The 115,343-nt window shown below is 38.9% G+C and carries 97 protein-coding genes (1 of these 97 running past the window's edge); 45 read left to right on the top strand and 52 right to left on the bottom strand.

Translation table 11 applies throughout. The annotated features are described in order from the left end of the window. Positions 1–689 carry the 5' portion of a glycosyltransferase family 2 protein gene (locus tag AC1DNH_RS17050; RefSeq protein WP_477580352.1) on the bottom strand. 187 nt of this gene lie to the left of the window's left edge, so the window shows 689 of its 876 coding nt (coding positions 1–689); it begins with the start codon at positions 687–689; the stop codon falls past the left edge of the window. A 58-nt stretch (positions 690–747) separates the two neighbouring features. Here AC1DNH_RS17050 and meaB point away from each other — a divergent pair, with 58 nt between their 5' ends. After that, entirely contained in the window at positions 748–1,647 is a 900-nt protein-coding gene (gene meaB, locus AC1DNH_RS17045) for a methylmalonyl Co-A mutase-associated GTPase MeaB (RefSeq protein ID WP_477609437.1), read from the top strand. Positions 1,648–1,691: 44 nt separating this feature from the next. Here meaB and AC1DNH_RS17040 read toward each other — a convergent pair whose 3' ends face one another. Continuing rightward, positions 1,692–2,981 carry an aminopeptidase P family protein gene (locus AC1DNH_RS17040; RefSeq protein WP_477580350.1) on the bottom strand — a complete coding sequence of 430 codons (1,290 nt, stop codon included), beginning with the start codon at positions 2,979–2,981 and terminating at the stop codon, positions 1,692–1,694. A 172-nt stretch (positions 2,982–3,153) separates the two neighbouring features. Between AC1DNH_RS17040 and AC1DNH_RS17035 the strand changes: the two genes are divergently transcribed. The 8 genes from AC1DNH_RS17035 to AC1DNH_RS17000 all read left to right on the top strand — a co-directional run bounded on the left by AC1DNH_RS17035 (position 3,154) and on the right by AC1DNH_RS17000 (position 15,383). After that, the gene (locus tag AC1DNH_RS17035) at positions 3,154–4,500 is read left to right on the top strand and encodes an OmpA family protein (RefSeq protein ID WP_477580348.1); all 1,347 of its coding nucleotides are present in this window, start codon (positions 3,154–3,156) and stop codon (positions 4,498–4,500) included. 97 nt (positions 4,501–4,597) lie between these two features. Then, positions 4,598–4,735 (top strand): DUF6728 family protein, encoded by a 138-nt coding sequence (locus AC1DNH_RS17030; protein WP_317130071.1) that lies wholly within the window; start codon positions 4,598–4,600, stop codon positions 4,733–4,735. Between the two features lie 12 nt (positions 4,736–4,747). Then, positions 4,748–5,128 (top strand): RidA family protein, encoded by a 381-nt coding sequence (locus AC1DNH_RS17025; protein WP_029274517.1) that lies wholly within the window; start codon positions 4,748–4,750, stop codon positions 5,126–5,128. A gap of 2 nt (positions 5,129–5,130) precedes the next feature. Beyond that, entirely contained in the window at positions 5,131–6,033 is a 903-nt protein-coding gene (locus tag AC1DNH_RS17020; RefSeq protein ID WP_477580346.1) for an EamA family transporter, read from the top strand. A 6-nt stretch (positions 6,034–6,039) separates the two neighbouring features. Beyond that, positions 6,040–8,145: an ATP-dependent DNA helicase RecG gene (gene recG / locus AC1DNH_RS17015; protein WP_477610324.1), complete on the top strand. Its 2,106-nt coding sequence runs from the start codon at positions 6,040–6,042 to the stop codon at positions 8,143–8,145. Between the two features lie 471 nt (positions 8,146–8,616). After that, positions 8,617–11,889, top strand: coding sequence for a SusC/RagA family TonB-linked outer membrane protein (locus tag AC1DNH_RS17010; RefSeq protein WP_477608353.1), 3,273 nt, complete (start codon positions 8,617–8,619; stop codon positions 11,887–11,889). A 118-nt stretch (positions 11,890–12,007) separates the two neighbouring features. Continuing rightward, positions 12,008–13,882: a RagB/SusD family nutrient uptake outer membrane protein gene (locus AC1DNH_RS17005; RefSeq protein ID WP_477578511.1), complete on the top strand. Its 1,875-nt coding sequence runs from the start codon at positions 12,008–12,010 to the stop codon at positions 13,880–13,882. Positions 13,883–14,060: 178 nt separating this feature from the next. Further along, positions 14,061–15,383, top strand: a complete 1,323-nt coding sequence (locus tag AC1DNH_RS17000; RefSeq protein WP_477578513.1) for an MFS transporter — start codon at positions 14,061–14,063, stop codon at positions 15,381–15,383. 392 nt (positions 15,384–15,775) lie between these two features. Here AC1DNH_RS17000 and AC1DNH_RS16995 read toward each other — a convergent pair whose 3' ends face one another. The 5 genes from AC1DNH_RS16995 to AC1DNH_RS16975 form a co-directional block, all read right to left on the bottom strand. Beyond that, a complete protein-coding gene (locus tag AC1DNH_RS16995) occupies positions 15,776–15,991 on the bottom strand; it encodes a PLDc N-terminal domain-containing protein (protein ID WP_477578515.1) in 216 nt (71 codons plus the stop codon). 18 nt (positions 15,992–16,009) lie between these two features. Next, the gene (locus AC1DNH_RS16990) at positions 16,010–17,761 is read right to left on the bottom strand and encodes an ABC transporter ATP-binding protein (RefSeq protein WP_477578517.1); all 1,752 of its coding nucleotides are present in this window, start codon (positions 17,759–17,761) and stop codon (positions 16,010–16,012) included. Between the two features lie 102 nt (positions 17,762–17,863). Beyond that, complete coding sequence (locus AC1DNH_RS16985; protein WP_477578519.1) at positions 17,864–21,064, bottom strand: TonB-dependent receptor; 3,201 nt, start codon at positions 21,062–21,064, stop codon at positions 17,864–17,866. Positions 21,065–21,562: 498 nt separating this feature from the next. After that, complete coding sequence (locus tag AC1DNH_RS16980) at positions 21,563–22,873, bottom strand: amidohydrolase family protein (RefSeq protein WP_477578521.1); 1,311 nt, start codon at positions 22,871–22,873, stop codon at positions 21,563–21,565. Position 22,874: 1 nt separating this feature from the next. Further along, positions 22,875–25,895: an amidohydrolase family protein gene (locus tag AC1DNH_RS16975; RefSeq protein WP_477578522.1), complete on the bottom strand. Its 3,021-nt coding sequence runs from the start codon at positions 25,893–25,895 to the stop codon at positions 22,875–22,877. A 112-nt stretch (positions 25,896–26,007) separates the two neighbouring features. On the opposite strand from AC1DNH_RS16975, the gene AC1DNH_RS16970 reads away from it, so the two are divergent. The 10 genes from AC1DNH_RS16970 to AC1DNH_RS16925 all read left to right on the top strand — a co-directional run bounded on the left by AC1DNH_RS16970 (position 26,008) and on the right by AC1DNH_RS16925 (position 34,211). Further along, complete coding sequence (locus AC1DNH_RS16970) at positions 26,008–26,454, top strand: cytochrome B (RefSeq protein ID WP_477578525.1); 447 nt, start codon at positions 26,008–26,010, stop codon at positions 26,452–26,454. Positions 26,455–26,820: 366 nt separating this feature from the next. Further along, positions 26,821–28,218, top strand: coding sequence for an anthranilate synthase component I family protein (locus AC1DNH_RS16965; RefSeq protein WP_184465000.1), 1,398 nt, complete (start codon positions 26,821–26,823; stop codon positions 28,216–28,218). A gap of 52 nt (positions 28,219–28,270) precedes the next feature. Continuing rightward, positions 28,271–28,861, top strand: a complete 591-nt coding sequence (locus AC1DNH_RS16960) for an anthranilate synthase component II (protein ID WP_029274530.1) — start codon at positions 28,271–28,273, stop codon at positions 28,859–28,861. A gap of 117 nt (positions 28,862–28,978) precedes the next feature. Further along, positions 28,979–29,761 carry an indole-3-glycerol phosphate synthase TrpC gene (gene trpC, locus AC1DNH_RS16955; protein WP_477583915.1) on the top strand — a complete coding sequence of 261 codons (783 nt, stop codon included), beginning with the start codon at positions 28,979–28,981 and terminating at the stop codon, positions 29,759–29,761. A gap of 187 nt (positions 29,762–29,948) precedes the next feature. Beyond that, entirely contained in the window at positions 29,949–31,139 is a 1,191-nt protein-coding gene (gene hflX / locus AC1DNH_RS16950) for a GTPase HflX (RefSeq protein ID WP_057931523.1), read from the top strand. 90 nt (positions 31,140–31,229) lie between these two features. Then, positions 31,230–31,607 (top strand): 30S ribosome-binding factor RbfA, encoded by a 378-nt coding sequence (gene rbfA / locus AC1DNH_RS16945; RefSeq protein WP_029274533.1) that lies wholly within the window; start codon positions 31,230–31,232, stop codon positions 31,605–31,607. 5 nt (positions 31,608–31,612) lie between these two features. Continuing rightward, the gene (gene trhA / locus AC1DNH_RS16940) at positions 31,613–32,242 is read left to right on the top strand and encodes a PAQR family membrane homeostasis protein TrhA (protein WP_477583914.1); all 630 of its coding nucleotides are present in this window, start codon (positions 31,613–31,615) and stop codon (positions 32,240–32,242) included. 7 nt (positions 32,243–32,249) lie between these two features. Next, positions 32,250–32,936 (top strand): peptidoglycan DD-metalloendopeptidase family protein, encoded by a 687-nt coding sequence (locus AC1DNH_RS16935; protein ID WP_477625530.1) that lies wholly within the window; start codon positions 32,250–32,252, stop codon positions 32,934–32,936. Between the two features lie 231 nt (positions 32,937–33,167). Continuing rightward, positions 33,168–33,821: a TonB family protein gene (locus AC1DNH_RS16930; protein ID WP_477625529.1), complete on the top strand. Its 654-nt coding sequence runs from the start codon at positions 33,168–33,170 to the stop codon at positions 33,819–33,821. Next, positions 33,822–34,211, top strand: coding sequence for a hypothetical protein (locus tag AC1DNH_RS16925; protein WP_477625528.1), 390 nt, complete (start codon positions 33,822–33,824; stop codon positions 34,209–34,211). Here AC1DNH_RS16925 and AC1DNH_RS16920 read toward each other — a convergent pair. After that, a complete protein-coding gene (locus tag AC1DNH_RS16920) occupies positions 34,203–35,072 on the bottom strand; it encodes a diacylglycerol/lipid kinase family protein (protein ID WP_477583904.1) in 870 nt (289 codons plus the stop codon). The two genes, AC1DNH_RS16925 and AC1DNH_RS16920, sit on opposite strands and share 9 nt — an antisense overlap. Before the next feature lie 57 nt (positions 35,073–35,129). On the opposite strand from AC1DNH_RS16920, the gene AC1DNH_RS16915 reads away from it, so the two are divergent. Next, positions 35,130–36,104: an App1 family protein gene (locus AC1DNH_RS16915; protein WP_477583905.1), complete on the top strand. Its 975-nt coding sequence runs from the start codon at positions 35,130–35,132 to the stop codon at positions 36,102–36,104. 361 nt (positions 36,105–36,465) lie between these two features. Here the strand turns inward: AC1DNH_RS16915 and AC1DNH_RS16910 are convergent, their stop codons facing one another. After that, positions 36,466–36,834: a YccF domain-containing protein gene (locus tag AC1DNH_RS16910; RefSeq protein ID WP_477583906.1), complete on the bottom strand. Its 369-nt coding sequence runs from the start codon at positions 36,832–36,834 to the stop codon at positions 36,466–36,468. Between the two features lie 106 nt (positions 36,835–36,940). Here AC1DNH_RS16910 and AC1DNH_RS16905 point away from each other — a divergent pair, with 106 nt between their 5' ends. Then, positions 36,941–37,291 carry a hypothetical protein gene (locus AC1DNH_RS16905; protein WP_477583908.1) on the top strand — a complete coding sequence of 117 codons (351 nt, stop codon included), beginning with the start codon at positions 36,941–36,943 and terminating at the stop codon, positions 37,289–37,291. A gap of 59 nt (positions 37,292–37,350) precedes the next feature. Here AC1DNH_RS16905 and AC1DNH_RS16900 read toward each other — a convergent pair whose 3' ends face one another. Together AC1DNH_RS16900 and AC1DNH_RS16895 are read right to left on the bottom strand one after the other, a co-directional pair. Continuing rightward, the gene (locus tag AC1DNH_RS16900) at positions 37,351–38,550 is read right to left on the bottom strand and encodes a DUF1501 domain-containing protein (protein WP_029278263.1); all 1,200 of its coding nucleotides are present in this window, start codon (positions 38,548–38,550) and stop codon (positions 37,351–37,353) included. A 92-nt stretch (positions 38,551–38,642) separates the two neighbouring features. Beyond that, on the bottom strand, positions 38,643–40,085 hold the full coding sequence (locus AC1DNH_RS16895; RefSeq protein WP_477625527.1) for a DUF1800 domain-containing protein: 1,443 nt from the start codon (positions 40,083–40,085) through the stop codon (positions 38,643–38,645). Between the two features lie 73 nt (positions 40,086–40,158). Here AC1DNH_RS16895 and aat point away from each other — a divergent pair, with 73 nt between their 5' ends. Next, positions 40,159–40,791: a leucyl/phenylalanyl-tRNA--protein transferase gene (gene aat, locus AC1DNH_RS16890; RefSeq protein ID WP_477583911.1), complete on the top strand. Its 633-nt coding sequence runs from the start codon at positions 40,159–40,161 to the stop codon at positions 40,789–40,791. Here the strand turns inward: aat and AC1DNH_RS16885 are convergent. The 5 genes from AC1DNH_RS16885 to AC1DNH_RS16865 form a co-directional block, all read right to left on the bottom strand. Continuing rightward, positions 40,788–41,384: a TMEM175 family protein gene (locus AC1DNH_RS16885; protein WP_477625526.1), complete on the bottom strand. Its 597-nt coding sequence runs from the start codon at positions 41,382–41,384 to the stop codon at positions 40,788–40,790. The genes aat and AC1DNH_RS16885 overlap by 4 nt on opposite strands. Positions 41,385–41,491: 107 nt before the next feature. After that, positions 41,492–42,274 (bottom strand): 3-keto-disaccharide hydrolase, encoded by a 783-nt coding sequence (locus AC1DNH_RS16880; RefSeq protein ID WP_477609903.1) that lies wholly within the window; start codon positions 42,272–42,274, stop codon positions 41,492–41,494. Between the two features lie 65 nt (positions 42,275–42,339). After that, complete coding sequence (locus AC1DNH_RS16875) at positions 42,340–42,657, bottom strand: YgaP family membrane protein (RefSeq protein WP_477584209.1); 318 nt, start codon at positions 42,655–42,657, stop codon at positions 42,340–42,342. Positions 42,658–42,839: 182 nt separating this feature from the next. Beyond that, a complete protein-coding gene (locus tag AC1DNH_RS16870; RefSeq protein WP_029278252.1) occupies positions 42,840–43,226 on the bottom strand; it encodes a GxxExxY protein in 387 nt (128 codons plus the stop codon). A 356-nt stretch (positions 43,227–43,582) separates the two neighbouring features. After that, on the bottom strand, positions 43,583–46,474 hold the full coding sequence (locus AC1DNH_RS16865; protein ID WP_477609901.1) for a DEAD/DEAH box helicase: 2,892 nt from the start codon (positions 46,472–46,474) through the stop codon (positions 43,583–43,585). 288 nt (positions 46,475–46,762) lie between these two features. On the opposite strand from AC1DNH_RS16865, the gene AC1DNH_RS16860 reads away from it, so the two are divergent. Further along, complete coding sequence (locus AC1DNH_RS16860; RefSeq protein WP_477584592.1) at positions 46,763–47,773, top strand: PorP/SprF family type IX secretion system membrane protein; 1,011 nt, start codon at positions 46,763–46,765, stop codon at positions 47,771–47,773. Here AC1DNH_RS16860 and AC1DNH_RS16855 read toward each other — a convergent pair. The 5 genes from AC1DNH_RS16855 to dapF all read right to left on the bottom strand — a co-directional run bounded on the left by AC1DNH_RS16855 (position 47,770) and on the right by dapF (position 58,528). Further along, positions 47,770–51,300, bottom strand: coding sequence for a T9SS type B sorting domain-containing protein (locus AC1DNH_RS16855; protein WP_477625525.1), 3,531 nt, complete (start codon positions 51,298–51,300; stop codon positions 47,770–47,772). The genes AC1DNH_RS16860 and AC1DNH_RS16855 overlap by 4 nt on opposite strands. Before the next feature lie 222 nt (positions 51,301–51,522). Further along, positions 51,523–52,923 (bottom strand): efflux transporter outer membrane subunit, encoded by a 1,401-nt coding sequence (locus AC1DNH_RS16850; protein ID WP_477582322.1) that lies wholly within the window; start codon positions 52,921–52,923, stop codon positions 51,523–51,525. Between the two features lie 10 nt (positions 52,924–52,933). Further along, a complete protein-coding gene (locus AC1DNH_RS16845) occupies positions 52,934–56,110 on the bottom strand; it encodes an efflux RND transporter permease subunit (RefSeq protein WP_477582324.1) in 3,177 nt (1,058 codons plus the stop codon). Between the two features lie 48 nt (positions 56,111–56,158). Continuing rightward, positions 56,159–57,328, bottom strand: coding sequence for an efflux RND transporter periplasmic adaptor subunit (locus AC1DNH_RS16840; protein WP_477582326.1), 1,170 nt, complete (start codon positions 57,326–57,328; stop codon positions 56,159–56,161). 417 nt (positions 57,329–57,745) lie between these two features. Further along, the gene (dapF, locus tag AC1DNH_RS16835) at positions 57,746–58,528 is read right to left on the bottom strand and encodes a diaminopimelate epimerase (RefSeq protein WP_477611278.1); all 783 of its coding nucleotides are present in this window, start codon (positions 58,526–58,528) and stop codon (positions 57,746–57,748) included. Positions 58,529–59,015: 487 nt separating this feature from the next. Here dapF and AC1DNH_RS16830 point away from each other — a divergent pair, with 487 nt between their 5' ends. After that, a complete protein-coding gene (locus AC1DNH_RS16830; protein ID WP_477582330.1) occupies positions 59,016–60,569 on the top strand; it encodes a trypsin-like peptidase domain-containing protein in 1,554 nt (517 codons plus the stop codon). Between the two features lie 58 nt (positions 60,570–60,627). On the opposite strand, the gene AC1DNH_RS16825 is transcribed toward AC1DNH_RS16830, so the two are convergent. Next, positions 60,628–60,972 carry a four-helix bundle copper-binding protein gene (locus AC1DNH_RS16825; RefSeq protein ID WP_083505280.1) on the bottom strand — a complete coding sequence of 115 codons (345 nt, stop codon included), beginning with the start codon at positions 60,970–60,972 and terminating at the stop codon, positions 60,628–60,630. A gap of 824 nt (positions 60,973–61,796) precedes the next feature. Between AC1DNH_RS16825 and AC1DNH_RS16820 the strand changes: the two genes are divergently transcribed. Together AC1DNH_RS16820 and AC1DNH_RS16815 are read left to right on the top strand one after the other, a co-directional pair. Further along, the gene (locus AC1DNH_RS16820; protein ID WP_477582462.1) at positions 61,797–62,300 is read left to right on the top strand and encodes a hypothetical protein; all 504 of its coding nucleotides are present in this window, start codon (positions 61,797–61,799) and stop codon (positions 62,298–62,300) included. A gap of 289 nt (positions 62,301–62,589) precedes the next feature. Further along, positions 62,590–62,781, top strand: coding sequence for a cold-shock protein (locus AC1DNH_RS16815; protein WP_010599638.1), 192 nt, complete (start codon positions 62,590–62,592; stop codon positions 62,779–62,781). A gap of 89 nt (positions 62,782–62,870) precedes the next feature. On the opposite strand, the gene AC1DNH_RS16810 is transcribed toward AC1DNH_RS16815, so the two are convergent. Next, positions 62,871–63,992, bottom strand: coding sequence for a TlpA family protein disulfide reductase (locus tag AC1DNH_RS16810; RefSeq protein ID WP_477582464.1), 1,122 nt, complete (start codon positions 63,990–63,992; stop codon positions 62,871–62,873). Between the two features lie 337 nt (positions 63,993–64,329). Between AC1DNH_RS16810 and AC1DNH_RS16805 the strand changes: the two genes are divergently transcribed. The 3 genes from AC1DNH_RS16805 to AC1DNH_RS16795 all read left to right on the top strand — a co-directional run bounded on the left by AC1DNH_RS16805 (position 64,330) and on the right by AC1DNH_RS16795 (position 67,859). Beyond that, a complete protein-coding gene (locus AC1DNH_RS16805) occupies positions 64,330–65,010 on the top strand; it encodes a succinate dehydrogenase cytochrome b subunit (RefSeq protein WP_215129647.1) in 681 nt (226 codons plus the stop codon). 17 nt (positions 65,011–65,027) lie between these two features. Then, a complete protein-coding gene (locus AC1DNH_RS16800; protein WP_057931499.1) occupies positions 65,028–67,007 on the top strand; it encodes a fumarate reductase/succinate dehydrogenase flavoprotein subunit in 1,980 nt (659 codons plus the stop codon). 81 nt (positions 67,008–67,088) lie between these two features. Then, positions 67,089–67,859 carry a succinate dehydrogenase/fumarate reductase iron-sulfur subunit gene (locus AC1DNH_RS16795; protein WP_477582466.1) on the top strand — a complete coding sequence of 257 codons (771 nt, stop codon included), beginning with the start codon at positions 67,089–67,091 and terminating at the stop codon, positions 67,857–67,859. Positions 67,860–68,348: 489 nt separating this feature from the next. Here AC1DNH_RS16795 and AC1DNH_RS16790 read toward each other — a convergent pair whose 3' ends face one another. The 8 genes from AC1DNH_RS16790 to AC1DNH_RS16755 form a co-directional block, all read right to left on the bottom strand. Further along, positions 68,349–68,747 carry an energy transducer TonB gene (locus tag AC1DNH_RS16790; RefSeq protein ID WP_477584961.1) on the bottom strand — a complete coding sequence of 133 codons (399 nt, stop codon included), beginning with the start codon at positions 68,745–68,747 and terminating at the stop codon, positions 68,349–68,351. A gap of 25 nt (positions 68,748–68,772) precedes the next feature. Further along, positions 68,773–69,405, bottom strand: coding sequence for a TonB-dependent receptor plug domain-containing protein (locus AC1DNH_RS16785; protein ID WP_477584962.1), 633 nt, complete (start codon positions 69,403–69,405; stop codon positions 68,773–68,775). A gap of 5 nt (positions 69,406–69,410) precedes the next feature. Continuing rightward, the gene (locus AC1DNH_RS16780) at positions 69,411–71,396 is read right to left on the bottom strand and encodes a TonB family protein (RefSeq protein ID WP_477625524.1); all 1,986 of its coding nucleotides are present in this window, start codon (positions 71,394–71,396) and stop codon (positions 69,411–69,413) included. Further along, positions 71,393–71,770: a BlaI/MecI/CopY family transcriptional regulator gene (locus AC1DNH_RS16775; RefSeq protein WP_029280636.1), complete on the bottom strand. Its 378-nt coding sequence runs from the start codon at positions 71,768–71,770 to the stop codon at positions 71,393–71,395. The genes AC1DNH_RS16780 and AC1DNH_RS16775 overlap by 4 nt, the downstream gene beginning before the upstream one ends. A 218-nt stretch (positions 71,771–71,988) precedes the next feature. Further along, positions 71,989–72,630 carry a response regulator transcription factor gene (locus tag AC1DNH_RS16770; RefSeq protein ID WP_477586303.1) on the bottom strand — a complete coding sequence of 214 codons (642 nt, stop codon included), beginning with the start codon at positions 72,628–72,630 and terminating at the stop codon, positions 71,989–71,991. Between the two features lie 4 nt (positions 72,631–72,634). Continuing rightward, positions 72,635–73,426 carry a sensor histidine kinase gene (locus AC1DNH_RS16765; RefSeq protein WP_477611571.1) on the bottom strand — a complete coding sequence of 264 codons (792 nt, stop codon included), beginning with the start codon at positions 73,424–73,426 and terminating at the stop codon, positions 72,635–72,637. Then, on the bottom strand, positions 73,393–74,037 hold the full coding sequence (locus AC1DNH_RS16760; RefSeq protein WP_477584767.1) for a hypothetical protein: 645 nt from the start codon (positions 74,035–74,037) through the stop codon (positions 73,393–73,395). Before AC1DNH_RS16760 ends, AC1DNH_RS16765 begins: the two co-directional genes overlap by 34 nt. A 3-nt stretch (positions 74,038–74,040) precedes the next feature. Continuing rightward, on the bottom strand, positions 74,041–74,409 hold the full coding sequence (locus tag AC1DNH_RS16755; RefSeq protein WP_477584766.1) for a hypothetical protein: 369 nt from the start codon (positions 74,407–74,409) through the stop codon (positions 74,041–74,043). 291 nt (positions 74,410–74,700) lie between these two features. On the opposite strand from AC1DNH_RS16755, the gene AC1DNH_RS16750 reads away from it, so the two are divergent. Next, a complete protein-coding gene (locus AC1DNH_RS16750; protein WP_057931491.1) occupies positions 74,701–74,931 on the top strand; it encodes a response regulator transcription factor in 231 nt (76 codons plus the stop codon). 97 nt (positions 74,932–75,028) lie between these two features. Here the strand turns inward: AC1DNH_RS16750 and AC1DNH_RS16745 are convergent, their stop codons facing one another. From AC1DNH_RS16745 to AC1DNH_RS16730, 4 genes are all read right to left on the bottom strand, one after another. After that, positions 75,029–76,597 carry a M28 family metallopeptidase gene (locus tag AC1DNH_RS16745; protein WP_477609993.1) on the bottom strand — a complete coding sequence of 523 codons (1,569 nt, stop codon included), beginning with the start codon at positions 76,595–76,597 and terminating at the stop codon, positions 75,029–75,031. Positions 76,598–76,716: 119 nt separating this feature from the next. Beyond that, on the bottom strand, positions 76,717–77,514 hold the full coding sequence (locus AC1DNH_RS16740) for an ABC transporter permease (RefSeq protein WP_477584548.1): 798 nt from the start codon (positions 77,512–77,514) through the stop codon (positions 76,717–76,719). 1 nt (position 77,515) lies between these two features. Further along, positions 77,516–78,424, bottom strand: a complete 909-nt coding sequence (locus tag AC1DNH_RS16735; protein WP_029276702.1) for an ABC transporter ATP-binding protein — start codon at positions 78,422–78,424, stop codon at positions 77,516–77,518. 5 nt (positions 78,425–78,429) lie between these two features. Beyond that, positions 78,430–78,687, bottom strand: coding sequence for a hypothetical protein (locus AC1DNH_RS16730; protein ID WP_477584549.1), 258 nt, complete (start codon positions 78,685–78,687; stop codon positions 78,430–78,432). A gap of 262 nt (positions 78,688–78,949) precedes the next feature. Here AC1DNH_RS16730 and AC1DNH_RS16725 point away from each other — a divergent pair, with 262 nt between their 5' ends. Both AC1DNH_RS16725 and AC1DNH_RS16720 read left to right on the top strand, forming a co-directional pair. Then, complete coding sequence (locus tag AC1DNH_RS16725) at positions 78,950–79,984, top strand: sensor histidine kinase (protein ID WP_029276706.1); 1,035 nt, start codon at positions 78,950–78,952, stop codon at positions 79,982–79,984. 54 nt (positions 79,985–80,038) lie between these two features. Continuing rightward, on the top strand, positions 80,039–80,788 hold the full coding sequence (locus AC1DNH_RS16720) for a LytR/AlgR family response regulator transcription factor (protein ID WP_477584550.1): 750 nt from the start codon (positions 80,039–80,041) through the stop codon (positions 80,786–80,788). Positions 80,789–80,926: 138 nt separating this feature from the next. On the opposite strand, the gene AC1DNH_RS16715 is transcribed toward AC1DNH_RS16720, so the two are convergent. From AC1DNH_RS16715 to AC1DNH_RS16700, 4 genes are all read right to left on the bottom strand, one after another. Further along, positions 80,927–81,685: a lysophospholipid acyltransferase family protein gene (locus AC1DNH_RS16715; RefSeq protein WP_477609606.1), complete on the bottom strand. Its 759-nt coding sequence runs from the start codon at positions 81,683–81,685 to the stop codon at positions 80,927–80,929. 254 nt (positions 81,686–81,939) lie between these two features. Continuing rightward, on the bottom strand, positions 81,940–82,494 hold the full coding sequence (locus AC1DNH_RS16710; protein WP_477578383.1) for an NUDIX domain-containing protein: 555 nt from the start codon (positions 82,492–82,494) through the stop codon (positions 81,940–81,942). A gap of 28 nt (positions 82,495–82,522) precedes the next feature. Then, positions 82,523–84,952 carry a TonB-dependent receptor gene (locus tag AC1DNH_RS16705; RefSeq protein WP_477578381.1) on the bottom strand — a complete coding sequence of 810 codons (2,430 nt, stop codon included), beginning with the start codon at positions 84,950–84,952 and terminating at the stop codon, positions 82,523–82,525. A 55-nt stretch (positions 84,953–85,007) separates the two neighbouring features. After that, on the bottom strand, positions 85,008–87,494 hold the full coding sequence (locus tag AC1DNH_RS16700; RefSeq protein ID WP_477609610.1) for a TonB-dependent receptor: 2,487 nt from the start codon (positions 87,492–87,494) through the stop codon (positions 85,008–85,010). Between the two features lie 217 nt (positions 87,495–87,711). Between AC1DNH_RS16700 and AC1DNH_RS16695 the strand changes: the two genes are divergently transcribed. Beyond that, positions 87,712–88,638 (top strand): NAD(P)-dependent oxidoreductase, encoded by a 927-nt coding sequence (locus tag AC1DNH_RS16695; protein WP_477578377.1) that lies wholly within the window; start codon positions 87,712–87,714, stop codon positions 88,636–88,638. A 1,131-nt stretch (positions 88,639–89,769) separates the two neighbouring features. Next, positions 89,770–90,246, top strand: coding sequence for an OsmC family protein (locus AC1DNH_RS16690; RefSeq protein ID WP_215129683.1), 477 nt, complete (start codon positions 89,770–89,772; stop codon positions 90,244–90,246). A 55-nt stretch (positions 90,247–90,301) separates the two neighbouring features. On the opposite strand, the gene AC1DNH_RS16685 is transcribed toward AC1DNH_RS16690, so the two are convergent. Beyond that, positions 90,302–92,182 (bottom strand): M1 family metallopeptidase, encoded by a 1,881-nt coding sequence (locus AC1DNH_RS16685; RefSeq protein ID WP_477578376.1) that lies wholly within the window; start codon positions 92,180–92,182, stop codon positions 90,302–90,304. A 321-nt stretch (positions 92,183–92,503) separates the two neighbouring features. Here AC1DNH_RS16685 and greA point away from each other — a divergent pair, with 321 nt between their 5' ends. Further along, positions 92,504–92,977: a transcription elongation factor GreA gene (gene greA / locus AC1DNH_RS16680; RefSeq protein ID WP_029276724.1), complete on the top strand. Its 474-nt coding sequence runs from the start codon at positions 92,504–92,506 to the stop codon at positions 92,975–92,977. Positions 92,978–93,069: 92 nt separating this feature from the next. Further along, positions 93,070–93,468, top strand: a complete 399-nt coding sequence (locus tag AC1DNH_RS16675; RefSeq protein WP_057931477.1) for an HIT family protein — start codon at positions 93,070–93,072, stop codon at positions 93,466–93,468. A 57-nt stretch (positions 93,469–93,525) separates the two neighbouring features. On the opposite strand, the gene AC1DNH_RS16670 is transcribed toward AC1DNH_RS16675, so the two are convergent. Beyond that, positions 93,526–94,389 carry a hypothetical protein gene (locus AC1DNH_RS16670; RefSeq protein WP_477578374.1) on the bottom strand — a complete coding sequence of 288 codons (864 nt, stop codon included), beginning with the start codon at positions 94,387–94,389 and terminating at the stop codon, positions 93,526–93,528. A 173-nt stretch (positions 94,390–94,562) separates the two neighbouring features. Here AC1DNH_RS16670 and AC1DNH_RS16665 point away from each other — a divergent pair, with 173 nt between their 5' ends. Continuing rightward, complete coding sequence (locus tag AC1DNH_RS16665; RefSeq protein WP_477578372.1) at positions 94,563–95,201, top strand: RNA polymerase sigma factor; 639 nt, start codon at positions 94,563–94,565, stop codon at positions 95,199–95,201. Continuing rightward, positions 95,198–96,394 carry an outer membrane beta-barrel protein gene (locus AC1DNH_RS16660; protein WP_477578370.1) on the top strand — a complete coding sequence of 399 codons (1,197 nt, stop codon included), beginning with the start codon at positions 95,198–95,200 and terminating at the stop codon, positions 96,392–96,394. Before AC1DNH_RS16665 ends, AC1DNH_RS16660 begins: the two co-directional genes overlap by 4 nt. A 6-nt stretch (positions 96,395–96,400) precedes the next feature. Here AC1DNH_RS16660 and AC1DNH_RS16655 read toward each other — a convergent pair whose 3' ends face one another. The 7 genes from AC1DNH_RS16655 to AC1DNH_RS16625 form a co-directional block, all read right to left on the bottom strand. Beyond that, on the bottom strand, positions 96,401–96,682 hold the full coding sequence (locus AC1DNH_RS16655; RefSeq protein ID WP_477578369.1) for a GNAT family N-acetyltransferase: 282 nt from the start codon (positions 96,680–96,682) through the stop codon (positions 96,401–96,403). Between the two features lie 6 nt (positions 96,683–96,688). Then, a complete protein-coding gene (locus AC1DNH_RS16650; protein WP_477578367.1) occupies positions 96,689–97,579 on the bottom strand; it encodes a pirin family protein in 891 nt (296 codons plus the stop codon). A 533-nt stretch (positions 97,580–98,112) separates the two neighbouring features. Then, complete coding sequence (locus tag AC1DNH_RS16645) at positions 98,113–99,213, bottom strand: NADH:flavin oxidoreductase (RefSeq protein ID WP_477578365.1); 1,101 nt, start codon at positions 99,211–99,213, stop codon at positions 98,113–98,115. A gap of 11 nt (positions 99,214–99,224) precedes the next feature. Then, positions 99,225–99,527: an ArsR/SmtB family transcription factor gene (locus AC1DNH_RS16640; protein WP_029276735.1), complete on the bottom strand. Its 303-nt coding sequence runs from the start codon at positions 99,525–99,527 to the stop codon at positions 99,225–99,227. Positions 99,528–100,074: 547 nt separating this feature from the next. After that, the gene (locus tag AC1DNH_RS16635; protein WP_477578363.1) at positions 100,075–100,608 is read right to left on the bottom strand and encodes a hypothetical protein; all 534 of its coding nucleotides are present in this window, start codon (positions 100,606–100,608) and stop codon (positions 100,075–100,077) included. Between the two features lie 96 nt (positions 100,609–100,704). Further along, positions 100,705–101,103, bottom strand: a complete 399-nt coding sequence (locus tag AC1DNH_RS16630; protein WP_477578361.1) for a winged helix-turn-helix transcriptional regulator — start codon at positions 101,101–101,103, stop codon at positions 100,705–100,707. A 104-nt stretch (positions 101,104–101,207) separates the two neighbouring features. Continuing rightward, positions 101,208–101,372, bottom strand: a complete 165-nt coding sequence (locus tag AC1DNH_RS16625; protein ID WP_477578360.1) for a hypothetical protein — start codon at positions 101,370–101,372, stop codon at positions 101,208–101,210. A gap of 148 nt (positions 101,373–101,520) precedes the next feature. On the opposite strand from AC1DNH_RS16625, the gene AC1DNH_RS16620 reads away from it, so the two are divergent. Both AC1DNH_RS16620 and AC1DNH_RS16615 read left to right on the top strand, forming a co-directional pair. Further along, positions 101,521–102,399 (top strand): oxidoreductase, encoded by an 879-nt coding sequence (locus tag AC1DNH_RS16620; protein WP_477578358.1) that lies wholly within the window; start codon positions 101,521–101,523, stop codon positions 102,397–102,399. A gap of 256 nt (positions 102,400–102,655) precedes the next feature. Next, entirely contained in the window at positions 102,656–103,459 is an 804-nt protein-coding gene (locus AC1DNH_RS16615; RefSeq protein WP_477625523.1) for a helix-turn-helix domain-containing protein, read from the top strand. Between the two features lie 176 nt (positions 103,460–103,635). On the opposite strand, the gene AC1DNH_RS16610 is transcribed toward AC1DNH_RS16615, so the two are convergent. The 4 genes from AC1DNH_RS16610 to AC1DNH_RS16595 form a co-directional block, all read right to left on the bottom strand. Beyond that, positions 103,636–103,860, bottom strand: coding sequence for a CDGSH iron-sulfur domain-containing protein (locus AC1DNH_RS16610; RefSeq protein ID WP_086548824.1), 225 nt, complete (start codon positions 103,858–103,860; stop codon positions 103,636–103,638). A gap of 84 nt (positions 103,861–103,944) precedes the next feature. Next, the gene (locus tag AC1DNH_RS16605; RefSeq protein WP_477578354.1) at positions 103,945–104,628 is read right to left on the bottom strand and encodes a GNAT family N-acetyltransferase; all 684 of its coding nucleotides are present in this window, start codon (positions 104,626–104,628) and stop codon (positions 103,945–103,947) included. Between the two features lie 62 nt (positions 104,629–104,690). Beyond that, entirely contained in the window at positions 104,691–105,473 is a 783-nt protein-coding gene (locus AC1DNH_RS16600; protein WP_477608691.1) for an alpha/beta fold hydrolase, read from the bottom strand. Between the two features lie 500 nt (positions 105,474–105,973). Next, a complete protein-coding gene (locus AC1DNH_RS16595) occupies positions 105,974–107,227 on the bottom strand; it encodes an ROK family protein (protein ID WP_477578351.1) in 1,254 nt (417 codons plus the stop codon). A gap of 225 nt (positions 107,228–107,452) precedes the next feature. Here AC1DNH_RS16595 and AC1DNH_RS16590 point away from each other — a divergent pair, with 225 nt between their 5' ends. From AC1DNH_RS16590 to AC1DNH_RS16570, 5 genes are all read left to right on the top strand, one after another. Then, positions 107,453–108,739, top strand: a complete 1,287-nt coding sequence (locus AC1DNH_RS16590) for a Gfo/Idh/MocA family oxidoreductase (protein ID WP_477578349.1) — start codon at positions 107,453–107,455, stop codon at positions 108,737–108,739. Between the two features lie 22 nt (positions 108,740–108,761). Next, the gene (locus tag AC1DNH_RS16585; RefSeq protein ID WP_477609118.1) at positions 108,762–112,235 is read left to right on the top strand and encodes a 3-keto-alpha-glucoside-1,2-lyase-like domain-containing protein; all 3,474 of its coding nucleotides are present in this window, start codon (positions 108,762–108,764) and stop codon (positions 112,233–112,235) included. Positions 112,236–112,265: 30 nt separating this feature from the next. Next, positions 112,266–113,720, top strand: a complete 1,455-nt coding sequence (locus tag AC1DNH_RS16580) for a Gfo/Idh/MocA family protein (protein ID WP_477584921.1) — start codon at positions 112,266–112,268, stop codon at positions 113,718–113,720. An 8-nt stretch (positions 113,721–113,728) separates the two neighbouring features. Then, positions 113,729–114,814 carry a Gfo/Idh/MocA family oxidoreductase gene (locus AC1DNH_RS16575; protein ID WP_477609116.1) on the top strand — a complete coding sequence of 362 codons (1,086 nt, stop codon included), beginning with the start codon at positions 113,729–113,731 and terminating at the stop codon, positions 114,812–114,814. Positions 114,815–114,937: 123 nt separating this feature from the next. Beyond that, positions 114,938–115,099 (top strand): hypothetical protein, encoded by a 162-nt coding sequence (locus tag AC1DNH_RS16570; RefSeq protein ID WP_477584923.1) that lies wholly within the window; start codon positions 114,938–114,940, stop codon positions 115,097–115,099. Positions 115,100–115,343 lie beyond the last annotated feature (244 nt).

Raw genomic sequence — 115,343 nt, 5'->3', positions numbered from 1 at the left:
AAACGATCGGCATTGTGCATATCATAAGTTTCCTGCACGGGATAATTCTCTTCAATCCATTCTTCTGTTTGATAAAACTGATTAAAGTTCCGCACTTTACCTTGTAATCCTTTTGGTGGTTTAACCCAGCCATAATGATAAATGTAAGCATCAATTAGCTTAACCTTAAGTTTTCTGTCGTTAATTCTGAAGCCTTGCGCATCGCGGTAAGATCTTACCCCAGGTAAATTTTTTATAATCCGAACCTCTCTTCTATACCAGCGTCTGGACTCAGCCAGATAGTCATAAGAAGCATAAAAATGCTTGTATTTTAAAAGTAAGGCCTCTACATTGCTGTTGTTAAGCGCTAGCTCCATTTCTTTTTTGATCAAGGGGAGATAATCTTCATGTATGGCTTCGTCACCTTGAATGTAGATCATCCAATCGGTATCTTCGTTTATTTCTGCTAAGGCCTTATTGGTTTCATCAGCAAAAACACGACCGCCTTCCCTTATGCTGTCATCCCAAACGGTATCGATGGTCCTGATTTTAGGATCGATGCTTTTAACCATTTCAGAAGTCTCATCAGATGAGTTGCCCAGTGCAACTATAAAATCATCACACAAAGGTAAGACTGAAAGTATGGCTTCTTTTGCTGGATAATCGTTTACAATTGCATTTCTTAAAAAGGTAAAACCGGTAACTTTCATTATGTGGATGCTTTGTAGCTGATAATTTTTGTTTATTTGTACAAAGATAGTTTTATTGATGAATACGCATCTATCCATTTTAAGCGAAGTAAAAGCCGGGAATTACAAGGTTTTGGCAAGAACATTAACCCTTGTCGAAAACAACATTACACCAGCCGATTCGATTTTAAGAGATTTAGATAGTCAGGTTAATGTCCCCGTTTTAGGCATTACCGGACCTCCAGGCGCCGGTAAAAGTACCCTGGTAAATGCAATAGCTGGTCATTTTGTTACGAAAGGGATGCGCATCGCGATATTGGCGATAGATCCTACCTCCCCATTTAATTTTGGTTCTTTGCTAGGTGATCGTATCCGCATGGCCGGTCAGTTTAACAATCCAAATGTTTTTATCCGTTCGTTGGCTACCCGGGGCGCTCTGGGCGGTATTTCGGCGAAAACCATCGAGATGGTTGATGTTTTAAAAGCCGCTAATTTTGATCTGATTATTGTGGAAACTGTTGGTGTTGGGCAATCGGAAGTAGAAATTGCCGGATTAGCAGATAAAACCATCGTGGTGCTGGTTCCAGAATCGGGCGATGAGGTGCAGAATATCAAATCTGGTTTGATGGAGATTGCCGATTGCTTTGTGATAAACAAGGCTGATAGAGAAGGAGCAGCTATTTTTGCCAATAATTTAAAGAAAATTGTTCATCAGGGCACGAAGACTATCCCAATATTGAAAACAGTGGCCGATAAAAATACAGGTATTGATGAATTATGTGCTTGGATAATCAAGCCGCTTACAGCTGATCATAATCGAAGGGCTTTTCTGTTTGCAGAGAAAGCCTGGAGACTCATTCAGCATGAAAAAATGAAGATTGTTGATAAAAAAAGGCTGCTAGAAAAAGTTCAGGCAGCCTTAAAGCAAGATGATTTTAATATTTATCGTTTTGCTGATGAATTTATCCGCAATGGTTAACCTATAATTTTTTGAAGCGGGTTAACTGAAAACGGCCAACTGAACTAACTATTCATAATCTCCTCAATTTCATCAGCTTCCAGTGGGATATCGGCCATTAGATCTACATTTCCGCCTGCGGCGATAAGAATATTATTTTCTAAGCGGATACCCAGGCCTTCTTCTGGAATATATATTCCCGGTTCAACAGTTAAAATATTGCCTGCTGCAAATGGCGTGTATCTTCCGGCAAAGTCGTGTACGTCAATGCCCAAATGATGTGAATTGCCATGCATAAAATATTTTTTATAAGCTGGCCATGCTGCCGTTTGGTTCTTCACGTCTGTTGTAGAAATAAGTCCAAGATTAACCAGCTGCTCAGTCATAATTTCGCCAACCTGTTCGTGGTAGGTATTCCATATGGTTCCTTCGCCAATTAATTTAATCGACCCTTTCATTACGTGCAATACTGCATTGTATACCTGTTTTTGTCTTTGGGTGAACCGACCGTTAACAGGGATTGATCGGCTCATATCTGCATTGTAGTTGGCATATTCGGCGCCAAAATCAAAAAGTATTACGTCGCCATCTTTGCATTCTTGATTATTATCATTGTAGTGGAGGATGTTTGCATTATGGCCGGAAGCAATAATAGGGGTGTAGGCATGACCTGTTCCACCTTGGCGGATAAATTCGTGGATAATCTCCGCTTCAATTTCATATTCTTTAACGCCGGGCTTGGTAAATTTTAATACCCTGATAAAGGCATCACGTGTTATTGCTGAAGCCTTTTTAGTTAGTTCAACTTCAACATCTGATTTAACTGCACGTAAATTTCGCATAATTGGTGCCGAACGTTCATAATGATGCAACGGATATTTTGCCCGCATTTTCTCAATGAAACGGATATCACGATAAGGAACTTCATGGGCATACCTATCATTCTCATTTGTATTTAAATAAATATGTTCAGCATAGTTCACAATGCTATGCAATATGTTATCAAAATCTTCTAACCAATATACCGCTTGAATACCCGATGCGGCTTTAGCCTGCTCTTTAGTGTATTTGTATCCTTCCCAAACTTTAATGTAATCGTTAGTCTGTCTTAAAAACAGGACTTCTCTGTACAAAGGATTAGGACAATCAGGAAATAATAGCAATATTGTTTGTTCTTGATCAATTCCTGATAAATAAAATAAATCAGGGTTTTGCTTAAAAATAAAGTTCTGATCGCCGCTTCTAGGAAATTCATCGCTTGAGTTGAATATAGCTAATGAATTGTTTTTTAGGTTGTTAGTGATTTTTTTTCTGTTTAAAATAAATAATGACTGATCAATAGTAGGATATTTCATGAAAATGATATTTTTATATGGGCAATGGCCAAATGTAATAAAATGATTAATTACTGTGAAGTTTGGAACGGAGTTTGTATAAAAGTTTGAAAATTTAAAATTTTGTTTAATTTTGGCATTACTAAAAAATTAATCAATTAAATTGTTTAACCCTTAAAAAAGAAAAAAGATTATGAATTATTCTACTTTAAAGAAAAGTGTTGCGCTTTCTTTAGTGGCATTAACAGGAGTTGCTTCTCTTGCTGTCGCTCAAGATGCACCTGCAACAACTTCTGCTGTCAAGGTATTTGGCGGTAGAGGTCAGTACAGAACTTGGTCTATCGGTGTACATGGTGGTGTTTTAATGCCAGTTGTTGCTATCGGTGGTACTAATGATTTCAACAAATGGGATGCTAACTTAGGTTACGGTTTAAACATCCGTAAACAACTAGGTCACTCATTCGGTTTAGAATTAAACGGAACTCGTGGTAAACTTTCAGGTACTAACGAAGGTATTACTAACCCAGCTACAAAAGATTTCGAAACTGAATTACAATATGCTGTAGATTTACGTGGTGTTGTAAACGTTGGTTCTATCGATTTCTTACGTCGTGAGAACTCAGTAGGTTTCTTCTTAACTGCTGGTGCTGGTTATATGGCTTATGCTCCAAAAGTTACTTTAGGTAATGGTACTGTTATTGACTGGAAAGGTAAAGCTGTAGGTCCTGCTGATGACAGACATGATGCTAAAGATTACGTAAAAGGTTTCTACATTCCAGTTGGTGCTGGTGTTAAATTCAAAGTTTCTGAGCGTGTTAACTTTAACTTAGGTTACACAATGAACTTTGTTGATGCTGATAACTTAGATGGAGTTTATGCAAAAGGTCAAACTAAAGATAAATTCTCTTACGGTTATGCTGGTTTAGAATTCTCTTTAGGTTCTTCTGCTAAACCAAGTTTAGAATGGACTAACCCATTAGCTACTATGTACGATGAGTTAAAAGATCCAACTTTACGTCAAGAAGTTGAAGCATTGAAAAACCGTGTTTCTGCTGTTGAAAAATCAGTTGAAGATTTGAAAAAAGATACTGACGGTGACGGTGTTGCTGATCAATTCGATAAATGCCCAGGAACTCCTGCTGGTACTGCTGTTGATGGTTCAGGTTGTCCTCTTCCAAAAGTTGAAGCACCTACTGCTGCTACAAGTGATGTAACTGGTTTCGAAAAAATCGGTTTCGATTTCAACTCTTCAGTTTTAAAAACTGAGTCTTACCCTACTTTAGATAAATTATCTTCAGTGTTACGTGAAAACGGTGGTAAAGTAACTGTAAACGGTTACGCTTCAAGCGAAGGTACTGCTGCATATAACTTGAAATTATCTAAAGACAGAGCTAACTCTGTTAAAACTTACTTAGTAAACTCTGGCGTTAACGCTAGTCAAGTTGCTACTAAAGGTAATGGCGAAGCTAATCCAATTGCTTCTAACGATACTGAAGAAGGTCGTATCCAAAACCGTCGTGTTGAAACTGCTAGAAACTAGTATTTCAATATAAGATTTAAAAAAGTCCTGATGAAAGTCAGGACTTTTTTTGTGCCTTTTAATTTTCTGTGTTAAGCTTTTTAGCTAAGTTTGTGTTATGTACTTCTTTAGAAAAAAGGATCCAAACAGGCCAAATAATATCAATCTGAAAATTATGCATTTTATAAATGCATTGGCCATCTTAATTTTTCTTGCAGGTATCATCTACAAGCTAATCCAATGGCTTGCTAAATAACCCCAAAATTGTATGAAACAAATTATTAAAACAACCAATGCTCCAGCTCCAATTGGACCATATAGCCAAGCTGTACAAGCCGGAAACTTTTTATTCGTATCAGGCCAGGTAGCCATTAATCCCGAAAATGGAGAATTAAATATTGGCAATATTGAAGAAGAGACACACCAGGTAATGCGTAACCTTAAAGCAGTTTTGCTTGAAGCAGGTTTAACTTTCGATAACGTAGTAAAGTCTACTATCTTCTTAAGCGATATGGGTACCTTTGCTCAGGTAAACGAAGTTTATGGACAGTATTTTACTGCTGATTTCCCTGCGCGCGAAACGGTTCAGGTTTCGGTATTGCCTAAAAATGTTAATGTAGAAATTTCTGTAATTGCCATTGTAGGCTAATTTTGGCAGATAGTAAAAGCAAATATTTTATAGCCGGCATTGTTCCTTATATTATCTGGGGAACAATGTCTATACCTTTGCGTAACATAAAAGGTTTTCCGCCACACGAAATTTTATACTACAGGATATTTATTTCCATTATCGTAGTTTGGACAATTATTCTTTTATTCAGAAGGGAAGCACTAAAGAATGATTTCAATTTCTTAAAATCATTAAGCGCCCCTAAGAAAACAAGATTATTGTTGCTTACCATAGTGTCGTCATTTCTGATCACGGGAAACTGGTTCACCTATATTTATGCCGTAAATAGCGTAAGTTTAAAAGCAGCCGCCTTTGCCTATATGGTGTGCCCACTGTTAACTGCGCTCTGTGGATTTATCATTTTAAAGGAACAGTTAACAAAGGTTAAAATTATTGCCCTAATCATTGCATTTATAAGTATCATCCTATTGGCAACAGGCTCTATACATGAAGTAATGTGGGCCATTATCGTCGCATCTTTTTATGCCTTATATGTTATTGTGCTAAAAGTAATTAAAGATGTAGATAAGTTTAATTTTTTGGGCGTTCAGTTAATTTTATCAGGATTAATAATGCTTCCGTTGTATTTTCTTAATGCTGCGCCTTTTCCTACCGAAACCTTCTTTTGGTCGCATATATTGTTGATTGCCATTGTATTTACCATTATTCCACTCTTTTTAAATTCGTATGCACTGTTGGGTATGCCTTCATCGGCCCTGGGTATTTTGATCTATCTCAACCCTATAGTTGCATTTACCGTTGCATTTTTCTACTTTAAAGAGAAAATAGATCTGCACCAATTTTTTGCCTATTTGCTTTTGCTGCTATCGATCGTTATTTTTAACGGACAGTTGCTAAAGAGTGTTGTTTACAAGAAACAGTAAAATATTTTGTTTAATTCGGTATTAGATACACCTGTTGAGTTTTTAAAGGGCGTTGGGCCAAGCCGTGCCGATGTTTTGAAAAAGGATCTCGGCCTGTTCACTTATCAGGACATGCTTGCACACTATCCGTTCAGGTATATCGACCGTACAAAATATTTCAAGATTAACCAGATTAATCCTGATTCGCAATATATCCAGATTATTGGGCGCGTGATCAGCAAAAAAGTAATTGGCGATAAAAGAGCAAAACGTATTGTTGCTGTTTTTAAAGATGAAACCGGAATTATGGAATTGGTTTGGTTCCAGAGCCTAAAATGGGTTGATGATAATATCACTGTTGGCACCGCTTACGTGGCCTTTGGAAAACCAACCATCTTTAACGGTACATTCAGTATCTCGCATCCAGAAATGGAGCTATACCAGCGCAAACAGGTGGGACGGGGAAATTTAACCTTACAGCCGGTTTATAACTCAACAGAGAAGCTTAAAAAGTTTAATCTTGATTCAAAAGGCTTACAGCGTTTAATCGCCGGCTTGTTGGATCAGATCATCCCCCAGGTTCCCGAAAATTTACCACAATACATCATTGATAAGTATCAGCTGCCAGATAAAAGATTGGCGCTACTGAATATTCATTTTCCTAAAAATGTGAAGGATTTAAGTTCAGCAGAAAGACGCCTTAAATTTGAAGAATTATTCTTCATCCAATTACAGCTTTTGCACAATAAACATTTGCGCCAGTTAAAATTTAAAGGTGTAACCTTTGAAAAGGTTGGCGAAAAGGTAAATCGCTTTTATAACGAGTTTTTGCCTTTCGAATTAACCAATGCGCAAAAGCGTGTGGTTAAAGAAATTAGGATAGATACACAACGCGGTGTGCAAATGAACCGGCTTGTACAGGGCGACGTAGGAAGCGGTAAAACTGCGGTTGCACTGATGAGTATGCTCTTAGCAAATGACAACGGCTACCAGGCTTGTATGATGGCTCCCACTGAAATTTTGGCGCGCCAGCACTATGCCTCTATTACAGAACTTGTAACCAACGACCTGGTGCGTGTTGCTATCCTTACAGGAAATACCAAAAAGAAGGAGCGTACTGTTTTGCATGAGCAATTAGAGAATGGAGAAATCGATATTCTGATCGGAACACATGCCCTGATTGAAGATAAGGTTCAATTCAAGAATTTGGGGCTGGTTGTGATTGATGAACAGCATCGTTTTGGTGTAGAGCAACGCGCTAAGCTTTGGCGGAAAAATATTATTCCCCCACACATCCTAGTGATGACCGCTACGCCAATTCCGCGTACTTTGGCCATGACCCTATACGGCGATCTTGATGTTTCGGTTATTGACGAATTACCTGCGGGCAGAAAACCAATAGAAACCAAACACCTTTTTGAAGGCCAACGCCTCAGGATGTTCGGTTTTATGAAGCAGGAAATTGCCAAAGGCAGGCAGGTTTACATTGTTTATCCTTTAATTAAGGAAAGCGAAAAATTAGATCTTTTGCATCTCGAAGCTGGAATTGAGCAGTTGAGCTATCAGTTTCCTAGGCCTGATTACCAAATGAGTATTGTACACGGGCAAATGCCCAATGCCGATAAACAGTTCGAAATGCAGCAGTTTATCGACGGTAAAAGCCAAATTATGGTAGCCACTACCGTAATAGAGGTGGGCGTAAACGTACCTAACGCTTCGGTAATGGTAATTGAAAATGCCGAACGGTTTGGGCTTTCACAGCTGCACCAGTTGCGTGGTAGGGTAGGCCGCGGTGCAGAACAGTCTTTTTGTATATTAATGAGTGGGAATAAGCTGAGTAAAGAAGGTAAGATTCGTTTGGAAACAATGGTAAGAACCAACAACGGCTTCGAAATATCAGAAATAGATTTACAGCTACGCGGCCCTGGCGATATTACAGGAACTCAGCAAAGCGGCGTTTTAGATCTGAAGCTTGCCGACCTGGCCAAAGACCAGATTATTTTGTCTGAAGCACGTAACACCGTAATCGCACTTTTTGAAGACGATCCGCAGCTGGCAAAGCCCGAAAATGCAATCTTAAAAGCTTACCTGCAGAAATTAGAAAGGGGCATTTCTTTCGACAAAATAAGCTAATCTTGTATTAAGTTTGAATTCTTCCAATTATTATAATTTTCTTCTCTTCCTATTTTGCAATAATATTTAGTGCTGTATTATTAGTGCTACTTTGTGTAGTTTGAAATTATTTTTTTACTAATCAGCCCCTTATAAATATTATTTTACCCCCTTTTTTTTACCTCCTAATATTTCTATCTTGCGTGTAACCAAATGTGAACTGTAGCGTCGGCAAGTCCAAAATTAGGTACATCGTACCTTGTGATTTTTAATTCAAAAAATGAATTTTGAACTAATTAAAGCCGATTTGATATGGTTGACAATGATTTATTGGCATAATTAGAAGGGAGCCTTAATTTTTTTGATGTTAAGTGGTGTAAGCAATTATGTCGATAAGTCATGTATAATTGATTTGTGTAATGACAGTTCGATATTACTTATGAGTATTAAATTATAATACAATTATTATCTAACCAAAATAAATTGAAAACTATGAAAAAAAATCTATGGAAGACTTTTGCCAGAAGTAGCATGTTTCTTGTTTGCGGTGGTTGTCTTGTTTTTTCCCCGTTTACCAGCATGTCTGCTAAAGCATCATTGCACGAAAAAGAACCCTTTGATTTTTACAGACCTCCGCTTGAGGATATTATTGTGAAGGGACAGGTTACCGATGCTAAAGGTCCGATTCCTGGAGTAAGTGTTAAATTAAAAGGAGCTGCTGCAACTACCGTAACAGATGCTTCCGGAAAATTTAGCATAAAAGTACCCGAAGATGCTACTTTAGTATTTACCTATGTAGGTTATGTAGATCAAGAGATTCAGGTAAAAAACCAAACCAATATTAATGTCCGTTTGCTAGAAAACAACCAAAACTTATCCGAAGTAGTAGTGGTAGGGTATGGAACCCAAAAAAAGGCAGTTGTATCTGGTGCTGTAGCATCGGTTAAAGGTACAGAATTGGCTAAATCATCTTCAGTAAACTTAACCAATTCATTGGCTGGTCGTTTACCTGGCGTTACGGCACTACAAGGAAGCGGGGAGCCTGGATACGACGGCTCGACGATCCGGATTCGCGGTATAAATTCGCTTGGTAATAATAATGCCTTAATTGTAATCGATGGAATACCYAACCGCGCAGGTGGGATCGAAAGGTTAAATCCGAACGATATAGAAAGTGTATCGGTGCTAAAGGATGCATCTGCAGCTATTTATGGCTCGCAGGCTGCAAATGGAGTAATCCTCATCACTACCAAATTAGGAAAATCGGGGAAACCACAATTTTCTTACGATTTTAGTTATGGCCTACAACAGCCTACACGCACACCTAAAATGGCCAATTCCACTCAGTATGCTGAGATTTTAAATGAACTGAATATTTTCGGCTCTGATCTTAATCCGAATGAATGGTCGGCAGCGTGGAATAGTTTCAAAACAACAGGTACTTATTTATCTACCGGCGGTAAAACGATTAATGCTGCTTACAAACCAGATGAAATCCGGAAATTCGGCGACGGCTCAGATCCTTTAAGGTATCCCAATACTGATTGGTTTAAAACTGTTTTTCAAAATTGGTCGCCTCAACAAAGACATAATGTTCAGATTAATGGTGGCAGTGAAAATGTGAAATATCTGGTTTCACTCGGCTATCTTGATCAAGATGCATACTATAAGAATTCTGCTACTGGCTATCAGCAATACGATATGCGTTTTAACCTGGAAGCAAAAGTAAGTAAATATATTACCACGACGTTGGGTGTAACTGCGAGAGAGGAAAACCGCAATTTTCCGACGGTTAGTGCGGGCGATATATTTAGATTTTTAATGAGAGGACGTCCTAATGAAATAGCCATATGGCCTAACGGTTTGCCGGGTAGAGATATTGAATATGGTTATAATCCAGTGGTTTCTACTACTGATTTAACAGGGTACAATAAAGATATCAGAGATTACTTTCAAACAACAGGTAAAGTTGAAATTAAAATCCCAGGTGTAGAAGGATTAAAAGTAACCGGTACTGCAGCCATAGATAAATATTCTGGAAGGCAAAAAAACTGGCAATTACCATGGACACTTTACGATTGGGACAAGAAGACTTTTCAAGCGGATGGAGTAACGCCTGTATTAACAGGTACAATAAGATCTCAATATACCGATCCAAGACTTAGAGAAACAGCTGGCGGCCAATTGGCTGTAAACTTAACGGGTATGATCAATTATGATAAAAAAATCGGCGATCATACTATAGGATTAATGGCTGGTGTAACCCGCGAGAAAATAACGAATGATGGTTTTACTGCATTCAGAAGATATTTCTTGTCATCGGCAATTGAGCAATTATTGGCAGGTGATGAGAAAGAGCAGTCGTTAGGTAATAATCCTGGCGACCCGAACAATTTATTCAACCGTGCACGATTAAGTTATTTCGGACGCGCAGGCTATAATTATAAAGAAAAATACCTGGCCGAATTTCTTTGGCGTGTAGATGGTTCTTATATTTTTCCAACTGCCAGACGTTTTGGTTTCTTCCCTGGCGTATCGGTGGGATGGCGCTTATCTGAAGAACCCTTTTTTAAAGACAATGTTAGGTTTGTGGATAATCTAAAATTGAGAGCTTCTTGGGGACAAATGGGTGCTGAAGCCTACTTTGGAGATGCCTTGCAAGAGTACCAGTACCTCAGCTTAATGAATTTTGGAAGTTATGTTTTTAATGATTTGATTACAAAATCATTGACCGAAGGCAAGGTGCCTAATTTAGATTTCGGATGGGAAGTTGCTAACAATACGAACATTGGTTTGGATGCATCCTTTTTGAAAAACAAACTCTCTCTTGAGTTCGATTATTTCTACAATAAACGTACAAATATCCTGATCAGCAGAGGAAGTTCGGTTCCAGAAAGTTCAGGGATTACAGACCGTTTACCGCCTGTTAACTTGGGTAAAGTAAATAACAAAGGTTTCGAATTTAAATTAAGTTATAACGACCACGTAGGTGATTGGAATTATGGCGTGAGTGTAAATGGTGGTTATGCTAAAAATAAAATCATATTTTGGGATGAGACACCGGGTGCCCCAGAGTGGCAACGTTCTACTGGTAGGGTAACTAGCTCGTGGTTGGTATACGATTATGATGGTGTTTTTAAAGATCAGGCAGAAGTTAATGCCAATACGCTTAATTATAGTGCACTTACCGGCAATCTTCGCCCTGGCGACATGAAATTTAAAGACACTAATAATGATGGTAAAATCAATGCGGATGATAAAATACGTTTAGACAAAAACGGAACACCAACCTTCACCGGAGGGCTAAACTTGAATTTGCAATATAAAGGATTCGACCTTTCTGTACTTATCCAGGGGGCCACAGGGGGGATGCAAATCGTAGGGATAACCGAATCTGGGGATATAGGTAATTTCTTAGAATGGTCGTATCAAAATCGCTGGAGTATCGAGAATCCGAGTTCAGTAAACCCACGTTTATCAAACAGGGGCGCTACTTATTATACCGATAGTAATAATGCCTTAAATAATACCTATTGGCTGCGCAGCAACAATTACATCAGGCTAAAAAATGTCGAGTTGGGTTATACATTGCCAACCACATGGGTTGAAAAAATTGGATTAAACAGTGTACGGGTTTATGCAAACGGCCTCAATTTGGCAACGCTTGATAAAATCAAGATATGGGATCCTGAATCAACCAATACAAGTGGTCAGTACTATCCTCAGGCAAGGGTAATCAACATGGGAATTAAGGCCGCTTTTTAAAAATGTATAACAGTTTATTAACTATAATGAAACCATCATCATTTTTAAAATCACATATTGAATATTTAAATCATGATAGCTTCATCGCAGTTGAAAATAAATTTAAAGGATGAAAAATATGAAAGCAACAAACAAAAATATAAATCTATATATATTGGTTTTTATAACTTTTCTTGCAGCTTCTTGTAAGAAAGATTTTATGGATGTAAACCCGCCCGATAAAATATCTTCGGAGCTGGTTTGGAAAGACCCTGCACTTGCACAGGCTTTTGTAAACGATATCTATAACGGATTGGGGAATGGCGGTTTTTCTGAGCAAATGCTGGCTTCTGTTTCGGATGAAGCGATGTTTACCCACCCAACAAGGGGAATCGACCTGATCAACAATGCAACCATTAACCCATCTACATTAGGCTGGGTAGATGATACCTGGGCTTATAAACAGATGTATAACCGCATCAGGGCTTGTAACACCACTGTAGAAAGGATTGTTGGTGGCGATAATGGACTTTCCAGCCAATCGTTAAAAGATCAGTTACTGGGAGAGGCTTATTTCTTACGTGCTTACTTTTATCAGCAGTTATTGCGTTATTATGGAGCCGTACCTATCATTACCAAAACCTACGCTTTAACTGATGATTTTAAATTAAAACGCAACACTTACGAAGAATGTGTGAATTTTATTATTAAAGATTGCGATGAAGCCAATAAGCTGTTAACAGGTAAAACACTCGATAAAGGCCGCACTACTGCACTTGCTGCGCTGGCATTAAAATCTAGAGTGCTGACTTATGCGGCAAGCGACTTGCATGACAGAGCGAAACTTAATGCAAAAATTACAGGAATAGCTGCGCAAAAATTAGATTTCTTAAGCTATGCGAGTGGAAATCAAGCAGACCGTTATAAATTAGCCCAAACTGCTGCCAAAGCCGTTATGGATTTAGGTACTGGTTATAAATTAAATCTTTCTGCCCCTGCTGCGCTAACAGATGGCCGGTTAAATTATAAAAGTATAGCTATGGGTGGAGCAAGCAAGGCACCAAATATTGATGCATCAGCTGCATCTGAACTTATTTTTGCCCGCTATTTTATCATCCAAAGCAATATCAAACATGCACAGCAAAATGGCCCGAACGGTTACCATAACTGGGCTGGAAATACGCCAATTGGGTTATTGGTTGATGATTATGAAATGATGGATGGGACAAAGTTTAGTTGGAACGATCCGGTACAGAAAGCAAATCCTTATGTAAATAGAGATCCACGGTTTTACGCTACAGTTTTATATGATGGTGCAGGTTGGAAACCCCGCGATAAAGCATCTGGTAATGTCGATCCTGCCAGTCAAATCCAAACTGGAGTATACGATTTAATGGATAACAATACGAGAATTGACTTTAGAGGTTTAGATACACGCGCAAGTTCTATCGAAAACTGGAACGGCAGCTGGACAGGTTATTACTACCATAAATTTATCGATCCAGATCCAACTATTGTAGATGCCTCGATGTCGCAAAATGTGCCTTGGCCTTTCTTTAGATATACCGAAGCGGTATTTAATTATATCGAAGCGAGTATTGAGCTTGGCGAATTGAGTAATGCCACAAACTGGTTGAATAAAATTCGTTTCAGGGCGGGTATGCCTGCGGTTACAGCAACAGATCAGGCTGGCCTTAGAGAGGTTTACCGCCATGAGCGCCGTATAGAAATGGCCTATGAAGAACAACGTTATCACGATACGCGCAGATGGTTAATTGCTGGCGAAACACTAGGCAGAAAGGTTACTTACATCAAAGTTACGGGTAAATTTAAACCAGGTAAAACGATGTCTGCCCCTTACCATTATGACCCTACTGTATATGATTATACTTATAGTCCAGTTGTAGAAAATGCACAAGAAAACAGAAGTTGGGACAATAAACTTTATTTCAGGCCATTTAGTCGAGATGAAGTAAACAAAAATAATTTACTAGAACAAAACCCCGGTTACTAAGCTAACCAATCTAGATACCCGATGGATAATATTATTCATCGGGTTTTTTATGCAATAATATTTGGAGCTGGTCGATCGGATATTTTTACTTTTCAATAGAAAAAACAGGTAAGCTTAAGCCTTTGGCCATTCCCGTATTTAATTTTCAAAGCGTAGTTTTGCAAATAAACTTTTTTCTGTGACAGATTCAGACCTCAATTCGGTTATTACAAAACCAGATCCTTACGCCGCATTGCGCTTTAGGGAGTTCCGCTCTTATTTAGGCATGCGTTTTTTCTTCACATTTGCCTATCAAATGCAGGCAGTAGTGCTTGGGATTTATATTTATCATGTAACAAAAGATCCATTGGCCTTAGGGTTTGTAGGCCTGTGTGAGGCTATTCCTGCTATAGGGATTGCATTATACGGAGGTTATGTTGCAGATAAGAGCGAAAAAAGGGGCTTATTGCTCAAAGTATTTGGAGGCGTATTTCTTTGTACCCTCATTATGCTGCTGGTAACATTACCGCAGTTTAACCTTGGGCAGTTCGATATTATTTTTACCCTGTTTAATTTTAAGGTTAATCTAATTGCCTTAATTATGTATGTACTCGTATTTGGGATGGGGATATCAAGAGGGTTTTTCGGCCCGGCTACATTCTCTTTAATGGCTCAGATTTTACCAAAAAACCTTTATCCAAATGCAAGTACCTGGAGCAGTTCGAGCTGGCAGATGGCTTCTATTTTAGGGCCGGCAATAGGAGGAATAACTTATGGTTTCTTCGGTATTACCATAACTTATATCGTAATTATTTCTTTTGTATTTATAGCCCTTATCTGTATTTTCTTTTTAAAAGTACACCCTCCGCAGTTTGTGCCCAAAGAAAATATTAAAGAGAGTTTGCTTAAAGGAATAAATTTTGTGTTTAAAACCAAAATGATGGTTTGGGCAATGAGTTTGGATCTGTTTTCGGTGTTTTTTGGTGGTGCGGTAGCCATATTGCCCGTGTTTGCAAATGATATATTAAAAGTTGGACCCGAGGGTTTAGGCTTTATGCGGGCCGCTGTTTCTGCAGGATCTGTTTTTACGATGCTTGCTATGACGCGTTTTTCGCCGATGAACAAACCATGGCGAAATTTATTGATCGCCGTAACCGGTTTTGGCTTAAGCATCATCTGCTGGAGTTTATCTAAAAATTTCTACTTAACGCTCTTCTTTCTCTTTTTAGAAGGCTCTTTTGATAGCGTAAGTGTAATCATCAGATCAACCATTATGCAATTGTTAACACCCGACGAAATGCGCGGACGTGTATCGGCAGTAAACAGCATGTTTATTGGGTCGTCAAACGAAATCGGAGCTTTCGAATCGGGTCTTACCGCAAAGTTGATGCGTACCATCCCATCGGTAGTTTTTGGAGGAACGATGACATTGGCAATTGCTGGAATTACATGGCTAAAGACGAAATCTTTAACGAAACTGAGTTTGCAGGATATTAATGAACAGACAACTAAAGTTGTTTAGTTGCTGCCTAAACATTTCGGTATACGGATTTTCATGCTAAGTGGATCCTGAAATAAATTCAGGATGACGATTCCCTGTGTAGAGTTGCCAACTTTAATAGCCTTTTGCTGGAAAGTTGACAACTCTGAAATTTAATTACTCACGGTAGTTATTATGCTATAAAAAATAAGGTTGTTAGATAGCGGTTTTTAAACATCATTATGCCGAGTTTGTTGCAAATAATCTGGGCATGCCCCAGGCTGCGCAAGGGTCGGGCTATCCGTTACAATCTTTTTTGAAGAAAAATCAAAAAAGGATTTCCACTGCTATCCCTCATGCAAGAAAAACATTGTGCCTTTGTTTCTTGGTGGTTAAAAACAAAAATGGTCCGTGAGGATACGGACCATTGTAAATTAAAACTTCTTGTTCTTGCCCCAGATTAGATAAATAATGGAACCTAAAAAGGGAGCAAGCAGGATAATGATAAACCAAAGCACCTTTACCGAGAAACCGATGCTGTTGTTTCTCGATATATGATACAATGCCGTTAATATTAAGGCCAGCCATAATATGGCCGCTATGATAATGATAATTGCGATCTGGTTGCTTTCTATTTGAGCTAGTAACATGACAAATTCTTTTTGTTCCTAAGCTTCAACAACTCTTTCGCCAATTTGTTGGCGCCACATAGCCTGATATAAACCATTTTGTGCAATTAGTTCTTCATGCCGTCCTTGCTCAATAATTTGGCCTTTCTCTAATACATAAATTTTATCAGCATGTTTTATGGTCGATAAACGGTGGGCAATCAAAATGGTAATGTGATCGGTTAGATCAGATACCGAACGGATGGTTTTGGTAATTTCTTCTTCTGTAATCGAATCCAGAGAAGAAGTAGCCTCATCAAAAACCAAAATATCTGGCTGACGGAGCAATGCCCTCGCAATTGATAAACGTTGTTTCTCTCCGCCCGAAACCTTAACACCACCTTCGCCAATTAACGAATCTAAACCTTTATCGGCACGGGCTAAAAGTGTCTGACAAGCAGCCTGGTTTAAAACTTTATAACATTCTTCATCCGTAGCATTAGGGTTAACAAATAGCAGGTTTTCTCTTATTGTACCCGAGAACAATTGCGTGTCTTGCGTTACGAAACCGATTTTCTCGCGTAAGGCATCAAGATCGATATCGTTACTTGGGATACCATTGTATAAAATCTCACCATCTTTTGCCGGATATAAACCCACCAATAGTTTTACCAGTGTGCTTTTTCCAGAACCCGATGGACCAACAAATGCAATGGTTTGCCCGTGATGGGTTTTAAACGAAATATTATCTAAGGCATTTCTATTGGCTGTTAGGTGTTTGAAACCCACATTGTTAAAGGTTAAATCCTTAATTTTTGCTATAGAAGTTGGATTCTCAGGTTTTTTATCAATCGGTGTACTTAAAATCTTTTTAAAGTTACCTAACGAAACTTCAGCCTCACGCCAGGTTAAAATCACATTGCCCAGTTCTTGTAGCGGTCCGAAAAGGAAGAACGAGTAAAAAAGGAATGAAAAATACTGCCCGGCTGAAATCGTATTATCGAAAATAAGCAAAAGCAGCACCAGTACCATCGTACTTCGAACCAGGTTTACGGTAGTGCCCTGAACGAAACTCATACTGCGTACATATTTCACTTTTTTAAGCTCTAAACCTAGAATTTTGTAGGTGGTTTTATTCAATCGATCAATTTCCTGATCGGCCAAACCTAAACTTTTAACCAATTCGATATTTCTTAATGATTCGGTTGTAGAACCTGCCAAAGCTGTGGTTTCGCCAACGATAGAGCGTTGAATGGTTTTGATTTTGCGGCTTAAAAACCAGCTTACAAAACTGATGATCGGGATAGCAGAAAAATAAACCAGGGTAACTTTGTAGCTTACCGAAACCGAATAAACGATGACGAAAATCATCCCGATTAAACTAACAAAAAGGATACTGATAAAGGCGGTGATAAACTTCTCCGAATCTAAACGTACTTTTTGTAAAATACCCAGGGTTTCTCCGCTACGTTGATCTTCGAAAACCTGATAAGGCAATTTTAAAGAGTGCTGTAAGCCGTCGGCATACATTTTCGCACCAACTTTTTGAACAATCACACTGGTGAAATAATCCTGAAAGTTTTTAGCGATACGCGAAACCATGGCTGCGCCAATAGCCAGCCCGATTAAACCCAAGGAGCCCCAGAGGTATTGGTTGTACGTTAACGAATCTTTTTTATTGATAAAACGGTCTAAAATCCGACCGGTGATGTATGGATCTAAAAGTGAAAAACCAATATTTATGCCTGCTAGCAATAACGCTAAGGCCACAATCCACTTGTGGTTTTTCAGGTAGTTAAGTAATAATCCCATTAAGTTTTGCCGTTTGTTAATGCAAACATAAAAAAAGGGAACGGATAAAAATCCATTCCCTTTTTTTATGACTTTAAGCTAAGAAACTTAGCTAAACGGTTGTTAAAATCCGTAACGTAAACCAATTTGTATCTGCCAAGGGTTACCTGATGGTGTAACAATACCTGTGTTATTTACACGATAAGTATAAGCTTTGTTTGTAGCATCGAATGCGCTAACAGCATATAAAGCCTGGTTGCCCAAAGTTTCATTTACACCCCATTTTTTGTTAAGTAGGTTTGCAAAATTAAACACATCTCCAGAGAATTCAATACTGTGCTTTTTATTTAATTGTAGTTGATAGCTTAATTTTAAATCAACAATACCAAAAAAGTCATTTACGCCGCCATTTCGCTCTGCTATCTGACCAGAATATTTATTAATATAATCTTTTAAACTTTGGCTTGCATCTGGATTATCCAATAATGTCTGTAAGCCTGTTCGGATATTTGCAGCAATATTTTGATTGTTTCTATCGAATACAAAAGCTAAATCATTTGTAGCCACAAAATCTCCATTAATATTGCCGCCAGCCAATAAGCTATATCGTGTTCCACCAATACCAGAGTAACGAACGCCTAATCTAAAGCCATAAAAACTTGGCGACGTTCCATAAATAACAATCTTATTACGGAACTGATTATCTGAATAAGACATTTTGCTCAAATCTCTTGGATCATCTTTAACAGGCAGAGATAAAGTAGCGGAGTTTGCTACGTTGCCATTATATGAGGTATTATCTTTTGTGTCGTTATAAGTATAACTTGCAGAGATTTCTCCATCTTTGAAATAATTCCAGGTCGCATCTATAACTATAGCGAATTGATTTACTTTACCTTTACTATTTAATTCTAACACACGGCCAAACTGATTAGTTAAACGACCGCCTTTCCAATCGGCAACACCATTACTCGCTGTTATACTTGACGTTGGTACAAATACACCACGGTTACCTTCGTTAGGAAGGGTAAAGAATGGATTTGCCGCCATATTTTTGTCAACATACATGTAGTTGTTACGTCCTAATGTTGCGTAACCCGTAATCCCAACCTTAAATTTATCGGTGATTAATTTACTGTATGATAAGTTGGCTTTATAAACCACTGGAATTTTTGCATCTTCTGCATAAGTATTGATAGTTGGTACCTGTAAAGCACTTAATGAAGGTGTAGCAACAGTACCATTTCTATAACCTATAAAGTTTGGTGTTGGTACATTTGCGCCGAAAACATCAACTGTTGCTAAATGTTTACCATCAAAGGTTAAGTTATTAATGGTCACATAATTGTTCACATCCGAACCGAAAATGCCTGCTCCGAAACGAACAAAGTCTGTTCGGTTTTCATTAATATCCCAGTTAAATTGAATTCTTGGCTGAATTAAAAATTGTTTTAACTCATGGTCTGTTCTCACACCAATAGCATCAAATAGTTGCTGATTTAGTGGCGATTTTGGATAAGTGCTGTAATCAATGCGTAAACCACCTATAAAATCTAAACCTTTTGCCAATTTAGTCTGCATTTGGCCGTAAATAGCGGCGTTCCAAATGCCGGCTTTAACAGTTGGGTCTGCAACCAAAGGTACTTCACGATAAAATCTGTTTGGAGCAAGGTTATTAAAGTTTGTAATCGCTGGAACTTCGATCTTTTTTGTAGGGTCATTTGGAAAAGCAGGATCTTGAATCTGAGAAGTTGAGTATTCGAAACGGCCATTCACTTCACTACCATAAAGAGATTTTGCATTGGTATACATCACATCAACACCAAATGTATATTTAACCTTATCGGTATTATAATAAAAATTATCTACCAGTTGGAAAACATTATTGGTAAAACCTTCTTGTCCGAAACGGTGGCCACCAATTTGTATTGCAGTAGAGATACCCTTGGTGCCATCAGCAAGGTCAGATTTTATATTTCCTACAATTGCTCTTGGAATGGCACTTGTTAATTCGTCATTTTGGGTACTCGCCTGGAAAGTATATAAATGTTGTATTTTTAATTCGTTAGTGATTTTGCTGCTTATGGTTGAACGTAAAGTGGCCAATAAATTATTGTCGACATTTTTATCGTTACCATAACTTTCGTAGAAATTTATCGCGGTGTTATCTGCTAAACCTAACGGATTTCTATCGTTTGTGTAATTATCACGAATGGTTAATAAATTTCTGTCATTAATTTGCCAATCTATACGGGCAAATGCAGCATCCGAGCCGCGCTTTTTGTCGAAGGAACCATATTGAGGTGTATTTGCTACGCCATATTTAGTACGGGCAACATCTAAAAACTGTGCTAAAGTACTATTGGTGATTCTGAAACGTGCTTCATCAGCGGGCCCATTAACATCGGCAATAATTAATGGGCGAGCATCTTTCTGATGATCTAAACCAACGAAGTAGTGTAATTTATCCTTGATAATCGGGCCACCTAAAGTAAAACCATATTGATAAGTAGAGAAATCATTGTCGCGCTTTACACCTCTAATATCGTAACGGCTGGCTAACCAATCTGCACGGCCATAACCAAAGGCGCTTCCACTTACTGTGTTTGTACCAGATTTAGTTACAGCAGTTACGGTACCTCCACCTGCTCTGCCTAAAGTAACATCATATTGATTGGTTACTACCTTAAACTCGCGAACCGCCTCAATAGAAATTGAATATGGCGCACCACTACGACTCGTCGTACTACCGGCTGATGTTGGGTTTTTAGCATTCATTCCATCAATGGTATAATTTGTAGAAGAACCTAACTGCCCCGAAATATTTCCACCACGGCTTAAAGGAGATAAATCCATTAAGTTAGAAAAATTACGCCCGTTTACGGGTAATTGGTTCATTGTTTTGGCCGAAATTTCTGTAGAAGCGCCAAAGTTTTGAACTTTGTTCCTCAAACCCGAAGCCACGACCTGTACCGCGTCTAAATCCTGCGAAGCTTCCTGCATGGCAACGTTTACCCTAACCACATCGCCAAGGTTTAACATATAGCCATTTCTGATCTGCTCGCCAAAACCTACATAAATGGCTTTTACCGAATAAGGGCCACCCAATGGAAGCTCTTTAAAAGTATACTCGCCCTGAGCGTTGGTAGATGTTTTAGTAGTGAAACCTGTTGAATTGTTTCTGATCTGCACCGAAACTCCAGGAGTAGGTTTCTTTTGTTGATCGGTGATTACACCCGAAATTGATGCCTGGGTTGTTTGTGCAAATGCCCGGTTCTGGACAAGGCAAAACAGGAACAACACTGCAATAAGTAAATTTTTCATCATCATTTGTTTTTTTAACGGTTATAAAGCTTGCCTGAGCCTGTTTTTTTGCTGTTCAGGCAGATTTCATTATGATTAGTTCTGATTTTTTATGATGACAAAGATGTTAATGTGCTGTTAATTGAATCCTGATTTAATATTAATAATAGGTTTAGTCCTTGGTAGTTTTTAGTGCTGATGTTAAGATAAAATGTTTTAGATAAATTGATATTAGGCGGTAGTGTTAAGGAAATGTTACCATCTTTTTTTAAGCATCTAATTGCAAACTACATTTTTGCCACTGCAAGTGCAATAGTCACCAAACACGTACACCAGCATTTTCGATCAACCATTTAAGACATATAAGAGCATTTAAGTTTATATGTCCTTACATTCCTTAAATGGTAAAAACAGATAACTAACCTAAATTTTTTTAATGATCTACAAATAAAGTAATCTATTAAAACAAAAAACGGCCGATAAATCAATATCGGCCGTTTGTCTTAAACTGGTGTTAACTTATTTCTTCTCAGCAATATATTTATCACTGAACTTTTTATCCAACTGTTTGTGTAGATTATCAAGATTAATATCCCTACCCTGAATAAAAGCCTGCTCCACTTTGTTGGTACGCATATCTAAAGCATCACCGGCAGAGATAAAGAAAGTAGCATCTTTGCCAGTTTCGATACTGCCCGTGGTTTTATCAATGCCCATCGCTTTTGCAGCGTTTAAGGTAATGGTTGATAAAGCTTTTTCTTTGTCCAAGCCCCAAGCCGTAACCGTACCGGCCATAAAAGGTAGGTTGCGCTGTTGCCAGTAACCATCAATACTCAATACCACATTTAAGCCTGCATTAGCCAATATTGCAGCATTTTTGTAAGGCATATTTACATCGTCGTCATTGTTGTTGGGTAAAGCATGAGGCTGTTTCACCACCAAGGTTATGTTGTTATCTTTCAGGAAATCGATGATCAGGTAAGCTTCGTCTGCACCGGTGATTACTGGCGTGATGCCAAATTTCTTAGCGAAATTAACGGCTGCTACAATATCCTTCTGACTATCGGCCGCGATGAATAATTTTTCGTTACCAGCGAATACTTTTTTCATCGCTTCGAATCGGGTATTAATTACTTCTGGTTTGCCCATTTCCGAATAGGCTTTTGCCTCGGCAAAGAAGGATATTAGCTGCACAATGGCAGCCTGCGTTCTTTCTGCTAAGCTTTCTGGCGATTGTTGCGGTCTGCCGAAAGCACCAAAACCACCTCTGAAACGTGGCGTAACTGGCCAGGTCATGTGCATGGCATCGTCGGTTTTAAGTGCTGCATCTTCCCAGTTCCAGGCATCGAGCTGAACAACTGATGAACTGCCCGAAACTGTACCGCCTTGTGGTGTTGGTTGAGCCATTAACACGCCATTGCTACGCAAGGTAGCCGGAACTTTCGAGTCGGTATTGTAAGCCACAATAGAACGGATGTGCGAGTTGAAATCGCCGATTTCCTGAAAATCCAATGTTGCTTTTACGGCTTCAATTTCGGTTAAACCCAGGTTGGTGGTTGCGGCAATAATGCCTGGGTAAATATGTTTACCTGTAGCCACAATGCGCATTACATCATCCTGTGGAACCTGTCCGTTGGCGGTAACCGAGATAATTTTTCCGTTGCCAAAAAGGATGGTGCCGTTTTCGATCACTGTTCCATTGCCAATATGCACGGTTGCACCTGTAATGGCAATGGTTTTGCTTTGTTTTTTAGCTGGCGATAGGTTTGCCTGTGCAAAACACATTAGGCTTGTTGCCGATAAAGCCAGACTGAATAAATATGTTTTCATGTTAGTGTGCATGTTCTTTCTCGGTTAATTCTGCTGAATAGTTTTCTAAAGTTTCGCAATTGTACAGGCGTGGTGCATCACCCAATGGGCGTTGTGTACGGCTACCTTTGCTTTTGCTCTCTAACATCTTTTGGATCAAGCGTGCTTTCTCTGCTTGTTGTGTTTTAATTACCAACGCATCTTTCTCTATATCCCAATAAGGAACACCATCTACAAAAGTTTTTTCTGCCCTGGCATAGATAGAAAGCGGATTGGCGGTCCAGATCACCACATCGGCATCTTTACCTGCTTTTAAACTGCCCACCTTATCATCAATGTGAAGCATTTTTGCCGGGTTTAAGGTTACAAACTTAAAAGCATCTTCTTCAGGAACGTTACCGTATAAAACTGATTTTCCTGCTTCCTGGTTTAAGTGACGGGCCATTTCGGCATCATCAGAATTGAAAGCCGTAGTTACACCAACATTATGCATAATTTTTCCATTGTAAGGGATGGCTTCGGCCACTTCGTTTTTATAAGCCCACCAATCGGAGAAGGTAGAACCTGCAATGCCGTGCGCTTTCATTTTATCGGCTACTTTGTAACCTTCTAAAATGTGCGTAAAGGTATTGATCTTGAATCCTAAGCTATCAGCCACATGAATTAACATATTGATCTCGCTCTGCACATAAGAGTGGCAGGTAATGAAACGTTTGTTGTTCAAAATCTCAACAATAGCATCTAATTCTAGATCTTTACGTACGCTGTTACCTTTCACTGATAAAGCTTTTTCATATTCTTTTGCACGGGTAAACTCATCCACAAAAGTTTGCTCAACACCCATACGTGTAACCGGGAAACGGGCACCTGTACCGAAATTACTTTGTTTCACGTTTTCGCCCAAAGCAAATTTAATGAAGCCATCGGCACCTGCAAATTTCAATTCCTCTGGCGATTTACCCCAGCGCAGTTTAATCAATTGCGATTGGCCACCGATTGGATTGGCTGACCCATGCAAAATTTGTGAAGTGGTTACACCACCGGCCAACTGGCGGTAAATGTTTACGTCTTCTGAGTTGAGGATATCGGCAACGCGTACTTCGGCAGAAACCGATTGTGCACCTTCGTTAATACCACCTGCTCCTGCAATGTGCGAGTGCTCATCAATAATGCCAGCGGTTACGTGTTTACCGGTAGCATCGATCACTTTTGCGCCGCTTGCCGAAAGGTTTTTGCCAACCGCTTTAATTTTTCCGTTTTCTAAAAGTACATCGGCATTTTGGAGGATTCCGTCTTTTTCATTCGTCCAAACGGTACCGTTTTTAATTAAAACCGTTTCTTGTTTAGGCAGTTCAGGGCTTCCGAAGGCAGAGAAGGGATAAATTACCGGCCCCATGGCCAAAGTGCTTTTTAGCTCTTCTTTTTTAGGTGTTTCTTTTGCGGCTTCTTTATAAGTTGCTGTAAATTTTCCCGTATTGCCATCAGCCAGAGCCGATTCGCCTTTGATGGTAATGGGATTTGCCGAGGTAATGTAACCGCTTAACCGGACATCACCCTTAGGATTTTTCTTTAGGTTGAAATTGATGCTTACCCAATCGCCATTTCTGGTAAAGGTTGCTGTGGTTTTAACACTATCTACACCGGTTCTTTCAATAGCGGCTGTCGATCCGCCACCTGTTCCGGTAATTTTTAGGATTAAAGCACCAATACCATCAACGTTTAAATTATAAGTGCCGCGTACATCGCTCACATCCATTTTGTTAACAATGAAACGTTTGCCCTGTACCCAGTTTTCGAAAATAATGTTTCCGTTTTTGAACAGGTTATCAGATGAGATTAAAAAATTGGCTACTTTTCCTTTTTCCAGGGAACCCACTTTATCGCTGATGCCCAAAAGTGAAGCAGGGATTTCGGTAACCGATTGTAAAGCTTGTTTTTCGGTTAAGCCGTTTTCTATTGCCGTGCGGATATTTGCCCAAAAATCGCGGCTGTTTTCTAAGCCAAATGCAGTTAGTGCAAATTTAATTCCCGCTTTTTCTAAACTTGCCGGGTTGGTTGGTGCCAGTTCCCAGCCCTTCATTTGTGATAATGTCAGGTTTCTGGCTTCTGCAGGATCTTCCACATCGTAAGCTTTAGGGAAAGTTAAGGGGATAATTAAACTAGCTCCGGTAGCTTTAACCTCGTTTATGCGTTGGTATTCATCACCTGTAGATTTAATGATGTATTTCTTGCCAAATTCTTTTCCGATTTTATCGGCACGCAGGATGTTCTGCCATCCATCTACCTCAAATAGCTGTGGCATGGACTGTTGTTTCCCAAATTCGTCCAAAGAAATGTTAAACTCATCTTTTTGTTTGCCATACCATTGTGCATCATAATAGGTTTGACGCAATAAAGCAATGGAACCCATTAACGAAGTTGGGTAATCGTTTGATGAAGTTCCTTTGTTAAACGAATAATTTGCTGCGGTTTGATCTTTTAAGAATACGCTGTTATCTGCGCCCTCGTTTAAAGTTACAGCAGCAGAAACGCCGCGGGCAATACCATCGCGGTTAATTACATTTACACTACCAAAGCCTACCTTACGTAATTCATCTGCTTTTTTGCTGTCGGTAGAAAATATGCTTTTTACATAAGTTTCTGGCCTGATTGATTCGTTCCAGCCATAAGCACCTTTTTTGGTAGAAACGAAAATAGACTGACGTTGACCGCCGAAACCGCGCTGTTGTGCAGGTGTTTCGCTAAGGCCATAACTGGTAAAGGCATCAATTAGGGAGGGGTAAACAAATTTTCCTTTAAGGTCGATTACCACGTAGCCTTTAGGTACGGCTAAACCAGCACCAATACCCTGTATGGTTTGTCCTTTGATTAAAAGTGTGGCATTTGTTAGAGTCTGGTTGGCATTAACTACTATTGTTGCGTTGGTGAAGGCAAACATTCCAGGTCGGGTATCGAAAGAACCGTTAACGGGAAAGGAAGTTTGCTGTGCAAACAGAATTGTAGTAGAAAATACCAGCCCGATGGCAAGTAAAATTTTCTTCATAATAAGTTTAGTGTTTTTTTTGTTTAAAACTAATATAAATAAGCGTTCAATCTGTTGAATATCCTATTTTTTACAATTAATGTCTATTTTTGAGTCATAGAAATTTATTGATATGAACGATATTTTAAAAAGTGCCCACTCTGGATGGCGCTATGTGGTTTTTCTTTTGCTAATTATTGCCGTTGTTAGGGCTTTGTCTGGCTGGTTCGGTAATAAAACCTATACAGAAGGTGATAGAAAGCTAAATGTTTTCACTTTAATCAGTGCACACATTCAATTGTTGATTGGTTTGGTACTTTATTTCAGCGAAGGCTGGTATAAGTTAAGTAGTGCCGGTGCACCAGCGGTGCGTTATTTTAAAATGGAGCACATCAGTATGATGATAATTGCGATTATTTTAATTACTGTTGGTAATGCTAAATCGAAAAAAGTTGCTGACGCTGTTGCAAAACACCGTACCATTTCAGTTTTCTTTGGCTTAGCATTGATTTTGATTATTGTAACCATTTTATTAATGGTAAAAGAAGTTCCGGGTAGATCGTTTTTTGGGGTTTCATAGTAATTATAAAAAGCAGGGGGCTGGGCGCATGGCGAAAAGCATAGATAATCAAGATTAATCCTGTGCTGTATTCGACTTCGGACTCCCGACTACTAACTTCGGACTAAATTTATTTTCATAATTATTTCCATTTTTGGAAATTCTTTATATTTTTGTTGCTCATGATCAACAATATACATACATGGCTTTGGCAAAGTAATTCGAACGAATTGCGCTGGCTGCGTATGAACAAAATATAGTTTATCAACCTAAACCTTATTAAAGAACCATTAAAGCCCGGCGTAGAACCACACGCCGGGCTTTTTATTGTTAAAAAATACGAAATACAAACCTTAAGCCCTATAGCTTACACCATTTACCTTTATCATGTATAAAATTAATACGACTTACAAAAAAATGCTTGCCGATACCACAACACCAGTGAGCATTTATTTACGCTTACGTGATGTGTATCCTAACAGCATCCTGTTAGAAAGTTCTGACTACCACAGCAGAGAAAACTCGATGAGTTTTGTTTGTGCCGACCCGGTAGCGGGAATTATTTTAAAGGGATCGCGATTAGAGACTTATTTTCCTGATGGTGCCGTAGAGATTACCGAAAGTAAAAACCTGATTGAAGAAATTACCGATTTTAAAGATAAATTCAGAGAAACGGAATTACCCGAAATCAAATTTATTTCGAGCGGTCTGTTTGGCTATTTTACCTGGAATGCAGTACAACATTTTGAAGATATAAAGTTTACTTCTGAAACACCAGAGGGTGAAGAAATTCCTGAAATGCAGTATCACCTGTACCGTTATATCATTGCCATCGATCACTTTAAAAATGAAATCACCCTTTTCAAAAATACTTTCGAAGGAGAAGAAGAGGGGGGGCTTGAAAAAATGGAGTACCTGATCCAGAATAAAAATTACCCTGAATATAAGTTTCAACTTCGCGGTGAGGAAAGTTCAAACCTAACCGATCAGGGATTTATGGATCTGGTAGAGAAACTACAAAAGCATATTTACCGCGGTGATGTTTTCCAGATTGTGCCTTCAAGAGCATTTAAACAAGCATTTTCTGGTGATGAATTTAATGTATACCGTTGCCTGCGTTCGATAAACCCATCTCCTTACCTGTTTTATTTTGATTATGGGAATTTTAAATTGTTCGGTTCTTCGCCAGAGGCACAGATTACCATCAAAAACAATTCGGCCAATATTTTTCCAATCGCAGGGACTTTTAAACGCAGCGGAAACGACATCGAAGATGCTGAACAGGCCCGTAAATTAGAACAAGACCCGAAAGAAAGTGCAGAACATGTAATGCTGGTTGATTTGGCCAGAAACGATTTAAGCAGGCACTGTAACCGCGTGGAGGTAAAATCTTTTAAAGAAGTGCAATATTATTCGCACCTGATCCACCTGGTAAGTAAAGTGAGTGGTCATTTGCAGGAAAATGTAAGTGCTTTTAAAGTCGTTGCCGATACCTATCCGGCAGGTACCTTAAGTGGTGCGCCAAAATATAAAGCCATGCAGTTGATTGACGAAAACGAAAAGCTGGGCAGGAATTTTTATGCTGGTGCAATTGGTTTTATGGGCTTTAATGAAGATTTTAACCATGCCATCATGATCAGGACGTTTATGAGCAAGAATAATGAACTGCATTACCGTGCGGGTGCAGGTATCGTGGCCGATTCTGTTCCCGAAACTGAAATGCAGGAGGTGAACAATAAAATTGCAGCTTTGCGTAAAGCGGTGCAAATGGCAGAGGGAATATAGTTGGGAGTGAGGAGTTTTTAGTTTGGAGTAAAATCCGTTAACAGGAAATAAAATGGAAAATATAGATAAAAAAACCGTCTTAGTAATTGATAACTATGATAGTTTTACCTACAATCTTGTGCATTTAATTAACGAAGTTGGTTATGAAGCAGAGGTTTGGAGAAATGATAAGTTCGATCTGGCCGATGTAGATAAGTATGATAAAATATTACTTTCACCTGGGCCTGGCATTCCGGAAGAAGCTGGTTTGTTATTGGATGTAATTAAAACTTATGCGCCAACGAAGAGTATCTTTGGCGTATGTTTGGGCCAGCAAGCCATAGCCGAAGTTTTTGGTGGCACTTTACTGAACCTGGGCAGACCAATGCACGGAATTGCTACACCGGTAACTGTTGTGGATGGCGATGAGCCTTTGTTCTGGGAATGCCCGCAAACCATAAATGTTGGCCGTTACCATAGCTGGGTGGTGAGTAAAGAGAACTTCCCTTCGTGTTTAAAAATTACAGCAAGAGATCATAAGAATGAAATTATGGCGTTAAGGCATGAAACTTTAGATGTACGCGGGGTACAGTTTCACCCAGAAAGTGTGCTAACGGAGTATGGGAAACAGATGATGGAAAACTGGTTAACCTCAACCCCCTAGTGCTTTATTCATCCGGTTGTCATCCTGAACTTGATTCAGGATCTTACTGGGATTAGTTAACTTTTAGATGCTGAAACAAATCCGATAGCTATTGGATCTGCATGACGGATAAGTGAAATGAACATATTAGATAAAATAGTATTACGTAAAAAAGAAGAAGTTGCTGCGGCAAAAGCTTTGGTTTCTGTACAGGGATTAGAAAATTCGGTGCATTTTAACCGAACACCTTATTCTTTTAAGGAGTTTCTATTGGCCGAAGACCGTACCGGCATTATTGCTGAGTTTAAGCGTCGTTCGCCATCAAAAGGTTTAATTAATGGCATTGCCGATGTTGCAGAGGTAACGCAGGCTTATAATGCCGCGGGTGCATCTGCGCTTTCGGTATTAACGGATGTAGATTTCTTTGGTGGTAAAACCGACGATATTCTGACAGCAAGAGCGGCAAACCATATTCCGATCTTAAGGAAGGATTTTATGATCGATGAGTATCAGATCCTGGAAGCGAAAGCCTGGGGTGCTGATATTATTCTATTGATCGCCTCAATATTAACCCCTCAACAGATTAACGATTTCGGAAAGTTTGCAAAAGACCTAGGTTTAAATGTGCTGTTAGAAGTGCACAACCTGGAAGAGTTGGAACGGAGCATCTGCCCGAATCTGGATGCTATTGGGGTAAACAATAGAAATCTGGGCGATTTTACGGTAGATATCCAGACTTCGTTCGATTTAGTAAATAAAATCCCGAATGAATTTTTAAAGATTTCGGAAAGTGCGATCAGTAATCCACAAACTATCCGTGAATTAAAAACCGCAGGTTTTAACGGATTTTTAATTGGCGAGAATTTTATGAAGACTGATAATCCAGGTGTTGCGATAAAAGAATTTGTAGCGCAGATATAGATCGGGTTTTATAGAAAAATCGTCATTTCGACCGCAGTGTTCCAAAGGAACTCCCTTGGAGTAGAAATCTTTAGATGGACTTGTTGTTAAAAGATTTCTCGGCTACGCTTTGCTGCGCTCGAAATGATGGAATAACGAAGCTTAATGGATTTACACGTTGGCAAATTCGTATATTTGCCTCAATTACATGGGAAAACAAAAAACATATGATACTGCCGTAGTGCAGGAAAGGGCAATTTTAGTTGGAGTGGTTACACCTGGCGAAAAAGAAGCCCAAACAAAAGAATATTTAGATGAGCTGGCTTTTTTGGTAGATACAGCTGGGGGAAAGGTAGAGAAGGTTTTTACACAGAAGATGCTTAAACCAGAGCGTGCTACATTTGTGGGTACGGGAAAACTGGAAGAGATAAAGGCGTATGTGAAGTCCGAAGAAATTGATGTGGTGGTTTTCGACGATGAATTATCGCCGTCGCAACTACGTAACATCGATCGCGAACTTGGAGTTAAGGTTTTAGATCGAAGCAATCTGATCCTGGATATTTTTGCCAACAGGGCCCAAACTGCACAAGCAAAAACACAGGTAGAACTGGCGCAATTACAATATGTTTTGCCACGCCTAACCGGTATGTGGACGCACTTAGAGCGCCAGAAAGGTGGTATCGGGATGCGTGGTCCGGGTGAAACGCAGATTGAGAGTGATAGACGTATTATTTTAAATAAAATCTCTTTGTTAAAAGAGCGTTTAAGAAACATAGACAGGCAAAACGAAACGCAGCGTAAAAACCGCGGTCAGTTAATTCGGGTAGCTTTGGTTGGCTATACCAATGTTGGTAAATCGACCATCATGAATATGCTGTCGAAATCGGAAGTATTTGCAGAAAATAAATTGTTTGCAACTTTAGATACGACTGTACGTAAGGTTGTGATCGAGAATTTACCTTTTTTACTTTCTGATACCGTTGGATTTATCCGCAAGCTGCCTCACCATTTGGTAGAATGTTTTAAATCTACTTTAGATGAAGTACGTGAAGCCGATTTGTTGATCCACGTGGTTGATGTTTCCCATCCTAACTTTGAAGATCAGATTAATACGGTTAACGAAACGTTGAAAGATATTGGTGCGATTGATAAGGATATGATTTTAGTTTTTAATAAGATTGATGCTTATGTTTCACCTGAAGTTGACGATGAAGAGGATGATGGTAAGCTGACTTTAGAAGACTTTAAGAAAAGCTGGATGAGTCACGATAAAGTACCTGTATTGTTTATATCGGCCACAGAAAAAGAAAACTTAGAAGAGTTTAAAACATTATTGTACGATAAGGTTAAAGCTGCGCACGTGGCAAGATACCCGTATGATAGTAATTTGTTATATTAGATTAAATTCCGTCATTGCGGTGCGAAAATAAACCTTGTAGGTTTTTAAAACCGATAAGGTTTCATCATAAAGGCGATAGATAAATACATTATGGAAAGTAAACGTCAGCAGAAATTTGCAGGAGTATTACAAGAGGAGTTAGCACAGGTTTTTCAGCGTGAAGGTGCTGCATTTTTGCCTAATACATTGGTAACGATTACCCGTGTTCGGGTTTCGCCAGATTTGGCAGTGGCTAAAGTTTACCTGAGTTTTTTTAATACCAATAACACCACGCTTTCTATCAATACAGTTAACGCACATTCGGGCGAAATCAGGTATAAACTGGGAAGCAGAATCCGCCATCAGGTTAGGGTGGTGCCAGAGCTTACTTTCTTTGTAGATGATACGAACGAGTATGTAGAGCGTATGGATCATCTTTTCGATAAAATTGCAAAAGAACCCAGACAGAAGGACGAAGACAGCGAATAATCTTTGTGAGGAAGCTAAGGGAACCCGTTAATTTCTTCACTCATTTTATACCGGCATTAATTGCAGTTCCGGCTGGCTATATATTGCTCCAAAAATGCAATACACCTATTGAATATACTGCTGCCTGGATTTATAGCATTGGCACTTTTATTCTTTTTGGTGTAAGTGCCATGTATCATGGTTATCCGGCTACCGATTATGGTGTACGTTTTTGGCAAAAATTCGATCATTGCTGCATTTACCTGATGATAGCAGGTTCTTACACGCCAACTGCTTTGCTGGTCTTTGATGACTGGTTACGTTGGAGTTTGTTCGCCATCGTATGGATTATCGCTATTATAGGTTGCCTGCTTAAAATCTTTAACCAATTAAAAAGCACGGCTATCTCATTGTCTATTTATATTTTAATGGGCTGCTTAATTGTGCCTTTGTTACAGAAAATGCTAGGTACGTTACCTATTGGTGCAATTTTCTGGTTGCTGTTTGGTGGCATTTTTTACATTGCCGGAACTTATTATTACGCAAAGGATAAACAGCTCTTCAGGTGGATGCACAGTCACGAACTTTGGCACCTGTTTGTAATTGGAGGGGCCTTATCTCACTATATTTATAACTTCATTTATATTTTTAAGTAGATTATAAATGCAAACTTTTGAGCAGGTTATTCAAGCAAATGCGTCATTGATCTATAAGGTGGTTGATTTTGATGTAGAACGGGATCAGCTTTTATCTTTAGATTTTACAGCAGCAAATACTGAATTAACGGATGAGATTCTGGATAATACCGATTTATTTTCTGCCTGGGTAAATGGAAAATTAATTGATAATAATGCTCGTTATGGAATTGGCGGTTATGATGAACACCGCACTATATATTCACGAAGTGCTCATTTTGATGCCGGTGAAGAAGCCCGCAGGTTGCATTTAGGTGTTGATATTTGGGGGCCAGCGGGGACATCGATCTACAATTTTTATGATGCCACTGTTCAAAGTTTTGCCAATAACAACAACTTTGGCGATTACGGCGCAACCATTATCTTAACTTACGAAATCGATGGTTTTAAATTTAATGCGTTATATGGGCATTTAAGCCTAGCTTCGTTAAATGGGCTGGAGGAAGGTAAATTTATTCCGGCAGGCGCAAAAATCGCAGAATTAGGCTCAAAAGAAGAGAACGGTTACTGGCCGCCACACCTTCATTTTCAATTGATCGAAAATATGGAAGGATTAAAAGGCGATTATCCTGGGGTTTGTAGGTTTAGTGAGCGAGAAAAATACCTGGCAAACTGCCCCGATCCGAATTTGATTTTGAAGTCTACGTTTTCTTAGTTTAACCACAGCGCATATAGAGAAATTTTATGTGGTTAGCCACGGAAACACAGAAGGCACAGCGTTTTAAAAGATTTCTCTATTTCCCTTAATGTAAAATGGATACAGCTTACACTCCAGTTTGGAGGATGAGCAATTTTTCCGCGTTTCTGAGCTTCTGTGGCAAAACAACTCCTCTTTTCGCTGCGAAAAACTTTGCGTTTAAACCTGAATAAACCGTAAATTAGTATAATGAAAAACCTGCTCGCCCTTTCTTTACTTTTCTGCTGTTCATTGGCCATGGGCCAGGTTCAGTTTAAATCGGGTAAAAGCGGTTTTGTAAACTTCCTGAGAGAGAATACCATTTATCCGCAGTTCTCTAAAGATAATTGTATTCAGGGAACGGTAAATGTGAGCTTTAAGCTTGATGCACAAGGGAAGGTTTATTTTTCTAAAGTGAGTAAAGGAATATTATCTGATCTGGATGAAGAAGCCCTGCGCTTGGTGCGTTTAAGCAGCGGTAAATGGCAGGTTCCGGTAGGTTACGATACCACAGTTTCTATTGTGGCACCCGTTAATTTTAAACTTTCGGGCTATAATTGTGAAGGAAAATCAAATGAGGCCATTCAGGAAGCTATCCGTACTTACCTGGCTGAAGAAGGTTTAACCAACTCTGTAATTAATTTCTATAAAAACATAGACCAGGCAAAACCCGGACAAGAGGTTCAGATTATTGCCATTAAAAACCAGTTGGGCATTGATGATGAATACTTGGATGACCGGATAAAAATGGCCCTAAAAAAAATAAAACAGGGCGATAAACAAGGTGCTTGTGAGGATTTTTTATTTGTTAAATATATGGGGAGTAAAATGGTTGATGATTATTTAGCAAAGTATTGTAAGTAAATGAAAAACACAAGCAGATTTTTTGCCCTATTGGATATCATCAGCATTGCATTATTGGCTAAACAGTTTTGGCAGATTTTAACACACCTGAACGAAATTCCCGATCAGATACTCTCGCAGGCCAAGGTTGTTTTATTGCTGCCCTTATTTGTGTCGCTTTTTGTATCGGCAGCGGGTTTAATCTTATTTAAGAAATTCGGTTTTATTACCTATTATATTCAGTTTCCATTCCGTTTGGTGGTTTGGGTATTTTCTATCGGCTTTATTACTTATTTGCCAGAAGTGTTAAACCTCGGCGAACGTTGGTTTGATATTTTGTTCCGCATCTGTTTTATTGCCGAATTCTTCAGATTGTATTTTACCATTAAAATTCACCGTTCATCATTCTGATACACCAGGTAAAACCACCGTTATGGCAGCAGGCAGAATTTTTGCTTCAACGGTATTCACCCTGCCAATGTATTCTCCATCAACCTGAAAGTGTGCTTTATGTTTCGAAGAAATCTTAACCTCAGCGGTTTGAAATACTTCTATTTTTTTAGGATTGAAAGGCAATTTGGTGATCCATATTTTTAGTATTTCAAGATATGAGTAGTCTTTTACCAAAACCACTTCGAATAGATCGTCGTCTAATTTTCCGTCTGGGTTTATTTTTAATCCAGAACCATACATGGTTGCGTTCGCAATAGCCACCATTGCCGCTTTAGAAGTGATTGTTTCATCTTTAAGTTTCAATTGCACGTCCATTCTGCTGTGGTTCCATAAAGCATGCCATGTAGCCTTTGCATAACCCCACATGCCGCGTTGGGGAAGAGAATCAAATTTCTTTACCAGATAAGCATTAAAACCTAAATCGGATAAATGGATGCAGATTTCATCATTAAGTTTAACTACATGAATTTTTTGCAAGCGGCCTTCATCCAGAATAGCTAAAGCCAGTTCAATATCAGTCGGGATGCCTAATTCTTTCGCCATTCCATTTGCAGAACCGGCAGGGATAATCCCGATAGGGGTTTCAGTATGCAACAGACATTCAGCAACCAGTTTTAAGGTGCCATCGCCACCAACGGCTACCACACGATCTGCCTTCGCGCTTTTAATCCTTTCTTTTATCTGCTCTAAAGAGCAGTCTTCTGGTAATTCGAAAAGATCGATCTCCGTTTTTTTTGCATCGAAATGGGTAGAAATTACTTCCTTTAGGTTAATGTCATGGCTGCCCGAGCCTGGGTTGATGATGAATAATAATTTCATGTGTTACCTTATGGTTTACATCACAAACAACTTTTAATAAACTCTGTTTTAATACAGATGAATAAATCTGCTAGTGTTAAGGTATATCATGGCTATGGCCATGCACACAATTTGGTTGTTTATGGTCATGTTTTTAAACGCAAGGCAAAAACACAGCAGGTTTACAGCAATAATTTGTTTGTTAATATCGCGCATCTTTTAAAGCTCTTCATTTTAAAACCTTACGCTTTTGTTGAGGTGCGTTTGCAATTTTTTGATCAAACGATTTACAATAAAACCGAAGGGGATGGCTTTTTTAAATTCGAATGGAAAGCTGAACATGAGGTGCCTGCTGGTTGGCACTTTGTTAAAGTAGAAGCTGTTGATAAAAACGGGAAAGTTTTAAGTGCAGGTGAGGGTAAGGTATATGTACCCCACATTACGCAATATGCCTTTATTTCGGATGTGGATGATACCGTGATGATTTCTCATTCGGCAACTATAGGGCGGCGGTTGAGAGAGCTGTTTATCAAGAATCCACATACACGTAAAACCTTTCCTGATGCAGCCAGTCATTATCAGCAATTGGCCATGTCGCACACTGAATCAGATCAGCCCAATCCTTTTTTTTATGTAAGCAGCAGCGAATGGAACCTTTACGATTATTTGGTCGAGACTTTTAGGTTTAACAAGTTGCCTGACGGTGCTTTTCTTTTAAATACATTAAAACGATGGAAAGATTTAGTCAGCACAGGTAAAACAGGTCATGAGGGTAAATTATTGAGGGTAATGCGGATTTTAGATGCCTTCCCCAACCAGAAGTTTGTGTTTTTTGGTGATAACTCGCAGCAGGACCCAAAAATTTATTCCACAATAGTGGAGAAGTATCCGAAAAATATCGAAGCGGTCTACATTCGCAATATTCGTCCTGAAAAAGAAGTAGAAACAAGACAATTGCTTAACAAAGTTGAGGAAAAAGGGGTGAGTGCGTGTTTATTTAATAATAGCGGGGAAGCGATTGAACATTCTAAAGCAATAGGATTGATACAATAGTTTTTGGAGCGCAAGGGCCGTGCTCATCGGTCTTGATAGTCCCGCTTTTCTTCCTGCCCCGATGAAGTATCGTGGGCATCCATTCAATCGGGGCTAGGTACAATGTTTTTGCTAACGGGAACAGGCCACAGTTCAATAAACCCGACAGTAGCGGCAGCCCCGTCCCGATTTTTCATCGGGATCATGAGGGCTATAGCGAATGGCGGGACGATCGGATCCGATAAGCACAGAACCTGCTTTCCAAAAAAAGCTATCGCCATTTCGGGACTGGAAATGAGCGAGTCTAAGCAATCTTAATAGCGATTGTTGTAGGATTGCTTCGTGCCTCGCAATGACGAAAAATAGAGGGAATTACCTCAAATCAAGAAATCGATTTTCCGAACGGTGTAAATGCTAAATTCATTAACTTAAAATGCTGACGCCCAAATGGAATACCCACAATGGTAATGCAAAGCAGGATACCAAAAAATAAATGCGTTAAGGCAATCCAGAAACCGCCACATAAAATCCAGATCAGGTTCATGATGGTAGAAAGGCAACCTGTGTTTGATGAGGTATCAGTTATTTTAACGCCAAAAGGAGCGAGACCTACAATGGCAAATTTAAAACATTGGATGCCAAAAGGAATCCCCACAATGGTTAGACAAAGGATAAGGCCTCCAATAATATATTCGAAGAAAATAAAGATACCGCCAAAAATAATCCAGATAATATTGCTTAAAAAGTTCATTATGTTTTTTAGTTTAAGATTTAATAATGGATGTTTTGTTACAATTCATTTAATACATACTCACGTATTCTTCGTAATTTAGAATCACACACAAAAGAAACACAACATGAAAAAATTAATTCTTGCAGCGACATTCGTCGCGTGCTTTGGGCTGTCGCGTGCCAAAGCACAAAATGTAAATGGCTTTAAGTTAAGTGATATCAAGGTAGATTACATCGAATTAAAACCGATTTATAATGGTGGTGATACCTATATTGCCAGGGTAGATTATGGGCAAAAATTCAAACGGCCTAAAGAAATGAACGTAAGAGACGACGACGGAAATGATTTGCTTTTCAATTCCCAAATAGATTGCCTCAATAAATTGAAAAGATATGGCTATGAACTTCTTAATACCTATACCGATCAGATTGATAAAGACAGCAGTAGACCTGTTTATGTGTTAAAAAGGAAATAGATAATAAAGAAGTCAAGTTGAATAAACAACCTGCTATGAAACTTGACTTCTTGTAAGATCTATATAAAATCGAGCGTATTAAACTTTTTATTCAGAATATCAGCATTATTTACATCCAGCCATTTATCTAAAATGGTACCATAAACCTGTCTGAAATCCAATTGATATTTTAAATCGCCTGTATCCAGATCACTTAAATTAGGCGCAGCATTAAAAATCCCTTGTTTCTTTAATTTTCCGCCAAAAACAAACATATTATTTGCCGTTCCGTGGTCGGTGCCGTTACTGGCGTTTTGTTCAACCCTGCGGCCAAATTCGGAGAAGGTAATTACCAAGGTATCCTCCAATTTATTGTTCGATTTTAGATCTTTCAAAAAAGCAGCCATACCTTCACTATATTGTTTAAGCAGATTACCTTGTTGACCAATCTGATTTACGTGGGTATCAAAACCACTTAAGGATACATAATAAACCCTTGTTTTTAATCCCGAAGAAATAAATTTAGAAACCGTTTTCAATTGGTTTGCAAAACCCGAAGTAGGGTAAGTAGATTTCGACTGATAAATTTTGGAAGTATTCTGGATATAACTGGCAGAGGATGAAGTTTCGATCATGGTTTTATATAAATAACCTAAATTATCTTCATCTAAATGTTCCTTATCATTCTGCAGCATGGCCTTAAAAAAGGGATCGTTTGTATTACGGAACAAAGCTGCGGGATCTTTTAATGCAATTCCTTTTTTGGTTTGCCCTTTCATGGCCAGAGAAAGCGAGTCGTCTACTTCTATCGCAGTATAAGGGAATTTGCAGGTTTGGCAATTGCTATCTAAATAACGGCCAATCCATCCGGTTGATAGGAATTGATTGCTATCGCTACCCGTTTGCCAGATATCCATCGAACGGAAATGCGAGCGATCTGGATTGGGGTAGCCAACATCGTTGATGATGGTCATCCAGCCTTGATCATAAATTTCTTGCAGGGCCGCCATGTTCGGATTTAGCCCCTGCATGTCGTTCAATTTAATTACCTCTTCAGGTTTAATGGCAATACTTTTTCTTTTTTGGTAGTAAATATCGTTTCCAAAGGGAATAACCGTATTTAAACCGTCATTTCCACCAGAAAGCTGTACCACAACTAGGTTTTTGTATAGGCTCAGCTCATCAAGCGCCATGGCCTCAAGCGGTTTCATAAAAGCGGGAACAAATAGCGAACCTGCTGCAACAAATCCTGTATTTCTTAAAAAATTTCTTCTGTTCATCTTGTTAATATTTTGGTTCAATGTTCATTCGTCAATAGTTCATTGGTTTGGGTGTTCAGCTAATTGGCTATTGGACCATCAACCATTGACTATTAACACAACTGATACTCTGGCATACTGGTAATTTCGACTGCAGTACTTCGCAATCCTTTATTATCGCTTACCATCGTTGTTATTTTGGCATTTAATTTCGGTTGCAATAAAAACTCGGTAAGTTCCAGTGGCGTTAATCCTTTTGGTAAAGTATCTAAAAATTTAGGCCAGTCTGCATTTGCGTTTACGTACGATTTTGGTTTCATGTTGGCATTTGCATTGGTGGTAGCTGTTCTGCTTAAGGCAATTACAGCTTCGTCTTCAGGATCTGCTTTGCCGCTGAAATCGATTTCCCCGTCATTTAAAACAAGCGAAGGAATGCGCATCCTTAACATTAATGATGAACTATCAATCCAGCTTTGTCCGCCAGGCCAGCCCGCTACATTAGGTGGGTTAAATAAATATTGCCCCAAACTGCTTTGTAGCTGTATTAACACCTGTGGTTTGTTATAGGTAACATAAAACTCGCGACTTAAGCCTACTAAAAATTCAGCGGGTGATTTAATTTTTGTGCCTACATTCTCCGGACTATAAAACCAATCTGATGTAAACATTTTTTTCATCATCGAGCCGATGTCGTATTTCGAGTTGTAAAAATGTGTGGCAAGTTCTTTAACATGAGCCTCATTCGGGTTATCGTTTACGAAAAACTTATATACTTTTCGAGTGATAAACTGTGCAGTTTCTGGTTTTTCGAGGATAATATCGATGATGTTTTCGCCTTCGAAATTCCCGATTTTACCGAAAAAGGTTTTTGTTCCGGGATCGTGCAGGTTTTGCCTGAAAATAAACGAGCCATCTTTGTCGTACATCCAGCCGGTAAATGAGCGGGCAGATTCTTTAATGTCCTGCTCGGTATAATTTCCTCTTCCCAGGGTGAAAAGTTCCATGAGTTCGCGGGCGAAGTTCTCATTTGGTTTACCTTTTCTGTTCTGCTGGTTATTCAGGTATTGCAGCATTGCGGGCGACTTGGAAACTTCAACCAGTAAGGTTTTAAAGCTGCCCAGGGCATTTGTTCTTTGGATGTTATTTAATTGTTGCGCAAAAAATGGGTTATTGCTGCGGCAGGCAAAATGGCCATGCCAAAAAAGCGTCATCTTTTCCCTCAACGGGGCATCGGTATTGATCATTTTGGTAATGAAGGCAATATTCAGATCGCGGCTTACTTCGTTTTGCTCCCGTACAATCTGCTGGCGCATTTTCTTTTCTTCATCGGTCAGGTCTTTTTTCGAGTATAAACCCGCCTGAACCAAAAGTTGTCGTTTCGATTCGTAATCGTTCACTAAATTAATGGGATCGTTTTTTAGGGAATCTTTAAGTAGATTATCGACCACTTTATCGAGATTTTTTTTGCTTAATTTTTGTAAGTCGGCATAAGAAACCCCGAAGCCTGCCCGGTTGTAAAGATGTTTTACTTTTAAGAAATTATCTTTTGCGCTCATAATAGACTGTTTTACAGTATGACATATTTAAAACGCCAAGGTTTAATCTTTGTTTTCTTTCTTATTTTTGCCTATGTTTTTTCAGCTACTAGATGACAATCCGGGCTTTCCAGACCCAGCCTTGGCAGAAGAGGATGGTTTATTGGCCATTGGCGGTGATTTAAGTACGGAGCGGTTGTTAATCGCCTATTCGAATGGGATTTTTCCATGGTTTAGTGAAGGCGAACCAATCCTCTGGTATTCGCCACACAAACGCTGTGTGATTTATCCTGATAAAATTAAAATCAGTAAAAGCATGCAGAAAATTTTAAACCAGGAAGTTTTCAGGATTACTTTTAATCAGGCTTTTGCCGAAGTGATCCGCAATTGCGCAACTACCGAAAGGAAAGGGCAGGATGGTACCTGGATTACCAACGAAATGCAAGAGGCTTACATTAGCCTTCACCAACAGGGCTACGCGCACAGTGTAGAGGTTTGGCTAGCGGATAAATTGGTGGGTGGCTTATATGGTTTAAAAGTAAATCGTGTTTTTTGTGGAGAAAGTATGTTTAGCCATGTAAGCAATGCCTCAAAAGCAGCATTGATTTTTTTAAGTAAAATGAATATCGATTTAATTGACTGTCAGTTGCCGAACGATCATTTAATGAGTTTAGGTGCTGAAATGATTGAACGAGAAACATTTATGCGTATTTTGACAGTGGACTAATCTTTATTCTCTAACGATTGATGTATAGCCCGTTCAATTCTGGTGTCGGGTATAAACCAAATGGCTGCAACAATTACATACATGGAACAGCCAATCCAAGGGTTTATGAAGCTGAGGCCTATTCCCAAGGCATAAAAAACTAAAGAAATTTTTCCTTTGCTATCATTGCCTATTGCTTCAACTACCAGTGAATGTGCACCTTCTGTTTTTTTAATCGTGATGACCAAAATTAAATAAGCAATGGCCGCTAAAAATAATACTACGCCATAAGCCACAACTGGCCAAAAGGTGAAATGGTTTTCGCCCATCCATCCTGCCGTAACCGGGAAAAGTGATAACCAGAAAAGCAGGTTTAAATTAGCCCATAACATTGATCCGCTCACTTTCTTAACCGCATGCATGAGGTGATGGTGATTGTTCCAGTAAATACCTACGTAAGTAAAGCTTAAAACATAACTGATAAATTTTGGAATAAGCGGTTTTAAACTAACTAAAGTATCGCCATGCTCGGGCACCTTAATCTCTAAAACCATAATGGTAATGATAATTGCAATTACTCCATCACTAAATGCTTCTAATCTGCCTTTGTTCATAAAAAAAAATCGACACTAAATTTGGTACAATTATCAATGAAATTATCTTATAAAACAAAACCCGCAAACTTTTGATCTGCAGGTTTCTTATTGTTGTTTTGTTGAAATTATAATTCTCTTACCCAGATGTTCCTGTAACTGATTGCAGGACTTGGATCGCCGTGATCTTGTAATTTGATTGAAGCCGGACCATGTTTTTTGTATTCTGGTGCACCGATATACCTGGTTTCCCCTTTTAGTACAAATCCGTTCTGTAAAAGTACGCCGTTTAAAAATACAGTAACACTTGCTGGTTTTTGTACTGTTCCATCTTCATTAAAACGCGGTGCGTTCCAGATGATATCGTAGTATTGCCATTCACCTGGTTTCTTGTTGGCATTTGCCAATGGAATAGCTTGTTTGTAAACACTGCCTGTTTGTCCGTTAACATAGGTTTTATTGTTGTAAGCATCCATAATCTGGATTTCGTAACCGTCATCACCGCCACCTGTTGATGCTAAAAACACCCCGCTATTTCCACGTGCCTGACCTTCGCCAGATATGTTTTCGGGAATTTTCCATTCCATGTGCAATTGGTAATCGGTAAACTTTTTATTGGTTTCGATATTCCCAGTGCCTTTTTTTACCGTAAAAAAACCATCATCTATTGTCCAGGCAGCTGGTTTAGAAGGATCTTTAACAGAATGCCATGCATCTAAATTTCTTCCGTTGAAAAGAATGGTAGCATCAGATGGTGCATCCTGAGGCAATTTGCCCGGTGTAACAATTTTAGGAACGGGTTCCCAAACCTCGGTTGTTTTTGGGTCTTTGGCAGGATCTGGTTTTTTATCTTGTGCCATAGCTTGCCCTGCAAAAAATGCAGGAATAAATAATAGTGTGTACTTGTTCATGATTGTGGTTTAACTTTTTAAAGTTAACCAGTTTATTAAGAAAAGGAAATTTCGTATTTAAAATTTTACCCCAAATCGTCAACAACGTAGGTTTCGCTTATAATTACTTCGTCAGGGGCAATATCTTCTTTACGCTGTTCTGCCAAATCGCGCATTGGGCAATAACCCGTGATGCCGCGGTACAGTAATCCTGCACCAATTGCTGCACCCGTAAGGCCAATTACAGGATGCGAAAAAATGCTGGTGATGCCTTTAAAAAGTAAATATGTTCCTGCAGTTCCAGATAACCAACGTTCAGATTTTGAAACGTTTTCGAACAATTCTGGGTACTTCCAGGCTTCCTTAACATTGTTTACAGCGGTATTAAAATCTTGATTTGTCATGATGGTTAAATTTATGTTCTACTGTATAACAAGTAAGAAGGAAATGAGTTTTGAAAAGAAATTTAATTGTGTATGTTGCCACGGAGACACAGATTAGTACGGAAGACCAGGTTGTTTGTATTCACGTTGATGTTTAGCCACAGAAACGCTGATTAACACGGAAGAAGTACTAATAACCAGGATTATAAAACAACACGCCTGATTTCGAGCGTTGGTTTACCGAAATTTAAAATAAGCCCAACTTTGCAACCTGAACATCTTAAGTAGTTTAGAGTTTGCGCTATATCGGCGCTTGCAATAGCACTTTTTGATTTAATTTCTAATATTACCGTATCGAATATGATAAAGTCGGCATAAAAGCTATGGGGTAGGGGAATACCTTTATAATAAACTTGGTATAACTTCTCTCTTTCATAAAAATAATCCCTGTTTTTTAGTTCTATACAAAGTGCATCTTTATAAACGATTTCTAGAAAACCACAACCTAAATGGCTATGAATTTCAATAGCAGCACTAATAATTAGGTCTGTTTCGTTTTTTAATGGGAAGTTCGATTGACGGATTTCCATACCAAGAGATTTAATAAAGGTTAACTAATTAACTTGGGATGTATTTACTAAAATAGTAAAATAATAGGATGCTGCGAAGCATACTCTGTGATTTCTGTGTCTCCGTGGCAAAGAATAACTTGAAAGGTTTGTTAGATACTGGCTATGGATGCCTGTTTACACAGCAAACTCTTCGACTCCGCTCAGAGTGACCAACGGAGAGTACATCCGTGATTTCCGTGTTTCCGTGGCAAAAAATTAAGTGGAATAGTCTGTTAGAGGGTGCAATATTCAAATAAACTGTTCGACTTCGCTCAGAGTGGCAATCATATAAGAACTTCTGTGATTGCAGCGCCTCTGTGGCAAATTTTCGGCGATTAATTCAATATATCGCGTATGTCTTCCTTGCTCAGCGATTTAAAGAAACTTTCTTCAGTTGTAATTAAAGAGTTTGCGAGCGATTTTTTACGGTTCTGCAAGGCCAATATTTTCTCTTCTACGGTATCTTTTGCGATGAATTTGTAGATGAAAACCTTTTTATCCTGACCAATACGGTGCGTTCTGTCGATGGCTTGTTGTTCTACTGCCGGGTTCCACCATGGATCGAGGATAAAAACATAATCAGCTTGTGTTAAGTTTAAACCTACGCCGCCTGCTTTTATAGAGATTAAGAAGACTTTCAGCTCAGTATTCTGCTGAAATTCGGAAACAATTTCGCCACGGTTACGGGTTGCGCCATCTAAATAAGCAAATGGAATATTTTCCGCTTCAAAATGTTTTTTGAAGATATCAAGATGTTTTACAAACTGAGAAAAAACCAAAACCTTATGTCCGCCTTTAAGTACGTTATCGAGCGTATGAATTACGTTTTCGAACTTTCCTGAATCTGAAACATAGGTGCCATCAATCATTACAGGGTGGTTGGCCAACTGGCGTAGGGCGGTTAACCCTTGTAATAGCTGTACCTGTTTCTTTGCGAAAGTTCCATCGTCCATGCTCTGCAATAAATCGTTACGGTAGGCAGATTTTGTTTTTTCGTAATATGCGGCCTGATCTTCGCTCATGTCGCAATAAATTACCTGTTCCGTTTTTGGCGGCAATTCTGCAGCCACCTGCTCTTTCGTTCTACGGAGTACAAATGGTTTGATAATCGATTGCAGTTTACGCGCTTTTTCTTCGTCCTTTTTCTTTTCTATCGCTTGTACATATTCTTCGTAGAAGAATGCCTGTGTACCCAATAAACCAGGGTTTAAAAAGGTCAACTGCGACCATAAATCGCTTACTGAGTTTTCTACGGGTGTACCGCTCAGAATCAGTTTATGTTTAGATTTTAAGCTTCTAACGGCTTTAAACGATTTTGATGCGGGGTTTTTAATGTTCTGACTTTCATCGAGAATAATGTAGTTGAAATAAAAGTTTTTCAATTCATCTACATCTACTCTGGTTACACCGTAAGTGGTAATGATAATATCGTAATTGGCAAAATTGGTAACATCTTTATTTCGGTTGGTACCGGTATGTGCCAGTATTTTAAGCTTTGGTGTAAACTTTTTAGCCTCCGTTAACCAATTGTAAATTAAAGAGGTAGGCATGATGATGAGCGAGGTCGTCTGCGTTTCAAGCAATTGGTCATCTTCCTTCACCTTTTGCAGCATAGCCAATGTCTGGATGGTTTTACCCAAACCCATATCATCGGCCAAACAGCCACCGAAATTGTATTCGCGTAAAAAGCTGAACCAGTTATAACCGGCTTTCTGGTAATCGCGTAAACTGCCTTTAAAATGAACAGGCATTTGCGTATCAGCAATATCTTCAAAGTCTGATAATCGCTGTAATTTGCGTTCAAGCGTAACATTAGCCAGACTATCTTCAGCCAGATCATTGATGAGACCGATATGGTGTTTCTTTAATTTTAGCGTTTTTCCGGCCTCTGCCAAACTGAATAAACTACCGTATTGGGTAAACCATTTATCAGGGATAATAGCTACTTCACCATCGGGCAACAAAAACTCACGCTTTTTGTGTAGAATATGTTGCTTTAGTGAAAGAAAAGGAATCTGGTATTTTCCAAACCATACCACAGCATGGATATCGAACCAATCGTTTCCTTCTTTAACTTCAAGATCTATTTTGCTGGCACCGAAAACAAATTTTTTCTGCCCTGTGGCCTGTTCAATTTCAAAACCCGATGCCTGTAAAATTTCGATATGCTCGTTTACCCAATTTATAGCCCCGTAACTTGGATTTTCTTCGGCAGAAGCTACTTCCAGGTTGCTGAATAAAGAACTCGTTTTTTTTAGTCCTAAGGATAACAGCAAATTAAACTGCTTTTTCTCCCATTCTGCCGAACGTTTGATGCGGTGGAAAATATAGTTATCGGCAGTTTTTTCTAAACGTACAGTTACTTTGTGCGCATTCTCTACCGGGAAAGTATATTCGCCATATTTAAAATATAGCTGAATTTGAGAAAGACCACCATCAACATATAAAACTTTAATTACCGGTGTTGCCTCAAATTGTTCGGTTCTGATTTCGAAACCTTCGGCATACACATGGTGCTTTTCTATTAAAGGGGCTACAAACTTTTCAAAATAAGTGGCTTCGGTTGTTTTGGGTATGGCAATAAACCGTTTGTTTAAAAAGGGTTGCAGTTTTTTTCCTTCAATATCCTGATCAAAAAAGTACAATACATCGTTAAGCAATAACCACGCAGGTTTGTTGCTGATAATCTGTGCTTCTTTAAACATAAATTCGATGCGCAGATTCTGATATTTGATGGTCGGAAAATAACGTGTTTCAGTTTCGTTCCTTCGGAAATGAAAAAGAATAGATGCAGGCTCATCAGCCAGTTCGATTTTGCGTTCTACCGGCCAGCCATCTTTGTCCATTACATAAAGCTCGTTTTTGACCTTTAAAAGCTCTAAAGCTTCGGCAAGTTTCTTTTCGATTTTAGGGCGAACATTTTCATAAAATTTATTGTCGAAAATTTTAGTGAAAAACTCAGTTGGCCTGATTAGCTTTTTATAATATTTTTTAATCAGCGAGTCTTGCTCAATGTCATCTAAAATTTTGATCAGTTTATAATCAATATCACTTAAACAGGCATTAAATTCTTCTGCGGTATGCGTAAAAATCCGTTGGTAAGTAAACGAAAAATCTCCTTGTGGATTGAGCTGAACAACGTGAGGTTCAATTAAATAGCCCAAGTACTCATGTTTGCACAAAGAGTACACCACTTTACAGGTTTTAGAGCTATCGACACGTAACATTGATTGGTTTAAAATTTTTTCTAAGCTAAGCGCTTAAAAAACTTTAAACTTACAATATTTTGAGGTTACATCAAAAAGAAGTAGCGGTTTTTGAGATAAAAATTATCAGTTTTTTTTATCGAAATTTAAAAGAATGGTTAATTGCTACTATTGGATGGAACGTTTATTTTGAAGTTAAAGGCAGATAAACATTAAATGCTTTATAATTGGCTACAACTTATTATCTTAGCCCTTGTATTGATAGGCTTTTTAGTATCAATCAATTAACGCATCACTATTAAGGTTTACATGAAATTTTTTTACGCGCTCTCTCTGTTTGCCTGCTTATTCTTTTATAGCTATGGCCAAGAAATCCCCAGGAGCACCCAATATATTTTTAACAATATCCTGTTGAATCCTGCATTATCGGGAATAGATAATTATACAGATTTAAAAATAGGTTTACGCAAACAGTGGAGCGGTTTAGAAGGTGCACCAAGTACACAATACCTTTCTTTAAGTACCGCTATTGGCGAAGATTTTGTTCGGAGCAATGTAAATTCATTTGCCGGGAATGGAGACAATCCAATGAGCAGAAGTTTTGTAAACAGCTACACCGCGGCAGAGCCTCACCATGGAATTGGCCTGGTGGCCATGACGGATAAAGCCGGTTTGGTTCGGCAGACTAATGTGAATTTAACCTATGCATATCATTTAGGCCTTACAAACGAAGTAAATTTATCAGTTGGTTTATCAGGAGGATTTAAATCGATCAGTGTTGATGTACGCGGAATTATAGCCGATGAATCGGGCGACCCTTTATTCTCTGCCGATTATAACAACAAAATTAGACCCGATATTGGCGCAGGTATTTGGTTGTATAGTCCACGATTTTTTGCTGGTGTTTCAGCAAAACAGCTGGTTGGAAATAAAAGCAGTATTGTAAATAATCAAGTTAAAACCAGTCCATACCAAGCAGCTACTTTTTACGGAACGGCGGGTTATAAAATATTTCTGGATGAGGATATTGCAATGATCCCCTCTGGTTTGATTTCATATTGGGTCAACGCTCCGGCTACTTTCGATGCCAATTTGAAATTTGCCTATCGGGATAAGTTTTGGGTTGGAACCAGTTTCAGGAACAACGATTCTTTTTCGCTTCTAGCAGGATTTAATATTGCGTCGCTGGTAAACCTGAGTTATTCTTATGATGTAAATACTTCAGGATTACGTTCGGTAAATAATGGTACCCACGAAATTGTACTGGGTATTTTATTGAATAACCGCTATCAGGTAGTTTGTCCAAGTAGGCAATTTTAACGTAAAAGTGTTATGCTGCCACCTAGTGGTTTACATTCAGCCCGCAAATCGATCACATAATAATAAACCCCTGCTGGTAATTCTTTATCCCTAAATCTACCATCAAAAGGTTTGGTATAATTGCCGATCGATTCGTAAACCAACTGACCGCCACGGGTGTAGATTTTAATATTGGTGCCATTAAAATCTGGTAAACCCCTCACTTGCCAAACATCGTTCATACCATCTCCATTCGGGGTCATGGTGTTGGTAACCTCCAGGTTATCGTGTGTTACTTCTACATGTACCTTGGTAAACTCGCTTGTACAAGAACCCAGTTTTCTCCTCACAAAATAATCTGCCGTTTTGGCTACCCTAAATTTGAATATTCCGTTGGTGTTTTCTGAAAATGGCTTCGTATCATCAATTTTTTCAAAGAGCTGGAAGGTGCCTTCTTCTGGTGCAATTACAGGTAAAACGATATCTGAAACATAACAAACGCGTAGATCGTTGATGATGGGAGCTATGATTTTAAAAGGCTCATCTACTACGGTATAAGCCTCGCTGATGGCATAACCACAAGATGTTTTGTCTTTTACTTCTAAACGATAGGTGCCTGCGCCAACATTAATTAGATCTTGAGTGTATTGAACAGCCTCGCCAGCTTCGTTTATCCATTTAAAATCATACGCTGGAATACCACCGATTACCTGTATGCCTTTAACAGAACCTCTCTGTAAAGTACAGCCATCTTTAATTACGGTTGCTGTATTGGAAACGATGTTTAGTTTTGGCGTGATATTGATGGCGTATGGTCCTAAAATAGTTTCACAATTGTTCACATCATAGGCAAACATCCTGTAATTGCCTCCGGGCAAATTTTTAAGTTCAATAATGTTCCCTGTTTTGGTTGCACCTGCAACTGTAGCGCCTGATTCATCTACCCATTTAAACAATGTTGGAAGAACGGAACTGAAGTTTAGGTTGATACTTCCGTTAATCAACTCGCAAGTGGTGTTGTTAACGGTTGGCGTAAAGGTATAAACCGTTGGTGTTAATGCATCTACCCTGAAAGTTCTGTCTAAAGTGCAGGTATACAGCGAATTGCTGGCTCTTAATGTATAAGTTCCTGGGGCAAGGTCAATCATTTTTATTGACATGCCAGGGGAGTACGGTCCTTTTTTGATGCTTTGCCCCGTTGGGCCTAACCACTCGTATGTATCGGCATTGGTAATCGATACACCATCAATAACACCATTGTTAACACCACATCTGGCCGGAGTAACTGTCCCTCCGTTAATCGCAACATCGCTATAGGTGCCGATAAAGAAAGATGAGGAAACTGGCGAACATTGCCCTTCGTCAGAAACAGATAAAGTATAGTTGCCGCCTCCTACATTTTCCAGATCCAATGTAGTTGACACCACATCTGTACCTAAAATTCCTGTGATCGGATCGCGTTTAAACCATTTGTAGCTTAAGGTACCCGTTGCATCTGTAATGGTAATGCCTACAATAGATCCGTTTTCTTTACCACATGCTGCAGAGGTGGTTTTAGTTGGATTCCCAATTTTAGGTTGAGGTTTCCTTCTAACTGTAATCGGATCAGAATCTAATGAGCAGTTTGCTTCATCCGATACTTTTACGAAGTAGGTGCCTTCTGGTAAATTAGCTGGGTTACTTCTGCTTACCACGGCATTTGTTGCGGTATTTATCCACTCGTATTTTAATACACCTTTACCCCTTAAAACCTCAGCTGTAAATGTAAAAGTGGTTTGTCCGCAGGCAGGCGAAACTGGCAGAATAGTAGGTTTGGTTAACTTCTGATCTTTGATGATAAACACCGATGGAAATGCTTTGCAGCCATCATCAACGGTTACCTCGTAAGTGCCTACATCTAAATTGGAGATGCTTTGTGTATTTCCTTTAGGTACGCGGCTACCATCTGTTTCTATTTTTACCCAGCTAAAAGTAAAACCTTCGCGGGGCTCTGGGATGGTGATTGATCCATTGGCATTACAGGTTACAGGTTCTACTATAGCTTCGTTTGGTAATAATTCAGCAGTAGAGAAAGGAGAGGTGGTTGCATTTAATAAGCTGGCTGTTGCAGTAACCATTCCGCTTAGGGTTCCGTTGTATTCCCAACGACCATCGCTACCGGCCTGTACAGTTGCAATATAGGTTTTACCTTCACAGATACCTTGGCAATTTACGGTATAAAATAGTTCTACTTCTGAGTTGGGTGTGGCCTTACCCGAAACATAATCATTTCTTTTTTTCAGTACCTGAATGTAGGGTTGAAGGATCGATAGGGTTTTTCCGATGCCAAATGTCTTGTTGCAAAAGAAACTGTTCCTTGTGATTTTTACGGGTTTTGACGATACCGTTTCCACCCCGAAATTGTTGTTGGCGATTAAGTTTGCTTCGGCAGGTGTTGCGCCACCGATGGTTCCTCCTGCACCCAACTCTATTTTTACGCCAATTCCGTTACTCATCACTACAGCTCCGGCAGCATCGGTACCAATGGCATTACCGGTTAAAATAAAATCAGAATTGGTGATCGAAACCCCTGTAGTTCTGTTTCCGCCGATAATATTATTGCGCACATAAAGTGCCGTATTTACCGCATTGACCTTTAAACCTGCAATTTCTAAAGCGGAGGAAGAAAGAAATATCGGTAATTCATGGAAATCTTTTTTGCCCGTATAATCGACCCCGATTTTATTATTGATCACGTTGACATCAAACCTTGCATTGGTGGAGTACGATGACCTGGTGATATCTACATTAATCCTGTTTGCGGCGATAACGTTTCCTTCACCAGGATTATCACCACCAACATCTAGTGCACTATCGTATAAACTGGCCGAAATACCAAAAACATTGGTGTTTGGTGTTATTCCATCATATATTACCCCGATTAAGTTCGATTGGATCTTGATTTTAGTAGCGGTGATGGTGTTAAAATAATAGCTGTTCTGCACAATAATACCGTTAATGTTCCCTCCAATAACATTTCCTTTATTTGGAGCACCAATGGTAATATTATTTGCACGATAATCGATTACAATTCCCGAGCCTTGAGCCATATTTACATTTTGTAAGTTATTGATCGTAGCAAAATTACGGATGTATAAACCATAAACCTCAACGCCAGTAGTTTGGACCTGCGTGGTTGATGACTGGCCGATAACCAATCCCGAAAATGTAGTGTTTGGATATTCAGGCTCCAAAATTACTTTAGCGCCAGAAACACCAAGTGCTGGCCACGCAACCTGCGAGGTGCCATCGATTACTACATTTGAAGAAACCACAGGTAATGCCGAACGTAACCTAATGGTACGGTTGGCATTGTCGCTAGGCGTGCCTGGCAAATTGAAGTTAATGGTAAAAGTAGTTATCCTATTGGCTATAGCCGCTTGTGTTAACCCCTCTCTTAGTGTTCCAGGGCCGCTATCGGCATTACTGGTTACTACATAAGTTTGAGCATATATATTATTGCAGAAAAATAAGCCGACAAATAGGGCTAGCAGTTTTGAGAAGCGCATAAAATTGTTTGGTGCAGCCAAAATACAAATAAACTATTTAGTGGCTAGCGTTTTAGTGAAACAAACGTACATTATTTTTCTGAAAAATAATTGAGCGCTTGACTTAGCTTACGCTCGTTTTTATTATCGCGATTGACCAAATTGTAATGCTATTTGTGGATTGGCCTAAACAAAAAAGGCATCCTGAAAATCAGAATGCCTTAAAAATTTGTTAATTATTGTTTATTTCCAGCCACCGCCTAATGCGCGGTATAGGTTTACCACCGATTGTAGTTTTTGTAATCGATCGTTAATGCCACTTAATTGTGCTGTTAATAAACTTTGTTCTGAAGTTAAAACGTCAGTATAGTTTGTTGCCGAACTGTAACGTAACAATTCTTTGGTAAAATCTACTGCTTTGGTTAATGAAGCAATTTGTTTTGCCCTCGTTTCTTCTTTTTCTGAAGCTGTTTGATAGGCGTACAAAGCATTCGATACTTCCTGTCCACCGGTTAACAGTGTTTGTTGAAAGTTGTAAAAAGCAATCTGTTGATTCGCTTCGGCTGTTTTTAAGCGTGCTTTGTTTGCGCCTTTTGCAAAAATTGGCTGCGTTAAACCACCCACCAAATTATAGAAGATAGATTTGCTGAAGAAATCCTGTAATTGTAAGCTTGATAATCCACCCGCTGCGGTAATGGTTAAAGCAGGATAAAAATAAGCTTTTGCTACGTTTGTGTTTTCGAAAGCCGATCTGAAACCAAATTCAGCAGCTATCACATCCGGACGGTTTTTTAACAATTGTGCAGAAACGCCGGTTTGTAAATTAGCATAAGGGGTCTGTTGATCCAAAGTTGTGCGGTTAATCGCATTTGGTGCTTTAGCAACCAAGACGCTTAGCGCATTTTCAGCCTCTTTAATGCTTCTTTTTAAATCGGGCAAGGTTACCTGAGCTGCATATAAATTGGCTTCACTCTGTACAACAGCCGCGCCATTAACTACGGCACCTTGTTTTAAGGCTTTCATGGTTTCAACATCCTGAGTTCTAACCTTAATGGTCTGCTCGGTAATGGCCAATTGTTTATCAAGGGCCAATAAAGCATAATAATTATTAGCAATGGTAGCAATTAACTGTGTTTGAACAGCGCGTTTTGCTGCATCACTTTGTAATAAAGTAGCGTAAGCACCACGCTTTGCACTGCTTAATTTCCCCCAAATATCAGCTTCCCAGCTGGTGCTCAACTGTGCTTTATAGGTTTGGGTTTCCAGGTTAATGTTAATCCCTGCCGGAAAATTCTGTGCTGCTGCAGAAGCTTTATTGTCGGTTACATTTACATCGGCCTGTAAGCTGGGCAATAATGCGCCTCGGCTTTGTATAAGCGTTGCTTCGGCAATTTTAATGCGCTCGATGGCCTGTTTCAGGTCTAAATTTTCATTTATCCCCTGTTGGATCAGCGATTGTAAAGTGGTGTCTGAAAACAACGTTTTCCATTGCACATCAGCAATGGTTGTTGTATCGGTATTATTGTTATCACGGTATAAACCTTCGTTCTTAAGTTGTGGGCGCTCGTATTTTTTAGTTACACAAGCGCTTAGGCTGAGGATGGCTACACCGATTAAAATGGAATGTTTATATCTAAATTTCATGGTTTTAAAATTAATGTGGACGGTTAACCGCTAACTCGTACTCTTCTTCTGTTTGTTCGCGATCAATGCCTTCCTCAAAAGGAGAATTGCTACTGATTTTTTCCTGTAAGGTTTGGAAAACAATGAACAAGGCCGGGATTACAAACACGCCGAATATAGTACCGATTAACATACCGCCTACAGCTCCGGTACCAATTGAAGTATTACCTGCTGCACCAACACCTGATGACAACATTAAAGGCAATAAACCCAGAATAAAAGCAAAAGAGGTCATCAAGATCGGGCGTAAACGGGCAGTTGCACCATCAATAGCCGAGTTAATAATACTCATTCCCTTTCGTCGCCTGTCTACCGCGTACTCTACAATCAAAATGGCATTCTTTGCCAGTAGCCCCACAAGCATGATCAAGGTAATCTGCGTATAGATGTTATTATCTACACCAAATATCTTATCAAAGATGAATACCCCGGCTAAACCAATTGGCAGCGAAAACAATACCGCCAATGGTAAGATATAACTTTCGTACTGTGCTGAAAGCAGGAAATACACGAAGACTACGCAAAGTAGAAAGATAAAAATCGTCTGACTTCCACTGCTTACCTCTTCACGCGATAAACCAGAGAACTCATATCCATAACCTGCTGGAAGGTGAATTGCGGCTTCCTCCTGAATGGCCTTAATTGCATCACCAGAACTAAATCCCGCATTCGGGTTACCCGTAACTGCAATTGAGGTATACAAATTGAAACGTGAAATAGCCTGTGGCCCGTAAACTTTTTCTAAAGTGATAAACTCAGAAATAGGAGCCATTGTACCGCTCGAATTACGCACATAAATACTGGTTAAACTTTGCTGATTAGCACGGTATTTGGCATCTGCCTGGTACATTACCCTGTACTGTTTCCCGAATTTATTAAAGTTTGAGGCATAAACACCACCATAATAACCCTGCAAAACACCCAACACATCGCTAACCGTTAAGCCAGCTTGTTTCACTTTTGCCACATTTACATCGATCTGATATTGTGGGAAATTCGGGTTGAACGAGGTTGATGCATATTGAATTTCAGGGCGTTTACTCAATGCGGCTAAAAATGCATTACCCACTTTGTTGAATTTTTTGATATCGCCACCGGTTTTATCCTGTAACTGGAACTCGAAACCACCGCCGGTACCAAAACCCTGAATGGTTGGCGGAGCAAAGAAAATTACCTTCGCACCTTTAATGCTGGATGCTTTTGCAAATAATTCACCAATAATGGCTTTAACATCACGCTTACGTTTATCCCATGGTTTAAGCCTTGCGATAACCATCCCATAAGAACTACCCGATCCGCTGATCAAACTTCGGCCAACAACCCTAAATGTAGCCTCTACTTCTGGCACCTTACTTACAATATCATTAATTTTTACAATAATTTTATCGGTTTCTTCCTGTGAAGTAGAAGGTGGCAATGAAATATCAGAGAACACTGTTCCTAAATCTTCGTTTGGCACGAAACCTTTAGGCGTTGTATTCATAATCCACACTAACACCACTGCGAAAACAGCAATTCCTAAACCTGCAAGCCATCTTTTTTTGCCTAAGAAACCAACAGAGCGTTTATACTTTTGCGTTACGGCATCAAATGAAGTATTGAAAGCAGTATAAAAACGTTGTAAGAAATTTTTACTTTTTTCGTGATCTTCTGCATGCGGTTTTAAGAACATCGCACATAGTGCCGGACTTAATGTTAAGGCGTTGATCGCTGATAAAATAATCGCGATAGCCAGTGTTAAACCGAATTGTTTATAAAATACACCAGACGAACCCTGGATAAAACTTACCGGGATAAATACTGCCGCCATTACCAGTGTAATCGAAATAATCGCACCACTAATGTCATCCATCGCATCTTTCGTTGCCTTTTTCGGGTCTTTGTAACCAGCATCGAGCTTGGCATGCACGGCCTCCACCACTACAATGGCATCATCCACCACAATACCGATGGCCAGTACCAGTGCAAATAAGGTTAATAGGTTGATGGTAAAACCGAACAGACTCAGGAAGAAAAAGGTACCGATAATAGCCACCGGAACACTGATTGCCGGAATCAAAGTTGAACGGAAATCTTGTAGGAAAATAAATACCACTAAGAACACCAAAATAAATGCTTCAATCAAGGTGTGGATTACCTTTTCGATTGAGGCATCCAGGAAGTTATTTACGTTAACAACGGTTTCATAATGAACACCTTTAGGGAAAGAAGTTGCTGCTTTATCTAAAGTTTTGATCGAGTTTTCGATTACTTCTTTCGCATTCGAACCCGCTGTTTGACTAATGGCAATACCTAAAGCAGGTTTGCCGTTAAACTTTACATAACTGGCATAACTTTGTGCACCAAGTTCTATCCTGGCCACATCTTTTAGGCGAAGAATCTGTCCGTTTGCATCCGCCTTAATAATGATGTCGCTAAACTCAGTTTCCGTTTTTAAACGGCCACTATATTTTAACGTATATTGAAAAGCCTGATTTCCCTGCTCACCAAACTGACCTGGTGCAGCTTCAATGTTTTGCTCTGCCAAGGCTACACTTACATCATTCGGTACCAGACCATAAACAGCCATTACTTCTGGTTTAAGCCAGATACGCATGGTATAATCTAAAGTACCAAATGCACTTGCATCACCTACACCGCTAATCCTTTTAATTTCAGGGATGATGTTAATGTTGGCATAATTTTGTAAAAACTTCTGATCGTATGATGGATCATCACTGTAAATGGCAAAAATAAGCAAGTTACTCGCCTGTCTTTTTGCTGTAATTACACCCGATCTGGTTACCTCTGCAGGTAATAAACTGGTTGCCCTGGCTACACGATTCTGTACGTTAACCGCTGCTAAATCGGCATTTGTGCCCAATTTAAAGTTAACGGTAATGGTTGCGGTACCATCATTACTGGCACTAGAAGTCATGTAAGTCATGTCTTCCACACCATTTATCTGCTCTTCCAGCGGAACAACAACACTACTCATTACCACATCGGCATTTGCTCCCTGATACGAAGCCGATACCTGAACGGTTGGAGGTGCAATTTCGGGGTATTGAGAGATGGGTAAAGTTACAAGGCCTAATACACCTAATATTACAATTATAATGGATATAACTGTTGATAAAACGGGCCTGTCTATAAATTTCTTAAACATAATTAATATGGATTACACTGATGTAGTGTGATTGCACTGACTATATTGTTATTTTTTTATTTCAGCATAAACTGAATCGGTGTTTTTTACCTCAGGTTTAATTTTAGTCCCGTCTTTTAACGATTGAAAGCCTTCTAAAATAACTTTATCGCCAGCTTTAAGTCCTTTGGTAACCACGTAGAAATTACCTTTGGCCAATTCCATCACTTCAATTTGGGTATTGATCACCTTAGCCGAATCGCCTAAAATGTAAACGAATTTCTTACCCTGTAAATCGATCGTTGATTTTTGAGGGACTAAAATTGCATTTTCAACATGTTGAGGAATTCTAACCGATGCACTAGCACCATTTTTTAATAAGAAAACCGGATTAGGGAAGGTTGCCCTTAAACTAGCCGAACCAGTGCTGGTGTTAATCTGTCCGTTGATGGATTCAATCTTGCCATTTTGTGCATAAATTGAACCATCGGCAAGAACCAAGCTCACCGCAGGAATGTTTTTCATTTGCTGTGCAAGCGTATTGCCTTTATAGGTATTAGAAAAATCTAAAAGCTGTTTCTCGTTTAATGAGAAATAGGCGTAAACCTTAGAAGTATTGGATACAGTAGTTAACGGCTGTGTGCTGCTGCTGCTCACTAAACTTCCATTTCTGAAAGGGATACTACCAACTACGCCATCAACAGGGCTGGTAATCGAAGTATAACCTAAATTAACCTGTGCATTTACCAATTCTGCTTTTGCTTGTGCAAGTGCAGCTTTCCTGCTCTGAAGCGTTAGCTGCGCTGCATCCAGATCGTATTTGCTAATAATATCTTTTTCTACCAGGGGTTTGGTTTTGTTTACTGTTAGCTGGGCAGCATTTACATCAGCTTCGGCACTGCTAATAGCTGCTCTTGCTGTTCTAACCTGTTGCTCATACTGTGGTGCATTAATGGTGAAAAGCAATTGACCTTTCTTAACTACAGCACCTTCATCCACCAATATTTTTTCGATAAAACCATCAACTTTCGGACGGATATCAATGTTTTGAATACCTTCAATTGTTGCTGGATAATCAGAATCTAATGTTGTATTTTGTGTGGTTACTGTAAAAACAGGGTAAGCTTGTGGACCTGCTGCTGCTGCAGCGGCAGCTTTTTTAGCTGCATCGTTATTTCCGCAGGACGCTAGAAGCATACCAATGCTCACGCTAAAAAAGAGAGTTGTTACTTTTCTCATGGGTATTTCTGTGTGTTTAAATTTAAATTTCCGGAATTAAGGGCGTTGTCAAAAAATATAGGACTTCGATTTTCGCCAATAAATGCCCAAAAATAGAGCCTAAAAAAAAATAAATCTGTCCGAATTCTGTCATTTAATCAATCGATTGATTTATTTTTCGATTGAAAACCTGTCGGATTTCCTTTAAAGTACTGTTAAAGATTGTGTTGTCGTATTTTTTGGCATAAAAAACAGTGTGTAAATATCTTGCGACAGATGTTAAAAGCTGTTAAATCCAAAGGAAATATACGGTTTTTTAGAATAAATGTTGCGTATTTTAGGCAATAAAATACATTGATAGTGTCTGTTTTACACGAGGTGTTCAGATAGGATTCAAACCTCGCAGGTTTTTAAAACCTACGAGGTTAAAAAAGAAGATTACTCTACTTCTCCCTCAAAAACCAATTTGGCCGGGCCGCATAAAAACACATTGGTAAATTCCTTACCATCGTAATCGAATTCTATTTTAATATCACCACCCAAAACTTTAATGGCCGTTTTAATATGACCGGTTTGGTCTTTGTGTTTCGCCATGGCCATGGCTACGGCTGTTACCCCAGTACCACAGGCATAAGTTTCATCTTCTACACCACGCTCGTAGGTACGTACAAATAAATGATCGCCTTTATCTTCTACAAAGTTTACATTTATACCTTTTTCTGCATAAGTTCCATTGTAGCGAATGTTTTTCCCTTCAGTAAAAACATCAAAGTCTTTTAAACCGCTTTGTATAGCAACATAATGCGGCGAACCAGTATTCAATACATATGCCTCGCCATCTTTGGTAATGGTATCTACATCAATCATTTGTAAATCAACCCATTCGCCATTTTCTGAAATTCTGGCATAATGTGGGCCATCTACTGCCAAAAAGTTTGTTTCGCGATCGATGATTCCGAGTTGTTTGGCAAAGGCAACAATGCATCTGCCACCGTTTCCACACATGCTGCCCAGCTTACCATCAGCGTTAAAGTAATGCATCTCAAAATCATAATCCTCATGTTTGGTAATAAACATTAATCCATCGGCACCAATGCCAAATCTTCTATGGCATAGTTGTTCAACTAATTGATTGTCAATATTTTTTAACGGACTCATGGTGTGGTCTATTAAAATAAAATCGTTGCCTGCGCCCTGGTATTTAAAGAAATTAATTTTCATGAAAGCTTCATTTTTTAATGCAATATTTGAGTTGCAAAAGGTAATTAGTGGTTTGTGTTTTTTAATTTAACATTTTTTAACACAAAACTAAGTGCTTTGAGGATACAAATATCGTTTATATGGTATTAAATTTGAATATACTTACGAAAGAAAATTTGAGCAGATAAAAACTGCCTGAGCATTCTGCTTAAATCAAAGTGAAAATGCTCTCGCAAATAATAACATTTAACAAATGAATATTATAAGCTAACCAAACAATTAGCTAGCAAATCAGCTTATAATAAATCATGGCTTTAAAAAATACAATATACAAACGCATGAAACCATTAAAAGCTAACGGTTTTTAAAGCAATGCTAAGCTTTTAATAGCTTCATGACCATTAAAAAACAATATACAAACACATGAAACCATTAAAAGCTAACGGTTTTTAAAGCAATGCTAAGCTTTTAATAGCTTCATGACCATTAAAAAACAATATACAAACACATGAAAAAAATATTAGGAATTACCGTGTTGGCTGCTTTTATAGGTGGGGCAGCAGCAATTGGAGGTTACAAACTATTTGAGCGTAACCAAACTGGCAGTACCATTACTGAAAAACAGAATTTATACTTCGCAAATAATCCACTTAAAGTGACATCTGCAGGAGCAACCGATTTTACGCAGGCAGCAGCAGCAGTTGCGCCAGGTGTGGTCCATATTAAAACAACATATGCGGCACAAAATGGTGGCAGTAAAAGTTCGTCCCCATTTGATATGATGGAAGATTTCTTCGGTGGCGGCGGTGGTCGTCAAATGCAACGTCAGCCTAGAGCAGCATCGGGTTCTGGTGTAATTATCAGTCAGGATGGTTATATCGTAACCAATAACCACGTGGTAGAAAATGCAGAGAAGGTAGAGGTGGTTTTAACAGACAGACGTAAAGTTGAGGCAAAAGTAATTGGCCGCGATCCGAATACTGATTTAGCTTTGATTAAAGTAAATGCAACGGGCTTACCTGTTGTAAAAATGGGTAACTCAGATAATGTACAGGTTGGAGAATGGGTTTTAGCGGTTGGTTTCCCGTTAGATTTAAATACTACGGTAACAGCTGGTATTGTGAGTGCAAAAAACCGTAGTATTGGTATTATTGGTCGCGAGCAACAAGGCAACGAAATTACTGAAGAGGAATATCGCGAATACCAACGTACGGGTAAAAAACCAGATCGTCCGGCAAATACCAGTATCGAATCATTTATCCAAACCGATGCAGCCATTAACCCAGGCAACAGCGGTGGTGCGCTTGTAAACGCAAATGGCGAATTGGTAGGTATTAACTCGGCAATTGCATCGCAAAGCGGGTACAATCAAGGTTATGGATTTGCAATTCCAGTTAATCTTGCCCGTAAAATTGTTGATGATTTTATGAAATATGGCTCGGTTAAACGTGGTTATATTGGCGTTAACTTTGTACCATTAAGCGGAGAAGATAAACCTGAAGGCATTAAAACCAACGAAATAAGCGGTTTATATGTGAATGATGTAGTTGCCGGTGGCGGTGCTGCAGCAGCAGGCATTAAATCAGGTGATGTAATCAAAAAAGTTGATGGCGTAGTGATCAACGATTCTCCTGATCTTCAGGAAAGAGTTGGTCGTTTAAATCCAGGCGATAAAGTTAAATTAACGGTGTTACGCGATGGTGCACTGAAGGATTACACCGTAACTTTAAAAGGAGAAGCCAGCGTTGGCCTTACAGCCAAAAATACAACAAGCAAAGGCGCTGAGGTTTCGAAATTAGGTGCAACTTTTGCTCCTGCTACTCAAGCCCAGAAATCGAAATATGGCATAAATAGTGGTGTTGTAGTAACGTCTGTAACCACAGGAAAAGCATTTGATAATATTGGTGTTGAAAAGGGGCTAATCATTACTAAAGTGAATGGCCAACCTGTAAATTCTGTAGCCGATGTCCAAAAAGCATTGCCTTTAGGCAGAAACAACATGGTGAGTATTTCTGGTGTTGGCGAGCAAGGTTCTTATAACTATAGCTTCCCAGCGCAGTAATTGATCTGATAAAAAATAGTTTTTAAAAGCGTCCCGATTTAAATCGGGACGCTTTTTTTTAATCCTGATGGATCGGTTCGTGATTGGCATGGCAGGCATCTGCACATTCCTCGCAGGCAACAGCGCATTGTCTACAATGTTCATGATCGTGTTTGCTACATTCGGCTGCACAAAGCCTGCATATTTCTTCACAGAGCAATAAATATTGATGCCCGATAATTGAATCTCTTTGCAATAACCGGGCTGCCTGGGTACAGATATCTGCGCAATCCCGATCTAGTTTAATACAGTCAATCATCATGTTGATGTCTTCTTCTTTTAAGCAGGACGATGCACAATGCTCGCAAGCTAGCGCGCAATCTAGTAAAGCCTGGATTAAACCATGGTTGTTTCTCGTTTCCATATCGTAAAAGTTTTGGTTATACCTATTTTGTATATTAATAACCTGTTGGAAATTAAACTGTTTTAAAAAAAATGAAATTGGCGACTGGTTGCTTTGTGCGCAGCTAATTCAATAGTGTATGCCCTATAATCTATTAGGTTGTATTTTTAGCCACAGAGGAGGCACAGGTCATTAAGTTAAGCGCCATGGTTGTCAGTCTGTCCAAAGGACTCCTGTGGAGAGCGTAGTCGAAGATCATTATTTTCGCATTTAAAAACCCAATTTAATATTTTCATGTTTGAAGCGCAATGCTTGTACATAGCAATAAGTGCGTTCCCGTTTTACGCTTATACGCTTTGCTGCCTCGTACCTCGTTGCTGCAGGGTATCGCTTCAACCGGGGCTAGCTGGCCACAACAGCATTTCATTTTTGGGGTTGCAGGGTGTACAACCCCTTGTTCTTAAACCCGACAATAGCGGCAGCTCCCGATTTAAGAACTGTTTTCTTCTTTTTATGGTGTGCTTGCTTGTTCACAGGTTTCATCGGGACTAAAGCGAATGGCGGGACTGCAAACCGCCAAGAACTACTACCGTTACATTTTCTAATAAAAAGACTATCCTTCAACTACGCTCGAGTTGCCCCCTTCAGGAAATCTCGAAATGTTAAAATATCTTAAATAACGGGCTGTTCAGCCAAATCCCTGTACTCAAACCAATATTCATCCGTTTTTCATAATCAAGATTTAGTTTCGCTATTTACCGATTGATAATCAGCGTTTACCGATACGCTATAAATTAATTTTTTTTATTGTTCCATATTTGAATCAGCAACAAAAACCGAATATTATGGCTTTAGCTAGCATTAACCTCAGCGTAAAACAATATTTCAATTTCATGTGCAGAACAGATTTTGAAAGACGGATATTTCACGATACTTACAAAGAATTTCAAAAAAGATCAAAAATATACAACTTAGATGAGCACGCACATACCTTTTCTCAGATGCAGCAAGCCAGCGAAAAGGCAAATACATTACACCAAAAGCTTCAGTACTCCGTAATGAACAGCATTGCGGCCTTAGCAAATAAAATGCCTGTTTTAAGCGATTTAGAAGATCACCCGATCCTTTTCGATTGGGCCGAATTACATATTTATGCTTCAGATCTGTTAAATAAAGCAGCGCATGTGGTATCGATCACCTATACCAGCCCGAAATTAATTTTACACGAAATCATTGGTGATCTGTTAATCTTAAGTTATAATGGTAAAGAAAACGAAACATTAGTGGTGAAAATTACCGAAAATCTGAAGGTAAATTATGAGCAGCACGAAAACCTGGTTTATAGTTAATTTAACCTGATTTCTTTCCAGATAGTCCGTATTGATTACGACGGCAATTATATGTTAGCGTAGTATTTGCTTTTTTCAGGTAGAAAAGCGGAGGCAAAGGCCTGTTTTGAACGTGCTTTATTGATAAAACCGGGCAATACATCGAGCAATGATAGACTAAATCTGGCCGCTAAATCGGGCTTAAAGGGCAAACTATCAATATATTTAGCGTTATTTATATAATAAAAAAATAAAAAATTGATTTATAGGGATTTAACTCTATCTTTGAAACAAATTAAAATACAATACAATGCAACAAGGAACAGTAAAATTTTTTAATGAAACTAAAGGTTTCGGATTTATCACTCCATCTAATGGCGATGCCGAAATTTTTGTTCATGCTTCAGGCTTAATCGATAACATTCGCGAGAATGATACCGTAAACTACGATGTAGAAGAAGGTAGAAAAGGCCTAAACGCGGTAAATGTTAAAGTAGCTTAAGAAAACTCAAACACATAAATCGTAAAAAGTCCCGATGCAAATCGGGACTTTTTTTGTGGAATCAACTTTTGAATTGTCGATCCTCACATTTATCTGCCTGCCAAATTTTTGCTGATTTCACTGTCAACAAAATCTAAAGAAAGATCATTGTTGGTTAATACAGTGCCGTTTTTATCTACTAAAAAGAAGTAAGTAACATTATAATTGCTCAGGTTCTTTGCATTGGGCGATTTCGCTCCCTGAAGATCTGAATATTGTGGCCAGGTAAGGTGGTCGTCCTTGATCACATTTACCCACCAGTCTCTTTTCTTATCGAACGATACCCCGATAAATTCTACATCTTTATTTTTATACTTCTCGTAGAGTTCAACCAATACCTGGTTGTTTTTTCTGCTTTTCCCACTGTAAGAAGTCCAGCATATAACCAGGTTTACCTTTTTAAGTATACTTAGATCGAATTTTTTTCCATCTGGATTTTCTCCTTCAATATTAGGCATTTTACTTCCCGCCATCATCTGGTTAGCTTGTTTAATCTCTTCTAACAGACTTTTACCCTTTTTGCTTTCCTGGATTTCCTTATCTAAACTGTTAAAAATCGATAAATAATTTTTGGGCTCCGAATCTGCCCTGCCCAGTTGTTCCAATAAAAAGAGGCTGTGCGCAGAACCGGGGTGCTTTTTAGCAAAGGCCTTTATGATATCCAATTGGAGTAAGATTTTTTTCTCTCTCCAACGGTCTGCATTTTTGGCCTTTTCCATAATGTTGCTTTGCGTGGCTCGGTCAAATTCCGATTCAGCAATGTCCAAACTATCAAGTAGGTTTTTACTCATGCCGTCTTTTAACTTATAATAGTTTATAAATTGCTCACCCTCTTCAGTTGGAACGCTTTTTAAAGGATATGAATTGATATTTTTTCCATCAAGAACGCCTTTGAAGCTGCCTTTATCAAGGTAGAAGTAATATTCTCCGGTGCGACTGCCATCTTCAGTTCTTAAAGTGGCATAGCCTTTTATTGGGATATTGATTTTAAAAGTCTGATTGCTATTGGTAATGTTTTCAACTTTCAGTGTTTCGCCCTTTTCAGCGCTTTGAATGGTAATTACGGCATTTGGGCCAAAGTTTTTGGTTTCGAGATTAAAAGTAGCAGGAGTTGGATCGCAGGAAGAGAAGAGGCCCGCTAATAAAGTAAGTAAATAGAGCTGTTTTTTCATGTTAATAATTTGATAGAGCAATATAACGAAAAACTTAGTTATATGGGTTTGCATAACTAAAATAAATTCTCAAAAAATCGTCATTGCGAGGAGGAACGACGAAGCAATCCTATACTTTGGTTTATTATGGCTTTCATAATGAGATTGCTTCGTACCTCGAAATGACGAATATTTGGTAAGTGAAACCACAAATGTTCCCATATTCTTTCAATTATTTCCGAATATGCTTTAGAATGTTTCTAAATAAATGTTTTATCGTTGTTTTGTCATATTCGTTTATAAATTAAACTCATAATTAGATACTTTTGCAAGAAATTTAGATATAAATCCTAATCAAATGAGTGGTTTCGGAAATGCATTTTCTTCTTCAATAGGGAAGAAATTCATCATGGGTATTACAGGTTTGTTCCTGATACTTTTTTTAATTGTACACTGCGGTATTAATGCTTTAATTTTTATTAGCGACGGTGGTTTAACATTTAACGTAGGCGCACATTTTATGGCCACTAACTGGATTATCCGGGCTGGCGAGATTGTGTTGTTTATTGGTTTGCTTGCGCACATTTTTCAGGCGTTGCGTTTAACGTTGGAAAATCAAAAAGCACGCCCAGTTAAATATGCCGTAAACGATGGTAAGGCAAACAGTAAATGGTACAGCCGTTCTATGGGCTTATTGGGTACACTTTTACTGATTTTCCTGGTGGTTCACCTGAAAGATTTTTGGGTAGTTTCCCGTTTTACAGGAATCCCAACGGTTGATGCCAACGGACATGAAGATCTTTATGCGGTAATGAAAGAGAAATTTCAGGATCCGGTAAGGGTTGTCGTATATATTCTTGCTATGTTTTCTTTATGCTACCACTTATTGCATGGTTTTGCTTCCGCATTCCAAACATTAGGATGGAACCACTCAAAATATAACGGTATAATTAAAGGAGCTGGCGTTTGGTATTCGGTTATTATTTCGATCCTTTTCGCAGCCATGCCGATTGCAGTTTATTTCGGTCTTATTCAATAATTTTTAGCACAAAAGATATGTCAGATATTAATTCAAATATTCCAGAAGGCGAATTAACCAGCAAATGGACAAAATATAAGTCTTCTGTGCCTTTGGTTAACCCATCGAACAAAAGAACTATTGAAGTAATCATAGTAGGTTCGGGTTTAGCGGGTGCTTCGGCAGCGGCTACTTTGGCCGAAATGGGTTACAAAGTAAAATGTTTCTGCTTCCAGGATTCACCACGTAGAGCACACTCAATTGCTGCTCAGGGTGGTATCAATGCAGCAAAAAACTATCAGAATGATGGTGATAGCGTTTATCGCCTTTTTTACGATACGATTAAAGGTGGCGATTATCGTGCCCGCGAAGCCAATGTGCATCGTTTGGCCGAAGTAAGTGCCAACATTATAGATCAGTGTGTGGCTCAGGGTGTGCCTTTGGCACGTGAGTATGGTGGTTTGTTAGATAACCGCTCATTCGGTGGTACACAGGTACAACGTACTTTTTATGCAGCTGGTCAAACTGGTCAACAGTTATTATTAGGCGCATATTCTGCTTTAGAACGCCAGATTGGTATGGGTAAAGTAGAAATGTATACCCGCCACGAAATGCTTGAGGTTGTTAAAATCGATGGCAAAGCACGTGGTATTATTGCACGTAACTTAATTACAGGAGAAATAGAGCGTCATTTCGGTCATGCAGTGGTATTGGGAACAGGTGGTTACGGCAACGTATTCTATCTTTCTACCAACGCGATGGGAAGTAATGTTACTGCAGCATGGAAAGCACACAAACAAGGTGCTTATTTTGCAAACCCATGCTACACGCAGATCCACCCAACTTGTATCCCGGTTTCTGGCGATCACCAGTCTAAATTAACCCTAATGTCTGAGTCGTTGCGTAACGATGGACGTATCTGGGTTCCTAAAAAGAAAGATGATAACCGTAAAGCTTCAGAAATTCCTGAAGATGAAAGAGATTATTATTTAGAGCGCCGTTACCCTGCTTTTGGTAACTTAGTTCCTCGTGATGTGGCCTCCCGTGCTGCGAAAGAGCGTTGTGATGCAGGTTATGGAGTAGGCGCTTCCAAGTTAGCAGTATACTTAGATTTTAAAGCCAATACAGAACGTTACGGAAAAATCGAAGCTTCTAAAGCCGGTAACCACAATCCTGATAAAGAAACCTGTATGCGCTTAGGTACTGCAGTAATTAAGGAAAAATATGGTAACCTGTTCGATATGTACGCGCAGATTACCGGTGAAAATCCTTACGAAACACCAATGCGTATTTATCCTGCGGTTCACTATACCATGGGTGGTTTATGGGTTGATTATAACTTAATGACATCGGTACCTGGTTTATACTGTACTGGCGAGGCTAACTTCTCAGATCACGGGGCCAACCGTTTAGGTGCATCTGCTTTGATGCAAGGTTTAGCTGATGGTTATTTCGTTCTTCCTTACACCATTGGTGCTTACTTATCAAAAGAGATTTCGGTAAAAGCAATTCCTACTGATCACCCTGCCTTTGTAGAGGCTGAAGAAAGAGCAGTTGGTATTTTAAATACACTGATCAATATTAAAGGAACTAAGTCGGTAGATCATTTCCACAAACGTTTAGGCCACATCATGTGGGAGAAATGTGGTATGGCCCGTAACGAAAAAGGTTTAAATGAAGCAATTCAGGAAATCAGAGCTTTACGTGCTGAATTCTGGAGCGATGTTCGTGTACCTGGAACAGCTGATGAATTAAACACCGAATTGGAAAAAGCTGGCCGCGTTGCTGATTTTATCGAGTTAGGCGAGTTGATGTGTATTGATGCGTTAAACCGTAACGAAAGTTGTGGCGGTCACTTCCGTGAAGAGTATCAGACAGAAGAAGGTGAAGCACTACGTGATGATGAGAATTATGCTTACGTAGCCGCTTGGGAATTTAAAGAAGGTGTAAACTTCGAACTTCATAAAGAAGAGCTGAAGTTTGAAAATATTAAAGTAGCACAAAGAAGTTATAAATAGATAAGAGATGTGAGATGTGAGACATGAGATGAAAATCTTGGCTCTCACATCTAATGTCTCAAATCTCAAATCTGAGATACAATGAGTACAGGAAATATGAACTTAACGCTAAAAGTTTGGCGTCAAAAAAATAACAATGCCAAAGGTGCTTTGGTAGATTATAAATTGGCCGATATTTCACCGGATATGTCTTTCTTAGAGATGTTCGATGTATTAAACGAACAATTAATTAATAAAGGCGAAGAGCCAGTGGTATTCGATCACGATTGCCGCGAAGGGATCTGCGGAATGTGCTCGATGTTTATCAACGGCCGTCCGCACGGACCTAAAGACTTGGTTACTACCTGCCAGTTGCACATGCGTTCTTTCAAAGATGGCGATACCATTGTTGTTGAGCCTTGGAGAGCAGCAGCTTTTCCGGTAGTAAAAGATTTAACCGTAGATCGTTCTGCTTTCGATAGAGTTATTGCTGCAGGTGGCTTTATTTCGGTAAACACAGGTAATGCGCAAGATGCGAACAACCTGCCAATCCCTAAAATGCAGGCAGATGCTGCTTTCGAAGCCGCAGCTTGTATTGGTTGCGGTGCTTGTGTGGCAACCTGTAAAAATGCTTCAGCAATGTTATTCGTATCAGCTAAAATCTCTCAGTTGGCACTGTTACCACAAGGTCAGCCAGAGCGTTATCGCAGGGTGCAGAGCATGGTTGCGCAAATGGATGCTGAAGGTTTTGGTAACTGTACCAATACTGGTGCTTGCGAAGCCGAATGCCCTAAAGGAATCTCTTTAGAAAACATCGCTCGTATGAACCGCGATTTTGCATCTGCAAAATTTATTTCAGAAGAAACCATTTAAAAGTTTAAGATATACTGTGCACCCAGCTTAACCACTGGGTTCTTGAGCCTCCACAACGTGGAGGCTTTTTAGTTTTAAAGGAAACTACAAACTAATCATTAAATAGCTGTTTAAGACACATTATCAGACTAATACTGGTTAATAGACCAAGAATAAATAATGAATAAATTTTAATGATTTGTTAGCATGCTAACGACTAAAACAGATACATATTTAATATTTGCCCGCTGTTATGAAAACATATGAAACTTTATAATTTAAAACCGAAACCTTGCACAACAAAGTGGGCTCGAAATAAAAGTTTGCGAAAGTCGCAATAATCTTATGTTTGCATATTAAAATTTTGCGTATTTAGAAATTTTATTCTGTAATATTTGCATATACATTAAAATTTTTCTAAATTTAGTCTTCCGAGACAGGAGAGAAAACATAAAACCCCGGCAATTTTGCTGGGGTTTTGTGTTTTTAAGCGGATTGATAATATTGAGTTTAGTTCATTTTAAAGTTAACGTTGATATTGTATTTAACACGCACTGGCCTGCCATCAATTAAACCTGGGTTCCATCTTGGCGATTTGTTCAATACCCTTAAAGCCTCCTCATCGGTTTCTTTGGTTAAGCTTCTTGTAATTTGAACATCGGTTAAAGTTCCATTTTTTTCCACCACAAAAGAAGCAAATACCTTGCCCTGGGTTTTATCTTTCTTGGCTACTGCGGGGTACTTAATTTCACGGCCTAAGTACTCATAAAACCTCGAAATGCCGCCTGGGTATTCTGGAGCCTTTTCCAATGAAGTAAAATCATAAACTTTGTCCTGATTATCCTGCGCTTTAGCAGAATTAAAGAACATGGCGATGCCCGTTAGGGCTAAAAAGATTAGCTTTCTCATTGTTTTTTTATTAAATGTTGATTATTTAGTTTTTCTTGGGCGTTGCTTTTGATTTTTTAGTGGTAATAATCACGACTCCATTTTTGCCCTTATCGCCATGTAAAGTTATTGCAGACGAATCTTTAAGCACTTCTATTGATTCAATAGATTGTTGATCCAGGTTTTTTATTTCTGAAACTTCTTTCCCATCAACGACATAAAGCGGCTTTGCTTTGGGGTCAAAATCTCGGTTTAGTAGGTATCGCTTTCTGACAGGCACTTCGCCATTAGGTAATGGGCGCACACTAAAGCCCGATACTTTTCCATTCAAAGTAAGGTCTATAGGTTTTATTGCTTTGTTTTTAAGTGTGTAACTGCCTACTGCATTACTTTTGGTTTTAACTTCTATTACACCTGCAAAACCATCAGCCCCATAATTAGCCCTTGCTAAACTATCTTTTAAGATGCTTACAGACTCAATGTTATTAGGATCAACCTCAGTAAGTGATGATGTGCCCCTTATATACTGTTTATTGCCATCTATTACAATTAGGGGTTCAGTGCCAGAGGCGGGTATGCCTCTAAGTATAATTTTGGTTGTTTTTGTGCTGTCTGCCTTTTGAGCAAAACCAACTAAACTAAAACCCATCATTATGGTAAAGGCGATTATATTTTTCATTTTGGTTAGAATTTTCTTTTAAGTTCAAAAAAATTAGAAGTTTTGTCGATAGTAAGTTCCTTTGCATCCAATGGTCTGAAAGCACTATTTTTAGACCCTTTACTTGTAATTAGAATTACACCCGTTTTGGCTCTTGGCCCATAAAGACTAACAGCTGCCTGATCTTTTAAAACAGAAATTGATTCTATATTATTTGGATTTATAGTACTCAATTGGCTATTGTTTGGCAACCTCACACCATCTAAGATGATCAATGCTTCTTGATTTATGCCATCTTTAAAGGTGATCCGGTTTGTTGGTATACTGCTTGTTTTAGTTTCTTTAGCGGGGTCATTGAGTGTGAAATTAACATTGATGTTGTATTTTACCCTCACAGCTAAACCATTTTGGATGCCCGGGTTCCATTTTGGCGATTCTTTTATAACCCTCATCGCTTCTTCATCGGTACCACTTCCTAAACCCCGTGTGATTTGGACATCTGTTAAAGAGCCATCTTTTTCAACCACGAAGCTGAGGAAAACTTTACCTTGCACATTATTCTCCTGCGCCATTTTTGGATACCTGATGCTGCCACTCAGGTATTTATAAAACTTGGCTATACCGCCCGGAAACTCCGGTTGTTTCTCGATTGAAACGAAATCATACACTTTATCTGTATTTTCAGATTTAACGGCACCGGTTTCAGTTTCAGTGGTTTTAGGAAGATAAGATATAATGTTAATCTTGTTCAGATTTACATATCCATCCGATTTAGGCAATAATTTATTCTTAAACTCTTCTGAAGATTCTGGAATTTTAAAACTTACCGTTAAAGCATATTTGCCATCTGCTACAGTTTTAAATCCTTTATAGGATAAAATTGCTTTCATCACTTCTTCATCGCAGCCTGCCCCCAGTTCTACATTCGATGTAATATTGGTAACCCTGCCGCCTTTTAGATTAAATTTTATCTGGGCATTACCTTGTACCTCATCACTGCTGGCTGCGCCTGGGTATTTAATATTTCTTAATAGAAACTGGTAAAATCCTTTCCAGTTTGCATCTGTTTTGCCATCAACTGAAATTTTAGGTGCTACAATTATTTTCTCAGGTGTTGTAACCATGTTTTCTACAATCTCAATCGGTTTCTCTAAAGGGATTTGATCGGTAATGGATAACAACTTCTCATTTTTGCGGACAGTAGCCGACGAAAACACAATCAGAAGGGCAAATAAAGGGATAAAAATTCCATACTTCATAATAGCGATCTTTTTAGACCGCTCTTTATGAAGCATGAAAATTCTTTTTTTGATCAATGATTTTTCTAAAAAGCCATTTGTTAAGGCATTTGGCGAAATGCCGAACGACTTACTTAGCAATAACATCGCATATTCTGCCTTATCACCCTGAAATTCGGCAGCAAGTTCATCAGCTAAAAACTCGTGGATATTTTTAATTGCTTTTTTATAAAGGTAAATCACAGGGTTTAACCAGGTGATAATCCCTATAATTTCGAAAAATAAAATATCTACGGTATGCCATTGTTTGATGTGTGCTTCTTCATGAATATCAATCACATCCATTTGTGGCAATTCCTGATCAATTACTTTTTTGCCAAAAAAAGAGAAAGCCGAGCCAGCCTTGCTTATTGAAATGAGTTTTTTAACCGCTAATAGGTTAAACACCAATCTACCTAAGAAAAACAAAATACCAGCGCAATAGATGTAAACGAATGCATTGCCCCAGTTAAAACCGGTATTGCGCTCCGTTACAATCGTTGCTTGTGCTAATACGGCTTCCCAATTAACTGAAGTATAAACCTGTTGCGCCGCTTTCTGCTCCGTTAGCCATTCTAAACGAATAAATGGTATAGATAACGACAAAACGCCCGCAGCTACTAAATAAATGCGGTTTAAAGTGAAGTAGGTCTCCTTATCTAACAGTAATTTGTAAAAACCGAAAAAAACAATTAAGTATAAGTTCACCTGTAATAGGTAGTGGGCAAAACTCATTTTGGCTTATGTTTAATTTTATTAATCATTTTTAAAATTTCATCAACATCGCTTAAATCCAGTTTTTCTTCTTTAACGAAGAAAGAGAACATACTCTCTACCGAATTTTCGAAGTAATTGCCCAACAATTTTTCTGTTGCATGGCGTTTATATTCTTCTCTACTGATTAAAGGATGATATTGATGGGCCTTACCGAAGGCTTCATGACCAATAAAACCTTTAGTTTCTAAAATTCTAATAATGGTTGATACGGTATTGTACGCAGGTTTAGGGAGGGGGAGTTCATCAATAACTTCTTTGACGAATGCTTTTTCCAATTGCCATAAAACCTGCATAATCTGTTCTTCGGCTTTGGTTAAATCTTTAATTTCCATAATAGTTAATAATAATAAGGATGATGACAAATTACTTTGCCTTAACTAAAGTTAAAACTAATTAGTTAGTTATCCAAATTTTATTGAATAAATTATTAGAAAAATTAACGAGAACGACTTTTTGTTCCCTTTTAAGGTTTTACTTTAAGAAAAGTATTGAATTTGAATTCGTAATTTCTGTAAATCAGTCGATTGTGGTTATCCTGCGAAAATGAGGACTATATTGTAATCAGGTTGTTTTTGATGCCATATACCACTAATCCCGTGCGCGATTTAATATTCAGCTTTGCAAAAAGAGATTCCCGGTAGTTATCTACTGTGCGCGGACTAACATTCATGAGGTCTGCAATTTCCTTATAAGTAAGTTCAGTACTGCAATATTGTAAAAATGTAAGTTCTCTTGCAGAGAATACCGGTTTTTGATCACTGTCTTTCAGCGCCACCAAAAGCCTGCCCGATACCAATTCATTTACATAAAAACCTTTATCTACTATTACTTTAATTGCGGTTAGCAGATCGGATGGGGTTGATTCTTTAAGCATATAGCCTCCGGCACCGGCTTTAAGCATCCCGATAATCGCTTTTTCATCTTCGAGCATACTTAATGCAAGCACATGTACATTCGGATGATTGGTTTTAACCCATTTAGTTGCTGCAAAGCCGTCCATTACCGGCATATTAATGTCCATTAGCACCAGTTGAACGTGTTTGTGGTTGTTTATTTTAGACTGTAGATCTAATCCGTTCACAGCCTCAAACGTGACATTTATTTCGTCAAATTCTTCCAATAGGCTGGCCAATCCGGAACGGAAAAGCGTGTGGTCATCAACAATAGCGATAGAGATACTTTGTTCTTGCATACAATTAAGGGTATGGAACTTCTATTGAAATGGAAGTGCCTTCGCCTGGAGTCGAATTTAATATTAATTTTCCATTGATCATCTCAATTCTTTTATAAATAGAATTTAGTCCCATTCCTGATTTTTTTGATCTAATTTCTTCGGGGTTAAAACCAATCCCATTTTCGGAAACCCTTAAATATATAGTATTGTCTGCCAGATGCGAATCGATTTGAATATCGGTTGCCTGGGCATGCTTTATGATGTTATTGATGATTTCTTGCAATAAACGGAGAATGATTAAATCTTTGTTCGGCGATGTAATTTGCAGATCGATTAATTGATTGTTAATTTTTAGTTCATAAGAACCAGCTTTATTCAACCAGTTAATTTCCTGATCAATTGCGTGGCCAATGCCGTTTTCTACCAGTTGCTCGCCATGTAATAGTTTTGCCAACTCCCTTAATTCTTTAATAGATTTGTTAACCAGTGCTAACGAATTGTCGATTTTCTTTTTGGCCTTTTCCCCATCGTTTAAATTTACAGAGTTTAAGGTGAGTGTGGTAAGGCTGAGCAACTGGCCAACATTATCATGTAATTCTGTGGCTATACTTTGCATCGTTTGATCTTGTACTTCAACGCGGGTTTGAAGCATTTCGGACTCAAATTTTTGCTGCATATTCTGCTTTTCCAGAAAATGGTTCTTTTTATGCCTGGTATAAGATCTGATATATAAAATCAAAAAAACAGGCATAAGAAGAAATACCAAAGTTGCAATGGCAACTAAGATTGCAATTTTTGTTGTTTCATTCTGCATATAAAGGAATATAACCAAAAGCTATATAAAATAAGGTTTAACAGGATATAAATAAGGAATTTTAAAGCAAAGCCTATAATTTTAACCGTAAATAACCCATCAAAAATATTCGACATGGTACTTCCAAAGTAATAAAACAAGACTCCTGTTACCCACCAAAATTCAGGATGAGTTTTGATTTCGATAAAGTTTTCATCTTTTAACAACAAATAATAGTAGTAAAGGCAATAAAGCGTGAAAATGACAGACATCACACTAATTGTAATGGTGTTTAAATTGGTAAACGGTTGGGTGGTTAAAAAGAAAATATAGGTAAGGACTATAATGCCCAAACCTATAATAAATATAGATTTGGGATTAGTATATTTTTTGATACAATGGTAAAGGCCATATAATATTGCGCTGATTTCAAAAACAATATAAATATTAAATAGCCATAAATTGTGTATACCTCTTATAGCCAGATAGGCAGCGGCTTCCTCAGTAACTAATGCAATGGCTAAATAACAGGTAATTACTTTCCCAAAAGCATGTTTATCTTTCCATATGATTGCAATAGCAGCTATAAAACAGATAACTTCTGCTATAAATATAGGAGTTAAGTACCTCATGCTTTATAATTGTGTGCCTTCACAAAATTCTGGACAGCCCTGACCTCTGTTTCCTATGTCATCAAGGTTATCCTGATGCTCTTCATCATTGCTTTCGCATGCCATAGTGGGTACCAATAACAAAGTGTTTTTACCTGCATACCCACTTTTTACCCCTTCAGGTAAAACATCGGTATATTGCGCAAAATAGAGCCTTAACCCATCATATTTTCCTTCGCTCATTAATTTTGCAATTTCCATTATCTGTTCTGCCGGAAACCATACTGCTTTAGTGAAAGATTGTGGGAATTTTCTTGCCTCGACAGCATAGGCATCAACCATGGCCTGCGCAACCTTCTTATCGATAGGTTCCGAATTTAATTTTTGACTCATAAATTTATTGTTTGATTTTCTCTAAAAATCGATAATAATAAGGGTTTCGGCAAGAGCTATTTGCAATTAAAATACCGTAAAAATACCCTTTCATTTAAGGCGTTTTGCGCTAACGGCGAATTGCGACGTACCACTACTTTTGGTATACAATAACAGCTGAATAATTTGTGATTGTAAACGATGAATGCCGTGGGCCCTATTAAAACAAATATTTTGAACTTATTTTAAAACAAGTCTGATTTTTTAATAGAGCTTGATTATAGAAACATTAACCATTTAATTCTTTCAAAAATGATAAACAATATCCTGTTACGGGAAAATCACAGTTCGATCAGCGAAAGGGAAGTTGAAATTGTACACTTGTTATCGATGGGGTACAACAGTAAAGAAATTGGCGAAATGCTTTTTATCAGCGAGCATACCGTTAATACGCACCGAAGAAATATGGTAAGAAAGCTCGATCTTAAAAATTCTTATCAATTAATTGTTTGGGCCTTTAAAGAAAGAATATTATCCTTATAAAGGTTAAGATACGCATAACCTCTCATTCTAAACAGCAAAGCCTGCTATTTGATACTAAAGTCAAATCAGCAGGCTTTTGTTTATATACTATATTGCTTTAAGGTCTTGCGGGTTGTGGAGCAGGTAGTTCTTTTCTTGGGATCTGTGCCTCGCGCTGCGAAGTATTGTAAACAAAAGAAGCGATAATGGTTGCTGCCTGTTTTAAATCATCCTCAACAAGCCTATCATAAGTATCCATATTGCTATGGTGGGTACGGGTATTGTAATCGGCAGGATCCTGAATAAACTGGAAACCTGGGATACCTACGGCATCAAAGGCTTGGTGATCGGTACCGCCTGTGTTATTAATGGTGATGGTGGTAGCGCCAAGATCGTTAAAAGGTGTTAACCAACTTTGAAAAATTGGACCAGCGGCTGCATTGCCCTGTAAGTAAACGCCGCGGATTTTTCCTGTTCCATTATCGAGGTTGTAATAAGCTGATATTTTTTTCTGGTCTGGTGTTAATACCATGGTTTTCGGATCGCCAAAATGTTTTGCCACATAACCCCTCGATCCAAATAAACCTTGCTCTTCTGAGCTCCAAAGTGCAATACGGATGGTGCGCTTTGGTTTAAAATCTATCGCTTTTAAAATACGCATGGCTTCCATCATTACGGTAGAACCTGCTGCATTATCTGTAGCGCCCGTTGCCGCATGCCACGAATCGAAGTGCCCGCCAATCATTACCACTTCATCTTTTAGTTTTTTATCGGTCCCAGGTATTTCGGCAATTACATTATATCCTTGAGGATCCTGATCGTAAAATGAGGTTTTGATGTCAGCTTCAATTTCTACAGGCTTGCCAGCACGTAAAAGACGCAATATATGCAAGAAATCTTCTGCTGCAACTTCAAGTTCAGGCGATACCGGTTTTGCATCCAAAGCATAAGAAGCACCGTTACTGGTGAAAAACGTCCCCTGTCCTCCACGGGCATAAGTTAAAATTAAACCTACTTTTTCTTCTACCAGCATGGCACTCATTGCCGCACGGATTTCACGCATTTTCATCATCTGTGCCATTCTATCGGCCATTGGCCCGCCATTAGGGCGTTGTCTTGGGCCTGCAGGTTGTGGTTTTGCTGCGGCCATTTGTGCCAGGGTAGTATCGGCATAGCGCAGAAAATCGGGCTTAATGCCACTTGTTAGAGGGGTACCCTGATCCATCATAACGATTTTTCCGGCCAATTTGCCTTTATATTTTGCTAAATCGGCAACACTATCGGCCTTGATTAAAATGACCTGCGATTTGATCGGGCCATTTGTACCAGGTGTCCATGCTTTAGGAGAGGCAATAATGGCATGATAGTAAGGAAGTGTAGTGGCGGCATAGTATTTGTCTATCTGCCAGCCTTTACCGAAAGTTCCCCAGGCTTCAAGATGTACATTTTTTAATCCCCAATCGCTTAGTTGCTTCACAGCCCAATCCTGTGCTTTTTTTAATCCCGGAGAGTTTGATAAACGGGGACCGCTTACATCAGTTAAATTAAAAGCAATATCCATTGCCTTCGAATTTTCTAAACCTTCCTTTCTTATTTTTTGTACTACAGCTGCGTCAGGGGTGTCTTGCGCAAAAGCTGAAAAGCACAGGCCAAAGGCCAATGCGGTGATTGTAAATTTTTTGATCATTTTATGAATAATTTGGTGGTTGATTTTGATCTAAAATACACTTTAAACCACTTCAAATTATTATCCAATGAGATTTTTACATATCGCATTGTCTGGTACAAGAAATTTACAGATTGAAACTATTTTATGCTCTTTTTGGTTACAATAAAATAGCCAATAATGAAAAGAACCAAAGCATAAATCAAGCTTGTCCATATTTCCTGCGTAAAAACCGGAAAATCCAGCGGATCGCCTCCTTTTTTTACCTTAGTCATCTTTAAAGACAGAGCAGGTAATGAATAAGGGATCAGGTAAGCATATTTCCACCCTACATTTGCGGTAATAATGCCCATAATGGTTCCAATAAAGCCAATGCCCATCGGCTTAAGAAAATCGCTCCATAGCAGGCTTAATATGAACTGTAGCGATAAAATGCCTAAAGATGATAAGAATAATTTGCCGTAAGAGTTAACCAGGATATTTAGCGGGTTGTACTGATTAAAATTAAGCTTAGGCACCAATACCTGTAATAAGTGGCCAAAGGCGTAAGTAAGTGTAGCAAATAGGAATAAACAGATAAATATTAACAACACAGCATACAGGTATTTAGCCGCATAAATCGAAAATTTATTTAAGGGTTGGGCAAATAACATTTTCCAGGTATCGTTTTTATGTTCGATATTATTGACCGAAAAGGCCATGAATATAACATAGAAGGGCATTATTAAGAATCCCATTACGCCGAGTGCTGCTCCACTGTAATGTGCCCATAATATCATTGGAGGATAATGGTTGGCGATGATTTTCTCAGCGTCGGAATAAAAACCAAAGCTGATCAACCCGCATATAATAACTGGTAATAATATCGCTGCCCAGAAAGCTAAGGTTTTTCTGGATTTGTAAAATTCTGATACTAAAGAAATATAAAGAGCGTGCATGTTAGTTTGTTTTGGTAATATCAAGGAATAAATTTTCGAGGTCTTTTCTTTGCTGGTAAAGACTGCTTACAGTAAAACCATTTTGGATAAGTAATGTATTTAGTTCTCCACTTTTTTGTGATGAAGTAAATGGTATAGTAATTATCTTTTCGGTTTTTGCTATAATTTCATAACCCGACTTGGTTAAAAGGGAACTTGCGCTTTCGATCTTGTCGACTTCGATTTCGAGCACAGGTTTGCTCAGTAAATGAAGTTCGTTAATGGTGCCTTGAAATAATAGTTGACCTTTGTTTATAATGCCAACATGGGTTGCTGTTCTTTCTATTTCTGCCAATAAGTGGCTTGAAACCAATATTGTTTTTTGGTGTTTTGTAGCTAAATCGATCATGAGGTTCCGGACCTCAATAATGCCATTTGGATCTAAACCATTTGTAGGCTCATCCAGCAGGAGTAATTCTGGGTCTGAAATTAGTGCTTGCGCAATGCCTAGCCGTTGTTTCATACCTAACGAATATTTACTGGCTTTTTTATTTGCTGCTTCTGTCAAACCTACTAGTGACAGCATTTCATCAGCTTTCGTTTTTTTTATGCCTAACAGAATACAGCGGTTAATGAGGTTTTCTTTCCCTGTTAAATGCCCATAAATGGCTGGCTGTTCTACTAGAGCGCCAATGCGTTTAAGGGTAGCTATACGGTTACTGTTTATTTCTTTACCGAATATAAAAACCTGATCAGAAGGCGATTTGAGCAGGTTAAGCAAGATTTTTATAGTAGTTGTTTTTCCAGCCCCATTTGGACCTAAGAAGCCGTAAATGCTGCCTTTTGGTACTTGTAGTGAGAGATCTTTTACAATAACCTGGTTGCCGAAGTTAAAGTTTAAACCTACTGTTTCGATAGCGTAATTACCCATTGTTTCTATTTAAAAATAGCAGTTACTTGTTTCACAACAGAACCAGGTGTTTTTGTAGGTTTTACAACTATTTCTGCATCATTCTGATTGGTGCTAACGGTAAGTGTTAAAATAATCATCATAAATACAGGTAATAATAAAAGTAAAAATGGTGATGTGTTTGCTAACTTTTTCATGATCGATAGTTTTATTTGAGCGGTTGCGAAAATACCATCAGTAATTACTGTTTGATTTTTTAAGTTAATTGCTGATGATGTTTTCATTTTGTTTTCGTTTTGATGATTCAAAGAAACTCAAGAAAAACAACCTGCTAAAATCTATTATACCAAGTGTTCAAGATTCTAGATCAACAGACATTTTTGGCGTTTGTCGATAAAATTTGCCTATTGGGCCGTTGGTAGAAAAAAAATGCCCGTTGGTAGATTGTGTAAGTAAATCGATAAAACTTTATTTATTTTGGATGCATGAAAGAATATGTGTCTATTAAACGGATATCAGCTTTCATAACCATTTAATATATTTCTAATGAAACAAAGTAAGGGGCCTTTAATATTACATGCTATTTTTTGGACAATTATTGTAATGCTAATTGTTGGGATGAATATTTTTGATACTTCAATACATACAGCTAAAGATTATTTTATCAGCTATGTGGTATATGGAATAATCAATATTTCAATTTTCTACATTAATTATATTTTCTTAATTCCTGAACTGATCAAGAAGAGGAAGAAATATTTTATATACGTATTAGCATTTCTATTATTAATTGCGGTGTCTGTTGTTGCTAAAACAGCCATAGCGGTATTGTATCCGGATGATGTGTTAACTGCAGTAAATGCCAAAGGAAAACGTATGGACATACCTGTTCATAATTTTGTGATCATGGTTACTTTCCTATCAGGTTTTTTCTTAATCTGCAGCTGTATTATCAAATTTACGATCGATTGGTTTGCAAGCGAAAGGATCCAGCGGAATTTAGAAAGCGAACGCCGCGAAATGGAACTCCAGTTTTTAAAATCGCAGCTAAACCCGCATTTTCTTTTTAATTCGCTTAATAACATCTATTCACTAGCCTATCAAAAATCGGATAAAACTGCCGATGCCATTATGAAGCTTTCGGAAATTATGCGTTACATGATTTATGAGAGCAATACGCCAACGGTAGCGCTAAGCAAAGAAGTAGACTATTTAACCAGTTATATCGAATTGCAAAAAATAAGGTTTAAAGATGGTGCCTATATCGAGCTTACCTTAAACGGCGAAATTGACAATCAAAAAATTGTTCCTTTAATGTTGATTTCATTTGTAGAAAATGCATTTAAACATGGGGTAGTAACTGATCCGGCCGAACCGGTAAAAATCAATATCATTGCCAACCAGAAGATTTTGCATTTTAGTGTAGTAAATAAAAAGAACCAACAGAACAAAGATGCGCAGGGAGGGGTTGGTTTAACCAATGTAGAACGACGGTTACAATTGGTTTATCCTGATAGATATAAATTAAATGTTGTAAATTCGGCTACTCATTATACCTGTGAACTGATGATTGACATATAATCCGTTAACTAACCATAGCCCGGATAAAATCATTAATTAAAATAATAACCTAAAATGAACTTAAACTGTATTGTTGTTGATGATGAGCCTTTAGCGCTTGATATTTTACAGGATTATATTTCGAAAGTGCCTTTTTTAACCATGGTTAAAAGGTGCGAAAACCCTATTGAAGCTTTGCAGATTGTTCAGGGCGGAGGGATTGATCTTGTGTTTTTAGATATTCAAATGCCTGAGCTGACCGGAATCCAGTTTTTAAAAATTGCTGGCAATAAATGCCACTATATATTAACTACCGCTTACCCACAGTATGCTTTAGAAAGTTACGACCTAAATGTTTCGGATTACCTGTTAAAGCCAATTGCATTCGACCGTTTTTATAAGGCGGTAGAAAAAGTACATAATCAGGTAAAACCGGTTGAAGCCCCTGCAAGTGTAGCACAGCCCATCATTACACCTGCACCGTTTTCTGGTTCAGCAAATCCTGTTCAGGATTATATTTTCGTTAAAACAGAGCACAAGATTCAAAAAATCTATCTGCATAATATTTTATTTATAGAAGGTTTAAAAGATTATATCTCGATATTTACGAAAGATGAGCGTGTAATTACGCTACAGAGTATGAAGAAGATGGAAGAAGCTTTGCCTCAAGGTCAGTTTATCAGGGTGCACAAATCTTATATTGTGGCTGTTGATAAAATTGAAAGTATTGAGCGTAGCCGCATTACCATCAATCAAAAGATTATCCCTGTTGGCGATACTTACCGCGATGAATTTTTCAGGGTGATCGGAAATAAGAACATTTAGAGCGTATGGCGTTAGGCGCTTAGCCAGTTCAAACAATTAACCTTTTAATTGCCACGGAAGCACAGAAACCACGGAATGATCCTGCCGCGATTGTCATCCTGAGCGGAGTCGAAGGATCTTTAAAGAGATTAATAAAAATTATAAAGTAGCAGCCTGTTCCATTGGTTGACCTAAAACTTTCCTGATTTCGTTTTCTACCTCAAGCGTAATATCATTTGGTGTTTTTAAGCCCGGTTCTATCGGTTTTAAAACTGTCCATTTTAGCGCATTGCCAGTGGTTAATGGAAACATGCCAAAACGAACAATTTTCCACGAATTTTCTATGGCCACCGGAACGACCAAAGCATTGGGTACTACTTTTAATATGGTAGCAATACCTCCAAATTGGAATGTTTTCAGCTGACCATCTTTCGCCCGGGTTCCCTCTGGGAAAATAACAGTACTCCAGTTGTTTTCTTTCATTCTACGGCCAAGTTTAATGATTTCGGAAATGGCTTGTTTGTTATCTTTTCGGTTGATGTTTGCCCCACCGCCTAAACGCAGGTTAATGGATATGGATGGAATACCTTTGGTAAGCTCAATTTTAGAGATAAATTTTGCACTATGTTTCCTTAAAAACCAAATTAACGAAGGGATATCGTACATACTCTGGTGGTTTGCGGCAAAAATAATTGGTCTATCTGTCGGTAAATCGTGTTCATTCTTAAAACTGATTGAATTGAATAGAAAGATCTGGCAGTAGGTTAGGAAAAAGTTAAGGATATCTACCGAAACTTTATGCGCTTTATAACCAAAAAGCTTAAAGCAAATCCATTGTATAGGATGGAAGATACAAAGTGTTAATCCAAAGAAAATATAAAAAATAGGGCTTAAAATATATCCGAAAAGCTTGCTCATCTGGTTGATTTAATAGATAGCAAAGATAATAATAAATTATTCTGGTTTGATTATCGCAATTACAACTTGGTGCATCACAAATTGCAAAAGGTTTAAAGCTGTAAACATGTATTTGTCGTCATTCCGACCGTTGCGGAGGAACCTTTAAAATTGATTTAATTTATGCGCATTGAAAGATTTCTCGACTACGCTGCACTGCGCTCGAAATGACGGAATCTAGGTTAATCGTTATGAGGGAATCTTAATATATTATTCTATAATTCGCCGTTCATTATCATCAGTTTTGCTCTTAAAATTGCGGCAACGCTTATCGAATCGGTAATCTCTCCATTCAAAACCATTTGATAAGCTTCATCAAAGGACAATTTTTTTACCACGAGTTGTTCCGTTTCTTCTGGCATCGCGATACCTTGAATTAAACCAGTAGCAACATAGATTATGCTCAGTTCATCGCTCACAGAGTTAGATAAATGTATTCTTTGGATCTCTTTCCAGTTTCTGGCGCTCATGCCCGTTTCTTCCAATAATTCCCTTCTGGCGCTTTCTAGCGATGCTTCGTGAAATGGGCCACCACCTTCGGGAATTTCCCAGCTGTAAGCGTTTAGGGCATACCGATATTGACCAACCAACCAGGTATTGTAATTTTCATCTAGTGGGAGGATTCCGATCGCCAGGTTTTTAAAATGAACGGTACCATAAATTCCTTTTCCGCCAGAGGGGTTAATCACCTGATGTTCGGTTAAGCGAATCCAGTTGTTATCGTACTTTACCTCGCTCTCTAGTGTTTTCCAAGGGTTGATCTCTTCCATGGTGCAAGATAAGCAATATGATTTTATCTTACTGTGGTTTTGCAGGAGGCGGCGGTGGTGGAATTTTATTTACGGTAATTTTAGTGAAACGATAATTTAGGCTAAAAGTGAAATTCTGCGTGTTATTGGTTGAATAATTCTCCAACCTGAAATTCTGGCCTTCATTGTAAAAGGTATTGGTCCTGTTTCCTAAAATATCATTTATTGTTACGCGAAGGTTTAACCGGTTACCAAAAAAGACTTTCCTGGCCGAGAAATTAGAAGTAATGGAACCTTTGCTCCGGCCTTGCGCATTAGTATTGTTGGCATAATTTAAGTTCGATTCGAAAGCCGTTTTAAGCGGTAACTGCATCGATAGGCCAATTGCCCCTCTAAAACTCAAACCATCACGGTTTAGCGAACTGTTTAATTGCGATTTATAATTACTTTGGATCACACTGAAATTTCCATTGGCTGATATCTTATTGGTAGGGCGATAATTCCCGATTAGGATAAGCGATAGCGAATTATTGGTGCCGACATTATCGTAAGTGCTTTCAGATCTGGCTGTATTGGAGCCTGGAATTAACGTTACCGTGCGGTAGCGTTCTATAACTCCTTGACTGGTAGAATAAGAAAGCCGCGGGTTGAATGACCATTTCTGGCCAAAAGCCCCAAAATTAATATCAAACTGGTGGGTGTAAGCTGGCGATAGATTAGGATTCCCGTAGGAGATATTAAGTGTATCAACATTATTAACCTGTGGGTTCAAGGTATTTTCTCTTGGCCGGTTTACACGGATGCTATAGGTAGCACCAATATTGTACCGTTTGCGGTAAAATCGATTTAAAGATAAATTAGGGAAAACGCTCAAATAAGGTTTTACATTATAATTCTGCCCGGTTGATAAATCGAAAGCTACATCTGTAAGTTCTGCCCTAACTCCCGTTTTAACACCCCAGCCAACCTTCCGGTAGTTGTAGGTGGCATAGGCAGCAGCTATATTTTCATTGTATAAAAACTGGTTCGATAATTTGTTGTTACGCACAAACTGTTGCGTTGCAAAATTAAAATTTTCGATTAACAAGTCGTTATCGTTCTTTCTGTAGTTAAAAGCTAGCCCGGCTTCAATGCGGTCGCGTTTATTGAATATTGGTTTTTCGTAATCTAAGGTTACGTTTAGTCCCCTGTTTCCGGTGTTGTTATTGTTTTGCTGTAAAGTTGGGGATGATGTATTGGGTTGAGTATAAGTGGTGCTATAATCCCTAAAATCGATACTCTTGTTGGTGTTGAAATTTAATCCTAAAGATATTTTACCTCCGCTGGTATCGGTCTGAAGATCGTAATCGGCATTAAAAACAAAGTTATTGCTATTGCCTTTACCCGTATTATGCTGGTTGCGGAGACGGTTTTCTATCCGTTCTTCGCTTAAGTAATGAAGATCGGTTGTAGCATTTGAATTTGAATTATTGAGGTTGTAATTGGTTGATAACCGCAGACTTTGCTTTGGACTAATGGTCCAATCTAAACCTATTCTAAAATTTCCACCGTTGTTATGGTTCCGGTAAGCCCCATATTGGTCATAATAGAAAGTTGTATCGGGAAAAAAGTTTTCGCGGAAATTGTGGCTGTCACCTTTCCCAACATTATAACGATAAGCAGCGCTTCCATTTATAGCATAAGATTTTCCGCGGTAAGATGCATTGGCGTTGGTATTACCGTTGCCCTGCAATCCACTCGAAACACCTACATTACCGTTAAAGCCAACCTTGAAGCCTTTTTTCATTACAATGTTAATGATGCCTTCGCCATCTCCGCTATATTTAGATGGTGGATTGGTAAGGACTTCTATCTTATCGATGGCATCAGAAGGTAGCACATTTAGCAGGTCGGCGATGTTCGAGGTCATATAGTCTGAGGGTTTACCATCAATAAAAACCCTCGTACTTCTTTTTCCTGCAATGGTAGCGTTGCCATCAATATCTACCTGCACCATTGGTACGTTTTTTAATACATCTGTTGCGGTACTGCCTTCGGCTAATAGTGTTGAGCCAACATTGTAGGTAACACCATCAGCTCCGAATTCGATAGGTGGTTTTTGGACGGTAATGGTTACTTCCTGCAAAGAATTTTGTTCAGAGGTTAGTTTTAATGCGCCCAGGTTTTTATCAAAATCTTTTTCTGTTATGGCTATTCCATTTACTTTTAATGGGGCATAGCCAACAAAACTTATCCTAATGCTATAATTTCCTGTTTTTAGATTTTTAATACTAAAATGGCCATCCTCATCTGTGGCAGATGTAACTATGGGCTGTTCAGATCCATCGATATAAACAGATATTACCGCTGATGGAATAGATAATCCACCAACTTCTTCAATCACTTTTCCACTGATTACACCTTTTTCTACAGCAAGCGCAGTAAAGGCCTTGAGTAAAATTAATAAGGTAAAGCAAAGCTTAGGTAAAAGTTTTTCCAATATCTGATTAGTTAAAAAAGGTGCTTAGAAATATTTTTCTAAGCACCTTAGGTTATTAAAATGATCCCTCATCAGGACGGTTATCCTGCTGATCGTCTTTCTTCTTTTTAGCACCCGTAAATGTTGTTTTTCCAAAACGGTAAGAGAAGGTTAGGTTACCCATTGTTCCCTGCATTTGTCGTTCGAAATCAACAATAGTTGCCTTATCTTCGGTGGTCATGCTCCATCTTCTGGTGTTAAATACATCTCTAACATTGAAACTTAAAGATGCTTTTTTGTTCGGGAAATCATATTTGGCTCCGCCGTCAATTCCATACATGGCGTTACGTTTTCCCTGTGCCATCACTTCCGGTGCTCTATAATCGCCGCGTACCTGTAACGATACATTTTTTGCAACGGTTAAATTTCCCGTTAGGTTGGCATTCCAACTAAATCCACTGCTCGATGGAATATCAAATCTTGCATCTCCGGCAAACTTAGCTTGATATAAGTTTACGTTGGTGGTAAAATTTAAAGCTTTAATCAGATCAAAGCGGCCAATTAACTCTAAACCACTATTGATTTGATTCGTTAAATTTTGAGGGGTTGAAGTAATGATCCCATTAACTGGTGTACTTCTTACCCGTTGAATTACATCATTGGTTTGGCGGAAATACAAACTCGAGGTTAAGGTTACTTTTTTCCAGTATTTACTATATCCCAATTCGAAAGAGTGTACATCCTCTGGCAATAAATTCGGGTTACCACCTCTATAGTTTAAAGGATCCGAAACATCCAAAAATGGATTGGTATCCCAGGGGCGAGGGCGGTTTACACGGCGTGTATAACTCAATTGGAGTTGATTATCGCCCTTTAATTTTTGCGTTAAGAAAACACTTGGATATATCCTTTTGTAATGGATATTTCCTTCGGCCGTGGTTAATACATTACCCGTGTAACCTTCTAAATGCGTATTTAAACGCGCATCTTCTCCTCTTAATCCAATTTGGTAACCAAAATCTTTAATCTGGTTCTGGTAATTGAAATAAAGTGCGTGCACCTGATCCTTACTATCGAAACCGTTAATTAACTTATTGTTACTGACATAAATATTCGTATTTGTAGGAATCGAATCTGCGTATTGATCATTGTTTCCTAAGCGGATCTGGCTACGGTAACCAACTTCAATTTTACCGGCTTTACCAACAGGTAATGCATAATCAGTCTGGATGTTGTAATTGGTGTTATTGCCAGTGTTAAAAACACGCTGTAAACTTAAGGTTTCATCAATCGGCACACCATTTCGGTTAGTGGTGTTGGTGCTGTAAGTTTGGTCGTTGTTGTTTGTTCCATACGAATAACCAAAGTTGAAGGTTAACTCTTCTTTCGGTCTTTTAAACTTCTGTACGTAATCTAAATTCAGGTCATAACTTTTTCCATAACCGTCATTATTATTGGTTCTGTTACTTAATAAAACAGGTGACTGGTTTGCACTTAATTGTCTAATATCAAGCAGCTCGTTCCGCTCATTTTCTCTTGAGTTAAAACCACCCGATAAGCTGATTACGCTTTTTGGTGCCAAATAATAATCTAAACCAGCTTTAGCATTGTGTCCTCTATCGGAAGAATTAGAAACGGTATTCTGATTTGCGAAAGCTGTTGAACTGGTTGGTGTTTTGTAGGTAATGTCCTGGAAACCGCCACCCAAACGGTTGCCATAGCGATAGCCATAGTTTCCGTAAAGGTTTACTTTGCTATTCTGAAAACTTAAATTAGTGTTGGCATTATAGTTATCACGGTTACCTGCAGTTAGCGCAACTGAACCGTTAAAGCCAAGTTTCGTATTTTTCTTCAGTACGATGTTGATGATCCCTGATTGACCTTCTGCATCATATTTAGCCGATGGATTGGTAATTACCTCAACGCTTTCGATAGAGCTGGCCGGGATCGATTGGAGAATCTGCGCTACATTACCGCCGGCAATTAAAGATGGTTTTCCATCAATTAAAACTTTTACGCCTGTAGAGCCACGTAAACTCACATTGCCATCCATATCGGTAGAAACTGAAGGAACATTCTGCAATAAATCGCCTGCTGAGCCACCTTCGCTGATTACGCTCTGGTCTACAGCAAAAATCTTTTTGTCGATCCCCATTTGCATGCCTTGTTTTTGGCCTGTTACGGTAATTTCGCTTAGCATATTTCCTTTTGAAGGATTCATTTTAATGTCGCCAAAGTTTAATGTACCCGTGGTGGCAGTAATTACCACGTTATCTCTAACCATGGTTTGGTAGCCAACAAAGCTTATTTTAAAGGTAAAGGTTCCGGTGGGGATATCTGCCATTACAAATGCACCATTTACATCTGTTTGGGCAATTTTTGCATTTTTGCTTGTTGCTTTATCAATTAAAACAGCGGTAGCAAATGGAATGGTTTCTTGTGTTTTTGCGTCTTTAAGTATTCCGGTAATTTTTGCTTTTCCACTTGTTTGTGCGAAAAGACTAAAAGATAAGCTTAAAAGTAAAAGGGTAATCTGTATTGTTGTCGATTGTAAAAGTCTCATTAAAAAATAAAATTTCGTGTGTTTTATAAAGGGAGACAAAGTAACGGCAACTAAGTTTAATTAAGGAGCCGTAACTATTTTATTACAGCCATTTTATAGTAATATTTTTGTGGGCTAATCGGCAATTAACTGTTCTCAATCAGCAGTCATCAGTTTTACAAAAACTATAAAAGAATATTACAATTGAACAATTTGCAAAATGTTACTTTTGTTTATTATGAATAGGATATTAATTGTTGATGATTTGCACCCTGCATTTAAAGAGCAGGCCATTGCTATGGGCTACCAGGTTGATGATGAACCACAGATTACCCGCCAACAAACATTAGATAAAATAAAAGATTATACAGGTATTGCAGTAAGAACGAAATTTAGGATAGACGCCGAAATTTTTGCTGCCGCTCCAAACTTAAAGTTTGTGGCAAGAGCAGGGGCTGGCTTAGATAATATTGATGATAAAATTGCTTTTGAAAGAAATATCGAATTGATCAATGCACCTGAAGGCAATTGTGATGCTGTTGGCGAACATGCTACAGGTCTGTTACTATCATTAATGAATAATTTCCGCAGGGCCGATATTGAGATTAGAAACGGGGTGTGGGATAGAGAAGGTAACCGTGGTTACGAATTGAAAGGCAAAAAGGTGGGGATTATTGGTTATGGCTTTATGGGGCAGAGTTTTGCGAAGAAACTGGCGGGTTTCGAGGTTGATGTAATGGCCTATGATAAATATAAAACTGGATTTTCTGATGCGTTTGCCCGTGAGGTAAGCATGGAAGAAATTGTGAAACACAGTGATGTACTGAGCTTGCATATTCCCCTAACAGCCGAAACCAGACAGATGGTTGATGATGAGTATTTCTTCCATTTTAAAAAGGCCATTTTCTTTATCAATACCGCAAGGGGAGAAATTGTAAATATGCCAGCAGTGTTGAGTGCGATTAAAAGTGGAAAGATTTTAGGTGCCGGACTGGATGTGCTGCAAACAGAAAAATTCCCTGCATTGGGCGAACAGGTTTGGTATGATGAACTAAAAAATAACGAAAAAGTGATTTTAACTCCGCATGTTGGTGGCTGGACATTCGATTCTTACCGGAAAATTTCGGAGGTTTTGGCTGAGAAGTTAAGGAATCTTAATTTTTAGTGAATCATAACCCTGACTTAGTTTAATTTGGAACGCAGGGGGCACTGCTAATATTTGAGGTTCTGTCCTGCTTTCCATTACTCCCGACTTAACATCGGGATTCATTACATTGGGTTCATACAGAGCGGTTGTGACCCTCAAACCCTAAAATAAACAACTGTTTCTGCCATCTAACCCTGGGTGAAGCGTTACCCAATATCATTAAGTTAAGTAGAAAACAAAAAATATTGTCATCCTGTCCAAAGGACTCCTACGGAGAGCCTGTCGAAGAACAAATGTTTTTTGTTTTCGACTATAAAAAGGTCTTCGACAAGCTCAGACTGGCAAAGGCATGGTGCTTAACTTAATGACATTGAGCATTGCCCTGCAGTTACTTCTGCATTTGTAAAAAACAAGATTGCCCAGTTGCCCGTTAATTTTGATTATTCCATTCTGGATCGCCATAATTTTAGTATATTGTGGTTAAACAAAAGGATGATTACTCAATTTAATCGATCTGATTAAAAATCCTTAAACCCCACCTTTACGCCACATTTACCCCACGTTCAAGCCACCTTCTGGCCAGGCTTGGCTATGCCTTGCTGTACACCTACTTGCCTACTGCTTCGGACTTGCTTTGGTTGAAACAGAACCACGTTGAAGATCAGCGATGTCAAAGATTTGCATCGCTTTAGGTTGGCGGGTTAACAATAGTTAAATAAAAGGTGAAAGGAAACATAGCCTAGGGTTATTTTGGGCCACAGCTGTGTCGGTATCGGGGTATGGAAAATGGTGGGGGAAGGCAAAATACAAAACGCCCGGATGTATTAGCCGCCTATGGTTTAAGATTCCCGCCTGTGCGGGATCCGATAGCTATCGGATGACGACCGTATTAGAAAGTACAAAGATCTCTCCACTACGGTCGAGATGACAACCCAGCGTGCCCCTCATCGTTTCAAAGTAATCAATCTACGGATGCCTGTCTCTGCATCATACTATCTGCATCCTGCTATCCGGCCTAACAGATTTTCGAGGGAAAAAGCACGGAAATCTGTGCACTCCCCATGAGATTTTAAAATCATATAGGTCTAAAAAATAGATAATCTCAATTTTATTTTCTTAAATTGGCTATACAATCTAACCAATTTTATCATGCCGAAAGATCATTTATATTCAACTACAGTTACTTGGACGGGCAATAAAGGCTCGGGTACAATGGATTACCGTTCGTACGATCGCGATTATGTAATTTCAGTAAAAGGCAAAGCCGATATTTCAGGATCATCTGATTCTGCTTTTTTGGGCGATAAATCTAAATATAACCCAGAAGATCTGTTATTGGCCTCAATATCCAGCTGTCATATGCTCTGGTATTTACACTTATGCTCTAAAAACGAAATTGTAGTGATTGATTATAAGGATGAGGCCGTAGGTACAATGGAAGAATCGGCTGATGGCAGTGGCCGTTTTAGAGAGGTTACCCTTCATCCCCAGGTTTTAATAGCCGATAAGGCACATTACGAACTTGCAGCTTCGCTGCATCATGAGGCAAATAAAATGTGTTTTATTGCCAATTCATTAAATTTTCCAGTTAAACACGAACCTACTTGTAAAGCAGAAAACGGTTAACAGCTTTCAGTTGGCAGTCATATCGAACTGCCAACTGAAAATTGTGTACTGTCAACTATTTAGCTGACCAAACATTATCTTTCGGCGTAGCATCTACATAAATGCCATTATCTAAACCAATTGACTTTATTTTTTTAGCGGTATTAACTATTACATTCACCTCTTTCTGGTTTGCTTTCCAAACCGCTGGCGTTTTATGAATCGTTTCAGTTTTCCCATCGGTATAAGTAACCACTATATCAAAAGGAATAACAAAGCCACCAATATTTTTAATGGTTAGGGTAGATTTTCCTTTTGCAGGTGTTACTTTGGCAATGGCTAAATCAAGATAATTGTTGGTGAAAAACCAATTTTGGAAAAACCAGTTTAAATTTTGTCCAGATCCCGCATTCATCGAGTTGAAATAATCCCATGGAATAGGGTGTTTGCCATTCCAGTTGCCCATATAGGTATGCAATGCTTTTTTAAATAGCTCATCACCCAGCATATCTTTTAAGGCGAGATAAGATAATGAAGCCTTTCCGTAGGAATTATTCCCATAACCTGAACCCGAAACCTGATCGGACATGGAAATTACCGGTTGATCTTCTTCTGTCGATTTATCATTGATATATTTATTTACCCTGAAGTTTTTGTAAAACTTATCAGCAGCTTCTTTACCGTGTTCTGCAATACCGATTAAATATTCGAATGTTGTAGCCCAGCCTTCGTCCATATAGGCATAACGGGTTTCGTTAATGCCCATGTAAAAGGGGAAGTAAGTGTGTGCTACTTCATGGTCCTGAACCAATTGTGCAAAAACAGGATCGCCAAATTGAGAATCGTTAACCATCATCGGATACTCCATATCCGCAAAACCTTGAAAAGCAATGGTTTTAGCATAGGGATAGGGGATGCCCGGCCAATTGTTCGAGAACCAATCTAAAGCATTAAGGTTGTATTTAACCGAGTTGGTAAAATCTGTTCCGGTAGTTGGATTGTAGGCTGCCTGGGCACTTGCACGGCGATTGGTCTTTTTATCTACAATTACACTTGCGCCATCCCAAACATAATGGTTGCTCAAAGCAAAAGTAACATCGGTAATGTGCTTTACTGCAAATTTCCAGGTATTCCAGTCTTTTTGCTGGGTTACTTTGCCATCTTTCATTTCTTGCTCTGTAGCGATATGAATGACCTCATCTCCATTGTACGATTTTTTTAAACGTGCAGAAATTTCTGGTTGTAACACTTCATCAGGATTCTGGAAATCGCCTGTTGCATAAACTACATAGTTTTTAGGCGCTCTGATTGCGAACTCGTAATCGTTAAAGTCGTTATAAAACTCAGCTCTATCAGTGTGTGGAATGCGGTCCCAGCCGTTATAATCATCAAATACAGAGATACGAGGATAACTATAAGCCACAAAAAATGAGTTTGGATCAATCTGTCCCTCACGACCGCTTTCTTTTGATAATGGGTAATCCCACTCTATTTTAACCGCAATTTTCGATTTTGGTAGCAACGGCTTGTTCAGTTTTACATTGCCAACTGTTCCCCAATTTTTGCTATCTACTTTATACGTTTCGCCATCAACAGAGAAAGAACTGATATTTAAGCCTGTGCTCAAAAAATCTTCACTTACTGCACCACCTCTCGGTGAGGTTGGTTTGTGCAGGTTGTTTACAAAACGGATTGCCAAAGTTCTTAAAGTATCAGTGCTGTTGTTACTGTACAAAATTTCTTCTTTACCGCTTACCACTTTGGTTTCGGCGTCTACCTTAATATCCATGTTATATTTACCATGGTTTTGCCAATAGTTAGGGCCAGGTTTTCCATTCGTGGCACGGGTGCCCTTAGCATATGCTGCTTTTATATTTCTGGGCATATAAAGTTCTTGGGCGGAAACGGTATAACCACCCAAACAAATGAGTAGGACAATAGATAATAACTTTTTCATTTTTACGAATAATTTTAGCTAAAAATAGAATTAATGGTTGAATTTTGGATAAGTGTATAAATGAATGTTACCATTGTGGTGATTCTGACATATAATTATAATAAGGAACGAATGTGTTTGTCTTTATTTTAAAGCGTAATTAATGCTTCAAATTGACCTTGAGCGTCACAAAAGGTTAAAATATTGGTCGCTTCTTAATTTTTTATTTGCTTTTGTAATTTCCACATTTTATCTTCGTTATAATTGAAGCAAGACTATGTAGCAAACCAACTATATAGTCTTGTTTGTTTTTTATAGCGTTTGAATAAAATTAATAGAGCAATGACAGAGGTAACATACTACACCCAAGAGGGGTTAGATAAATTAAAAGAGGAAGTTCATTATTTAACAACCACCGGTCGTCAGCTAATATCTAAAGCAATTGCAGAAGCAAGGGATAAAGGTGATTTATCGGAGAATGCAGAATACGATGCTGCTAAAGAAGCGCAAGGTTTGCATGAAGCAAAAATTTCAAAATTAAAGAATACGTTGGCAAACGCACGTTTAATTGATGAGTCTAAATTAGATTTATCGAAAGTACTTGCTTTATCGATTGTTAAAATAAAGAATGTTAAAAACGGTGCTACCATGACTTACCAGTTGGTAGCTGAAACAGAAGCAGATTTAAAAACAGGAAAAATTTCTGTTAAATCGCCAATTGCACAAGGTTTGTTAGGTAAATCGGTAGGCGAATTCGCCGAAATCGAAGTGCCGGCAGGTAAAATGCAGTTCGAAGTGCTAGAAATTTCTAGATAAGCGGATAGTGTTTGGCGATGAGCGTTTAATCGCCTACCGCCAAACGCTTGACCCTAACCGCCCAGCCCCTACACCTTTTAACCTTCCACCTTATGACTATCTTTTCAAAAATTGTTGCAGGCGAAATCAGTGCACACGTTGTTGCTGAAACTGTAGAATATTTAGCGTTTTTAGATGTTCAGCCTTTAACGGCGGGGCATGTTTTGGTTATTCCGAAAATTGAAACCGATTATATCTTTGATATGGATGAAGATCTGTATGTTGGCCTTTGGATGTTCGCTAAAATTGTAGCTAAAGGTGTAAAAATAGCTTTCCCTTGCAAAAAAGTGGGTGTTTCGGTTATCGGATTGGAAGTTCCACATGCTCATATTCATTTAATACCAATGAATAATGTAAGCGATATGAATTTTAGCAAAGAAAAATTAAAGCCAACCAGCGAAGAATTGGCTGAAGCTGCCGAAAAAATTAAACAAGCCTTACTAGAAGTATAAAAAAAGGCCGGCTGTGAAAACACCAGCCGACCATTCTACCCGCCTAACCCAAATTATTTATGGCGCTGGAGCAACTGTAGCATTTAGCTGTAATACCGGCCAAGTTAAACCTGGCCCTTTTCCGATTACTATGCCCAGGTTATCACCTCTTTTTACATCTGATATCCAGTAGTATAAAGGCCATCCTTTATAAGTTAACTGTTTTTTGCCAATTGTAGCCACAGTAATTACACCAACATCAGTTTTTGTAACAGCCGAGGGCACATTAAGCACTTCAGATTCGTAAACTGGCCAAATACCTTCTTGTGTAGCGCTTTTTGTATAGGTATTTACACCATTTTTGTCTGGCGCAAAAGCATACAACGTACGTCCTTTGCTATCGGTTAAGTAAATGGTTTTGCCATCGCCAACAGCATAGGTACTGGTGTAATTAATATTGTTCGCGGTCAGTTGTGCATTGGCCAGCATCAATGAATAATCGGGTTTAGCCACAAACCATATTCCACTAACACCATCGCCTTTAATATCTCCTTTTGCAACGTCGTTAGCAAAGTAATAAAGTGGATAACCACGGTAAGTGCTTTGTTTACGGCCATCAGCACGGGTAACCTCTCCAACTTCTGCTTTGTTCAGGTTTAAATCGGTGCTGGCATCAGCTGAGTAATAAAGGGGCCATGCGGTTTCGCAACCACCGGTACAGGTTGGCGTACCTGCAGCATCAGATGCAAAAAAGTATAAAGTTTTACCGTCTTTATCAGTTAATACCGTCCCGAACTTGGCATCTGTTGCCAATTGAATCCCCTTATTGTTATTGGTAACGGGTGGTGTTGTAGGTTCGTCTGAACTGCTTTTTTTGCAGGCTGTAAATACCATTGCTATGCAAACGATAGCCAATAGATTTCTTTTTAAGTAGATTAGCATAAGATTTTTGTTTTTAGTTTTAACTTTAATCATTAATATGCTGCTATTACGCCGTCAGCTTGTAAATGGTTGCTTGTTGAAAAGAGAATTTTAGCATAACCGAACGAATAATAATTATTTTAAGAAAATACTTTTTTGAGGCAACCTTTTGTAATTTCTTACCGTAATGTATTTTGAAAGGAGAACCTGTGACCACTAGCCGCGATAGTGAAGATATTATACAAAAGTATATTCAAGGGTGCGTTAGAAATGAAAGGGATAGTCAAAAAGCACTATACAAACATTTCTATAGCTTTGCTATGGGGATTTGTTTGCGTTATGCAAACGATCGGCTAGATGCTGCAGGAATACTGAACGATGGCTTTTTTAAAGCCTTTAAAAATATAACCAAATACGAAACTTCGAAGGCCTTTTTGCCTTGGCTCGGTCGGATAATAACCAATACTGCCATTGATTATTATCGTGCCAATTTAAAATTCGCCGATCATGTAGATATTCAGGATCATGAAAATATTGCACATACAAACTCTGTGTACGATAAATTAGCTTATAATGATTTGTTAGCATTGGTTCAAAACCTAAGTCCGGCCTATCGAACGGTTTTTAACCTTTTCGCTATAGATGGCTATAGCCATGAGGAAATTGCCGAAATGCTGGGAATATCGATAGGAACATCAAAGTCGAACCTGTTTAAGGCGCGACAGAAATTACAGGAAATGCTAAAAACTACAGATGCGAAAACTTACCAGGTAAGGAGTTCGGAGGTAGATAGAAACCTTTTACAGGTGAGGTTAAATACAAACATGCAATGAGAGAGGGAAAAGATATAGATAAATTATTTAAGGATGGATTGGAAAATCCCGATCTTCCTTTTAATGATTTAGATTGGGATAATCTGGAAGAGAGATTGCATCCAACATCTAAAAGGAGGATAGTGCCGTTAATTTGGTTAACTGCTGTGGCTGCAGTAGCCGCAATGTTGCTGGTGGTTTTTTTATTGGTTAGGCCGAATGGTGATCAGTCAAAAAACAATTCATTGGTGAAAACAGATACAAATGCCCACAAAAAAGAGAACAACAAGCCTTTAGATAATAAGGCAGATTTAATCGAAAAGCCAACCAACAATGATTCGTTAGCCAAGGATAGGGAAGAAAGTTTATTGACAGAAAGTAATAAAGGAGCGGAAGATAGCAAAGATCAAAAAATAATCAGAACAGGATTCGTCCACGAAATTTTTCCAAAAGTTATTGAGAAAGGTAATAGTAGTAATAATAACCTTTTAGCGGATGTGATTTATAATCCAGAAATAAAAGCCGAAACCAAGCTTGTAGAATTTGAAAAACAGAATCTTGTAGCTGATCCTGTTCGAGGCAAAATGCCAAGAATTAAAGACCCAATTTTTAAGAAAAAATCAAGATTTGTCTTAAGTATTCTGGCTGCACCCGATTTAACCAGTGTGCAGAAATCAGGCAAAAGTAGTTTAAGTGGTGGTTTTGGGGTAGAGGCTACGCTTTTCTTAACAAAGAAATTGAGTGTTACTACAGGGGCAGCTTATGCTAAGAAAATCTACGACTCAGATTTTAGCCAATACAACCCTAACAGCAATTATGTTTTTAAGGCAAACCCAGCAAATATTCATGCCAATTGCGATGTAATTGATATTCCTATTAATGTGAACTATAAGGTTTTTGATGGGCGTAGAAATTCGATTTCAGTAAGTACAGGTTTATCTAGTTATTTGATGTTGAAAGAGAAATACAGCTATTCTTATAATGGAGCTTATCAGGGCCCTCAAAGCTACGAAGTCAGAAACCAGAATCAGCATTATTTAGGTATAGCCAATGTTGGTATCGAGTTTCAGCACAAAATAAATAATAATTTAAGCATTAGCGCTAAACCATTTATGAAAATACCCTTAACCAATATTGGTTACGGAAATTCTAAATTATCATCAACAGGCGTGGCCGTTTCAGTAAATATGAATTTATTTGGCAGGAAGAATTAATTAAGATTAAAATAATACGTCTTGAATTTCTGAGGTTTTATCGAAAACACTTTTTGCAAATGGACAAAGCGGAAGAATTTTCATCTTGTTTTCTCTGGCATAATTTACGGCGGCAAGCACTAACTTTTTCCCTACACCTTTGCCAGCAAAATCTTGACTTACTTCGGTATGGTCAATAATGAATTTGCCAGGGCCAGCCCAAACATATGCCATAACGCCTGCTTGTAAGCCGTTCTCTAAGGCTTCGAACTGCCCTTTCTTTTCGTTGTTAATCTGTCGTATTTCCATCAGGGTTTATTTCTTGATCTTTGGATTTTGATCTGGCAAAGGCACAAAACCTGTTTCACCAGGAACGGGTTTAAAGCTTTGATCTAACCATTTTTGTTTGGCTTTTTCAATCAATTCTTTGTCAGAGGCAACAAAGTTCCAGTAAATGAAACGCTCTTCAGGAAAGGGTTCGCCTCCGAAAATATAAACCGTGGTGTTTTCGTGCATGGTAAATTCGCATAGTTTGGCGTCGTTGGCAATTAAAATTAAACGCGGCTCAAAAATATTCCCCTCGCTTTCAATCGCACCCTCTAAAATATAAAGTGCACTTTCGCCAAACAGGTAATCGCCAATGTTTAGCTTTTGCTGCTTGGTACTTTTTAATTCTAAAAAATATAGCGGACTGTATACCGGAACCGGAGATTTATAGCCAAAAGCTTCTCCTGCGATTAATTTAAAACTTACACCATCTTCTGTCCAGCTTGGAATATCTGCCCCTTCTACATGGCAAAACTCCGGTTCCATTTGTTCCAAATCTTTGGGTAAGGCTACCCAGATCTGTAAGCCGTGGAGCATTTTATCGGTATGGCGAAGATGTTCGGGGGTTCTTTCCGAATGTACAATGCCGCTGCCCGAAGTCATCCAGTTTACCTGCCCGGGTTTAATTACAATATCCGAACCTAAACTGTCTTTATGTGTAATTTCACCTTCAAATAAAAAAGTTAAGGTAGATAAACCGATATGTGGATGAGGTGGAACGTCGAGATTTTCGTGATCGCTCATTGCAGCAGGGCCCATATGGTCGATAAAAGAAAAAGGCCCAACCATACGTTTCTCTCTGAAAGGCAGTAACCTGCCAACCATAAAATTGCCAATATTTGCTGGTCTTTCTTCGATAATGAGTTTAATATTCGACATGGATAATCAATTTTTTGATGACGTGAATTTAAGGAAAAAAATCCTAAGGCAGATTGGTTTGGTAATATCTGGTGCCATGAAAAAGGCTTAGTTTGTTTTTTGGAAATCAATTGCAGAAGCTTTTGGGTTATTGTAGTCCCGCTCCCGCTTCTGCCAATTTGAAGAAAATCGGCATCTCGCTTTGATCGGGTTTAGGTGGCAACGGCATTGCTACTGTCAGAAGTGAAATAAACCCGACCGACAGCGTTATCCCGACTTTTTCAGTCGGATTAAGCAAAGGGCGGGGCTGGTGAAACCGAAGTAATACAGGTACTGCTTTTCAAATGATCAAGAAAATTTCCGTGCCCTTTGTGCTTCCGTGGCAGAAAAATTATTTCTAAACTCATCATGTTAACAGCTGACGGAGCGGGTAGATCTCTCCATTTCACTGCGTTTCATCCGATAGCTATCGGATCGAGATGACGATGCCTCCTTATCAAAAAAGCATCCCTTTCGAGATGCCTTTCTAAACTTAAAAAGAAAAAATATGGTGTTTATACCAATTCCATTAAAGCTTCTTTGCTAAAGCCTTTCAATTCTTCTGTAAGGTTGTTTTTAATTTTCTCAACCCAGTTCGGATCTGCTAAAAGCGGACGGCCAACGGCTACTAAATCGAAATCGCCGCGGTCCATTCTGCGCACCAGTTCATCCAATGAGCTCGGCTGTGAACTCTGGCCTGCGAAAGCGCCAAAGAAATCGCCATCCAAACCAACTGAGCCCACTGAGATCGTAGCTTTTCCGGTTACTTTTTTAGCCCAACCTGCAAAATTTAAGTCAGAACCTTCAAATTCAGGCTCCCAGAAACGGCGTTGCGAACAATGAAAAATATCAATTCCGGCTTCGGCCAATGGCGTTAACCACTGTTCCATTTCCTGCTCGTTTTTGGCCAGTTTAAAATCGTAGGCAGCAGGTTTAAATTGTGATAAGCGGATAATCAGCGCGAAATCTTCCCCAACCCTTTTACGTACTTCTTTAATTACTTCAACACCAAAACGAGTACGTTCAGCTAAGGTTTTACCGCCATAAATATCGGTACGGTTGTTTGTGCCATCCCAAAAAAACTGATCGATCAGGTATTGGTGCGCGCCATGTATTTCAACAGTGTCAAAACCGAGCGCTTTGGCATCTACTGCCGCCTGGCCAAAAGCCGCAATGGTATCCGCAATGGCTGCATCAGTCATCGGTACACCGTTTTCGAAACCTGGTTTGTTTAAGCTTGATGGACCTTCGAAGGGTGTGCTTGGTAACCAGCCTGATGCATGGTTATCCATAATGCCCTGGTGCCAGATCTGCGGTCCCATTTTACCACCGGCCTGGTGTACACTTTTAATTACGTTTTCCCAACCTGCCAAAGCTTCGGTACCGTAAAAATGTGGAATGTTAGGATCGGCAGAAGAAGATGGACGGTTAATTACGGTTCCTTCTGATAAAATTAAACCTACTTCACCAGCCGCTCTTTTTGCATAATAGCCAGCAACATCGGCTGTTGGCACGCCACCTGGAGAAAATGACCTCGTCATTGGGGCCATTACTATTCTGTTTTTGATATTTAATGTTTTAAGGCTAAAAGGCCTAAATAAACTATCTGTGTTCATATGTTTCTAAATTATAATTCGGTATTGATGATTTCGCTTAATTTTTCTAAGCCTTCTTTATTGCGTTTGTAATAAGTCCATTGGCCTAAGCGCGTTGAACTGATTAAATCGGCGCGCTGTAAAATAGACAGGTATTCGGAAATGGTACTTTGTGATAAACCACTTTTAAGCTGAATCTGCCCAACGCAAACACCTACATTTTCAAAATCGGCATTGGGCTGTTCTGGAAAATGTAGCTCAGGCGCTTTTAACCAGCCTAAAATCTGTAAACGTGTTTTGTTCGAAAGGGCTTTGAATATTTCTACTTGATCCATGGTACAAATGTATATCGACTTTTCCCGATATACCAATTAAAAGAATAAAGTTTACAATTGGATGTAAAACATGCCAATGGATAAAAATGAAATATGGTGCGCGCTGAAAAGATTCTTCGTTGCACTATTACTGACAGATTGTAATATGAGAGATTTTAAAGAACGGTCGTCATTCCCGCGCAGGCGGGAATCTTAATGCAACATACAAATCCTACCAAGGCATTACGATTATTCATAATTTTTCCTTTTTTCAGAGGTATTCATGAGCACTCCGTGGTTCCCAATCAAGTTGGGAATGACGTATCGCGCTGTGATTGGTCGCTGGATTTTTTGATAAAGACCTCTTAGAATAAGAATTGCAGATCAATATTTTCTCTGCTCCCGTGGCTAATAATTAAAAAAAAGATAAACGATAAAATAGCCGAAAAAAAAGTCAAAAAAGAACGGGGATAAATCATACCGACCTATCCCCGTCATCTAAATTAACGCTCTCATATATATAAACAACCAAAAAGGTGATTTATTATATTTGACGTAAAATATTTTTTTATTTTTTTGCTGCCGGCTTTTTTGCTGCTGCTTTTGCTTTCTTTTCAACTACCGGAGCCTCTTCGATTGCTTCCGCTTTTTTCTTTGCAGGCGCCTTAGCTTTTTTAACTTCTACAGTTGGTTCTTCAATTGCTTCAGCTTTCTTTTTAGCAGGTGCTTTTGCTTTTTTAACCTCAGCAGGTACTTCTTCAGCTACGGCTTCTTTCTTCTTAGCCGGAGCTTTCGCTTTTTTAACTTCGGTAACCGGAGCTTCAACAACAGGTTCTTCTTTAACCTCTACTGCTTTCGGCGCATGATCTTGTTGAAGATAGTTTGCCAGGATCTGTCGTAAATATACCTCTGGTTTTGGCATGTTGATGATGGTTCCAGGTTCTTTATCCTGAGATTGTTTAATGTAAGCCGATTTAATTTTGCCCCAATCTTTAGAGTAAAGTCTGATAAACATCTCTACGAATTGTTCGTCTGTATATTTTTTAGGCAACCTACCCAGCACTGCCTGAATTTTTTCTTCTTTTTTATGTAATACCGCCATCGATTTTATTTTGTACAAAGATAGCCGAATTTTATCATTATCAGTTTTTTGCTTTTTTGAGCAAAATGGGTGGTCTAGTAGATCAAATTTGGCGGCCTAAAGTGAGGTCGCCATTTCAGCTTCAACCAACTCGCTTTTTCTGTTTTTAACCAACCGTTCGCGATGTTTTAATCCCCAATCCCTTAGTTCATCAATTACTCTTTCAAGCGATTCACTATAAGGGGTAAGCTCGTAAGTTACGGTAACCGGAGTGGTAGAAAATACTTTCCGGATCACAAATTCATTTAATTCTAAATCTTTAAGTTCTTTCGACAGTATTTTGGGTGTAATTTCTCCAAGTGATTTTTGGATCTCATTAAAACGCAGTGGTCCTTCTTGCAGAGAAATAATCAAAGGAAGTTTCCACTTGCCATTTAACACATAGAGTGCGTCTTTTACCGCATTTAAACTTGCCGTACAGGTTTCTTTATTACGGTGTTCTTTTCTTGGTCCCATAATACAAAGGTATAAGCTTTCGTAAAGGATAGCACTATCCTTTGGGATACTAGTATCTTTTAGATAGTAAAACTATCCAGATTTGACAGCAGTATAACAAACGGCTACTTTTTCCATCCTTTCTGCATCTTTTTATAAGCCTTTTTACTAATTTTTGATTTCTTCTTAGACCTCGATTTCCCTTTCTTCTTTCGGGCATTAATATTGTTTACCAATGAATTTTTAACACCGAGCTTATTCTTTTTTCCTTTTTTCTTTTCTTTCGCCATAACCCAAGTATTTACTAATTAATTAACAGCAGATTGTACTTAAAAGTTCTGATAAACCAATTGAGCTTTTTAACAAAGTAAATTGAGCCTTAAAGCAAAGCTTCACCTCGATTATCAACCTACCTTTGATTCTATAAAATTTAGAAAAATGAAAAAAGTTTGGTTTATAACAGGTAGTTCCCGTGGATTGGGACGTGACCTAACAGCACAAGTATTGGCAAAAGGCGACTTGGTTGCGGCAACAGCAAGAAATACAGCAGCTTTAAAAGAACTTGTAGAAAAATATCCTGATCAGATTTTTCCGATCACTTTAGATGTTACCGATTACGATCAGGTGTATCTGGCAGTAGAATCGGCTGTAGCCCATTTTGGTAAAATAGATGTTTTGGTTAACAATGCGGGTTTTGGTATTGTTGGTGCAGCAGAAGCTTTTACCGAAGAACAGGTGCGCAGTCAGTTGGAAACAAATTTATATGCACCGATCGAAATCACGAGAGCTGTATTGCCATTTATGCGCAAACAACGTTCGGGCAGAATTCTTCAAATCAGCTCGATAGGTGGGCGAGTAGGTAATGCCGGGGTGAGTATTTATCAGGCTGCAAAGTTTGGGTTGAGCGGCTTTAGTGAATCCCTGGCAAAAGAAGTAGTGGATTTAGGGATTTATGTAACCTGTGTAGAACCTGGCGGTTTTCGTACCGATTGGGCTGGTGCCTCAATGTCATATGCACCTCGCGTTGAAGGGTACGAATCTACTGTAGAAAAGCGCTCAGATTTTTTCCAAAGTGGTAACTTTATACCGATGGGCGATCCGCAAAAAGCAGCGAAAGCCATGTTGGCACTGGTAGAGCACCCTGAGCCACCCGTACACCTGGTATTTGGAAGTGAAGCCATTGGAATGCTTAAACATGCTGATGTTACCAGAACTGCCGAAATGGAGAAATGGATGGACGTAAGTTTATCAACCGATCATGATGAGGCTGAGAATTTTTTGGCAACTGACCTGGGTAAATCTTTTACAAAGAAATAATTGGTTGCATCGTCATTTCTAGCGGAGTGCAGCGCAGTCGAGAAATTTATTAAAGATCCATCCATATTTGGCGGTACGTCATTCCCAACCCGATAGCTATCGGGTTGATTGGGAACCACGGAGTGCTCATGAATGCCTCTGAAAAAAGGAAAACTTATGAATAATCTTAATGCCATTACCAAGGCTTATTTGCATTAAGATCCCCGTCTGCACGGGGATGACGATGTCTCGCCATAAATCTATAAATTTGATCAAGATGTCAAATCAAGAGAAACGCCCAAATATCCTGTATTCGTGTTATGCCCAGAAAAGTAGTGAGGGCGAACAGTTTATTCCCAATCATTCGCTGGGATTGGTTATTGCTGGTACATCTGAAATTTTTATCGGAGGAGAGAAATTTGTGTTTTCGGATGGTGATTTTCGTTTTTTCAGGCGAAATCAATTGGCCCGGTATACCAAATACCCGCCAGCAGGAGGAGAGTTTAAGTCGATTAGCATTAACATCGACCAGGATATTCTGCATAGCATCAGCAACGAATATGATCTGCATACGCAAAAGCCGAATCAGGATATTAAAGGTCTGGTGTTAGATGCCAACAGCCTTTTGAAGAATTATATCGATTCGATATGGCCATATTTAGACGGAAATAACGCGTTTAATCAGGCTTTGATCGATTTAAAAGTTAAAGAAGCAGTAATGATTTTATTGCAGACCAACCCAATATTAAAAGATGTGCTTTTCGATTTTTCGGAACCTGGAAAAATTGATCTGGAAGCCTATATGAATGCCAATTATAAATTCAATGTAGATATTAACCGTTTTGCTTATTTAACGGGAAGAAGTTTGGCCACATTTAAAAGGGATTTTGAGAAGATCTTTAACCTTTCTCCCAATCGCTGGCTGYAGAAAAAGCGCTTGAATGATGCCTATTATCTCCTGACCGAAAAAGGCTGGAAATCATCAGATGTTTATCTCGAAGTTGGTTTTAAAGACCTGTCGCATTTCTCTTTCGCCTTTAAAAAAGCTTATGGCATGGCGCCATCCAGGGTAGGTGTTTAATTTATGCTGCTTTCAAAATATAAAAGAGGTTGTATCATAAAGGTGATTTCACCTCAGATGCTGTCATGTTGATCTTGTCGAAACACTTTAAGGAGTAATTTAAAAGGTCCTTCGACAAGCTCAGGATGACAAATCTATATTTATGATACAACCTCTTTAAAATTTTAATTTCGTTATTAAACCTTTTTTGGAGGAAGATCAAAGGCTATTGCCTCATGCTCAAAATGGCCGTTATGTGCACCATCGCAAAAAGGCTTGTTTTTTGATAAACCACAACGGCAGATCGAAAGTACTTCTCTGCCCTGTAAGCCATATGTGTTCCCGTTTCTATCTACAATTTCGAAATCGCCCTCAATTTTAACAGAGCCGTTATTGTTAATGGTAAGTTTTGTTTTAGACATGTATGTGTTAGTTTAGTGCAAAACTAAAGCATTGAAGTGGTAATTTCTGAACGGTTTTCTATTTAGAAACATTCTCTTCTTGGACTAAGCCTCTTTTTTAATGACGTAGGCAATCATGTCTGTCCTGATCTCGAAAGCCAATTTATGATAAAGTTTAATGGCGGCTTCATTATCATTTCTAACATGTAAAAACGGTATTTCCGAACGGAGCAATATTCTTTTAATCTGTTCTTGTAAAATCTTAAAAGCATAACCTTTGCCTAAATGATCGGGGTGAGTACAAACCGCACTTACTTCACGGTAAGGGCTGGGATGGAACCGGTGTCCGGCCATAGCTGCCAATTTCCCATCAACAAATATGCCTGTGTAATTACTAAGCTCGATGGTTTTGGCCAAAAATGGTCCTGGTTTGGTCAGCTCTACCAGGTCGATCATTTCTGTAACGTGTTCCAGACTAAGGTCTGTTATTCCAGTTGCCTCTGCAGTTGGTGTTTCTTTGCCGCGAAAAACAAATTGAAACATATCGATATGGGTTAGCAATTTCCACTTCTTAGGTATTTCGACCGGTGTTTTGGAGAAAAATACGAAAAGGCTTTCTGCAGGACTGATTTGATAAAGCGTGTCTAGATTCTCCTGCGAATTATCTTTTAAGCCGGCAAATGCGGTGATATCTTCGATATAATATTTTACCTCTTCAAGGCCTTTTGCAATATGGCTATGTCCGGATGTTAAGGCATAATAAATTGGATTATCCAATACGTGTTCCATCCCGCAAAGATATTAAATGCTAAATCAGACGAGGTAATTTTTACACAGATTAGCTAAAATCATTATTGGTTTAAAAAAGTTTCCACCAGATGTGCTGTAATCTCAATTGTTTTGTTGCTTACATCCGGGTTCAGGTTTTCACCAATCATAGCGCCATGCATACCAGGTAAAATAACCAGTTGCGCATTTGCAATCAATCTCGACATTTTAACCACATGTTCGGGCTTGATCACATCTTTATCTGCCACCATTAAAAGCGTATCGGCGGTAATTCCCTTCAGATCGTCATCGCTGAGGTCGACAAAATCGAGCATGCGCTGTTTGTCCTTTTCGAACATCGTTTGCAGCGCGTTTTGATCTGGGTTTACTGCTAAAAAAGCTGTTTTAAGCGGTTCGGGCATATGGTCGATGGTTGCATCTCCAAAGCCATTATAAAAGCCATCAATTAAACCTTCCCGTTGGTAATTGGCCGAAATGACAATGATTTTATTCACCACAGCCGGATGGTGTGCTGCAATATGTAAGGTTGTTGTTCCGCCGTTGCTGAAGCCTAGAAAATTGGCTTTCGTTATTTTTAGCTGATTTAATAAAGTGGTCACGTCTTTTGCATCCTGCTCAAAAGATTCTGCCTGGTCACGGTCGCTGGTACGTCCATGAGCCTGAAGCTCAACAGCTATAACCCGACCGGATTTTGCCAAAAAAGTAATAAGTCTGCCGAATGAAGATTGAATGGTGGAACCGCCGCCATGTATCAATACCAACGGAATTTCTCCCTCCCCGTAAATTTCATAATACATGTTAATGCCATTTATCTTTTCATGTCCTGCTTTTTTATATGTTGCCATCGGTCTCGGTTTAAAATTTGCTATACAAATCTAAATAAGCTATCTGAAAATAAGGTGCCAATAACAGACAAATTTAGGGTGGTTTGCGCCATTCGGAATATTAGAGCCTGTTTAAATTTGATACAATTATTTTACTTATCTAACATTTTTGTCACCCTGAGGGGAGTCGATTGCTTTTAATGTATCGAAAAACGGGTCTTCGACTACACTACCATTGACAGCCCAAATAGAAAGATCGTCATTGCGAGGCACGAAGATAACCGAACGGAGTGAGCTCATGAATGCCGTTAAAAACAACTGCGAAAATGAATAATCTTAAAGCGCTCGCTACTAGCGATAGTTGTAAGATTGCTTCGTCGGCTGAAAAAGCCTTCTCGCAATGACGATAATCTGAGGAGATTTAATTTTTTAAATTCTCCTGTCATTAATATTGATTTTTATAAAATAAATTATCCCTCAGACTGACATACTAATAATTTATAATTAAATTAAACAGGCTCTTATTTTTTAAGCTTTTTTACTTTTTTGATATAGGCGCCCAGAAATTGATCGATACCTGTTGCGGCATATCCTAATAGCCTGGAGTTTTCGCCCAGCTCGGAAGAAACTATCGTTGTTTTTTCTCTGATTTGGGTCATGCAATAAGTGTTTATTGCCTGTTGCATGGGTAATGTGATGTATTGTTTGGCCCCGGCAATTTTGCCGCTTAAAATAATCAGTTCGGGGTTGAATAACTGGATCAGAACAGCTATTCCTTTGCCCATGTGAGTGCCAACATTGGAGAGCAGCTGAATAGCGTATTGATCACCTTTATTGGCTGCCTTAATAATCAGGGCGGGCTCAATTCTTTCCAGTTCTTCGTTCGAGAGATTAGTGAGCATAGAGTTTTTGCCCAATAAAATACCTTCTTTTGCCATTTCTGACAGTGCGTTTCCAGACGCAACGGTCTCGAGGCAGCCGTGTTTTCCACAGTAACAGAGTGCGCCATTCTCTACAAAAGGCATATGGCCCAATTCGCCAGAGAAACCGCAGTTACCTTGCCTCAATTTTCCGTCCATTATAATGCCTAAACCCACACCCCAATCCATTAACAATACGAGTACATTCTTTTTGCCCTTAGCCATTCCGTGGGTAAATTCTGCCATTGATGAGCCATTCACATCGTTTTGGATCACTACAGGTATATTTAGCATTTTTTCAAATGCGGCTGTTAAAGGGATATTTTCATCATCGCTTAGGAAATAACTGTAATTTTCTCCCTTTTCAGCATCAATTAAGCCAGGCATGCCAACACTGCAGCCAATAAACTGCCTATGCTGAATACCTGCCGATTTTAAGATATCCTGAAGGTGTGTACGTAAAATATTGAAAAAATCAGTCCTGCTTTTTGAAATAGGCACTGAAATGGTTTTAACATCCAACACAAAATTATAATTGTTGTCAATAATGGCTATTTTGGTATGAAATAATTCAATGTCTATACAGAGAATCAGAATCTTTTTATCCTTTAAACGATAAAGGTCGGGTTTTCGCCCCCCAATAGATAAACCATAGCCCTTCTTTTCTATCCAGCCTTCATCAATAAGGCCAAGCAGAAGCTTCAGGATACTCGGCGTACTCATTTCCATAATTTCACATAAAGTAGAAACTGAAGATGCCCCTAAATTAAAAAGGTATTTTATGAGCTTGTGTTTTTGGATCGACTGCTTATCGTTAATATCTGACGTTAGGTTATTTAATAGACTAAGATTCATGTCGTTAATTGCACTATTTCGATAAATATAGATAACTTCTATTAAAAATTTATTAAAGTTTTTTTAATACGTAAAGAAATCAACGATGTTTTGTCTTTACAATAATTTCTTATTAACATTAACCTTGTAATTTTAATCTAACCAGATTGGTAAACACTATGTTCCAGCACCCTAATGCTTTTGGAACCAAACTATCATATAAGTTTTTACAACACCAAGAAACAAATGAAAACTAAAGAAGAACCACAAAATGAACAAAACACCAGACGCGATTTTATCAAAAAATCTGCGATTGGCCTGGCAGCATTTACCATTGTCCCGAGGTATGTATTGGGCGGACAAGGATATCTTGCCCCAAGCGATAAATTAACCAAAGCCGTAATAGGTGTTGGCGGAATGGGCAGAGGCCATTTTGGCTACGAAGGTACCCAGGTAGTAGCCATATGTGATGTTGATCAGAACCACCTTAAACAAGCAGCATCAATGTTAGATAAAGGTGTAAAAACATTTAGTGATTATAGAGAACTGATACAATTACCTGAGGTAGATATTGTACACATTGCTACCCCGCCACACTGGCATGGTATAATGGCTGTCGATGCTGCCAATGCAGGAAAAGATATTTGGTGTGAAAAACCAATGACACATACCATAGGCGAGGGCAAAAGGGTGGTAGAAGCGGTAAAACAGCACGGTAGAATGTTTAGGTTAAATACCTGGTTTAGGTTTAAAGATACCTTTTACGGAATGGGCACTACTGTAAAACCGATTAAAAAATTGGTAGATAGTGGTATGCTGGGCTGGCCATTAAAAGTAACCGTAAGTAAACATACCGGCTACGACTGGAAATTTTATTGGGTGGGCAAAGATCATTTAGAACCTCAACCCGTACCGCCAGAATTAGATTATAATGCATGGTTAGGCCCTGCACCATATAAGCCTTACAATGCACACCGTGTTCACCAAACTTTTAGAGGTTATTGGGATTATGATGGTGGTGGATTAAGTGATATGGGACAACATTATATCGACCCGATTCAATACTTTTTGGGTAAGGATGATACCAACCCAATTTCTGTAGAGGTTGATGCACCACAACAACATACCGATGCGGTAGGCATTTGGCGCAGGATTACCTATACTTATGCCGATGGCTGCCAGATTATTTTAGACGGTGAAGGTAAAGATACCAATGTACCTTATATAGAAGGTCCAAAAGGTAAATTGTATCCGGGTTTTAAATCTGATATTCCTGATCTGGAACGTAAACTGGCGCAATTCCCTGATCCTGATCCGGAGATTGTAGAATTTTCAGAATCAGTAAGGACGAGGAAAAAATTCGCTTTAAATGAAGAGAACGGACACCGTTCATGCAACATTGTAAATATTGGTTTGGCTGCCTTAAGATTGGGAAGATCGTTAAAATTCGACCCGGTTAAGCAAGAATTCGTAGATGATGAGGCTGCTAACAGATTGATTAATCCCGTAATGCGTGCACCATATTCTATTTAAAACATCTCAAATACAAACCATCATGAACAAAAAAATATTATTGGTGCTGCTAGCCATTGTAATGCTTACAAATGCATTATTTACGGTAAGGGCCCTGGCTCAAGATAAAAAAGACGAGAGAACTACAACCACACGTATTGCCGATTTATTGGCACAGCTACCCGCTAGAAATGCTGACCAGCTAGAACGCAATATGAAAGAAGTGGCCGATTTAGGGGAAGAGGGTTACGTAGCCTTAATTAGTGGTTTAACCGCTTCTGAAAAAGGAAACAACGCCCTTATTGAGTATGCGGTCGGTGGTTTTACTGCTTATGCGACCAAAACTGGTCAACAGAATTTAAAGAGTATGGCTATCAGCGCTTATTGCAAAGCGTTACCCAAACTAACCGATAAACAGAACAAAGCATTTATCATCAGTCAGTTCGATTTAGTAGGGAATGATGCTGCGGTAGCCTGTTTAACAGATTATCTTGCTGACGAACAACTGGCTGACGAAGCATCGAGAGCACTGGCCAAAATTGGCACAGCCTCTGCTACAAATGCATTGGTTAGTGGCTTGAGTAAAGCAAACGGCAAAGCAAAAATTGCCATTGTGGAAGCATTGGGCCATACTAACGCTAAAGCAGCAGCTACAGCTATTGCGCCATTAGCTACTGGAACAGATAAAGCATTAACCAAGGTAAGTTTGTATGCCCTGGCAAATATTGGCGATGCATCTGCAAAAGAAATTTTGGTAAAAGCTGCTGAACAAGCAGGTTATAAATACGACCAAACCAATGCGGTTGCAGCTTTATTGGTTTACGCCCAGAAAAACATAACAACAGATAAAACTGGAGTAGAAACAATTGCCAAAACAATATTAGAAAAAGCAACGGCTGACGATCAGGTAAACGAACGTACTGCGGCCTTAAAATTACTTTCTGCAACACAGACCGATCAACAGGCTTTGTTAGCTGCAATGGCCGATAAACAGTTTGAATTTCGTGCGGCTGCGGTTAAATTCGCTGCTGCAGGTGTAAATGATACCAATAGTGCAGTCTGGGTAAGCCAGTTAAAAAAGGTTGATGCCCCAACCCAGGTTTCTATTTTAGACATGCTTGGCAATAGCAAAGCAAAATCTGCATTGCCCGCCGTACTCAAACTAATTAAAAGCGACGATGAGCAGGTAAAACTGGCTGCAATTAACACCGCTGTAAAACTTGGACAGGAAGAGGTTATAGACGACCTGCTGAAGTTAATGGGCAAAGGAGATACAGCAGATATTGCCGGCATTTCTAATGGTATTTTAAGAATAAAAGGCGAAAGTGTAGCCAATAAAGTTGGCGCTTATCTTCCGAAAGCTAAACCAGAAGTACAGGTTGCCTTGATTAATATTTTAGCTGCCCGTGCAGCAACAAGCCAAACGGAAGTTATTTATACTGCATTAAACAGTAAAAAACCTGAAGTACGAAAAGCAGCATACCTTTCATTACAACATGTAGCAGTAGCTGAAAATAAAGCGCAATTATTTGATCTTTTAAATAAAACCACCGATGCCGGTGAACTTACTGCTGTACAAGATGCCATTATTGCTTCGGTAAAAGGATCAACAGATAAAGCGGCACAAACCAATGCCATTCTTCAGCAAATGAGCAATACACCTGCTGATAAGAAATTGTTGTTTTATAAGGTGCTGGGCAGTTTAGGTGGCCAGCAATCGTTAAAATCGGTGTTAGAAGCGTATGCCACAGGCGATGACGCCACCAAAAAAGCTGCAATTGAAGCACTTTCTTCATGGTCGGATGCAGGCGCAACGGATGCATTGATCAGCATTGCGCGTACCACCACCAATCCAGACTTTTTGAACCAGGCGATTGTGGGTTACCTAACTTTAGTAAGAAATACAAAGTACCCAGCTGAGCAACGCTTACTATTGTTGCGCAATGCGATGGCAGTGGCTAAAACACCAGCACAACAACAGCAGATTCTTAAAGATACCGAACAGGCAAAATGTTTTAATGCGATTGTATTTGCAGGTCAGTATTTAGATAATGCTACTTTACAACAGGCTGCGGCAAACGCGGTGATGAATATTACCATGGCCGGAACTTACAATGGCGACATTGTAAAAGGCTTGTTAAATAAAACCATTGCCGTAATTACCGGAGGCGATGCCGGTTATCAGAAAGAAGGTATGCGGAAGTATATTTCTGAGATGAAAGCTGGCGAAGGCTTTGTTCAGGTTTTTAACGGCAAAGATTTATCCGGCTGGAAAGGATTGGTGGCCGATCCGATCAAAAGATCAAAAATGGATGAAAAAACCTTAGCCGAAGCGCAAGCCAAAGCTGATGCCGAAGCAAAGGAAAGCTGGAAAGTGATCAACGGCGAACTACAGTTTCAAAGTCATGGCAATAACCTTGCTACCGTTAAAAAATATGGCGATTTTGAAATGTTGGTAGACTGGAAAATCATCGACGATAAAAAAGGAGAAGGTGATGCGGGTATTTATCTCCGCGGTACGCCACAGGTACAGATCTGGGATCTTGCCCGTACAAAAGTGGGTGCCCAGGTTGGGTCTGGTGGTTTGTACAACAATCAAACGAATGAAAGTAAACCGCTTAAAGTAGCCGACAACAAGTTAGATGAGTGGAATACATTCAGAATCTTAATGAAAGGCGACCGTGTTACCGTTTATCTGAACGGACAATTGGTGACCGATAATGTGATTTTGGAGAATTATTGGGACAGAAGTTTGCCGATCTTTGCAGAAGAGCAGATCGAATTGCAGGCGCATGGATCGCCGGTGGCTTACCGCGATATCTATATCAAAGAAATTCCCCGCCCAAAACCTTTTGAGCTAAGTGTACAAGAGAAAAAAGAAGGTTATAAAGTATTGTTCGATGGAACCAATATGCACAGCTGGACAGGTAATACTACTGATTACGTTATCGAAGATGGAAACATCGCTATCCGTCCAAAACCAGGTAAAGGATCAGGCGGTAACTTATTCACCAAAGAAGAATTTAGCGATTTTGTTTATCGTTTCGAATTTCAGTTAACGCCAGGTGCAAACAACGGTTTAGGAATCAGGGCTCCTTTAGAAGGTGATGCTGCTTACGCCGGTATGGAATTGCAGATACTGGATAATGATGCGCCAATTTATAAAGACTTGAAAGTGTACCAGTACCATGGTTCGGTTTATGGCACTATCGCTGCCAAAAGAGGGTTCTTAAAGCCTACCGGAGAGTGGAACTACGAAGAAGTAATTGCCAAAGGATCGAAGATTAAAGTGATTTTAAACGGCACCGTAATTTTAGATGGCGATATCGAACCATTTAAGAAAAACGGCACGCCAGATCATAAAGAACATCCGGGTTTATTACGTGAAAGTGGGCATATAGGCTTCTTAGGTCATGGTTCTCCTGTTCAGTTCCGCAACATCAGGATTAAGGATCTGAGCAAGAAAGAGACAGATCAAAAAGAAACTGATACAAAAGTTACAGGTAAAAAGAAATAAGTTAAATTTAGCATTATAACAGGTTGAATAATGATAGAAGATAAGGCAAATTCGAAAACAGAAAATTCGAGAAGAAACTTTATTAAAACAACAGCACTTGCTGCCGCTGGATTTATGATTGTACCCCGCCATGTGTTGGGTGGGCCAGGTTTTCTGGCGCCAAGCGATCGTTTGCAATTGGCTGGAATAGGTGCAGGTGGAAAAGGAGAGGGCGATATTGCCAGTATTGTTAGGGGAGGAAAAACAGATGTTGCTTTTTTATGCGATGTAGATGATAGAAGAGCTGCAAATTCTCTAAAAAACTTCCCAAAGGCAAAATATTACAAAGATTATCGTGAGTTATTGGATAAAGAAGGTAAAAACATTGATGCCGTAACGGTATCAACACCCGATCATACCCATGCACAAATTGCCATGGCAGCTATGCAATTGGGTAAACACGTGTATGTGCAAAAACCTTTAACGCACGATATTTACGAAGCCAGAATGTTAACGGAAGCCGCAAACCGCTATAAAGTGGTTACGCAGATGGGTAATCAGGGTGCTTCGGGCGATGGGGTAAGAAGACTTCAGGAATGGTACGATGCAGGCAGGATAGGTAAAGTTCATACCGTTTACTGTTGGACTAACCGGCCAGTTTGGCCACAGGGAATCTCATGGCCAAGTGGAAAAGCCGAAATACCGAAAGAACTCGATTGGGATTTGTGGTTGGGCAGTGCTCCATATAAAGAATATGTAAATAAACTGGTTCCCTTTAACTGGAGGGGATGGTGGGATTACGGCACCGGAGCCATTGGCGATATGGGCTGTCACTTGGTAGAGCCTCCTTTTAGGGTGTTAGGCCTGGATACCCCAATCAGCGTAGAATGCAGCGTAGGCAGTGTATATGTTGATGAATTTAAACGTGCCTATTTGCCAGAAAGCTGCCCGCCATCAAGCCACGTCATTTTAACCTTCGCCAAAACCCCAAAAACCAAACACGAGGTTCAGGTGCATTGGATGGATGGAGGCATTAAACCGGAACGTCCAGAAGAATTGGGGCCTAATGAAAGCTTCGGCGATAACGGTGTGCTTTTTATTGGCACAAGAGGTAAGATGATCTGCGAAACCTATGGTAAAAATCCAAAGTTGTTACCACTCTCGCGCAACGAATCAGATAGAACGAAAATCACTATCCCGCGTATCGTTAATCAGGAAGAAGGCCATTATACTCAATTTGCCGAAGCCGCCATTGCTGGTTATGGAAAAATGGAACTGAGCTCGCCATTTGAAATTGCCGGACCACTTACCGAAACTTTATTGATTGCTAATCTCGCCATTAGAGGAACAGATGTACAGCGCAGAGATGCAGCTGGCAAAATCAGTTACCCGGGCAGAGATATCAAAATGCTTTGGGATAAAGTAAATATGAAGGTGACCAATTTTAACGAGGTAAATCAATTTGTGAAACGCGAATACCGTAAAGGCTGGACGTTGGGCGTTTAAGATTTAGTATGTCGACAGAAAATAAGAATTTAAAGGTATTAGTAGTAGGCTGTGGCAATATGGGTGCTTCCCATGCCACAGCTTATCACACCTTACCCGGTTTTGAAATTTGCGGATTGGTTTCTACCGGTAAAAGCAAAGAAAAGCTTAATGAAAAATTAGGTGGACAATATGATTTGTATACTGATTTTTATGAGGCACTTGAAATAACCAAACCAGATGCCGTTTGCATTTCTACTTATCCCGATACACACGAAGCTTATGCCATAAAATCTTTCGAAAATGGTTGCCATGTGTTTATCGAAAAACCATTGGCCGATAGCGTAGAAGGTGCAATAAAGGTGGCAGAAGCTGCTAAAAAAGCGAATAAAAAGTTATTAGTGGGTTATATCCTCCGCTATCATCCTTCATGGGAGAAATTTACAGCGCTCGCCCTGGAAATGGGAAAACCTTTGGTGATGCGTATGAACCTGAACCAACAGAGCCATGGACCTAAATGGATGGTGCACCGTAACCTGATGAAAAGTTTAAGCCCAATTGTTGATTGTGCCGTTCATTATATCGATATTATGTGTCAAATGACCCGATCGAAGCCTGTACAGGTGAGTGCCATTGGTGCCAGGCTTACTGACGATATCCCGGAGTGGAATTACAATTACGGGCAGCTGCAAATTCGTTTCGAAGATGGTTCTATCGGTTGGTACGAAGCTGGCTGGGGCCCGATGGTGAGTGATAATGCTTTTTTTATTAAAGATGTTTTTGGTCCAAAGGGATCAGTATCTATCACGGCTAAAAAAGCAGGTGCAGCCGGAAACTCTGATAACATTGATGCGCATACCAAAACCGAATCGATTAAAATACATCATGCCGATTTAGATGCCAATGATGAATTCAGCAAAGCTGATGAATGGGTAGACCTTACCGATGAGCCCGATCATCAGGAACTGTGCAACCGCGAGCAACGTTATTTCTTAAAAGCCATTACAGAAGATATCAATTTAAATGACGCTACTGAAGATGCTGTAAACAGCTTAAGGATTGCTTTTGCCTGCGATGAATCGGTAAAAACAGGTGAAATGATCAGGTTAGAATAAAATTCTTCCTCGTCATTTCGATTGCTGCGGTCGTCCTGCTGAACTTGTTTTATTAGCAGTTTTTATTGTTTTAAAGGCCTAATAGCTACTTCGTGGTCAGCATCTATGTAGCTCGAAAATAATATAGCGGTCACTCCGGCAGAAAACATGTCTGTTATTGCAGAATTAAAAGCGCCAGAGGTAGGTAGTCTTCAAACTACTCACTTCATCTTGAAGGTTACCGATAACGGAACACCCCGGCTAAGCCTATATAAAAGAGTAATTGTAACCATTCTTCCAAAGTAATGAACGATAAAAACAGGGCGTTTTTACTTAAGAATTGTGTTTTTTATTCGAATGTTGAAGAAGATTGGGATCAATACCAAAAGTTGTGGAGTAGTCATTTTTAAGCATACAATTGAGTTAGCCTGTATAGGAAAAACTTTACGCATTTCACGCCACGAAATTGGGATCTAAACGCTTTAATCTTTGCATTGAATGATTCGGCAGAAGCATTGGTTGCATTGAATGATTCGGCAGAAGCATTGGT

The organism is Pedobacter sp. 01N310 (assembly GCF_056399805.1).
This window is presented reverse-complemented; position numbering and strand designations above follow the sequence as displayed.

Coding starts and splice junctions, on each gene's coding strand:
- meaB (WP_477609437.1), top strand. CDS start 748: ATGAATACGCATCTATCCATTTTAAGCGAAGTAAAAGCCGGGAATTAC.
- AC1DNH_RS17040 (WP_477580350.1), bottom strand. CDS start 2,981: ATGAAATATCCTACTATTGATCAGTCATTATTTATTTTAAACAGAAAA.
- AC1DNH_RS17035 (WP_477580348.1), top strand. CDS start 3,154: ATGAATTATTCTACTTTAAAGAAAAGTGTTGCGCTTTCTTTAGTGGCA.
- AC1DNH_RS17030 (WP_317130071.1), top strand. CDS start 4,598: ATGTACTTCTTTAGAAAAAAGGATCCAAACAGGCCAAATAATATCAAT.
- AC1DNH_RS17025 (WP_029274517.1), top strand. CDS start 4,748: ATGAAACAAATTATTAAAACAACCAATGCTCCAGCTCCAATTGGACCA.
- AC1DNH_RS17005 (WP_477578511.1), top strand. CDS start 12,008: ATGAAAGCAACAAACAAAAATATAAATCTATATATATTGGTTTTTATA.
- AC1DNH_RS16995 (WP_477578515.1), bottom strand. CDS start 15,991: ATGTTACTAGCTCAAATAGAAAGCAACCAGATCGCAATTATCATTATC.
- AC1DNH_RS16990 (WP_477578517.1), bottom strand. CDS start 17,761: ATGGGATTATTACTTAACTACCTGAAAAACCACAAGTGGATTGTGGCC.
- AC1DNH_RS16985 (WP_477578519.1), bottom strand. CDS start 21,064: ATGAAAAATTTACTTATTGCAGTGTTGTTCCTGTTTTGCCTTGTCCAG.
- AC1DNH_RS16980 (WP_477578521.1), bottom strand. CDS start 22,873: ATGAAAACATATTTATTCAGTCTGGCTTTATCGGCAACAAGCCTAATG.
- AC1DNH_RS16975 (WP_477578522.1), bottom strand. CDS start 25,895: ATGAAGAAAATTTTACTTGCCATCGGGCTGGTATTTTCTACTACAATT.
- AC1DNH_RS16970 (WP_477578525.1), top strand. CDS start 26,008: ATGAACGATATTTTAAAAAGTGCCCACTCTGGATGGCGCTATGTGGTT.
- AC1DNH_RS16965 (WP_184465000.1), top strand. CDS start 26,821: ATGTATAAAATTAATACGACTTACAAAAAAATGCTTGCCGATACCACA.
- AC1DNH_RS16960 (WP_029274530.1), top strand. CDS start 28,271: ATGGAAAATATAGATAAAAAAACCGTCTTAGTAATTGATAACTATGAT.
- trpC (WP_477583915.1), top strand. CDS start 28,979: ATGAACATATTAGATAAAATAGTATTACGTAAAAAAGAAGAAGTTGCT.
- hflX (WP_057931523.1), top strand. CDS start 29,949: ATGGGAAAACAAAAAACATATGATACTGCCGTAGTGCAGGAAAGGGCA.
- rbfA (WP_029274533.1), top strand. CDS start 31,230: ATGGAAAGTAAACGTCAGCAGAAATTTGCAGGAGTATTACAAGAGGAG.
- AC1DNH_RS16935 (WP_477625530.1), top strand. CDS start 32,250: ATGCAAACTTTTGAGCAGGTTATTCAAGCAAATGCGTCATTGATCTAT.
- AC1DNH_RS16930 (WP_477625529.1), top strand. CDS start 33,168: ATGAAAAACCTGCTCGCCCTTTCTTTACTTTTCTGCTGTTCATTGGCC.
- AC1DNH_RS16925 (WP_477625528.1), top strand. CDS start 33,822: ATGAAAAACACAAGCAGATTTTTTGCCCTATTGGATATCATCAGCATT.
- AC1DNH_RS16920 (WP_477583904.1), bottom strand. CDS start 35,072: ATGAAATTATTATTCATCATCAACCCAGGCTCGGGCAGCCATGACATT.
- AC1DNH_RS16915 (WP_477583905.1), top strand. CDS start 35,130: ATGAATAAATCTGCTAGTGTTAAGGTATATCATGGCTATGGCCATGCA.
- AC1DNH_RS16910 (WP_477583906.1), bottom strand. CDS start 36,834: ATGAACTTTTTAAGCAATATTATCTGGATTATTTTTGGCGGTATCTTT.
- AC1DNH_RS16905 (WP_477583908.1), top strand. CDS start 36,941: ATGAAAAAATTAATTCTTGCAGCGACATTCGTCGCGTGCTTTGGGCTG.
- AC1DNH_RS16900 (WP_029278263.1), bottom strand. CDS start 38,550: ATGAACAGAAGAAATTTTTTAAGAAATACAGGATTTGTTGCAGCAGGT.
- AC1DNH_RS16895 (WP_477625527.1), bottom strand. CDS start 40,085: ATGAGCGCAAAAGATAATTTCTTAAAAGTAAAACATCTTTACAACCGG.
- aat (WP_477583911.1), top strand. CDS start 40,159: ATGTTTTTTCAGCTACTAGATGACAATCCGGGCTTTCCAGACCCAGCC.
- AC1DNH_RS16885 (WP_477625526.1), bottom strand. CDS start 41,384: ATGAACAAAGGCAGATTAGAAGCATTTAGTGATGGAGTAATTGCAATT.
- AC1DNH_RS16880 (WP_477609903.1), bottom strand. CDS start 42,274: ATGAACAAGTACACACTATTATTTATTCCTGCATTTTTTGCAGGGCAA.
- AC1DNH_RS16875 (WP_477584209.1), bottom strand. CDS start 42,657: ATGACAAATCAAGATTTTAATACCGCTGTAAACAATGTTAAGGAAGCC.
- AC1DNH_RS16870 (WP_029278252.1), bottom strand. CDS start 43,226: ATGGAAATCCGTCAATCGAACTTCCCATTAAAAAACGAAACAGACCTA.
- AC1DNH_RS16865 (WP_477609901.1), bottom strand. CDS start 46,474: ATGTTACGTGTCGATAGCTCTAAAACCTGTAAAGTGGTGTACTCTTTG.
- AC1DNH_RS16860 (WP_477584592.1), top strand. CDS start 46,763: ATGAAATTTTTTTACGCGCTCTCTCTGTTTGCCTGCTTATTCTTTTAT.
- AC1DNH_RS16855 (WP_477625525.1), bottom strand. CDS start 51,300: ATGCGCTTCTCAAAACTGCTAGCCCTATTTGTCGGCTTATTTTTCTGC.
- AC1DNH_RS16850 (WP_477582322.1), bottom strand. CDS start 52,923: ATGAAATTTAGATATAAACATTCCATTTTAATCGGTGTAGCCATCCTC.
- AC1DNH_RS16845 (WP_477582324.1), bottom strand. CDS start 56,110: ATGTTTAAGAAATTTATAGACAGGCCCGTTTTATCAACAGTTATATCC.
- AC1DNH_RS16840 (WP_477582326.1), bottom strand. CDS start 57,328: ATGAGAAAAGTAACAACTCTCTTTTTTAGCGTGAGCATTGGTATGCTT.
- dapF (WP_477611278.1), bottom strand. CDS start 58,528: ATGAAAATTAATTTCTTTAAATACCAGGGCGCAGGCAACGATTTTATT.
- AC1DNH_RS16830 (WP_477582330.1), top strand. CDS start 59,016: ATGAAAAAAATATTAGGAATTACCGTGTTGGCTGCTTTTATAGGTGGG.
- AC1DNH_RS16825 (WP_083505280.1), bottom strand. CDS start 60,972: ATGGAAACGAGAAACAACCATGGTTTAATCCAGGCTTTACTAGATTGC.
- AC1DNH_RS16820 (WP_477582462.1), top strand. CDS start 61,797: ATGGCTTTAGCTAGCATTAACCTCAGCGTAAAACAATATTTCAATTTC.
- AC1DNH_RS16815 (WP_010599638.1), top strand. CDS start 62,590: ATGCAACAAGGAACAGTAAAATTTTTTAATGAAACTAAAGGTTTCGGA.
- AC1DNH_RS16810 (WP_477582464.1), bottom strand. CDS start 63,992: ATGAAAAAACAGCTCTATTTACTTACTTTATTAGCGGGCCTCTTCTCT.
- AC1DNH_RS16805 (WP_215129647.1), top strand. CDS start 64,330: ATGAGTGGTTTCGGAAATGCATTTTCTTCTTCAATAGGGAAGAAATTC.
- AC1DNH_RS16800 (WP_057931499.1), top strand. CDS start 65,028: ATGTCAGATATTAATTCAAATATTCCAGAAGGCGAATTAACCAGCAAA.
- AC1DNH_RS16795 (WP_477582466.1), top strand. CDS start 67,089: ATGAGTACAGGAAATATGAACTTAACGCTAAAAGTTTGGCGTCAAAAA.
- AC1DNH_RS16790 (WP_477584961.1), bottom strand. CDS start 68,747: ATGAGAAAGCTAATCTTTTTAGCCCTAACGGGCATCGCCATGTTCTTT.
- AC1DNH_RS16785 (WP_477584962.1), bottom strand. CDS start 69,405: ATGAAAAATATAATCGCCTTTACCATAATGATGGGTTTTAGTTTAGTT.
- AC1DNH_RS16780 (WP_477625524.1), bottom strand. CDS start 71,396: ATGAGTTTTGCCCACTACCTATTACAGGTGAACTTATACTTAATTGTT.
- AC1DNH_RS16775 (WP_029280636.1), bottom strand. CDS start 71,770: ATGGAAATTAAAGATTTAACCAAAGCCGAAGAACAGATTATGCAGGTT.
- AC1DNH_RS16770 (WP_477586303.1), bottom strand. CDS start 72,630: ATGCAAGAACAAAGTATCTCTATCGCTATTGTTGATGACCACACGCTT.
- AC1DNH_RS16765 (WP_477611571.1), bottom strand. CDS start 73,426: ATGCAGAATGAAACAACAAAAATTGCAATCTTAGTTGCCATTGCAACT.
- AC1DNH_RS16760 (WP_477584767.1), bottom strand. CDS start 74,037: ATGAGGTACTTAACTCCTATATTTATAGCAGAAGTTATCTGTTTTATA.
- AC1DNH_RS16755 (WP_477584766.1), bottom strand. CDS start 74,409: ATGAGTCAAAAATTAAATTCGGAACCTATCGATAAGAAGGTTGCGCAG.
- AC1DNH_RS16750 (WP_057931491.1), top strand. CDS start 74,701: ATGATAAACAATATCCTGTTACGGGAAAATCACAGTTCGATCAGCGAA.
- AC1DNH_RS16745 (WP_477609993.1), bottom strand. CDS start 76,597: ATGATCAAAAAATTTACAATCACCGCATTGGCCTTTGGCCTGTGCTTT.
- AC1DNH_RS16740 (WP_477584548.1), bottom strand. CDS start 77,514: ATGCACGCTCTTTATATTTCTTTAGTATCAGAATTTTACAAATCCAGA.
- AC1DNH_RS16735 (WP_029276702.1), bottom strand. CDS start 78,424: ATGGGTAATTACGCTATCGAAACAGTAGGTTTAAACTTTAACTTCGGC.
- AC1DNH_RS16730 (WP_477584549.1), bottom strand. CDS start 78,687: ATGAAAACATCATCAGCAATTAACTTAAAAAATCAAACAGTAATTACT.
- AC1DNH_RS16725 (WP_029276706.1), top strand. CDS start 78,950: ATGAAACAAAGTAAGGGGCCTTTAATATTACATGCTATTTTTTGGACA.
- AC1DNH_RS16720 (WP_477584550.1), top strand. CDS start 80,039: ATGAACTTAAACTGTATTGTTGTTGATGATGAGCCTTTAGCGCTTGAT.
- AC1DNH_RS16715 (WP_477609606.1), bottom strand. CDS start 81,685: ATGAGCAAGCTTTTCGGATATATTTTAAGCCCTATTTTTTATATTTTC.
- AC1DNH_RS16710 (WP_477578383.1), bottom strand. CDS start 82,494: ATGGAAGAGATCAACCCTTGGAAAACACTAGAGAGCGAGGTAAAGTAC.
- AC1DNH_RS16700 (WP_477609610.1), bottom strand. CDS start 87,494: ATGAGACTTTTACAATCGACAACAATACAGATTACCCTTTTACTTTTA.
- AC1DNH_RS16695 (WP_477578377.1), top strand. CDS start 87,712: ATGAATAGGATATTAATTGTTGATGATTTGCACCCTGCATTTAAAGAG.
- AC1DNH_RS16690 (WP_215129683.1), top strand. CDS start 89,770: ATGCCGAAAGATCATTTATATTCAACTACAGTTACTTGGACGGGCAAT.
- AC1DNH_RS16685 (WP_477578376.1), bottom strand. CDS start 92,182: ATGAAAAAGTTATTATCTATTGTCCTACTCATTTGTTTGGGTGGTTAT.
- greA (WP_029276724.1), top strand. CDS start 92,504: ATGACAGAGGTAACATACTACACCCAAGAGGGGTTAGATAAATTAAAA.
- AC1DNH_RS16675 (WP_057931477.1), top strand. CDS start 93,070: ATGACTATCTTTTCAAAAATTGTTGCAGGCGAAATCAGTGCACACGTT.
- AC1DNH_RS16670 (WP_477578374.1), bottom strand. CDS start 94,389: ATGCTAATCTACTTAAAAAGAAATCTATTGGCTATCGTTTGCATAGCA.
- AC1DNH_RS16660 (WP_477578370.1), top strand. CDS start 95,198: ATGAGAGAGGGAAAAGATATAGATAAATTATTTAAGGATGGATTGGAA.
- AC1DNH_RS16655 (WP_477578369.1), bottom strand. CDS start 96,682: ATGGAAATACGACAGATTAACAACGAAAAGAAAGGGCAGTTCGAAGCC.
- AC1DNH_RS16650 (WP_477578367.1), bottom strand. CDS start 97,579: ATGTCGAATATTAAACTCATTATCGAAGAAAGACCAGCAAATATTGGC.
- AC1DNH_RS16645 (WP_477578365.1), bottom strand. CDS start 99,213: ATGAACACAGATAGTTTATTTAGGCCTTTTAGCCTTAAAACATTAAAT.
- AC1DNH_RS16640 (WP_029276735.1), bottom strand. CDS start 99,527: ATGGATCAAGTAGAAATATTCAAAGCCCTTTCGAACAAAACACGTTTA.
- AC1DNH_RS16635 (WP_477578363.1), bottom strand. CDS start 100,608: ATGGCGGTATTACATAAAAAAGAAGAAAAAATTCAGGCAGTGCTGGGT.
- AC1DNH_RS16630 (WP_477578361.1), bottom strand. CDS start 101,103: ATGGGACCAAGAAAAGAACACCGTAATAAAGAAACCTGTACGGCAAGT.
- AC1DNH_RS16625 (WP_477578360.1), bottom strand. CDS start 101,372: ATGGCGAAAGAAAAGAAAAAAGGAAAAAAGAATAAGCTCGGTGTTAAA.
- AC1DNH_RS16620 (WP_477578358.1), top strand. CDS start 101,521: ATGAAAAAAGTTTGGTTTATAACAGGTAGTTCCCGTGGATTGGGACGT.
- AC1DNH_RS16610 (WP_086548824.1), bottom strand. CDS start 103,860: ATGTCTAAAACAAAACTTACCATTAACAATAACGGCTCTGTTAAAATT.
- AC1DNH_RS16605 (WP_477578354.1), bottom strand. CDS start 104,628: ATGGAACACGTATTGGATAATCCAATTTATTATGCCTTAACATCCGGA.
- AC1DNH_RS16600 (WP_477608691.1), bottom strand. CDS start 105,473: ATGGCAACATATAAAAAAGCAGGACATGAAAAGATAAATGGCATTAAC.
- AC1DNH_RS16595 (WP_477578351.1), bottom strand. CDS start 107,227: ATGAATCTTAGTCTATTAAATAACCTAACGTCAGATATTAACGATAAG.
- AC1DNH_RS16590 (WP_477578349.1), top strand. CDS start 107,453: ATGAAAACTAAAGAAGAACCACAAAATGAACAAAACACCAGACGCGAT.
- AC1DNH_RS16585 (WP_477609118.1), top strand. CDS start 108,762: ATGAACAAAAAAATATTATTGGTGCTGCTAGCCATTGTAATGCTTACA.
- AC1DNH_RS16580 (WP_477584921.1), top strand. CDS start 112,266: ATGATAGAAGATAAGGCAAATTCGAAAACAGAAAATTCGAGAAGAAAC.
- AC1DNH_RS16575 (WP_477609116.1), top strand. CDS start 113,729: ATGTCGACAGAAAATAAGAATTTAAAGGTATTAGTAGTAGGCTGTGGC.